Annotated in this window: 98 protein-coding genes and 2 tRNA genes (2 of these 100 running past the window's edge); 45 read left to right on the top strand and 55 right to left on the bottom strand. The window is 42.6% G+C overall.

Annotation, left to right across the window (positions count from 1 at the left end; translation table 11 throughout):
- Nucleotides 1-795 carry the 5' portion of an alpha/beta hydrolase gene (locus AAH582_RS11035; protein ID WP_343322167.1) on the bottom strand. The gene continues 132 nt to the left of window position 1, outside the view, so 795 of the gene's 927 nt are visible here — the first part of the coding sequence; its start codon is at nucleotides 793-795; its stop codon lies off the left edge, out of view.
- On the bottom strand, nucleotides 782-1,681 hold the full coding sequence (locus AAH582_RS11030; protein WP_343322166.1) for a hypothetical protein: 900 nt from the start codon (nucleotides 1,679-1,681) through the stop codon (nucleotides 782-784). The genes AAH582_RS11035 and AAH582_RS11030 overlap by 14 nt, the downstream gene beginning before the upstream one ends.
- A gap of 39 nt (nucleotides 1,682-1,720) precedes the next feature.
- On the opposite strand from AAH582_RS11030, the gene AAH582_RS11025 reads away from it, so the two are divergent.
- A complete protein-coding gene (locus AAH582_RS11025; protein WP_343322165.1) occupies nucleotides 1,721-2,614 on the top strand; it encodes a DUF4377 domain-containing protein in 894 nt (297 codons plus the stop codon).
- Between the two features lie 253 nt (nucleotides 2,615-2,867).
- Complete coding sequence (locus tag AAH582_RS11020) at nucleotides 2,868-3,821, top strand: glycoside hydrolase family 43 protein (protein WP_343322164.1); 954 nt, start codon at nucleotides 2,868-2,870, stop codon at nucleotides 3,819-3,821.
- An 81-nt stretch (nucleotides 3,822-3,902) separates the two neighbouring features.
- Here the strand turns inward: AAH582_RS11020 and AAH582_RS11015 are convergent, their stop codons facing one another.
- A complete protein-coding gene (locus tag AAH582_RS11015; protein WP_046676239.1) occupies nucleotides 3,903-6,122 on the bottom strand; it encodes an NADP-dependent isocitrate dehydrogenase in 2,220 nt (739 codons plus the stop codon).
- A 273-nt stretch (nucleotides 6,123-6,395) separates the two neighbouring features.
- Here AAH582_RS11015 and AAH582_RS11010 point away from each other — a divergent pair, with 273 nt between their 5' ends.
- The 4 genes from AAH582_RS11010 (at nucleotide 6,396) to AAH582_RS10995 (ending at nucleotide 10,423) form a co-directional block, all read left to right on the top strand.
- Nucleotides 6,396-7,235, top strand: a complete 840-nt coding sequence (locus AAH582_RS11010) for an aldo/keto reductase (protein ID WP_046676238.1) — start codon at nucleotides 6,396-6,398, stop codon at nucleotides 7,233-7,235.
- A gap of 171 nt (nucleotides 7,236-7,406) precedes the next feature.
- Nucleotides 7,407-8,255 carry a helix-turn-helix domain-containing protein gene (locus tag AAH582_RS11005; RefSeq protein ID WP_053003990.1) on the top strand — a complete coding sequence of 283 codons (849 nt, stop codon included), beginning with the start codon at nucleotides 7,407-7,409 and terminating at the stop codon, nucleotides 8,253-8,255.
- 84 nt (nucleotides 8,256-8,339) lie between these two features.
- Nucleotides 8,340-9,680 (top strand): TolC family protein, encoded by a 1,341-nt coding sequence (locus AAH582_RS11000; RefSeq protein ID WP_053003989.1) that lies wholly within the window; start codon nucleotides 8,340-8,342, stop codon nucleotides 9,678-9,680.
- Nucleotides 9,681-9,787: 107 nt separating this feature from the next.
- Nucleotides 9,788-10,423, top strand: a complete 636-nt coding sequence (locus AAH582_RS10995; RefSeq protein WP_046676237.1) for an HdeD family acid-resistance protein — start codon at nucleotides 9,788-9,790, stop codon at nucleotides 10,421-10,423.
- Nucleotides 10,424-10,474: 51 nt separating this feature from the next.
- On the opposite strand, the gene AAH582_RS10990 is transcribed toward AAH582_RS10995, so the two are convergent.
- Nucleotides 10,475-11,116 carry a peptidylprolyl isomerase gene (locus AAH582_RS10990; RefSeq protein WP_343322163.1) on the bottom strand — a complete coding sequence of 214 codons (642 nt, stop codon included), beginning with the start codon at nucleotides 11,114-11,116 and terminating at the stop codon, nucleotides 10,475-10,477.
- A gap of 219 nt (nucleotides 11,117-11,335) precedes the next feature.
- On the opposite strand from AAH582_RS10990, the gene mgrA reads away from it, so the two are divergent.
- Nucleotides 11,336-12,367 (top strand): L-glyceraldehyde 3-phosphate reductase, encoded by a 1,032-nt coding sequence (gene mgrA, locus AAH582_RS10985; protein WP_046676235.1) that lies wholly within the window; start codon nucleotides 11,336-11,338, stop codon nucleotides 12,365-12,367.
- Between the two features lie 101 nt (nucleotides 12,368-12,468).
- Here the strand turns inward: mgrA and AAH582_RS10980 are convergent, their stop codons facing one another.
- The 10 genes from AAH582_RS10980 to AAH582_RS10935 all read right to left on the bottom strand — a co-directional run bounded on the left by AAH582_RS10980 (nucleotide 12,469) and on the right by AAH582_RS10935 (nucleotide 22,020).
- Nucleotides 12,469-12,996 carry a DUF1697 domain-containing protein gene (locus tag AAH582_RS10980; protein WP_046676234.1) on the bottom strand — a complete coding sequence of 176 codons (528 nt, stop codon included), beginning with the start codon at nucleotides 12,994-12,996 and terminating at the stop codon, nucleotides 12,469-12,471.
- A gap of 9 nt (nucleotides 12,997-13,005) precedes the next feature.
- Complete coding sequence (locus AAH582_RS10975) at nucleotides 13,006-13,308, bottom strand: MGMT family protein (RefSeq protein WP_046676233.1); 303 nt, start codon at nucleotides 13,306-13,308, stop codon at nucleotides 13,006-13,008.
- Nucleotides 13,309-13,435: 127 nt separating this feature from the next.
- Entirely contained in the window at nucleotides 13,436-13,930 is a 495-nt protein-coding gene (locus AAH582_RS10970; protein ID WP_343322162.1) for a hypothetical protein, read from the bottom strand.
- A 284-nt stretch (nucleotides 13,931-14,214) separates the two neighbouring features.
- Nucleotides 14,215-14,424, bottom strand: coding sequence for a hypothetical protein (locus AAH582_RS10965; RefSeq protein ID WP_083295741.1), 210 nt, complete (start codon nucleotides 14,422-14,424; stop codon nucleotides 14,215-14,217).
- Nucleotides 14,414-15,253 (bottom strand): class I SAM-dependent methyltransferase, encoded by an 840-nt coding sequence (locus tag AAH582_RS10960; RefSeq protein ID WP_343322161.1) that lies wholly within the window; start codon nucleotides 15,251-15,253, stop codon nucleotides 14,414-14,416. Before AAH582_RS10960 ends, AAH582_RS10965 begins: the two co-directional genes overlap by 11 nt.
- A 634-nt stretch (nucleotides 15,254-15,887) precedes the next feature.
- Nucleotides 15,888-17,147 carry an FKBP-type peptidyl-prolyl cis-trans isomerase N-terminal domain-containing protein gene (locus tag AAH582_RS10955; RefSeq protein ID WP_343322160.1) on the bottom strand — a complete coding sequence of 420 codons (1,260 nt, stop codon included), beginning with the start codon at nucleotides 17,145-17,147 and terminating at the stop codon, nucleotides 15,888-15,890.
- Nucleotides 17,148-17,389: 242 nt separating this feature from the next.
- Nucleotides 17,390-18,943 carry an FKBP-type peptidyl-prolyl cis-trans isomerase gene (locus AAH582_RS10950; RefSeq protein ID WP_343322159.1) on the bottom strand — a complete coding sequence of 518 codons (1,554 nt, stop codon included), beginning with the start codon at nucleotides 18,941-18,943 and terminating at the stop codon, nucleotides 17,390-17,392.
- Nucleotides 18,944-19,010: 67 nt separating this feature from the next.
- A complete protein-coding gene (locus tag AAH582_RS10945) occupies nucleotides 19,011-20,561 on the bottom strand; it encodes an FKBP-type peptidyl-prolyl cis-trans isomerase N-terminal domain-containing protein (protein ID WP_343322158.1) in 1,551 nt (516 codons plus the stop codon).
- 467 nt (nucleotides 20,562-21,028) lie between these two features.
- Complete coding sequence (locus AAH582_RS10940) at nucleotides 21,029-21,433, bottom strand: DUF3592 domain-containing protein (protein WP_343322157.1); 405 nt, start codon at nucleotides 21,431-21,433, stop codon at nucleotides 21,029-21,031.
- A gap of 212 nt (nucleotides 21,434-21,645) precedes the next feature.
- Nucleotides 21,646-22,020, bottom strand: coding sequence for a winged helix-turn-helix transcriptional regulator (locus AAH582_RS10935; RefSeq protein WP_343322156.1), 375 nt, complete (start codon nucleotides 22,018-22,020; stop codon nucleotides 21,646-21,648).
- A gap of 302 nt (nucleotides 22,021-22,322) precedes the next feature.
- On the opposite strand from AAH582_RS10935, the gene AAH582_RS10930 reads away from it, so the two are divergent.
- Nucleotides 22,323-22,841, top strand: a complete 519-nt coding sequence (locus AAH582_RS10930) for a GNAT family N-acetyltransferase (protein WP_343322155.1) — start codon at nucleotides 22,323-22,325, stop codon at nucleotides 22,839-22,841.
- A 158-nt stretch (nucleotides 22,842-22,999) separates the two neighbouring features.
- Here the strand turns inward: AAH582_RS10930 and AAH582_RS10925 are convergent, their stop codons facing one another.
- The 6 genes from AAH582_RS10925 to AAH582_RS10900 form a co-directional block, all read right to left on the bottom strand.
- A complete protein-coding gene (locus tag AAH582_RS10925; protein ID WP_343322154.1) occupies nucleotides 23,000-23,815 on the bottom strand; it encodes an SDR family oxidoreductase in 816 nt (271 codons plus the stop codon).
- 50 nt (nucleotides 23,816-23,865) lie between these two features.
- Nucleotides 23,866-25,467, bottom strand: coding sequence for an aldehyde dehydrogenase family protein (locus tag AAH582_RS10920; protein WP_343322153.1), 1,602 nt, complete (start codon nucleotides 25,465-25,467; stop codon nucleotides 23,866-23,868).
- 159 nt (nucleotides 25,468-25,626) lie between these two features.
- Nucleotides 25,627-26,535, bottom strand: a complete 909-nt coding sequence (locus tag AAH582_RS10915; RefSeq protein ID WP_343322152.1) for a helix-turn-helix domain-containing protein — start codon at nucleotides 26,533-26,535, stop codon at nucleotides 25,627-25,629.
- Nucleotides 26,536-26,902: 367 nt separating this feature from the next.
- On the bottom strand, nucleotides 26,903-27,715 hold the full coding sequence (locus AAH582_RS10910) for a hypothetical protein (RefSeq protein ID WP_343322151.1): 813 nt from the start codon (nucleotides 27,713-27,715) through the stop codon (nucleotides 26,903-26,905).
- A 381-nt stretch (nucleotides 27,716-28,096) separates the two neighbouring features.
- Nucleotides 28,097-28,181 (bottom strand) — tRNA-Ser (locus AAH582_RS10905).
- Between the two features lie 55 nt (nucleotides 28,182-28,236).
- Nucleotides 28,237-28,755 carry a YceI family protein gene (locus AAH582_RS10900; protein WP_046676084.1) on the bottom strand — a complete coding sequence of 173 codons (519 nt, stop codon included), beginning with the start codon at nucleotides 28,753-28,755 and terminating at the stop codon, nucleotides 28,237-28,239.
- Between the two features lie 185 nt (nucleotides 28,756-28,940).
- Here AAH582_RS10900 and AAH582_RS10895 point away from each other — a divergent pair.
- Nucleotides 28,941-29,014: transfer RNA gene (locus AAH582_RS10895), tRNA-Arg, on the top strand.
- A 144-nt stretch (nucleotides 29,015-29,158) separates the two neighbouring features.
- On the opposite strand, the gene AAH582_RS10890 is transcribed toward AAH582_RS10895, so the two are convergent.
- A complete protein-coding gene (locus tag AAH582_RS10890) occupies nucleotides 29,159-31,471 on the bottom strand; it encodes a glycoside hydrolase family 3 protein (protein ID WP_343322150.1) in 2,313 nt (770 codons plus the stop codon).
- Between the two features lie 309 nt (nucleotides 31,472-31,780).
- Here AAH582_RS10890 and AAH582_RS10885 point away from each other — a divergent pair, with 309 nt between their 5' ends.
- The gene (locus AAH582_RS10885; protein ID WP_112374665.1) at nucleotides 31,781-32,530 is read left to right on the top strand and encodes an NUDIX hydrolase; all 750 of its coding nucleotides are present in this window, start codon (nucleotides 31,781-31,783) and stop codon (nucleotides 32,528-32,530) included.
- A gap of 141 nt (nucleotides 32,531-32,671) precedes the next feature.
- Here the strand turns inward: AAH582_RS10885 and AAH582_RS10880 are convergent, their stop codons facing one another.
- The 5 genes from AAH582_RS10880 to AAH582_RS10860 form a co-directional block, all read right to left on the bottom strand.
- A complete protein-coding gene (locus tag AAH582_RS10880) occupies nucleotides 32,672-33,037 on the bottom strand; it encodes a response regulator (protein ID WP_046676081.1) in 366 nt (121 codons plus the stop codon).
- 70 nt (nucleotides 33,038-33,107) lie between these two features.
- Complete coding sequence (locus tag AAH582_RS10875; RefSeq protein WP_343322149.1) at nucleotides 33,108-33,938, bottom strand: CheR family methyltransferase; 831 nt, start codon at nucleotides 33,936-33,938, stop codon at nucleotides 33,108-33,110.
- Complete coding sequence (locus tag AAH582_RS10870) at nucleotides 33,939-34,334, bottom strand: response regulator (protein ID WP_343322148.1); 396 nt, start codon at nucleotides 34,332-34,334, stop codon at nucleotides 33,939-33,941.
- Nucleotides 34,324-37,926: a response regulator gene (locus AAH582_RS10865; RefSeq protein WP_343322147.1), complete on the bottom strand. Its 3,603-nt coding sequence runs from the start codon at nucleotides 37,924-37,926 to the stop codon at nucleotides 34,324-34,326. The genes AAH582_RS10870 and AAH582_RS10865 overlap by 11 nt, the downstream gene beginning before the upstream one ends.
- Before the next feature lie 7 nt (nucleotides 37,927-37,933).
- Nucleotides 37,934-39,400, bottom strand: a complete 1,467-nt coding sequence (locus AAH582_RS10860) for a hybrid sensor histidine kinase/response regulator (RefSeq protein WP_046676078.1) — start codon at nucleotides 39,398-39,400, stop codon at nucleotides 37,934-37,936.
- Nucleotides 39,401-39,544: 144 nt separating this feature from the next.
- Between AAH582_RS10860 and AAH582_RS10855 the strand changes: the two genes are divergently transcribed.
- The 4 genes from AAH582_RS10855 to pdeM are packed head-to-tail and all read left to right on the top strand — an operon-like array spanning nucleotide 39,545 to nucleotide 45,270.
- On the top strand, nucleotides 39,545-40,546 hold the full coding sequence (locus AAH582_RS10855) for a ligase-associated DNA damage response exonuclease (protein WP_343322146.1): 1,002 nt from the start codon (nucleotides 39,545-39,547) through the stop codon (nucleotides 40,544-40,546).
- 3 nt (nucleotides 40,547-40,549) lie between these two features.
- Nucleotides 40,550-42,130, top strand: a complete 1,581-nt coding sequence (locus AAH582_RS10850) for an ATP-dependent DNA ligase (protein ID WP_343322145.1) — start codon at nucleotides 40,550-40,552, stop codon at nucleotides 42,128-42,130.
- An 18-nt stretch (nucleotides 42,131-42,148) separates the two neighbouring features.
- Nucleotides 42,149-44,611, top strand: a complete 2,463-nt coding sequence (locus tag AAH582_RS10845; RefSeq protein ID WP_343322144.1) for a ligase-associated DNA damage response DEXH box helicase — start codon at nucleotides 42,149-42,151, stop codon at nucleotides 44,609-44,611.
- Complete coding sequence (gene pdeM, locus AAH582_RS10840) at nucleotides 44,608-45,270, top strand: ligase-associated DNA damage response endonuclease PdeM (protein WP_343322143.1); 663 nt, start codon at nucleotides 44,608-44,610, stop codon at nucleotides 45,268-45,270. The genes AAH582_RS10845 and pdeM overlap by 4 nt, the downstream gene beginning before the upstream one ends.
- Before the next feature lie 18 nt (nucleotides 45,271-45,288).
- On the opposite strand, the gene AAH582_RS10835 is transcribed toward pdeM, so the two are convergent.
- From AAH582_RS10835 to AAH582_RS10820, 4 genes are all read right to left on the bottom strand, one after another.
- Nucleotides 45,289-46,251, bottom strand: a complete 963-nt coding sequence (locus tag AAH582_RS10835) for a helix-turn-helix transcriptional regulator (RefSeq protein ID WP_343322142.1) — start codon at nucleotides 46,249-46,251, stop codon at nucleotides 45,289-45,291.
- Between the two features lie 91 nt (nucleotides 46,252-46,342).
- Nucleotides 46,343-47,134 (bottom strand): heme ABC transporter ATP-binding protein, encoded by a 792-nt coding sequence (locus tag AAH582_RS10830; RefSeq protein ID WP_343322141.1) that lies wholly within the window; start codon nucleotides 47,132-47,134, stop codon nucleotides 46,343-46,345.
- A 33-nt stretch (nucleotides 47,135-47,167) separates the two neighbouring features.
- Nucleotides 47,168-48,199, bottom strand: a complete 1,032-nt coding sequence (locus AAH582_RS10825) for a FecCD family ABC transporter permease (protein ID WP_343322140.1) — start codon at nucleotides 48,197-48,199, stop codon at nucleotides 47,168-47,170.
- 5 nt (nucleotides 48,200-48,204) lie between these two features.
- Nucleotides 48,205-49,062: a heme/hemin ABC transporter substrate-binding protein gene (locus AAH582_RS10820; RefSeq protein ID WP_046676071.1), complete on the bottom strand. Its 858-nt coding sequence runs from the start codon at nucleotides 49,060-49,062 to the stop codon at nucleotides 48,205-48,207.
- Between the two features lie 311 nt (nucleotides 49,063-49,373).
- Between AAH582_RS10820 and AAH582_RS10815 the strand changes: the two genes are divergently transcribed.
- From AAH582_RS10815 to AAH582_RS10755, 13 genes are all read left to right on the top strand, one after another.
- Entirely contained in the window at nucleotides 49,374-51,752 is a 2,379-nt protein-coding gene (locus tag AAH582_RS10815) for a TonB-dependent receptor (RefSeq protein ID WP_343322139.1), read from the top strand.
- A 47-nt stretch (nucleotides 51,753-51,799) separates the two neighbouring features.
- On the top strand, nucleotides 51,800-52,555 hold the full coding sequence (locus AAH582_RS10810; RefSeq protein ID WP_343322138.1) for an HmuY family protein: 756 nt from the start codon (nucleotides 51,800-51,802) through the stop codon (nucleotides 52,553-52,555).
- A 28-nt stretch (nucleotides 52,556-52,583) separates the two neighbouring features.
- Nucleotides 52,584-53,291: a hypothetical protein gene (locus AAH582_RS10805; RefSeq protein ID WP_046676070.1), complete on the top strand. Its 708-nt coding sequence runs from the start codon at nucleotides 52,584-52,586 to the stop codon at nucleotides 53,289-53,291.
- A 221-nt stretch (nucleotides 53,292-53,512) separates the two neighbouring features.
- Nucleotides 53,513-54,253, top strand: coding sequence for an HmuY family protein (locus AAH582_RS10800; protein ID WP_343322137.1), 741 nt, complete (start codon nucleotides 53,513-53,515; stop codon nucleotides 54,251-54,253).
- Between the two features lie 41 nt (nucleotides 54,254-54,294).
- The gene (locus AAH582_RS10795; protein WP_053003961.1) at nucleotides 54,295-55,284 is read left to right on the top strand and encodes a hypothetical protein; all 990 of its coding nucleotides are present in this window, start codon (nucleotides 54,295-54,297) and stop codon (nucleotides 55,282-55,284) included.
- Between the two features lie 67 nt (nucleotides 55,285-55,351).
- On the top strand, nucleotides 55,352-55,921 hold the full coding sequence (locus AAH582_RS10790) for a hypothetical protein (RefSeq protein WP_046676069.1): 570 nt from the start codon (nucleotides 55,352-55,354) through the stop codon (nucleotides 55,919-55,921).
- A 105-nt stretch (nucleotides 55,922-56,026) separates the two neighbouring features.
- On the top strand, nucleotides 56,027-57,010 hold the full coding sequence (locus AAH582_RS10785) for a hypothetical protein (RefSeq protein ID WP_046676068.1): 984 nt from the start codon (nucleotides 56,027-56,029) through the stop codon (nucleotides 57,008-57,010).
- A 58-nt stretch (nucleotides 57,011-57,068) separates the two neighbouring features.
- Nucleotides 57,069-58,157, top strand: a complete 1,089-nt coding sequence (locus tag AAH582_RS10780) for a cytochrome-c peroxidase (RefSeq protein ID WP_343322136.1) — start codon at nucleotides 57,069-57,071, stop codon at nucleotides 58,155-58,157.
- Nucleotides 58,158-58,352: 195 nt separating this feature from the next.
- Entirely contained in the window at nucleotides 58,353-59,600 is a 1,248-nt protein-coding gene (locus AAH582_RS10775; protein WP_156167750.1) for a S41 family peptidase, read from the top strand.
- Between the two features lie 141 nt (nucleotides 59,601-59,741).
- A complete protein-coding gene (locus tag AAH582_RS10770; RefSeq protein ID WP_046676422.1) occupies nucleotides 59,742-60,305 on the top strand; it encodes a biliverdin-producing heme oxygenase in 564 nt (187 codons plus the stop codon).
- 778 nt (nucleotides 60,306-61,083) lie between these two features.
- The gene (locus AAH582_RS10765) at nucleotides 61,084-62,226 is read left to right on the top strand and encodes a DUF4932 domain-containing protein (protein ID WP_046676065.1); all 1,143 of its coding nucleotides are present in this window, start codon (nucleotides 61,084-61,086) and stop codon (nucleotides 62,224-62,226) included.
- A gap of 145 nt (nucleotides 62,227-62,371) precedes the next feature.
- Entirely contained in the window at nucleotides 62,372-63,430 is a 1,059-nt protein-coding gene (locus tag AAH582_RS10760; protein WP_343322135.1) for a 3-oxoacyl-ACP synthase III family protein, read from the top strand.
- 357 nt (nucleotides 63,431-63,787) lie between these two features.
- Nucleotides 63,788-63,979 carry a cold-shock protein gene (locus AAH582_RS10755; RefSeq protein ID WP_046676064.1) on the top strand — a complete coding sequence of 64 codons (192 nt, stop codon included), beginning with the start codon at nucleotides 63,788-63,790 and terminating at the stop codon, nucleotides 63,977-63,979.
- A gap of 142 nt (nucleotides 63,980-64,121) precedes the next feature.
- On the opposite strand, the gene AAH582_RS10750 is transcribed toward AAH582_RS10755, so the two are convergent.
- From AAH582_RS10750 to AAH582_RS10700, 11 genes are all read right to left on the bottom strand, one after another.
- A complete protein-coding gene (locus tag AAH582_RS10750) occupies nucleotides 64,122-64,715 on the bottom strand; it encodes a TlpA family protein disulfide reductase (RefSeq protein WP_231585342.1) in 594 nt (197 codons plus the stop codon).
- Between the two features lie 806 nt (nucleotides 64,716-65,521).
- Nucleotides 65,522-66,352 carry a helix-turn-helix domain-containing protein gene (locus AAH582_RS10745; RefSeq protein ID WP_046676063.1) on the bottom strand — a complete coding sequence of 277 codons (831 nt, stop codon included), beginning with the start codon at nucleotides 66,350-66,352 and terminating at the stop codon, nucleotides 65,522-65,524.
- A gap of 327 nt (nucleotides 66,353-66,679) precedes the next feature.
- The gene (locus tag AAH582_RS10740) at nucleotides 66,680-67,468 is read right to left on the bottom strand and encodes an SDR family NAD(P)-dependent oxidoreductase (protein WP_343322134.1); all 789 of its coding nucleotides are present in this window, start codon (nucleotides 67,466-67,468) and stop codon (nucleotides 66,680-66,682) included.
- 402 nt (nucleotides 67,469-67,870) lie between these two features.
- The gene (locus tag AAH582_RS10735; protein WP_343322133.1) at nucleotides 67,871-69,298 is read right to left on the bottom strand and encodes a phytoene desaturase family protein; all 1,428 of its coding nucleotides are present in this window, start codon (nucleotides 69,296-69,298) and stop codon (nucleotides 67,871-67,873) included.
- A gap of 21 nt (nucleotides 69,299-69,319) precedes the next feature.
- Nucleotides 69,320-69,481, bottom strand: a complete 162-nt coding sequence (locus AAH582_RS10730) for a hypothetical protein (RefSeq protein WP_156167749.1) — start codon at nucleotides 69,479-69,481, stop codon at nucleotides 69,320-69,322.
- A gap of 43 nt (nucleotides 69,482-69,524) precedes the next feature.
- Nucleotides 69,525-70,196 (bottom strand): hypothetical protein, encoded by a 672-nt coding sequence (locus tag AAH582_RS10725; RefSeq protein WP_343322132.1) that lies wholly within the window; start codon nucleotides 70,194-70,196, stop codon nucleotides 69,525-69,527.
- Nucleotides 70,197-70,228: 32 nt separating this feature from the next.
- A complete protein-coding gene (locus AAH582_RS10720; protein WP_343322131.1) occupies nucleotides 70,229-71,680 on the bottom strand; it encodes an MBL fold metallo-hydrolase in 1,452 nt (483 codons plus the stop codon).
- Nucleotides 71,681-71,702: 22 nt separating this feature from the next.
- Nucleotides 71,703-73,172: a hypothetical protein gene (locus AAH582_RS10715; protein ID WP_343322130.1), complete on the bottom strand. Its 1,470-nt coding sequence runs from the start codon at nucleotides 73,170-73,172 to the stop codon at nucleotides 71,703-71,705.
- A 21-nt stretch (nucleotides 73,173-73,193) separates the two neighbouring features.
- Nucleotides 73,194-74,543, bottom strand: a complete 1,350-nt coding sequence (locus AAH582_RS10710; protein ID WP_343322129.1) for a beta-carotene 15,15'-monooxygenase — start codon at nucleotides 74,541-74,543, stop codon at nucleotides 73,194-73,196.
- A 40-nt stretch (nucleotides 74,544-74,583) separates the two neighbouring features.
- Nucleotides 74,584-75,951, bottom strand: coding sequence for a RagB/SusD family nutrient uptake outer membrane protein (locus tag AAH582_RS10705; RefSeq protein ID WP_343322128.1), 1,368 nt, complete (start codon nucleotides 75,949-75,951; stop codon nucleotides 74,584-74,586).
- A gap of 25 nt (nucleotides 75,952-75,976) precedes the next feature.
- Entirely contained in the window at nucleotides 75,977-79,030 is a 3,054-nt protein-coding gene (locus AAH582_RS10700; RefSeq protein WP_343322127.1) for a SusC/RagA family TonB-linked outer membrane protein, read from the bottom strand.
- A 432-nt stretch (nucleotides 79,031-79,462) separates the two neighbouring features.
- Here AAH582_RS10700 and AAH582_RS10695 point away from each other — a divergent pair, with 432 nt between their 5' ends.
- Together AAH582_RS10695 and AAH582_RS10690 are read left to right on the top strand one after the other, a co-directional pair.
- Complete coding sequence (locus tag AAH582_RS10695; RefSeq protein WP_046676057.1) at nucleotides 79,463-80,302, top strand: helix-turn-helix transcriptional regulator; 840 nt, start codon at nucleotides 79,463-79,465, stop codon at nucleotides 80,300-80,302.
- A 41-nt stretch (nucleotides 80,303-80,343) separates the two neighbouring features.
- Nucleotides 80,344-81,300 carry a nitrilase family protein gene (locus tag AAH582_RS10690; RefSeq protein WP_046676056.1) on the top strand — a complete coding sequence of 319 codons (957 nt, stop codon included), beginning with the start codon at nucleotides 80,344-80,346 and terminating at the stop codon, nucleotides 81,298-81,300.
- Nucleotides 81,301-81,437: 137 nt separating this feature from the next.
- On the opposite strand, the gene AAH582_RS10685 is transcribed toward AAH582_RS10690, so the two are convergent.
- Complete coding sequence (locus AAH582_RS10685; RefSeq protein WP_343322126.1) at nucleotides 81,438-81,863, bottom strand: DUF3995 domain-containing protein; 426 nt, start codon at nucleotides 81,861-81,863, stop codon at nucleotides 81,438-81,440.
- Nucleotides 81,864-82,082: 219 nt separating this feature from the next.
- On the opposite strand from AAH582_RS10685, the gene AAH582_RS10680 reads away from it, so the two are divergent.
- Together AAH582_RS10680 and AAH582_RS10675 are read left to right on the top strand one after the other, a co-directional pair.
- Nucleotides 82,083-82,550: a DUF6265 family protein gene (locus AAH582_RS10680; RefSeq protein ID WP_343322125.1), complete on the top strand. Its 468-nt coding sequence runs from the start codon at nucleotides 82,083-82,085 to the stop codon at nucleotides 82,548-82,550.
- Between the two features lie 504 nt (nucleotides 82,551-83,054).
- Nucleotides 83,055-83,717, top strand: coding sequence for a hypothetical protein (locus AAH582_RS10675; RefSeq protein WP_343322124.1), 663 nt, complete (start codon nucleotides 83,055-83,057; stop codon nucleotides 83,715-83,717).
- 129 nt (nucleotides 83,718-83,846) lie between these two features.
- Here AAH582_RS10675 and AAH582_RS10670 read toward each other — a convergent pair whose 3' ends face one another.
- Nucleotides 83,847-84,083, bottom strand: a complete 237-nt coding sequence (locus AAH582_RS10670; protein WP_046676052.1) for a hypothetical protein — start codon at nucleotides 84,081-84,083, stop codon at nucleotides 83,847-83,849.
- A gap of 315 nt (nucleotides 84,084-84,398) precedes the next feature.
- Here AAH582_RS10670 and AAH582_RS10665 point away from each other — a divergent pair, with 315 nt between their 5' ends.
- The 6 genes from AAH582_RS10665 to AAH582_RS10635 all read left to right on the top strand — a co-directional run bounded on the left by AAH582_RS10665 (nucleotide 84,399) and on the right by AAH582_RS10635 (nucleotide 92,764).
- Nucleotides 84,399-85,364, top strand: a complete 966-nt coding sequence (locus AAH582_RS10665) for an alkaline phosphatase family protein (RefSeq protein WP_343322123.1) — start codon at nucleotides 84,399-84,401, stop codon at nucleotides 85,362-85,364.
- A gap of 317 nt (nucleotides 85,365-85,681) precedes the next feature.
- Nucleotides 85,682-86,290 (top strand): RNA polymerase sigma factor, encoded by a 609-nt coding sequence (locus AAH582_RS10660; protein WP_343322122.1) that lies wholly within the window; start codon nucleotides 85,682-85,684, stop codon nucleotides 86,288-86,290.
- Between the two features lie 73 nt (nucleotides 86,291-86,363).
- Nucleotides 86,364-87,530 (top strand): FecR family protein, encoded by a 1,167-nt coding sequence (locus AAH582_RS10655; protein WP_343322121.1) that lies wholly within the window; start codon nucleotides 86,364-86,366, stop codon nucleotides 87,528-87,530.
- A 166-nt stretch (nucleotides 87,531-87,696) separates the two neighbouring features.
- Nucleotides 87,697-91,152: a carboxypeptidase regulatory-like domain-containing protein gene (locus AAH582_RS10645; RefSeq protein ID WP_430459037.1), complete on the top strand. Its 3,456-nt coding sequence runs from the start codon at nucleotides 87,697-87,699 to the stop codon at nucleotides 91,150-91,152.
- A gap of 10 nt (nucleotides 91,153-91,162) precedes the next feature.
- Nucleotides 91,163-91,966 (top strand): hypothetical protein, encoded by an 804-nt coding sequence (locus AAH582_RS10640; protein ID WP_343322120.1) that lies wholly within the window; start codon nucleotides 91,163-91,165, stop codon nucleotides 91,964-91,966.
- A gap of 3 nt (nucleotides 91,967-91,969) precedes the next feature.
- A complete protein-coding gene (locus tag AAH582_RS10635; protein WP_343322119.1) occupies nucleotides 91,970-92,764 on the top strand; it encodes a hypothetical protein in 795 nt (264 codons plus the stop codon).
- A 50-nt stretch (nucleotides 92,765-92,814) separates the two neighbouring features.
- Here the strand turns inward: AAH582_RS10635 and AAH582_RS10630 are convergent, their stop codons facing one another.
- Nucleotides 92,815-93,225, bottom strand: a complete 411-nt coding sequence (locus AAH582_RS10630) for a response regulator (RefSeq protein ID WP_343322118.1) — start codon at nucleotides 93,223-93,225, stop codon at nucleotides 92,815-92,817.
- Nucleotides 93,226-93,901: 676 nt separating this feature from the next.
- On the opposite strand from AAH582_RS10630, the gene AAH582_RS10625 reads away from it, so the two are divergent.
- The 4 genes from AAH582_RS10625 (at nucleotide 93,902) to AAH582_RS10610 (ending at nucleotide 97,947) form a co-directional block, all read left to right on the top strand.
- Nucleotides 93,902-94,081, top strand: a complete 180-nt coding sequence (locus AAH582_RS10625; RefSeq protein WP_343322117.1) for a hypothetical protein — start codon at nucleotides 93,902-93,904, stop codon at nucleotides 94,079-94,081.
- A 19-nt stretch (nucleotides 94,082-94,100) separates the two neighbouring features.
- Nucleotides 94,101-95,687, top strand: a complete 1,587-nt coding sequence (locus AAH582_RS10620; RefSeq protein WP_343322116.1) for a fimbrillin family protein — start codon at nucleotides 94,101-94,103, stop codon at nucleotides 95,685-95,687.
- A gap of 391 nt (nucleotides 95,688-96,078) precedes the next feature.
- Nucleotides 96,079-97,698: a helix-turn-helix domain-containing protein gene (locus tag AAH582_RS10615; protein ID WP_343322115.1), complete on the top strand. Its 1,620-nt coding sequence runs from the start codon at nucleotides 96,079-96,081 to the stop codon at nucleotides 97,696-97,698.
- Nucleotides 97,699-97,710: 12 nt separating this feature from the next.
- Nucleotides 97,711-97,947 (top strand): hypothetical protein, encoded by a 237-nt coding sequence (locus AAH582_RS10610; RefSeq protein WP_343322114.1) that lies wholly within the window; start codon nucleotides 97,711-97,713, stop codon nucleotides 97,945-97,947.
- On the opposite strand, the gene AAH582_RS10605 is transcribed toward AAH582_RS10610, so the two are convergent.
- From AAH582_RS10605 to AAH582_RS10595, 3 genes are all read right to left on the bottom strand, one after another.
- Entirely contained in the window at nucleotides 97,919-98,776 is an 858-nt protein-coding gene (locus AAH582_RS10605; protein ID WP_343322113.1) for a helix-turn-helix domain-containing protein, read from the bottom strand. The two genes, AAH582_RS10610 and AAH582_RS10605, sit on opposite strands and share 29 nt — an antisense overlap.
- 619 nt (nucleotides 98,777-99,395) lie before the next feature.
- Nucleotides 99,396-100,244, bottom strand: a complete 849-nt coding sequence (locus AAH582_RS10600; protein ID WP_343322112.1) for an AraC family transcriptional regulator — start codon at nucleotides 100,242-100,244, stop codon at nucleotides 99,396-99,398.
- 307 nt (nucleotides 100,245-100,551) lie between these two features.
- A complete protein-coding gene (locus AAH582_RS10595) occupies nucleotides 100,552-101,139 on the bottom strand; it encodes a Crp/Fnr family transcriptional regulator (protein ID WP_046676048.1) in 588 nt (195 codons plus the stop codon).
- An 848-nt stretch (nucleotides 101,140-101,987) separates the two neighbouring features.
- Between AAH582_RS10595 and AAH582_RS10590 the strand changes: the two genes are divergently transcribed.
- Both AAH582_RS10590 and AAH582_RS10585 read left to right on the top strand, forming a co-directional pair.
- Nucleotides 101,988-102,161 carry a hypothetical protein gene (locus AAH582_RS10590; protein WP_343322111.1) on the top strand — a complete coding sequence of 58 codons (174 nt, stop codon included), beginning with the start codon at nucleotides 101,988-101,990 and terminating at the stop codon, nucleotides 102,159-102,161.
- 23 nt (nucleotides 102,162-102,184) lie between these two features.
- Nucleotides 102,185-103,960, top strand: coding sequence for a hypothetical protein (locus AAH582_RS10585; RefSeq protein WP_343322110.1), 1,776 nt, complete (start codon nucleotides 102,185-102,187; stop codon nucleotides 103,958-103,960).
- A 197-nt stretch (nucleotides 103,961-104,157) separates the two neighbouring features.
- On the opposite strand, the gene AAH582_RS10580 is transcribed toward AAH582_RS10585, so the two are convergent.
- Both AAH582_RS10580 and AAH582_RS10575 read right to left on the bottom strand, forming a co-directional pair.
- Complete coding sequence (locus tag AAH582_RS10580) at nucleotides 104,158-104,622, bottom strand: DinB family protein (protein WP_343322109.1); 465 nt, start codon at nucleotides 104,620-104,622, stop codon at nucleotides 104,158-104,160.
- Between the two features lie 15 nt (nucleotides 104,623-104,637).
- On the bottom strand, nucleotides 104,638-105,048 hold the full coding sequence (locus AAH582_RS10575) for a winged helix-turn-helix transcriptional regulator (RefSeq protein WP_312208626.1): 411 nt from the start codon (nucleotides 105,046-105,048) through the stop codon (nucleotides 104,638-104,640).
- 106 nt (nucleotides 105,049-105,154) lie between these two features.
- On the opposite strand from AAH582_RS10575, the gene AAH582_RS10570 reads away from it, so the two are divergent.
- Together AAH582_RS10570 and AAH582_RS10565 are read left to right on the top strand one after the other, a co-directional pair.
- On the top strand, nucleotides 105,155-105,946 hold the full coding sequence (locus tag AAH582_RS10570) for an alpha/beta hydrolase (protein WP_343322108.1): 792 nt from the start codon (nucleotides 105,155-105,157) through the stop codon (nucleotides 105,944-105,946).
- Between the two features lie 128 nt (nucleotides 105,947-106,074).
- The gene (locus AAH582_RS10565; RefSeq protein WP_046676044.1) at nucleotides 106,075-106,371 is read left to right on the top strand and encodes a hypothetical protein; all 297 of its coding nucleotides are present in this window, start codon (nucleotides 106,075-106,077) and stop codon (nucleotides 106,369-106,371) included.
- A 136-nt stretch (nucleotides 106,372-106,507) separates the two neighbouring features.
- On the opposite strand, the gene AAH582_RS10560 is transcribed toward AAH582_RS10565, so the two are convergent.
- From AAH582_RS10560 to AAH582_RS10535, 6 genes are all read right to left on the bottom strand, one after another.
- A complete protein-coding gene (locus AAH582_RS10560) occupies nucleotides 106,508-107,125 on the bottom strand; it encodes a histidine phosphatase family protein (RefSeq protein WP_343322107.1) in 618 nt (205 codons plus the stop codon).
- 79 nt (nucleotides 107,126-107,204) lie between these two features.
- Entirely contained in the window at nucleotides 107,205-109,142 is a 1,938-nt protein-coding gene (locus AAH582_RS10555) for a TlpA disulfide reductase family protein (RefSeq protein ID WP_343322106.1), read from the bottom strand.
- The gene (locus tag AAH582_RS10550; RefSeq protein WP_343322105.1) at nucleotides 109,135-110,499 is read right to left on the bottom strand and encodes a RagB/SusD family nutrient uptake outer membrane protein; all 1,365 of its coding nucleotides are present in this window, start codon (nucleotides 110,497-110,499) and stop codon (nucleotides 109,135-109,137) included. The genes AAH582_RS10555 and AAH582_RS10550 overlap by 8 nt, the downstream gene beginning before the upstream one ends.
- A gap of 26 nt (nucleotides 110,500-110,525) precedes the next feature.
- Nucleotides 110,526-113,771: a TonB-dependent receptor gene (locus AAH582_RS10545; protein ID WP_343322104.1), complete on the bottom strand. Its 3,246-nt coding sequence runs from the start codon at nucleotides 113,769-113,771 to the stop codon at nucleotides 110,526-110,528.
- Nucleotides 113,772-113,810: 39 nt separating this feature from the next.
- Nucleotides 113,811-114,863, bottom strand: coding sequence for a FecR family protein (locus AAH582_RS10540; protein WP_343322103.1), 1,053 nt, complete (start codon nucleotides 114,861-114,863; stop codon nucleotides 113,811-113,813).
- A gap of 44 nt (nucleotides 114,864-114,907) precedes the next feature.
- Nucleotides 114,908-115,343 carry the 3' portion of an RNA polymerase sigma-70 factor gene (locus AAH582_RS10535; RefSeq protein ID WP_343322102.1) on the bottom strand. The gene runs 92 nt beyond the window's last position, so 436 of the gene's 528 nt are visible here — the last part of the coding sequence; the start codon falls outside the window, past its right edge — the gene reads right to left on this strand; it ends in the stop codon at nucleotides 114,908-114,910.

Below are 115,343 nucleotides of genomic sequence, written 5' to 3'. Positions count from 1 at the left end.
ATTATGGTACATCAATTTATCATGCAGCGCAACGTTCACCGTGTAGAAAAAATCTTCCTTACCGCAATCGATGATTAAGCGAAGTCTATTATTGATTAATTTGGGAACCATATTCATAACAACACGATCGTCCCATTCTTGCGGTACATCAGCATAATTCCCTATGCGATCTTTAATTTCCCAATTTAGGGGGAAAGGTCTAAAATCTACCCCACCGGCTGTACTTCCTGCAGCGCCATAGCTATCCTGATGTTTTATGGCCAGCGAGAGCGCGCCATGCCCACCCATACTTAAACCCGTAATAGCCCTTCCGCTCCGATCTTTGATCGTTGAATAATGCTGATCTACATAATCGATCAGCTCTTTGGATACAAAAGTTTCATATTGGTAGTTTTTATCGTTCGCGATGTCCCAATACCAGCTTCCAAAACCGCCATCGGGACAAACCACCATATAACCATACTGATCTGCCAATGCGCTTACACTTGAATTTTTAACCCAATTGCTATAATTACCAGAATATCCATGCAATAGGTAAAGGACGGGATAATTGATTTTGCTCGAGTAATTTTGCGGAAGAATTACGACTGTCTTAATTGCTTTACCCATAGACGGGCTCTGAATGGACAGGGTATCCACTTTGGCAGCATAGGAGTTCGTGAGGGTGCATAAAAATAAAGTGAATGCAATTAACAGCTGTCTAATACCGGCCAAACAAAATAGGCCGCTTTTGATAGGATCGGTTTGATGAAAATTATGCATCGAATAACTGAAAATAGGTCTAGTGTTTATCATAAATGTATTGATTTCTTTCAAAGAAATAAAGATAGGATTTTAAACCAAATGGACGCTCGCTAATTGTATAAAATCCAGTCCCATTGCTATCGAAAGCTATTGCTTCCCCCTGCGGCTCTACCTGATAAGGCAGAATAGCTGGCTTTCGTTGCAATACCTGCTTCCAGGACTCACTTCGGTTTCTCTGCCAATAGAAAATATGAGTAATATTCTTTACAAGCAGTTGTGTACCTGTCTGATCTATAGCAGAAGCCGTAGCAAAAGTAAATGGCAGCTCTGCTATCCTATTTAAGGTAAAATATTGCTGTTTAACAGTTGTAAATACAGCGGCACTATAAACAGTCGATCGAAATTCACGTTTAGATATAACATACAACATGTTGTCAATTGGATCAATCATAATCGATTCGGCATCTAACCGTTGCTGGCCAGGAAATTTAAGAAAGATAGCCCGAATGGACTTCTTCGAAATAAGCCCAGGATCATCGGCCTGAGGCTCAGGAAATACATACAGGCATGTCCAGGTTCTTTTCCCGGCGTTGTTTCCGATGTCCGCGAGGACGAGAAAATAGGTATCTCCAATTTTCACCCGATCGATATCCTCACAGTCGACGACAGAGACCCCTTCAAGTGAAAATTTTTTCAGTAGTTTGGCCTGACGATCAATTAAATAAATAGTTGCACCGTCACCACTATCATTGTGTACCCAAAAATTACCCTCCTGATATGCCGGTGTAATACCCGACACTTCCTTCAATTGTGGATCAGTCAGTTCCCCAAGAGCAATTTGCGTTTTAAAATAATCCTTCCTATTTTGGCTGTACACCTGCAAACTTAACAGAGAAAATGTAAACAGCAGGCACAGATTCAATCGTGCAATATTCATGTTTAAAGATACGTTTTTATTGATATTTACATTCCAATTATGAAGAAGCTTTCCACATACAGTTCATTACTCCTTCTTTTAACACTCTTATTTCCTTGTCACAGCCTACTCGCGCAGAATTCTTCATTTCGTGTAAAAGTAAAATCAGGTCTTCGACAAACACCCCCCTATCTTGTCAAGTACTACAACAGCAAAGATTGGGAGAAATTCAATACCGAGATACGCCAATTTGATTATGATCCCAAATTTGAATATGACATCAAGATCCTCAAACGTCAAAACGGTTCGCGTCCAACATACAGCTTAGCCAAAACGATCACAAAATCATTATCGGAAGAGACGGCCGTGGACACATGGGAAGTTGGAGAAAACTATGTAAATGCTCAGAACCTTGGTAAATTGAAGTGTCTGCAGATAAAATCTGATAAAAAAAATAAATGGGAATACCTCGCTGCAACCATTCAGGGTTTCGATTACCAAGAGGGCTACCGTTACCGCATTCGGGTAAAACAAACGAAACAAAAAAATACAGACACCATCAGGTACAGCTTAATTGAAATTGTCTCAAAAGAACGTACAAATGAACTGCCCAGTGTGGCCGCATTTCTGGCTCGTTTTAAATGGAATTTACTTCAGTTAAATGGAAAGGATGTCACCGACAGCAAAGCAAGCATCGGGTTCGATGCCCGAAATGGCACGATTACCGGAACAACGGGATGCAACAATTTTTGGGGAAATTTCACTATTAAAGGGGACAAAATCAGCTTTATACACCTAGCAAGCACCATGCGTGCCTGCAATGGCCAAAATATCGAAAATGACTTTTTCCAAATTTTTGAACAAAAACAAATTCAATTTGACATAGCCGAGCAAACCTTAAATTTATACAACGACAGAAAACTAGTCATGATTTTTGGATTGGAGCGGGAATAAAAAACACCCAAAGTCTGGGAGACTTTGGGTATCTTAGCCATATTATTAACCTATTTTATGAAAAGTATTTATGCCATTTGGAAATGACATAAACAAATATGTGAAATAAATCGGAAACAATCGAAAGCGCAATAATATTTTAACAAAATTTTAACATTTCAAAAAATAATGAGATAAATGAGCATAAAAATGATTCATTTTGACTCATTCCGATCCATATTTATCCTGTATCTTACAGGTTTAAACCGATACAATGATTAAAACATTTTTAACATCAACAGCCTTACTTTTAACCGCGACACTTTTTGCCCAGAAGAACCCTGTCATCAAGGGAAACTATGCCGATCCTGAAGGTATTATCTATGGCAATAAATACTGGATATTCCCGACCTATTCGGCACCTTATGAAGAGCAGATATTCTTCGACGCGTTTTCATCTTCCGACTTGGCCACCTGGACAAAACACAGCCGCATCTTGGAAAACAGCAATGTCAAATGGGCGAAAAAAGCTATGTGGGCACCGGCGGTATTGGAAAACAAAGGCAAATATTACCTATTTTTCGGTGCCAATGATGTACATCAAGGCGAGATCGGAGGCATCGGGGTGGCTGTGGCCGACAAGCCAGAAGGTCCCTATAGTGACCTATTGGGCAGACCCTTAATCAACGATATTATCAATGGCGCTCAACCGATAGATCAGTTTATTTTTAAAGATAAAGACGGAACTTTCTATATGTACTACGGCGGTTGGAAGCATTGCAATATGGTGAAGCTCAAGCCAGATTTCACCGGCTTGCTCCCTTTTGATGATGGTAGCTTTTACAAAGAAATCACCCCTAAAGATTACGTTGAAGGACCATTTATGTTTATAAAAGATGGAAAATATTATTTCATGTGGTCGGAAGGCGGCTGGACAGGCCCCGACTACAAAGTCGCTTATGCCATCGCCGATTCGCCATTTGGGCCTTTTGAGCGCATCGGGACAATATTAGAACGAGATCCGGAAGTCGCTGTTGGCGCCGGACATCATTCAGTCATCAAAGTGCCCAACAAAGACAAGTATTTTATCGTCTACCACCGTAGACCGCTTGGCAAAGATGGAGCCAATGAGCGCGTCACCTGTATCGAGGAAATGAAATTTGACAAAAATGGACATATCATACCTGTTAAGATGACCTTTACAGGTGTAAAATATCCATTAAAATAGCAAAATACTCGTTTTTGTAAACAACAAAAAAAGCCCAGATCAATCGAACTGGGCTTCTTTTTTTATGAAAACAATTACCGCTTAAATGCTAGAAATTGCATTATTTAATGTTTCAGATGGACGCATTGCCTTAGCTGCTAATTCATCATTCGGGAAATAGTAACCGCCGATGTTTTGTGCATGCCCCTGTGCAGCGATCAGTTCTTCATTGATTTTCGCTTCATTATCTGTCAACACCGTTGCAACAGTTGCAAATTTCTCTGCCAATTCAGCATCTTTTGTCTGTGCCGCCAAAGCCTGAGTCCAGTATAGTGTCAAATAGAAATGTGATCCGCGATTATCAATCTGACCAACTCGACGTGCCGGAGATTTATCGTTCGCTAAGAATTTTTCTGTTGCTTCATCCAAGGTCTCCGCCAATACAAGCGCTTTTGGATTATTCTGTGTTTGAGACAAGTGTTCCAAAGAAGCACCAAGCGCCAAGAATTCACCCAATGAATCCCAACGCAAGTAACCCTCTTGAAGGAATTGTTCTACGTGTTTCGGAGCCGAACCACCAGCACCTGTTTCAAATAAACCACCACCATTCATCAATGGAACAATAGACAACATTTTAGCTGATGTACCCACTTCTAAGATCGGGAATAAATCCGTCAAATAATCACGCAACACGTTACCAGTTACTGAAATGGTATCTTCGCCCTTACGAATACGTTCCAAAGAGAATTTCGTCGCATCAATCGGAGATAAAATACGAATATCCAAACCAGTTGTATCAAAGTTTGGCAGGTATTTTTCTACTTTTTTGATGATTTCTCTATCATGTGCACGGTTTTCATCTAACCAGAATATAGCTGGAGTTTCAGATAAACGAGCACGATTCACAGCCAATTTCACCCAGTCTTGAATTGGTGCATCTTTCGTTTGACACATACGGAAGATATCACCTGTCTCCACTTTTTGCTCCATGAAAACATTTCCTGCAGCATCCACCACGCGAATAACGCCGTTTCCTGCAGCTTGAAAAGTTTTATCATGGGATCCGTATTCCTCAGCTTTTTGCGCCATCAAACCTACGTTTGGCACAGAACCCATTGTTTTAGGATCTAAGGCACCATGCTCCTTACAGTCTTCAATTGTTGCTTCGTAAACGCCAGCGTAACAACGATCAGGAACCATCGCGATAGTATCTTCTTCTTGACCGTCTTTATTCCACATTTTACCACCAATACGGATCATTGCTGGCATAGAAGCGTCAATAATAACATCAGAAGGCACGTGGAAATTTGTAATGCCTTTATCCGAATTTACCATCGCTAAAGCAGGGCCGTTTGCGATAGCAGCGTCGATAGCAGCTTTCACTTCAGCCTCTTTCGCATGGCCTGCTATTTTAGCATAAACCTCACCTAAGCCGTTATTTTTATTGATACCCAGCTCTTTGAATAAATCGCCATATTGCGCAAAAACATCTGCAAAATAAGTTTCAACAACAGCACCAAAGATAATCGGATCAGAAACTTTCATCATTGTTGCCTTTAAATGTGCAGACAACAATACACCTGCCGCTTTCGCTTCAGCGATAGCATCTGCTACAAAAGCTTTCAATGCTGTTAAACTCAACGTTGAAGAATCAATAACTTCACCCGCTTTCAATGGCGAAAGTCCTTTTAATTCTGTTACTGCACCTTGCTCATCAACAAACTCAATTTTAAATTGACCTTCATTTTCTACGGTTACAGACTGCTCTGAGCCATAGAAATCACCTGAAGTCATTGAAGCAACCTTTGTTTTAGAATCTTTCGCCCAAGCACCCATTTTATGTGGGTTTGCTTTTGCATAGTTCTTCACCGCTTTAGGTGCACGGCGATCTGAATTTCCTTCACGTAATACAGGATTTACCGCAGAACCCAATACTTTGGCATATTTCGCTTTAGCTGACTTTTCCTCTTCTGTTGTCGCTTCATCAGGATAGTTTGGAACAGCGTAGCCTGCTTGCTGTAATTCAGCGATAGCACCTTTTAACTGCGGAATCGACGCGGAGATATTCGGTAATTTAATGATGTTTGCTTCAGGAGTTGTTGCCAACTGACCCAACTCAGCCAATGCATCAGCAATTTTTTGATCTTCTTTTAAAAATTCTGGAAAGCTAGCAAGAATACGGCCTGCTAAAGAGATATCTCTCAATTCAACATCGATATCAGCTGTAGCTGTAATCGCTTGAACGATAGGCAAAAACGAATAAGTCGCTAATAAAGGAGCTTCATCTGTTTTTGTCCAAACAATTTTTGATTTGTTTGACATAGTAATCTATTAGAAATATGTTTAATTTTTAATGCTATGTGAAATCATTGAAAAATCTGAATTTCTCAAAAATTCGCCTAAAGATAAGAATAAATGCCATAATTAACGAGGAATTGCACCCCTTTTGACAATAAAATTGTGAAAATAAATATATTTTGGCAATACAGAATAAGTCGCCCCTCCTCTACCCAAAAGTATTTCCTCTTGACATTTCAGTGACCAGATACTACAGGCGAAATCCTATTTTAGCTCAACATAAAAACACGACTTACAATGAAAACATTCAAATTGAACAATGGAGTTGAAATTCCGGCAATTGGATTTGGAACCTGGCAAATTCCTGAGGGCGACGAAGCTTATCAGGCAGTTAAAGAAGCACTTGCCGCTGGATATACACATATTGATACTGCGGCCATATATGGCAACGAAAAGAGTGTTGGAAAAGCGATAAAAGACAGTGGTATCGATCGTAATTCGCTGTTTATCACAACAAAACTCTGGAATACCGAGCGTGGATACGATAAGACAATTGCTGCATTCGAAAAATCACTCAGCGATCTACAATTGGATTACCTCGATCTTTACCTGATTCATTGGCCTGCCAACGAAACGCAATTTGCAAACTGGTCTGACATCAACGCCGATACCTGGCGGGCTTTTGAGCAGCTCTACAAAGAGGGGAAAGTTAGAGCGATCGGCGTGAGTAATTTCCCCAAAGACTACCTCGCCAAATTACTGGAGTCAGCGACAATCATCCCTGCAGTGAACCAAATTGAATTTCATCCGGGTTACCTTCAGCAAGATACTGTGGCACTCTGCCAATCCAATGACATCCTTGTTCAGGCTTGGTCACCCCTGGGTTCGGGCAGAATATTACAGGATGAAACCCTCGTTGCACTGGCTAAGGAAAAGAATACTAGTGTTGGACAACTCTGTATCAAATTTGCTTTATCTCAGGGTATCTTGCCGCTGCCAAAATCAACCAATCCCGATAATATTAAAAGAAATTTAGCGATCGACGATTTTGAGCTGACAGCAAGCGATATCAAAACTATCCTCGATTTACCTGAAATGGGGTTTTCCGGATCGGACCCTAAAAAAGTCGCTTTTTAAGAGCGGTAATACAAAATTTATGGAGTCGCTCTAAGGCTACTCCATAAATCCTATATTGCAGAGCTTCCAGCACAAAAGAAACTGATTCTCACTTTCCTGAATACATTTAACATATTTTACTACCGTAGTGACCAAGTTGCCTAAAATATTCCGTACCTTTTCATTGAAAAAATGAATGAAATAGAACTTATAGATCAATCGGAATTTCCTGCGAAGGGAGAAGACTACTACTATCACCCCTTATGGACGACTTGTATACTGCTGTATAGAGGCTCTATGCAGGTCAATAGCAATGGTACGCCCACCGACCTTCAAGCCGGTAACATCCTGTTTATCGGATACAATAAGTACTATAGCTTTACGACAATCAGTACCAATGCTGTTTTTAAAATACTCCATTATGACCGGAATTTTTCCAATAGAATACGCTTGTCAATCAGTCGGTACGATGCTTATCGATTAATTAATTCCAACCGCTCCACACCCTTTACTCCTGCCGCCAACGATTTTGAAGCTATTTGGACATTGTTAACCACTTTACATAGCAACCGTAAAAAACCAATCGATCCGAAGAAGGATTTCCTCCAAAAAGCCAATATCAATATTTTTATGGCGATTATCTACCTTTTGGCCGATGTGATCTATACCGCTGGTGAAAGCTCCGGAAAGGCACGCAACAAGAGAAAGGAAGAAATTACCGTCCATTTTTTACAGCTTATCGCCGATCACTACAAAACGCAGCGCGATCTCGCATTCTACGCCGACCGCCTCCACATCTCCATCAAATACCTTTCGATCAGCGTCAAGGAGATTACACAAGAATCGCCCTCGGAAATTATCAGTAACTGGCTAGTCACAGAAGCTAGAGCGCAGCTCACCATTTCTACCAAAACAATCAACCAGATCTCACAAGAGTTTAATTTTTCAGATCAATATGCTTTTAGCAAGTTTTTCAAAAAACATGTCGGCATAACACCTAAGCTATTTCGTGAACAACAGGCAAATCTTGTTACCAATTGAACATCATAAAGCAGTAATCAAACATTTCTTGTCACCCCAGGGCATACTAACTTTGTATCACATATATAAACAAAGTTAAATACCATGAATACAAAGTCAAGAGCCCGAAAAATAGGTTTTTACTTGACGTTATGCTTCTTTACATTATTTTGCAATCAAACATACGGTCAAGACAGCATAAACAGCCGAAAAATATCAATTGAAAAACTGTTCGAACTTGCTATCCATAATCACCCAAATCTTATTGTTTCGGCGTCGGCCGTAAGTATCGCCCAACAAAAAACGGAAGTTGCAAAATTAAGAAGGCTTCCCGAAATCAGTGCTTCAGCATCGGCTTTTTACCTCGGCAACGCTGCGTTGATCGACAAAGACCTTTCGGGGTCGGAAAAAGTCCCCTTACCCCATTTCGGTAACAACTATGCATTGGAAGCGAAAGAACTTATCTGGAAGGGCGGTGTCGTAAAAAATAGCATCAAAGCATCCTCGCTGGGCGAAGAACTGGCTGAATTGGACCATAAAAATGAAGAACAGAACATTAAAATTTTGGTTTTAGGCTATTACCTTGATCTATTTAAACTGAAAAATCAAGAAGCTGTCTACAATCAAAATATTGAGCTTGCGCACAAGAGACTGGACCTGACGGAAAAATTATATAAACAGGGCATGATCACCAAAAATGATGTTATCCGCAACCAATTGCAAATATCCGAGTTGGAGTTAGCCAAAGAGGTGATTCAGAACAATCGGAAAATCCTGAATGACGAGCTTATAGTCGCATTAGGGCTACCGGAGGGCACAGTAATTGAGCCGGATGACAAACTATTAAACAGCAGTTTTCAGCTGACAGACCTCGCGAGCTTAAAACAAGACGCGTATGTATTCAGCCCGGGCCTTCAGCTCGCGGCCAAGGAAGCCGAACTTTTGCAGACAGAAAAAGCTATTACAAAATCAGAGCGATCCCCTGCCCTCAGCCTATTCGCGGGAAACAGTCTTGTGAAACCTATCACCAATGTGATGCCGGTCATCGACAAGTATATGAATACCTGGAATACCGGTATCTCCCTGAATTATACGATTTCTTCACTCTACACGACAGGAAAAAAGCTTAAACTAAATGATCTACAAATTGAAAAGAACGAAAAATACACAAGTGCTCTGAAACAAAAAACCAGCGTCGCTGTTAATACTGCATACATTAAATACAATGAGGCCTACTCACAACGCAAGACGCTGGAATACAATAAAGCCCTTGCAGATGAGAACTATCGTATTATTGAGAAAAAGTATTTGAACCAATTGGCGTTGATCGTCGATATCATGGATGCTTCAAACTCAAAACTTGAAGCGGAATTGAAATACACAAATGCTGAAATCAATATTGTGTATGCATATTACAAACTTTTAAAAGAGACTGGAAAGATCTAGTACATTTTCCTTTTGCCTAATTTAATCAGTTTTATATATGTAAGGCCTCATTAAGTAATTAATGGGGCTTTTTTATCGGCAATACTGCATTATCTTAACTCATTATTATGGCAAATTCATTTTTTAAAACGATCAGATCATCCATCAAGCACTGGTATATTCCATTGATTATCGGCATTCTATTAATTCTTTTGGGGTTCTATACCATTTACACACCTGTTGCCGCATTTCTCACATTAGCGATTCTATTTTCATGGTCATTTATTATTTCCGGTATTTTGGAAATTATCTTTGCCGTGCAGAACAAAGATGAAGTGGACGGTTGGGGTTGGTACCTCACCGGAGGGATTCTTTATACCCTATTCGGCATATTACTGATTGCCAACCCGTTGCTTTCAGCCAGCACGTTGGCGTTTATTGTAGGCTTTTATGCGCTCTTTAAATCCTTTCAGTTGCTATCCTTTTCTTTTGACCTCAAAAATTACGGCAGTAAATCTTGGGGCTGGAATTTATTATTTGCCATTTTAGGCATTATTTTCAGCTTTATCTTACTTTGGAATCCGCTATTTGCAGGTTTTTCGCTGGTCATATGGACCGGAATGGCCATAAGTACGGTGGGCTTTGCAGCCTGTGTCTTTGCATTTCAGCTGAAAAGTCTCAAAGACATCCCGAGCAAGCTGCCAGACGAGTGGAAAGAGCGTTATCAGAAGCTTAAAGAAGAATTTGATCAACACCGCAAATAAAAAAAGGGCTTAGTTGCCCTTTTTTTATCAATATTGCTCCGACTGTTAAGTTTATTTACTTATTTCGACAATCTTAAAAGGCACATTATGAAGTGGAAAATCTTGTTTATCCGTCTTTACCCGACTGATTTTCATGATCACTTCTAATCCCTCATAAATCTCGCCAAAAACGGTAAGATCGTGATCAAGTCTTGGCTGTCCGCCACGAGCCAAGTACTCCTGACGTTGAGCTGCAGTATATTTTATCCCTTTCTTCAATTCCAGACTATCCAGTTCTGCTGCCGTGATTTTCTTTCCGACCACGAAATAGATCTGATTTAAAAAAGATGCTTTTGCGGGGTTTCCATCCCGTCCTGCACCCAAGGCACCTATTTTATGATACGCCCGGTCATCGAACTCTGCCGCCAATCGCGGTTTTCTATGAAGAGGATCTGCCGCCTCACGTTTTTCAATATCGATATCATGCTCTCCGCCCTGCACAACAAAATTTTCGATAATGCGATTAAACAGTGCTCCCTGATATACAGTATCCCGAATAGATCGCAACATCAAATCGCGATGATTGGGGGTATAATCATAAAGTACAACTTTAAAATCGCCAAAATCAGTCTTGAAAAGTAAATGTTTTGATTGGGCATAACAATTCCCCAATACAATAAAAACAAAGCTTAGGATGGTTAGAATTTTCCTCATCGTATGAATTAATCGTTTTCTTAGATTTCATATAAAAATACATTAAATTTCGATTTTTGAAAGACATTGAGCGGCAGTTTTCCAAATGCTCTCGAAGAATATCTGTACAGGATACTTCCAAAACTTTTCCTGCACTAAAAAATTACAGCCATCGTATGGAATTAAAACTTGCAAATAAGCGTAAATTTATCTTAGTTTGGATTAAAACTATTCAAGACTATGCAGTATACAGCAAATCCAGACCGATATCAAGATATGATCTATAATCGTTGTGGTCAATCCGGTCTTCTATTGCCTGCCATCTCATTGGGAATGTGGCATAATTTCGGTGACGACACAGCCCATCAAACAAAAGTTGATATTTGCACAACAGCGTTTGACCTGGGAATTACCCATTTCGATCTCGCAAACAATTATGGTCCGCCTGCTGGAAGTGCCGAAAAGGCCTTCGGACAAATATTAAAAGAACAATTTTACGGTTTACGCGATGAGATGATTATTTCATCAAAAGCGGGATATCACATGTGGGACGGGCCTTACGGAGAATGGGGAAGCCGTAAATATGTGATATCAAGCTGTGAGCAATCACTTAAACGCCTGGGTATCGATTACGTCGATATTTTCTATTCACATCGTTTCGACCCCAATACCCCCTTGGAGGAGACCATGCTGGCGCTAGATCAGCTTGTCCGTAGCGGAAAAGCGCTTTATGTCGGTATTTCATCCTATAATTCGCAACGCACAAAAGAAGCCCATGCAATCCTGAAATCATTGGGCACACCTTTTATTATTCATCAGCCTAGCTATTCTATGCTAAACAGATGGGTAGAAACCGATGGCTTGCTCGATACCTTGGATGAGATAGGCATTGGTTCTATCGTCTTCTCTCCTTTGGCACAGGGCATGCTCACCGATAAATATTTAAAGCATATCCCCGAGAATAGCCGTGCGGCGCAATCCAAATCACTTCAGACAAAATTTCTGAATGAAGAAAATCAAAAGAACATCCAGGCCTTACATGCAATTGCACAGCGTAGAGGGCAATCACTGGCACAAATGGCTATAGCATGGGTTTTACGCAAGAAGCAAGTTACATCGGCGCTAATCGGCGCCTCAAGACCACAACAGGTCATTGATTGCGTTGGTGCGCTGAAGAATCTGACGTTTAGTCCGGAAGAAGTTCACGAAATTGATCTTTATGCAAAAGACGGCCATATTAATATCTGGGCTAAATCGGCTGAGATTGATTAAGATCAATGCCATAAAAGTTTTCATCCAAGTAACTACTTTGCGCATGGCTGAATTCCATAAACTAAAAATGAGCCTGGATAATACCGGGCTCATTCCGATAATTAACCCATTTTTTTCAATATCTTTTCAAAGGTGTTGATATTCCGGCTTGTCATCTTATCTTTTAGATTCTTTTTCCCCAACACCTTTCCGAAGCTGGAATCCAAGGTATTGCCCTTGGGTACTCGCCAATAAAAGACCGTATCGACAATTTCTCCCGTCTCTCCCGGCACATGTGTCGAATTGCTGAATTCATCCATCAGTATTGTTTCGACACCTGTTGTCCCTACAAAAGCATAGACATGGAAGTCCGTATGTATTTCAAAAGGAATATTTGCCTGCAGCAATTCCACTTCTTCCTGTGATCGGATGAACAAAAAAGCTTCATAAGAAAAATATGCCGACATGGAATCCTCCAGTAACTGCTTGAGCGAGGCGGGCGCTTTGTCCGACGAAAAAACAATATTTCCAGAAGCCAGTACCGAAGTAACGTCCGTTACACCGGCGTCCTTAAAAACCTGACAGACATCTGACATCTTCATATTGGTTCCCTTCACATTGACGCCGCGTAGAAAAGCACAGTATTTCATAGTATTACATTAATCGATTATTTCGTCCATCGGATCCCAAAACAGCTTTCTAAAGTCCTTGATCCGTAAATTATTGACAACAAGCCCCTCGGCTTCAAGCCGTTCTTGAAATTCAGGCACTGCAAGCGTGCCGCCACTGGATACAACACGGTGGGCGGGTACATCGCTGGGACATCCTCCCATAGCCTTTCCGACATGTCGCGAATGATTTGGATAGCCCAAGGCTTTTGCTATCGACCCATAGGTCGTCACTCTACCATTCGGAATCAGTTTGGCCAACTCATATATCTGCTGTTTGAATTGCTCATCCATGTTAATTTATATTTTATTTATGGTGTTTATTTATGTCAAAAAATTTTCTTTCCCTTTTCCACAGCAAAAAATGGAAAGCAATCTAAGTTACAAAAAGCCACTATAAACAGTACGGTCTTTAATAGATTCACTTATCTAACTTTTTGTTTCCGTATGATTGTGGGGGAAAATATTCTTCCAATTGTCTATATACACGATTCCAGCTAGGGTTATTGTCAGCATTCAGTTTTACATATTGCCCCTTTTTTGTTGTAATGCTTATTTTTATATCTATTCCGTCGTATGGCTGACGCGATTCCTCTTCTTTAGCGGCAATAAATTTTTCCAAATCAATTTTATCCAATAACAAGTTCCATTTATCTTCCGTGTTGACATATGATTTTAGGCTACTCTGCGCTGTATCAATTGCAGAAAACAGACAATAAATACTATCTCTTGTTATCTTCATCGTATAACCTTTTGAAGGTGTTACTGTAAATCCGCCAACCATAGAAATTGACACTGCTGTAATCTCATTTTTAGTATTTTCTGCCGTCACCCGATGTGAGTTATGGGTACAGCTTTCTCCTAAGAATAGCTGTCCGACCAAAAGTGAGAACTGTAGGATCAATTTTCCGCCCATATCTTGTTCCTTTAAACGTTAATAAGTAAATAATCAAACAAAAAAAGCGTTATCTGTTGTCAACAGACAACGTCTTTTGCTGCTTTCCTAATTTACAAAAGTTATTAGGATTTCGTGCTCCCAATCGCTATATTCCTTACGTATCAAATCGATCCCTCGAAACACAATCTCAGCGTAAAACCCACCAATAAGCAAAGCCGCAACTATCGTCATGACCAGCCTTTCCAGACTAAAGGCAACACAGACTATTGCAGTAACAGCTCCTAGGAAAAATACATTAGCTGTTAATTTTTCTTCATTCTCTTCGCTCTCTTCGTCGGGCTGTAATTGCAGCATCTGATTGCTGTATATTCAATTTTATATTCAGACAAAAGCTGTCCAATTATTTCGTTGGTTTCGTTTTCGTTCAATCCTATTTTTTCTCCGAGATCAATTTCGTTTAGTTGACCATCATTGTCTATTAGTGCCCAGTAATATTTGTCTTTATTTTCCATGGTTATATGTTTTTTGTACCGCTATCATCATATGTGGACTGAATGGAAGAAGGTAGCTATCATTTTCAGTAATTTGAATAAGCTCCATGAGTACTCTCCGCCGTTGGTAGTTCTGCATATTGGCAAAAAAGTCTTTGTCCAACCATGCCAAACCTTCAACTGCATACGTATTTAAATAGGTTAATTGTTGATTTAAAAATTCATTCTTTAATTGTTCGGGCCTATGATAAAATGCTTCTGCTAAAAGCCAAGGGAAATCAGGGGGCGGATTATGTTTGCCAAGTGTTAGTTCTTCCTTACACATTTCAAAAAATGACTTTTTGTGGATTAACCCATTTAAAAGACCTACCAAAGTGGATGCAGTATAATTAATGGCAAACCCCAATATAACGCCGTTGTTTTTCAAAACTCGTTTGGCTTCACAAATGGTTAAATCCCGGTCCTCTTTCTCTTGAAGATGATAAAGTGGACCGTGTAGTATAATAAGGTCGGCATAATTATTTGAGAACTCTAATTTTCGAGATTCTCCTTTGTGCACAGCAAATTTGTTTTTCAATTTATTAGCTCTGTCGCGGGCTATTTTTAAATGTTTTGTAACGGGCTCTACCAAATGAACTCGATGTCCTTTCTTTGCAAGCCATTCCGAATACTTCCCTGTGCCACCACCGATATCAATTATGGTTAATGGTGAAGCGATGATGTATTTTTCAATAAGTGATTTTATTCTTTCAAACTCAAATACTCCCATTCCCTTATCAAGTCTGGTTTCTTCCGATACTTTATCGTAGAACAACTCTATTTCTCTACTTATTAATTGTTTACTATTCATTATATTCCTTGTATAATAAGCATTTTAAATGCTATAACATCGTAAAATGATAAACCAATCGATTTGATAATCAATTTTCCGGTTGTGATTTAATAACATAAGGGGATACAATTATCTGTGCACTGAAAGTCAAAAGATTTCACGCAGTTATAGCTCTTTTTCGAGCATGTCTTTTTTAGTTAAGACGCAGATAATATGTTAGATATAGTATAACAGACTACAAAGATAGATTTTTTTTCTACCTATTCATTTCTTTAAATGAAATTTCTATGATGCCCTTTGCTCCTGACGTACAATCAATATTTTTACATTTAATCGAACCAAAGATTCTCTAATTCAAGTCGTTAAGCAGATTTACATATTGATTATCAATAGTTTACACCAAATTCTGTAGCAAGATTTTTAAAATACAAATATTGCCACGAATTTGCCACAAACTTTTAGCGTGTTTTTGAAAATTTTAGCAATTCCCATAACAAAAAAATCCTGCCAATCATTGATTTTGGATGATTTATCTTTTTTTATACCCCTATTATCCTTCATTGAAAGTATAAAATAAAAACCTTATTTTGGCGTAAAGTAACTTTAAACATAGTGTTTTACTTTGTACCCCACGATTCGCCAAAACCTGTCATTATTTTATGATTCCAAGTATTTCGGTTTCAAAAATCATTGTCGCACCGCTTTTTATTGCCTCGGAACTAATAAGTTTGGCTGGAATAAATAATTTATAATTACTTCCTACATTCATTAGAGTAATCCCTTCGATCAAACCCTTCATTAGATTTCGAACTTCATAGGTATTCGGAGGACTATATCCTCCCTGTTCTTTTACTTCCTTTCCGAACATTAATATTTTTTTATGGATAACTTGGATTTTATCCGATGCCGAAACTCTGGGGCCATTTCCTTGCTTCAATATTTCGTATTGTAAACCACTTGCAGTTGTTATAATGCCTGGTTTTTTTCTATTTTCTTCAAAAAATAGATCAGCCTCTTCTGGGGCAGTGAGTATCTTTGCTGTATTTGGTGTAAGTGTTTTTTGCGGCTGTATATTAACTTCAGATTCTACACGACTTTCTCTTTTACTTACTGTAGATTGTTTTGGTGGATTACTTCTATTTCCCGTAGAATTAATCGTGATACATCTTGCAACAAAGGTATTATCATTAGGTAGAATACGTTCTCCATTTTTCCAGCATTGCCCATTATTTGTAAATCCATCATACCCTACAACATAAACATCATTTCCATGAACCGCGATATGATAGGGCTCAGGAATAGATGAATTAGAATACCCCTTTTCACTAACGATCGTTTCTACTCCATTTTTAAGGTAAAACGGCTGATATTTCGAATTATACCCCATGACATACACATCATCACCTGAGACTGCAATATCTGTTGCCTTATCATGATCATCAGTATAGGGAAAAGAGGTGAGTCCTTTTCCACTTTCCCAATAACCAACTCTCGTTTTAGGGCCTACCCCGGAGATATAGAGTTTTTGTCCGACAGCGAGCATACGTGTGGGGCTAATCTCTCCTGCTGAAGCGTCAAATGGAGCTACCAACTGTCCATTTTTCCAATATTTCGTCTTCCAATCATAATAACCAGAAACATACACATCGCCATTATCATCTATTGCAACACCTGTTGCACCGCCGTCATTAGAGCCATCAGTAAGTTCCGTAGGTTGACCATTTTTCCAATAAATGGCCACATATCTTGAAGCGGCTGGTAATGGCTTATACTTTAAAAATATTCCGGCAAGAGCAATATTACCATTTTTTACAGCTATTGCGTTGATTTGTACCACTTCCGAATGACTATTTAATGCATATTCCTTACCATCTTTCCAATAAACAGATTTCTTATTATGAAATCCTGCCATAACGACGTCCTCACCATCAGAAGCGACAACCTGAACTTCAGCAGCATATCGCCCATCCGTTAGTTCAACAAGAACGCCATTTTTATAATAGGCAGCTATCCTTTCGCTTCCAAGTAAAAGATCGTTGAATGTTGCTTTGAAGCAGAATGCTTAGAGTTTTGAGCATAGGAGGTAAAACTAAATAGAAAACTAAGGAGCGCACAGCATCGTAATGCTAGCAAAATAGGGCTTTTCATGGTGTATCATTTTTCAATTTCAAATGTTTCAACATCATAAATAAATACTTGATATGGTGGAATATCTTTTGCTCCTTCTTTTCCATACACAAGATTATACGGGATAATAAACCTATAAACTCCTCTGGCTCGCATTAATTGAACGGCTTCCTGCATTCCTTTGGTTATAAAAGTACTGGCAGACATATTCCCACCATTTCCACCTCGATAGTGCCCTCTTTCAATACCGTCAGGAAAACTTATTCTATAGTTCACTGCAATTCTTTGATCAAAAGTTACTTTCGGTCCGGCCCCTTCTCTAAACACTTGATATAATAAACCACTTGGAGTTTCGATGATACCGGGAACTTTTCTCATCTGTGCAAGGTACTGATCAGCTTTCTCTTTCAAAATTAAATCCGAAGTATTATTTACAGAAACATTGTTTAATGTTGAATTAGGTACATTCCCACTCCCTTTCGATACCACCATAGAGCTTATTTCAGCACAATCAGTAAGATTGGTTTCCTGCCCATTTTTCCAGTACACTTTTCTATTAGAATTCTCCCCAGCAACATATACATCACTTCCTGAGACTGCTATGGCCAATGCCTGTGTAAAAGTTGGACCCTTAGCTAAAACAACTTCCTGCCCGTTCTTCCAATAGACGGCCATGGATTCACCTGTGTTAGGATCCCTGCTCATTCCGGCAACATAAACATCATTTCCCGACACGAAGATAGAACTGGTTAATCTCGTTGCATAGCGGCCGGTACCCGTAGAGAGTATAATTTCCTGTCCGTTTTTCCAATAGAGGGCCATCTGCTTATTTGTATTATCTGCTCCTTTGGACGCATAAGATTTATAACCTGACACATAAACATCATTTCCTGAGACAAATATAGACGAAACCTGCACACTGTTGGGATGATGCAATGTATTATCCAATGTAACTTTAGCACCGTTTTTCCAATAAGCCGCCTCGTCTGTAGCATTTGCCACATAAACATCATTTCCCGACACGAAATGCACACGATCATTTATCACACTAGATGGGACTTCATTTGGAAAGTTTGTTTCCTCACCATTTTTAAAATAATAGTATTCATTTAAAGTACCGGGTTGATAGGGAAACATAAAAATATTTCCGTTAGAAATATCAATTCCGTTTAAATACGATGTTTGTTTATTCCCATATTGATCAATCTTAATCGGTATTGGCTGAAACTGTTCATTTTTCCAATAAGCAGCTAAACTATGGCCGTCAGCGTCCAGTATATTCCCGGCAACATAAATATCATTGTTATTTATGACTATAGATCTACCTAATGAAACAGTTGAAAATTGGGTTGGTCCCTGCCCTTGTTTAAGAACTACAGGTTTGCCATTTTTATAGTAAGCAGCAAAGGTCTGCCCTGTTTTTCTGTCATACCAGCTTCCAGCTATGTAAACATCCGTTTGACTGATCGATGAACTAGATTTTGGAGCGTTAGTTTTATCGTTTTGGGCGTAAGAAACAAAACTGAATAGAAAACTAAGGAGCGCACAGCATCGTAATGCTAGCAAAATAGGGTTTTTCACGGCGTAGTTTTTATACTATTAAACTTAATCTAAGCTATTCTCTTGTAGATACTGATTAATTAAAGCATTATTTCACAATTTCCAAAAGTTCATTTTCTATGATAAGTATTACTGCCTTATTTGTTTGTTTAGGGTGGCCAAGTTTGGCAGGAATATAGAATTTATAAATGCTTCCTACATTCATTTGTAAGAGACCTTGTGCCTGACCTTGTATAAGATCAGCAACGCGAACAATACCTGCTGATTCACCTTTGATCACTCCCATAATCTCTTTTCCTTCCATAACCGTTCTCGTATGCGTTATTTTCACTTGATCCGATAAGTTGGGTTTAGATCCTGTACCCTGACGAATAACTTCATACTGTAAACCACTCGGTAGCGTAATAACGCCAGGTTTCTTTTTATTTTCTTCAAAAAAATCGTTAGCCTCTTTTTCTTTAGGACTTAATTCTTCCTTTACAAACTTTGGGAAAGCATCTGTATTCTCATTTTTTGTGGCAACTTTATTTTGCTTTGATAGACTATTATCACCTGCCTCGCTAGATATTACGAAATTTGCCACAGACCCAGAACTTCCTTCTATCCTACTTAATTCTATTATTTGGCCATTCTTCAATAATCTCGTTCCCGAACCAGAAGAGCCAATGCTGGCACGCCCTATAATATATACATCATTACCCGTTACGGCCATGGAAGTAGGACGATAGATATAAAAATCTGGACCTTTAAGGTTCATAAGTAACTGCCCGTTCTTCCAAACTTTTCCCACATCATTATCTTCAGGGTATCCATTTCCATTAGTATCATCGACACCAGCCACATATAAATCGCCGCTGCCGGATACAGCTATGCAAGTAGCTAAACCATCTATGGAGGATAGGCTTTCGGTACGCCCGTTTTTCCAATATGCAGGTTGCCCGTTATTGGCTATACCTACAGCATAAGCATTACCATTCAGTTGTGAAATGGCAGTTACATACTTTAGGTCATTGATAGTCTCTACTAATTGACCGTTTTTCCAGTATAGCTGTCCGGACTGGTTGTTCCCGATAATGTATATATCATCAGCTATTGCAGCTATCGAATTCGCACAGCTATAATCGTGGATGGGAAGTGGCAATTTCACAGGCTGCCCGTTTTTCCAGTACATTGCTAAATCATCATATTTGGTTCTGACATCATTATAGTCCCTATAATATCCGGCCACATAGGCATCACCATCTATAATAGCAATTGAATTAGCGGTATTGTAATCCCCTTCATCTTTATTAAACCTCGTCACCTGCCCGTTTTTCCAATATACAGCCTGTCCGCTTATATTTCCTGCTACGTAGATATTATTTCCTGAAACAGCTATTGATGTCGCTTCTGCGTCATTTTGCCCATCAGTAAGTGCTACAGGTTGTCCGTTTTTCCAGTATACAGCAGTGTGCTTTTGTGTATTTTCATTGTAACAGGATCCTGCTACGTAGATATCGATCTGTTTTGGGCTGCTTTTTCCACTTCCCGCATTCTGTTTCGGCGCAGAAGGCCTAGAATTTTGAGCATAAGAAGTAAAACTAAAAAGAAAACTAAGGAGCGCGCAGCATCGTAATGCGTGCAAAATAGGGTTTTTCATGGCGTAGTTTTTATACTACTAAATTTACGGAAATTTTGAATCAATATTCCAAATAAAATTTTGCTGTTATACAAGCATAAAATCAATTCTCAAAGGAAGTTCAATTGATTAATGCACAATTTAATTTCCTAAATTTATACGCTGAATAATCAATTTTAACAAATATAATTATGACCAATAATTCCAATAACTTGAAAGATGGAGATCGATGTAAGGTAATTTCTGGTACGCATAAAGGCAAATCAGGTTTTGTAACTGATCTAAACATCAGCAAGACTGATCATTTGACAATAACAGTAGTACAAGAAAGCGGCATCAGGTTCAAAACACTTGCAAAAAATGTTGAAGTGTTATTAAACAATTAGAATGGTATTTCTTGCTCAAATGGGGAAGTAAAAGAAGTTCATAATCTTTCAGACGGAGAAGCATCATCTTACCTAAATAAAACCATCAAAATAGTTAAAATATTAGAGAATGAATCTCGCTGCAATAAAATAACCTCCACCAATTACTATTAAGGGTAGAGCTATTGAAAGAAGTACCAATGTCCATATAAACATTCTGAAATAGCTATATAAACTTACTTTCGACGGATCCGCAGGATCATAGATGACAGTTGTTGTCTCTCCTATTTTCCAAGCTGGAGGATCGGAGCTTTCGGCTAGTTCATATGTTACTAATTGATTATCTTTTGTCCGAAAAGTGAAGATTGGGGCAAAAACCTCGCCATCAGATTCGTATCTATGAAAGTCAATAACAGTTGCAGTAACTTTATTACCATTTTTTAGAAATACCATTGTATTACGGAAGCTGTAGATTGCCAACACAAGGAAAACGAGCCCAAACCCTAGAATTAAATAATATTGCCACATAGTTCTACTTTTAATTTTCTCCACTTTAATTACTTATTATATCTAATTGATAAATAAACACTAACGAATATAATACAATTTTCAATAAGCCAATAAGGAGGTGAAACCTCCACATGAGTAATATATCCTTACGAAAATTAAAAGAAGAATCATTTAGTAGTTAGCATAGATTTTTCGTGAATATTTACAAATCCAAAAATTCATCTTATTTGCTATTTTGTATTTATTAATTTTCCGTTTTTCAATCCGTAACTATCGCCCCAATTTGTCATAAGCTCTATAATAGGCAAAAGTGATATTCCAAGATTTGTTAATTGATAATATACTTTGAGCGGTGGTTTTTCACCTATAACACTTTTGCTGATAAATTGATCATTCTCCAATGCATGTAATTGAATGCTCAACATTTTTTCTGTAATATCCGGCATATATTTTTTCAATGCTGAAAACCGGGTTTCCCCGTGACGTAAATACCAAAGTATAATGCATTTCCATTTACCCCCAATTAATTCCATTGTAACATGCGTTCCACAATGAAACGTTTTCTCACCTATTTGGTATAAATTTTCCTTCCCGTCAATAATCATTGTTCATTTTTTAACCTGTCAAAATTGACAGTTATTGATTAGTAAAGTTAATCATTTTATTTTTGAACTGTAAAAAGTATAGCTTTAAATTGAAGTGATGGTCTATTCAGTTGTTGGATATTTTGGTTTACTATTGAATTTGTATTCAATGTCGTTAAAAGGCGAGTTTAAACTCAGGCTTTTCTCGCTATTAGCGAATTCCATATATATAGTTTACGGAGTTTTAATTGAAGCGTATCCGATACTGATAGGAAGCTCTATTGCTGTGTTACTTCATGCTGTCAGAATAAAAACAATTATATATGATAGAAATCAAAAAAGCGGATGAAAATGACGCCGAAATCATTTCACTATTAGGACGAATTACTTATTCCGATACATTTGAGGTCTTTTTTAATCAGAAAGAAGATCTACTAGACTATTTAGATCACACATTTTTGGTAGCAAAAATCCGTGAAAGCCTTGTGAAAGATGAGAATGTGTACTGGATTGCATCTTATAACAAATTACCGATGGGATATGTAAAGCTTAAATTAAATTCGACTTCCGAATTTGTAGATTGTAATAAAATATGTCAGCTACAAAAGATTTATGTCCTTAAGGATTTTATTGCAGCCGGCGTTGGAAATCGATTACAAAATATAGTGATTGAAGAAGCAAAAACATTGGGATATCAATATATCTGGTTATCGGTGTTGGACGAAAATGAAAGAGCTGTTAAGTTTTATCAAAAAGAAGCATATCAAAAAATTGGTGAAAACACATTTCAAATTGGCACACAAATTTTTAATTTTTTTACAATGGGTAAAAGCTTAAATTAGTTTCCTATCCCATAAAAATATAACCGATTTTTATAGTCGCAACTTTGGACAATGATGGTAAGGCCAGAACTAAAAGAAGTTCTAAACCTACCATTATTTTTCCATGAATGACAACACCACCTTTTGTACAAAGATTCAATTCTTGTATGAAGTCCATTCTATAGGCCATATTGCGAACGGATAAGAGCCAGATAGTCTTCATCGTTCATTTGTTTGCGGGCTGCAATAATCTGTTCTGCATCCGGCCCGGCTATGTAACGCAATTGGCTGGTACCGTCTGTAGCTGCTCTATAAATGGTCTCGGCAACTAAAACAGGCTCACTTCCTTTTGCACCAGCTTCAAAAGCTTGTAAAACTTTATCGGTAAACTCTTTGTATTCGGTTATTGCAGGGTCTATATTTAAGTCAAAAGAGCTGGTAGCGAAGTTCGTATTGATAACACCGGGCTCTATCATTTTTACCTGAATTCCAATTTCTGCAAGCTCATATGATAAAGCTTCACTCATTCCTTCAACTGCGAATTTTGAACCGTGATATAATGTTCCCATTGGGAAGGTTATTTTGCCACCCATGGACGAAATGTTGATAATAATACCATTCCCTTGTTTACGCATAACAGGGATAATGTTTTTGGTTACCAATAACAGCCCAATAACATTGACCTCAAACTGCATCCGGATTTTATTTTCCGGGGTAGATTCCAAAATTCCGTAAGAACCGTATCCGGCATTGTTCAATAGGACGTCGATTGCACCAAATTTTGCTATTGCCTGCGCTACTGTAGTTTTGATCGTATCTTCTTTGGTAACATCAAGCTCGGTAACCAATACATTTCCTAAATCTGTCAGTTCTGCGTCGCTGTCAGAGAATTTACGGACAGTTGCCACGACGTTCCAGCCTTTTTCCTGAAAATATTTGGCGGTCATCCGGCCAATGCCACTGCTGCATCCTGTTATTAAAATAGTCTTGTTCATCTGTTTTAATTTTTTATTGAATTATATACTAAATACTGTGTTTATAATGTTTAAAAGTCTTTCTTTTTACAGCCGTCGTAGATCATTTGTCCGGCCATTTTTGCAAAATTTCCCCAGCTGTTATCGATCGCAAATTGAGTTGAATTGGTAAATAAATGCTCCATCATGCTTTTGTTGGTCATCAACATTCCCTGGGCATTAAAATCATCAATTAAAACCGATTTTATAACGTTTTCATAATTATGGGCATTTCCAAAATTTCCTACTCCTGAGATGAAATCCTCCTGGTTTTCATTACAGCCACCCCATGTTAAATAGGCATTCATAAAGATATTCGGAGGAATTGTGTTGATGGCAATCCCACCGTAATTGAGTTCATTGATGGCCTGATGAATTCGTCCTTCGTGCTTTTTCATCGTATCATTATCAACTGCGATCATGCAGCCAAGTGTTCCTGAAAGCTTTTCATTGCAGAATGTTGTTGCTTTTGTAAGGTAATCATCCACATTATTTTCAGTGTCCAAAGCTATTTCGGAAAAGATCTGGCAGAACGCTTCATTTTTAACCGCATAATCGTCTTCGTGAATATTGGGAATTAAGACCACATCGGTTGTGGGGTACTTACCGTTTTCAACTTTTAAAACTTCAGCTGTCGGCTGATTTTCGAGAAAAGCTTTTTTTGTTTCCTCTACACCAGGATAATACGTTCCGACTGCATAGGTATCTTCTGAAATTGCTTTTTTGACTGCATTCAAAAACGGCTCTCTCTGTGGCCACTTTTTTGAAGTTATAATGGTCTGTACTCTTCCACAGACTGCTCCCCCGTTCATCTTGCCCACAGAAACGACTTGCAATGCCTGGTGTTCTATTTCCTTAGCTGTCCATGGCTTTTCGCCTGGAATAATCAATAATGGATTGTTCCCGCCACATTCTGAAATTAATGGTGCTTTGGCTTTTTTCTGGATAGCGTGGGCAACTCCTGAAGAACCTGTAAAATAAATGGCATGTAATCCCTCAAGTCCTGTCATCGCTCTTCCTTCTTCCGGTTCAATGAAGACCAGACCTTTTCGGTCAATAAGAGGCTGAAATATTTTTGCCCAAATTTTATCCGTTTCCACATTGTTTTGATGTGGCTTATGGATTACTGCCTTGTTTTCAAAGAATAGTGCTTTTACCATTTCTACTGATGAACTATAGTTTCCTGCTCCTGAAATAGCAATAATTCCGGAAGGTTTATCAAGTGGATTAATCTGTTTTGGTTCTCCTTCTACATACAGATACCCTTTTTGCTTTCCTGCCAAAATTTTATCTTTCGGAAAAATGGGCCAGGTCTGTATGGATGTGTTACCATCCCCTAATTTTTGAATACTAACCGACTCTAACATCTCTCCATTTGCCAATTTTTCGTACAGATGTCTACTTGCCATAAGTACACCTGCAACAGGTCCTGCTGTTCCCGCCAGCCCAAACGCTTTTGTATAAATTTCAGTGCCGATATAATCGTTTTTCATTTTTATATCTGCCAAAGCAAGCTTTTCAGAATACTTATTTAAGTTGTTTTGAATCTCTTCAAGCAGGGTAAGTTTTTCTACTGCTGACGTAGCTGCCCATGATTCCGGGTGTAAATAGTCAAATGCTTCTTGTGCTGTCATAACTTTATGTTTTAATTATAAGACAAAGGTAGGCTGCCTATTTTGAGGGGGTTAACACTTTTTATTGATATTAAAACACTATTTGCAGATGTAACTAAAATAAAAAGCGATTCATATATTTTTATGAATCGCTTTTCTCATTAGATTTTCAGCCTTAGCTTAGTTGAGCTGTTTATAAGCTAATGGCGTATAGCCCGTTTTGGATTTAAAGAGCCTTGTGAAATAGTGGGGATAATTAAATCCTAAGAAATAGGCTATTTCATTAATAGTCTGGTTGGTTCCCAAAAGGTAGTTTTTAGCCAGTTCTATTATATAATCATTAATGTGATCTTTGGCCGAACGTCCGGTTTCTTTTTTAAGGAGATCACTGAAATAATGAGAAGAGAGATTGAGTTTTTCGGCAAAGTAATTTATGGTGGGAAGGCTGTTTTTCAGCTGCTCTTCTGCATCGAAATATGATTTTAATTCCTTTTCAAAACGTGAAAAGATATCTTTATTTTGGTTGGTTCTGGTAAAGAACTGGCGATCATAAAAACGCAGGCAATAATTTAAAAGCAATTCAATATTAGAAACAATTACCCTTTGGCTATGGCTATCGATTCGCTGAGAAAATTCATTTTTAATATTGGCAACCGTATCGGTTATAAGGACTTCTTCATCTTCGGACAGATGCAGTGCTTCCACAACTTTATAGTCAAAAAATGAATATTCCGATATTATGCTGCCCAAATGTGTACCTCTAATTAAATCAGGATGGAAATAAAGCATCCAGCCTTTTACTTCTCCCGGTTTCATTTCTTCTTCAATTGTATTTACCTGCTTCGGACCCGAAAATGCCATTACCCCTTCTTCGAAGTCAAAGTGATTTCTTCCGTATTCAATACCGCAATCTTTATCTTTCAGGGCAATCATGTAAAGATCCAGCACCACCTTTGTTCCGATCTGGGATTCCGGAACATTGATTTGCGCAGCATCTATTAAAGCAATGAGTGGATGCTTGGGTTTATCAAATCCAAAAACACTGCATAGCTCGCTGACTGAATTTATAGTGATAATTTGATTTTTCATATCGGAAATTTATATGACAAAATTAAGACTCTTTGCTTTCTGAAAATTACACAAATTGCAGATAAGGTAACAGATATTACAGATGTACATTTCATTTCCGGATACTTATTAAGTAGGGTAAATGAAATAGTAATGTTTTTTAACCGAATTATTTGTCCAGTCCATCCTATCAATCCAATTTTGGTACTAAATATACTTTTGCACATTAGAGCCATAAAGAAATATGGGCTAAAGATCATATTGCATTTTTTTTGAGCGGATATTAAATGAGATAAATTACTTATTTTAAAAGAGACCATTTCAAAAAAAACGGTCTCTTTTTTTATATTATTTTTAACCGTAGTTTATAACATAATTATAATCTTTTTTAATACAATTTAAACTCTTTGATCTCCTTATAATCAGAATAATCTACCGTCTGGTAATATTTGTCTTTTGAAAAGCTTTCGAAGTGCTTCTCCTCTGACTTTTTAAATACAACTCCTTTTACACCATTTATATCTTCCAATTCGACAGTCAGCTTTTTACCATATAGCCTAGAGTAAGCTGTACTAAAAGTCTCACACAGTGATTTTGCGTCATTTTCTGGAACTTTCGGCAGCCAGGACACCATCCATTGGATCCTTTCGTCCACATGGTCAGTCATATCAAGCGCACAGTGTCTCCAGAAACATTTTACTTCAGCGGCGCGGGCTTCACGGCCCAGCTGAACTAACCCTTGCAGGCATTCAATAGTGAGATGATAATGATTATTTTTGACAGCCGTACATCCCAAAAAGCCTAAATCCTCGATACAGCGATATAAAATATCTGAGTCCTTTAGGAGGATCGCTTCTTGCCCTATCTTGGTCAAATAATAGGCAAAATGGGTAAGATGTATGCTAAAAAACGATTCCCTCTCTCCTGTCTCAGGTTCATAAACTCCTTTCTGCGCGAGCTCCCGACAAAGGGAACCGATGTATAGCACGCAGTCGCGGTTGGTCGACATAGCTGTCTTTGCATAACGAACCAAGATTCCAACAAATTCATTGTAGGGGGAAGTAGTTTGAAGTTTATTAATTGCCTTTTCCTTTAAAAAGTCACCTGTCTTATATACCAGCCCAGAAATCATTGGTACATTCTTGGTACCGACCACCTGCCCAAGAATAATTTCGAAGGTATCGGTAACCTGCTTATTCACAGAAAAACGGAAAGAAAAGTGGATCAAAAATGAAATATCACAAGAAACATACAATAGATGGCATTCCACTTATAATAAAGATATAAAATCCTTGAACAGTACTATTGAACGTCTTAATACGGATCAAGGACACGTTTTTAAAATCCTTGAAAATAAACTGGAACTCTTAACTGATCTATGCCATGTTTATGATTCAGCAGATACAATGCAAAAAAGGGAATTTGTGAACTTGGTGTTCGACAGCAACCTCTACTATGAAAAAGGTATCTATCGAACACCTACAATGCTAGACTTTTTGTCGCATAATCACTTGAAAATGAAGGAGAAAGGATTACTTATTTACGAAAAAAAAGAGGGTCTTTTAGAAAAAGACCCTCTCAGCGGAGAGTGAGGGATTCGAACCCCCGAACCTGTGACAGTTAACGGTTTTCAAGACCGCCGCATTCGACCACTCTGCCAACTCTCCGCGACAAAAGTACGAATTTTCACACTCCCACCAAATTTTATTTTATATATTGCGCTTATTGAGCTTTTATAAACTGAATATCAGCACTAAATTTTACTTCGTCACTTACCATTACCCCTCCTGTTTCCAACGCCGCATTCCAATTAAGGCCAAATTCTGAACGTTTGATTTTTCCTTCTACAATAAATCCAGCTTTCGTATTTCCCCAAGGATCTTTTTGGATACCCGCAAATTCCAAGTCGAAAGACACCGGTCTAGAAACGTCACGGATTGTCAAATTTCCCTTAATTTCATTATTCTCCAAGCTCGTTGCTTCAAATGTAATTGCTGGATATTTCTCTACATCAAAGAAATCTGCACTTTTTAAATGACCATCACGTTGCTCATTACGTGTATTAATCGATGCCGTGTCAATAACAACTTTCGCAAGGGCATTTTTAAAATCTTCGCCCTCGGCGTCAACATCTATTTTAAAACTGTCAAAGTTTCCTTTAACGTTTGTAATCATCATGTGTTTTACTTTGAATTCTATCTCGCTATGTGCAGCGTCTAGTTCCCATTTTCCTTGTGCCATAATTTTATGTTTTTTCTATTTGTTTAACAACACAAAGTTAACAGCAGTTTTATTCAATTTGTTTGACCTACATCAATAAAATAATCTTATTGAAAAGCAATCAGTTATTGAAAAACCACAAAAAAAAGTCAGTGATATTTTGGAAATATAACACAAATGTCTACTTTTGCATTACCGAAAACGACGCGCCAATAGCTCAGCTGGATAGAGCATCGGTTTTCTAAACCGACGGTCTCAGGTTCGAATCCTGATTGGCGTACTTAAAAGCCCCTCTGTATAACAAAGGGGCTTTTTTTATACATCAATCTCAAAATATCCACGATAGATACGCAAGCTTGAAAATGATAACAAGTCGTACTGATCTTCCACCTATCTCCCCTTCTCACTTTTTAAATTGCCCCTATTATTTCCTCACAAACTCTCCTACGCGTTTATCTTTAATGACTCCCGACCAGTTTAAACCATAACCAAAATCGTAAGCGTGTCCTGCTTGATCAACATACACTTCCATGTCAAAAGGCACGTCCTCAGCTTGTTTCTCAACTGTAGCCATGTTTGCGGGCATTTGAACAGGCAATAGACCGGAAGGTTCATACTTTCCAAACATAACATCCAATACAGCCTGTGTTGATACTCCAAAATTTAGAATAATACCTGATACCTCCTTTTCAAACTCAGCAAATACCATGGGCTTGTTTGCTGTCACAGACACCAAAATAGGTTTACCCTTCATCATATCCTTCGTATCCAATATTGTTTGAAGATCCATCACATTCGCAGCAGTCACCATTTTATTCTTATAAGACCTATTCTTAATCGATGGATCGATTACAGGATCACCCGCGGCAATACTCTCCGCTCGTGCATCTGAGGCTGTATAAGTGCCATACTGCAAGGAAATCGGAACATAGCCATTTCCACCATTCTTGCGATCTCTTTCGCTATATCCACCTTCGGCACTGATCGGGCTCTGTATAAACACGACTGCAAGGTCAGCTTCACTAGGGTTATCGGTTAAATCTGCATATTTCCGCAAGAGATCAATATTGACAGGGTATTCCAATCGTGCCGGTGTATAGTTTCCCCACCAATCTTTCATTGCTGCCCTATACATCTTCGGAACATAAACTTTCTTCCGTCCACGAATAGGCAATTGCTGATCACTATTCTTTAGTAAAACAACTGACTTTACTTGTGCCTCGTATCCCTCCTTCATATAGAGCGGATTTCCAACGGTAGCTTGGCTCTCCTTGACATCCAAATACGGATTTTCAAAGAGTCCTACTCGGAAAATATTCAACAGAAGCCTTCTGGCAGAAGCCTCGAACCGTTGCCGCATAAATTTCTGTCCGTGCTCTTTCACGCCCAATTCATAAGCGGCCAATACAGGAGCCTTATCGTTATTGCCACCAAATTGATCTACGCCTGCCATTAATGCCTTATAATGACGCTCTGCCACCGACAACTGTTCTACCCCCCAGGGTTTGCCTGCAAATCCATCAGGCTTAGGTGCTTCATCCCCCGTAATCAACCAGTCCGAACAGATCACACCATCGTAACCGTAAGTGCCACGCAGCAAGTCTGTAAGCAAATATTTGCTATAACCATTTCCCACATTTTCACCATTTTTCTTGTCCTGACCAAAAGAAATCGTATAGTACGGCATAACTGCGGCTGCCTTGCTCGTCTTTCCAGCCAATTGGAAAGCTCCATTGACAAATGGCATAATATGTTGCTTCAGGTTATCACCTGGATATACCGCAAATTTTCCTATAGCCCAATGGCCGTCCCGACCACCTTCCCCTGGCCCACCACTGGGCCAATGTTTCACCATAGCGTTGACACTCTTATAGCCCCAGCCTAAGGCAATTTCGTCTTTTCCACTCGATGTCTGAAAACCATCGATATAAGCTCTAGCCATCGCTGTTGTCAACTCGGGACTCTCTCCAAAAGTCATACCGATACGATACCAACGCGGTTCGGTACCCAAATCTATCTGTGGTGATAATGCCGTCGTGATGCCCAAGGATCGATATTCCGTAGCCGCTACTTGCCCAAAACGTTTGACGATAGCTGGATCGAATGTCGCCGCCATCGCAAGCCCATCCGGCCACATCGAAATTTGCCCCCCTGCCCCAGCGTTGAACTCTGCACTGACAACAGCATTATGACGTGGGTCGGAACTATTATTCGCCGGAATCCCCCATCCCAAGCCTTCCACAAAACCTTGTAACTCATTATTCCAGCGGGCAGCGGTCTCTGGATCTTTTACTGCTGTCAACAGGACATGCCTCAGCCCATCTTTCTCCAGAAACTCACGCTGCTGATCGGTCAGAGCCCAAGGTGAAACTAGACCTTCCTGATAGTTTTTTCCTTGATAAGTGCCTCCCATAAATCCAAAGGCCGGTGCCGGTAAAGCTTGATGCCTGCTATACAACATAAGCCCAGCAATCTGATCAACAGACAATTTTGAGGCGAGATCTCTAGCTCGCTCCTCTGCTGTCAAACGCCAGTCTTCATAACGGTCTAATTTTCCATTTCGATTGAGATCCTTAAATTTATTTCCAGCAATACTTAGGATCTTCACGCCCGAAGCTGTTGAGTACCCCAGAACAGGGCCATACTGATTCTCAATCTTTTGATAAACCTGGCCGTGTGCTGAAAAAGTTAAAAATAGACTGAAAGATGAAGCGAATAGTAGGTTTCTTACATTCATAAAATCTGTTAGTTTAATACATGAGTTTGTAGTCAAACATTCGCCTCACGGCTAATAAAACATTTGGCTTAACACGTTATAATCAGTTATTTACATTGCTTCATAATGAAGCAATACAAGTGTACAATCTTTTTGTTCAATTACAAAATAAAATCAACAAAATAACACAAACAACTAATTACCAATAAATTGATTTATCAAAAAAGCACCTAATGTAATTTTTGCATAAGGAATTGTTCGAGTTTTATCCCGCAACTTACCTCTCGTTGCGATATTTTTTTGTAATATTAACCCAAAGACAGCAGTTATATGGATTTCAGAACACAGCTTATTAACGCATCAGCAGAGAGCTATGAAAAATTTCTACCTCACATTTCTGTGGATACCGTCGTCTTTGGCTTCGATCAAGGTTCCTTGAGAATCCTTTTGCTAAAAATGAATTATAATAAAGAATGGTTTCTGCCTGGTGGCTATGTAGGGAAAGAGGAAGATACGGACGAGGCGGTCAAACGCGTACTTTACGAACGCTCAGGTGTCAAGGATATATTCTTGGAAGAATTTGCGGTATTTGGATGCCCACAGCGCAGCCAGCAATCCTTTGCAGATTACCCAGACACATTGTGGAACAAACAGCGATTTATTTCAATTGGTTATTACGCGCTTGTAAACTACAAACACGTAATTCCTCAACCTGATTCCTTAAGTGAGACTTGTCAGTGGATCGACTTTAGAGACATCACTGAGCTCAATATCACTATGGATCATCGCAAAATCATCAACAAGGCTCTCCGGACTCTTCGCGAGCGGCTTTCTTATAAACCAATAGGATACAATTTGCTACCGGACAAGTTTACACTGACCGACCTGCAAGGACTCTATGAAACAGTGCTTGGTAAGAAACTTAATCGTGGCAATTTTTATCGAAAAATGAAAAATATGGGTATCCTCCAAAAACTTGACGAACAGCGGAAAGGCGGAGCCCATAAAGCTCCTGATCTCTATAAATTCAACGTGGAGACCTATAACACTATTTTACAGGAAGGTCTAAATACCTGGTAGTCAGATCACCGATACATTTTTACCAAATACATAATAGATCAAAAGCTAATTGCTGCTGGCATAGACCAGCATACTTCCATCGACTAAACTAACCTGCGAGAATCTGAGATTTGCAGCCTTTAAGTCTAACCTTAAATTGATCTATGCAATATATTTATTGACAATATTTTCCAAATCTTCCAAATCAAAAGGTTTAGATAGAAAATCATCTGCTCCGGCACGATCTGCCAGGGATTGAATATCGTTGTTTGCCGACACGTAAATTACGGGAATATGGCTAAAACGCTGATCTGATTTAAGCAATCTGGTTGCTTCAACCCCACCTATGTTTGGAATCCAGTTATCCATTAAAACAAGATCGGGCTCTGCAGATTCCACCTTTTGGATAATATCATGTGAAGTTTCCGAAACTTCAACGTGAAACCCCAAATCAGTCAAAACAACCGTTATAACCTCCAAAATAATGGTATCGTCCTCAAATATCAATACAGTTTTTGTTTTACTCATATAAAATAGTTTATATATACCGTCATTGTTTTACATGAGGCACAAAAGATTCATGCCTGCCTGCAATCCCCTATAAGGTATAAAGTTTTTTCCAAATCTTTTGATCCCCAACAGCTGTAAAGTTATGCTGAATACCTGAAAATCGTATGGTTTCTTTACTACCTAATGCCAAATATCCTAAATTTTCTAGACTCGCGTCAAATAATTTAAAAACACGCTCCTGCAAATCTTTATTAAAATAGATCAACACATTCCGACAAAGGATTAATTGAAAGCTATTAAATGATGTGTCTGATACCAGATTATGGGTAGATAAAATCATTTTTTGCTTAAGATCGGCATCGAATTTTGCCCATTCATAATTTGCTGTGTAATATTTCGAAAAGTCCTGTTTTCCTCCAGATTCTATATAATTTTCGGAAAAAGATTTTATCTGGCTCAATGGATATACACCATTTCGGGCAATATCGAGTACCCGGGGATTAATATCCGTTGCATAGATCAATGACTTGTGATACAGATTAGCCTCTTTTAGCAAAATGGACATCGAATAAGCTTCCTCTCCTGTGGAGCATCCAGCAATCCATACACGGATCAACGGGTATGTCCCCAATTGCGGCAAAATTTCCTCCCGCAGTTGACGAAAGAATAAGGGATCCCGAAACATCTCGGTTAAGTTGACAGTAATCTCTTCAACAAAGTGCTGCAAAAATGCGGGGTTGTCCTTCAACATAAAGCGAAGTTCAGCAAAACTTGCCAAACGGTCATTCGTCATAAGCCGATTAATCCTCCGCTTCATCGATGCACGGCTATACTGCAAAAAATCATACCCGTAGTCGCGATAGATATCTTCAAGCAAAATATCTATTTCATGGTCTTTTATGATACTATAGCCCAACATTTAGATTAACCGTTCAATTTCACCCATCAATTTATCAACATCAATCGGCTTCGAGACATAAGACTGGGCTCCAGCTTCCAAGCATTTCTCCCGGTCTCCACTCATCGCCTGCGCTGTCACGGCAATAACTGGAATTTTGCCCAGCAAACTCGAATTTCGGATCAGCTGAATCGCCTCATAGCCATCGATTTCAGGCATCATCATATCCATCAATATCAGCGCTACACCTTTATTCGTCTCCAAGATCTCGATAGCCTCGCTTGCACTCGTGCTGCTCAACACTTGATATCCCTTCGCTTTCAACGTCAAACGCAATGCAAAAATATTGCGTTGATCGTCGTCCACAATTAATATTACCTTATTCTGATCCATAAATCCTTCATCCTCAATTTTCATATAGCCACACACGCAATAAAGAAAGTAGTTGATCAATATCCACCGGCTTCGAGATGTAGTCCGACGCGCCTGCCTGAATACATTTTTCACGGTCCCCGATCATTGACTTTGCCGTAACAGCGATGATTGGTAGTCTGGCATAATCTACATGTTGTCTGATATTCTTAATAGTTTCGTAACCATCCATCTCGGGCATCATCATGTCCATCAATACAATATCAATAGGTTCTCCTGATGTCAATACTTCCAACGCTTCCTTACCGTCCATTGCAGGAATTACCTTCACTTGAAATTTTTCCAACGCTTTAGTCATCGAGAAGATATTCCTGACGTCATCATCAGCAACAAGGACCCTCTTGCCCTTCAACACGTCGGTCAACGCACCAAGTCCATTGTTCTTCCTTCTTGCGTCGTCTGAATTATTAACCTCAATCAAATGAAGAAATAAGCCGACCTCATCCAAAATCCGTTGATAAGAATGAGCCGTCTTTACAACAACGGAGTCTGCGTATTTCTTAATTTTCAATTCTTCAGCTTTGGACAGATTCTTACCTGTAAAGATAATGATCGGCAGGTTCTCCAGTCCTTCATGCTGCTTGATGGCTTCCAACGTATGATATCCCATTTCGTCAGGCACACCCATATCCAAAATCACACAATCCACATCTGCTGTACGTAAAGCAGTGATACTATCCGAAACATTATCTTTTACTTCAAGTGATATATTAAAACTACTTAAAAAATAAGACAATGCACTTGCATGCTTTGGATTCTCTTCAACAATAAGCACCTTCTTCGGCGAACGGCTTAATGCCGATTCAATTTTTTGGAATACCGAAGTCATTTGTTCCAACGCAACAGGTTTATTAATAAAATCGATCGCCCCTTTTAATAAACTTTCTTTCTTCACCTCAAGCGAAGACATGATATGCACTGGAATATGCCGCGTAGCCTTATTACCTTTCAATTGATCCATGACAGCCCATCCATCCATAATTGGCAATTGAATATCGAGCAGAATAGCAACTGGATGATACTTCTGCGCAGCTGGAAGTGCATGGTCACCACGAACAACAACTACACCTTTATAGTTTTGTGTATGTGTATATTTCAAAAGTGCCTTGGCAAAATTAACATCATCCTCCACAATCAAAATCACCTTGTCTCCCTCTGCAACCGTATCTCGATCATCTGGAATCTCCTCGGGGATCCTAATTGTGACCGGATTATAGGTATCTTCTTTAACAATCTCAATCACCTCTTCTACTTCCGAAGATATCTCCTCAACCAATTGCTGCTCCTTCGTCAATATCTCTTTAACTTCAACTTTGGACTTCGGAATAATGAACAAAAAGGTACTACCTTTACCCACTTCGCTTTCCAACCTGATCTCTCCACCAAGCAAACGTGCAATCTCCCGGCTAATAGAAAGTCCTAGGCCAGTACCGCCAAACTTCCGCCTCGTTGAGCCATCAGCTTGTTGGAAGGCTTCAAAAATAATTTTCTGCTTTTCAAGTGGTATACCAATACCCGAATCGACTACAGCGAATACCAATCGATCGTGATCACTTGGATCTTCATAGATTTCCAGACGTACTTCGCCTTCTTTGGTAAATTTTATCGCATTTGAAATCAAATTACGGAGTACCTGATCGATGCGAAGCCGATCTCCCTCAAAGCGAGGTGCGATCTTAGCACTGACAGTCGTCTTAAAAGCCAAACCCTTCTCCTTTACAATGGGTAAAAACAGGCTATTCAAATCGGACAAAATATCATGCAGATCCAACGACGCATAATCTAAGGTCATTTTACCGGACTCAATTTTCGATAGGTCCAAAATCTCATCAATCAAGGTTAACAAACTCGTCCCTGAACTTTGAATGACTTTAGCTGATTCAATCTGATCTGAATTTAAGTTTTTCTCTACATTCTCCGATAGCAAACGAGATAGCAGCAATATCGAATTGAGTGGTGTACGGAGTTCATGGGACATATTAGCCAAAAACTCAGATTTATATTTAGTACTCAGCGCCAATTCTTCTGCTTTCTGCTGAATTTCCTGATTTCGTTCGGCAATCATCAAATTCTTATCTTCAAGCAATCGTGAGCGTTCCTCTAGTTCTTGATTGGACTGCATCAGTTCCTCGTGTTGCACTTTGAGCTCTTCCTCTGAAGACTGCAAACGCAATGTCTGCGCCTCCAATTCAGTATTTAGGCTTTCAAGCTCGGCATGTTGCGTTAATAGCTCTTCAGACTGTACCTGTGTTTCCTCCAACAATGTCTGGATTTTCGCCCTTCCTTTTGCTGAAACTAGTGCAATACCAATCTGTCGGGCACATTCAGTCAAAAATACTTGTTCTACCGCAGTAAAACTCTCCATTTGGCCAACTTCCAATACACCCAGCACTTGATCATCAACCAGCATCGGTAAAAAAATAATATGCTGCACATGGATCTTTCCATTGGCAAAGCTAACCACGTAATCCGTAGCATGCAGGTTTTGAAGTATCTTAGATTCCCGGTCCACAAATACCTGTCCGATGTAGCCTTCGCCTGGTAAAAAATACTGCTGTGTCTGCATATCCAAACCGTATGTCCCAGAAAGTTCCAACTTGTCATCGTTAAAAATATAGATCGCACCACTGATAGCACCGGTATAGCCGACAAGGCTTTTGATGGAATCCGCAGCAATTGTTTGCTCGCTCTTATTCCCCATTAATCCAGTGTAAAGTTTAGCATAGCCCGCATGAAGCCAATCATTCTCTGTTAGCTGTTCAAACGATTTTTTCAACGCTTTGGACATCCTATTGACGGCTTTCGCAATTTCGCCGAGATCATCGTCTCCGATCTCCTCTGCCTTGACATCATAATCCCCCAAAGCGATCCGGTTTGTGATCTTCTGAACCAAATTTAGTCGTCTAGAAATACCTTCGTCCTTCTCACGTAATGATTTCTCGAGTGCTGCACGTTTTAAAAAGTCGGCACGTAATCTGAAATAAAAATAGCTGGTAATAATAAGGGAAAGCAAGGCACTGATAACAATAAACAAGGTTGTAATAAACGAAGAATTATCCAGATTAGCCGATTTCCTATCGATATTATCTTCCTCATACTGATTAATATCCTTGATAATTGCGCGGCACTTGTCCATGGCCATTTTACTCTCATCCAGTTGCGCTAAGCCGAACACGCCACCCTTTCTCTTCGTTGCAACTGATTGCTTTAAAATGTCGAGCCGCCATTTTGCCGCAATTACAAGACTGTCTACCCGAACCTTCTGTACCGGATCCTGCTTGGTGAGTGCTTCTATCTCCTGCAATTCTTTGGGCAAACTTTCTAATGCATTATTAAAAGGTTCTAAATAGCTTTCTTTCCCAGTCAGAAGAAAGCCCCGGTTTCCGGTTTCAGCCCCTTGTAAAGAAGCAAGTAAACTAGTTGAAGTGCTAATAATTTTTCTTGTTACCGCAAGCTCCTGGCGATGCCTATTTTGTTCCTGTATACCAATGTAGGATGCTGTAGAACTAATAAGCAGCACGACCAATGAAAAACCGATCCCCCACGTTAGATTACTGAGTGTCTTACTATTTGGCATTCCTAAGTTAATTTAATGGTAAGGTAAAATAGAAGGTTGCACCACGCTCACCCGAACTCTCCACACCAATCGTTCCCTGATGGCTTCGTATAATTTCGGCGCAGATGTAAAGGCCTATCCCGAGTCCCTGGAAGTCAAATGACGTTTCTTCCACACGATAAAATTTCTCAAAAACATCGGCTTGCTTCTCCGCAGGTATCCCTATTCCGAAGTCGATTACACTGATCTTCACGGCGTCATCGACAACCGTACAATCAACGATGACTTTTTCTGTACCTGCAGCATATTTGTATGCATTCGTCAAGAAATTCACCAATACCTGCTCAAGACGGATCTCATCACCGTATATTTGTACCGCTGTGATATCACCGGTTCGAATAAGCTTCATGCTGCTTTGGTCATGCGTCTGAACAATGGAGTCGACGGCACTTTTCACCATATGCTCAAGTGAGAATACTTTTTTATTGATAAGCAACTTCCCGTTATCAATTTTTGATAGATCTAAAAGATCCGATATAAGACTGTTGAGTTTATCTATTTGTCCTTGCACCCGATGAACATACTTTGCTTCCGCACTTTCCTCTTCCAATTTCAACTTACGGTCAAGCAACTGCATATAAGCCTTTATACTTGTCAACGGTGTTTTCAACTCATGACTGGCAATGCTCAGAAATTCATCTTTCTCTTTTTCCGCCCGCTTCTGTGCGTCAATATCGGTAAAAGTCCCTATCCAGTTACTTTCGCTATTCTGCAGGATTGGCCATACACGTAACAACTGGTACGAGTATTCACCGCAAATGCTCTTTTTCAAGCGAACTTCCATCTCCAAAGGTTCACCTGACTGAAGGCTACCATGAAGCGCGGCAGCAATAGACCGATCTCCAGGATAGGTCTGCGGAAAAATAGTGGCGTCGTCAGAAAATTGAAACCAGCGGCCATTAACAAAATCAATATTGCCGCTCTTGTCACAAGTAAATGCAATTTGAGGAAGCGATTCCAAGAGCGTATGCAAATAGTCTACTTTCGATCGAAGCTCCTGCTGCGCCTGCTTTCGTCTTTCCACTTCCAGCTCCAGCGTCTGCTGAACATCTTTCAATGCCTGCGTTTGCTCATAAAGCCGATAAAACGTCTTGACTTTCAACATCAGAATATCGGGATCAACAGGTTTGGTAACATAATCCAAACCACCGGAGTCATAGCCTTTCGTAATAAATCTTTTATCTGTATTGACCGCAGACAAAAATATGATCGGTGTTTCCTTTGTCTTACTAAATCCGGCAATATTTTCGGCGACTTCAAAGCCGTCCATATCCGGCATTTGAACATCCAATATGATTAATGCATAATTATTTTTTAGGATCTTTTTTAAAGCTTCTTCCCCAGATTGAGCGGTGTCAACTTTAAAATTCTTGGATTCCAGCAATTTTTGTAAAGAGTATATATTATCCGGATTATCATCGACAATTAATATCATAGTGTATTAAAACTTAGCATCAAGGTTAACAAATCTAAAAAAATTAACTGAATACCCCCAACATAAATACGCAAAGACAACAGTAAATTGAAAACACAGCAAATAAGTAAAACTTTAGTCCACGAAACCCTGTTTTAATGAATAATGATAAGTTTTACATCAAAAGGTATTTACTGTGTTCCGGGCAAGTTTTATCTTGATCCATGGCAGCCAGTTGATTTGGCAGTCATCTCTCATGGTCACGCAGATCATGCCCATTGGGGAATGAAGAAATACCTCTGTCATCATTTTACAGTCAATATCTTACGCAGCCGCATAGGTCCAGACATCCAGGTTCAGGGCCTTGCCTACAACGAAGCGATATACATCAATGGTGTCAGAGTCTCTTTACATCCTGCTGGCCATATCATTGGCTCTGCACAGATACGCCTGGAACATAAAGGTAAAGTTGTGGTTTTTACGGGGGATTACAAGATTCAGAATGATGGCTTGTCCACGCCTTTTGAACCTATAAAGTGCCATGAGCTTATTACGGAAAGTACATTTGGGCTCCCCATTTACCGCTGGGAGTCTGTCGAACAGCAAAATGAACGCTTACAAGCCTGGATTAAAAACAACCAAAACAACAAAAAAACCTCCGTGTTTATTGGCTATTCGCTTGGAAAATCACAGCGCATTCTCAATGCTGTTCATGAGATGGGTCCCGTATACGTTCATTACAGCATTGCCAAGCTAAACGAAGCCTATAGTCAAGCAGGTATAAAATTACCAAATTACCGCATCGCCGATTTAAAATCGGAGCTCAAGCAGCTTGACAATCAAATTGTGCTGCTGCCGCCCGCTTTGCTGGACAGTCAACTTCTACAGAAAATACCGCATGTCGCCCATGCGATCTGCTCCGGATGGATGCAAATCCGTGGCGCACGGCGATGGCGCAGCGCTGATGCCGGCTTTGCGATCAGCGATCATGCCGACTGGCAGGGCTTATTGCAGGCGATACGTGGTAGTGCTGCCGAAAAAGTATATGTCACACACGGACAGACGGCAACATTTGCCAAATATCTGAATGAAATCGGTATTGAGGCCGAAGAAGTTAAGACGCAATACGGAGATGAAGAGGACCCTCAAACCCAAACAACAGAATAGCGTATGAAAGAATTTGCTACATTGATCCATGCGCTTGACAGCAGCAATAAGACCAACTCGAAGAAAGAAGCTATTTTAACCTTTTTCAACCAGGCTTCCGAAAAAGACAAACTTTGGTTTCTTGCCCTGATGACTGGCAAAAGACCAAAACGCAGCATCGCGATCAAGGATCTCAAAACATGGACCTTGGAAATCACAGGAATCCCCGAATGGTTATTTATAGAATCGTATGCTGCAGTAGGTGATCTGGCCGAGACCTTGTCGCTGCTGCTCCCACCACCGTCACAGCTGATCGAAAAAAGTCTGAGTGAATGGATGGACGAGATCATTGCCATTCGGGATGACAGTATAGCCCAAAAAAAAGCTTTTGTTCTTCGTTCCTGGAATGCACTAAATACCGTTGAGCGTTTCATTTTCAATAAGCTGCTTGGCGGAAGCTTCAGGTTAGGTGTTTCGGATAAGGGATTAATCAATACAATTGCGCAGTACACCAACAGCGAAGCAAGCGCAGTAGCGCATAGTATCATGGGCGAATGGAATCCGCATGCGGTAGAATTCGACAAACTCGTCAATGGCGCTTACAGCGATACCAACCGCTCCAAACCTTATCCATTCTGCCTTGCCTATCCTTTAGAAAAGGGCCCCGAAGAGCTAGGCTCCCTAGCCGAATGGCAGGCAGAATACAAATGGGACGGTATACGCGGCCAACTCATCAAGCGCGAAGATGAAATACATATCTGGTCTCGCGGAGAGGAACTCGTGACAGCGCAGTTCCCTGAAATTACCGAAGCCCTCAAACAATGGAAAGGAAGCTTTGTGCTTGACGGTGAGATCCTCGCCGTCAGAGACGGCCGTGTCCTCAACTTCTCTGAACTGCAAAAACGAATCAACCGAAAGACCATTCCAAAGTCGCTGCGTGAAGAAGTACCTATTTCAGTCTACCTTTATGATATTGTCGAACTGGATGGTATCGATCTGCGCGATAAGCCTCTTGCATACAGACGCACACAACTGGAACAGCTTTCAGCCGCAAACTCAGACAGCACGCTACAGCTTTCCCCCTTAATACAGGTGCAAAACTGGCCAGCCCTCCAAGACATACAGGCAAACTCGCGCGAGGTAAACAGCGAAGGACTAATGCTCAAGAAAAAGGACTCCGCTTATCATGCCGGCCGCAAAAAAGGCGACTGGTGGAAATGGAAGGTAAACCCCATGAGCATAGACGCTGTCCTCATTTATGCACAGAAAGGAAGTGGCCGCCGAAGTGCCCATTATACCGATTATACTTTTGCCATAAGGGATGATGATCAGCTTGTAACGATCGCAAAAGCCTATTCAGGTCTTACAGACAAGGAAATTCTAGAAGTTAGCCGCTTTGTGAAACAGAATTCATTAGAGAAATTCGGCCCAGTAAGAACCGTTAAACCTGAACTAGTTTTTGAAATTGCCTTTGAAGGCATTGGATACAGCAAACGTCATAAATCTGGTGTAGCGCTACGTTTTCCGAGGATATTACGCTGGCGAAAAGACAAGACCGCCGCAGAGATCGATAGTCTTGAAGATATTAAAAAGTTGATACAATAAGGCATAGCTTCATACACATTGAACGCAAAGATAGCACATAGTGAAGGTTTTCGAATAATCAGTGATTATTTCAAATCGCAGGGAAATACCCCTTTTAGCTTCCAGACCAGGGCCTGGGAAAAATATGCGCAAGGATACAGCGGGCTGGTTATCGCGCCCACAGGGTTTGGAAAGACCTTCTCCCTATTTATGGCGGTATTGATGGACTTCCTCAATCATCCGGAACATTACCAAAAGGGCCTAAAGCTCCTCTGGATTACACCTCTACGCTCCTTGGCCAAAGATCTTGCGCGGGCCATGCAAACAGCAATAGACGAAATTGGACTCGACTGGATCGTACAGGTGCGTAATGGTGACACCGATCCCAAGATCAAAGCGCAGCAAACCCGCTCCATGCCTGACGTTTTGCTTGTTACTCCAGAAAGCCTGCACTTATTGCTTGCTCAAAAACAACGCGATAAATATTTTAAAAATCTCCGATGTGTGACGGTAGACGAGTGGCACGAGCTCATGGGCAACAAAAGGGGCGTAATGGTCGAACTGGCACTTTCCTTTTTGGAAGCATATACAAAAAACCTACGCGTCTGGGGTATCACAGCCACCATCGGCAATCTCAATGAAGCAATGGATGTTTTGCTCCCCACAGCCATAAAACGTATCCAGATTATTGCCAAAGAGAAAAAGAAAATTGCCATCAAACCGATATTCCCCAGCACAGTGGAACTGCTTCCCTGGGCAGGGCACCTCGGCGGCAACCTCGTAGATCAGGTCGTCCCGATTATACTTGCCAGCAAAAGCACCATTATCTTTACCAACACACGGAGCCAAAGTGAGATGTGGTACCAATTGCTGTTGCAGGCTCACCCCGATTTTGCCGGACAAATCGCCTTGCACCACAGCTCCATTGACGCGCATATCCGCGAATGGATCGAGGACAATCTCAGCAGCGGCAAACTTAAAGCAGTCGTATCGACCTCTTCCTTGGACTTAGGGGTAGATTTCAAACCCGTGGATACAGTGGTACAGGTTGGATCAAGTAAAGGTGTAGCTCGATTTATGCAACGTGCTGGAAGAAGCGGACATAGCCCTTTCGAAACCTCCACGATCTATTTCGTTCCCACACACTCCCTGGAGCTCATCGAAGTCGCCGCCCTGAAGGAGGCCGTAAAAACGCAGACGATTGAAAACCGGGATCCCATGGTTCAGACCTTCGATGTGCTTGTTCAATTCATGGTAACCATCGCCTTGGGCGGTGGATTTCGTTCGGAAGAATTGCATGCCATCGTCGCCAGTACCCATGCCTTTCACTACATGGAAACGGAAGAATGGCAATGGTGTATGTATTTTATTACCGCGGGTGGAAAAATTGGAAAACGCTACGAAGAATTTCACAAGGTTATCCAGGATGAAGAAGGCAAATGGATCATTAAAAACCGCCGTCTTGCACTGCTTCACAGACTCAATATCGGTGCCATTGTCGGTGATGCCATGATGCGTGTTAAGTTTCTCTCCGGTGGCTACATCGGCATGATCGAAGAATATTTTATTAGCAAACTTAAAAAAGGTGAACGCTTTATCCTTGCGGGGCGGATACTCGAACTTGTGATGGTGAAGGAAATGACCGTATTCGTAAGAAATTCGTCGGGTAAAGCCATTACTCCGAGCTGGCTCGGTGGAAGACTTCCCTTATCATCCAATTTGAGCCATTTCCTGAGAAAAAAATTGGCTGCAGCAGCCAGCGCTCCCTCCAGTGAAAAAGAGCTTCATTTCCTGGCGCCACTGATCGAAAAACAGGCTGAACTTTCAGCCGTGCCAAGTGAAGCGGAATTCCTCGTCGAACATATCAAAACCAGAGAAGGTCATCATCTATTTTTCTACCCCTTGGAAGGCCGATTGATCCATGAAGTCATGGCAGCGCTTGTCGCCTACCGCATCAGCAAGTTGTACCCGATCAGCTTTTCCATGGCCATGAACGACTATGGCTTCGAACTCTATTCCGATAAGGAAATTCAGCTCAGTCAAATGCAGCTCGAACAGGTATTGAGCCGCAGCAATTTGATGGAAGATGTGATCAGTAGTATTAACTCTGCAGAAATGGCCAGCCGCAAATTTAGGGATATCGCCGTCATTTCCGGGCTGGTTGTCCAAAACTATCCCGGCACCCAGCAAAACAACAAATCGTTGCAGGCCTCATCAGGGATTATTTTTCGTGTATTAATGGAACACGATCCCACTAATCTTTTGCTCAAACAGGCTTTTACCGAAGTATTCAACCAGCAACTGGAAGAACATCGGTTAATAAATGCATTCGAAAGGATCAATCAGAGCAAAATACGTTATACCTTTGTCGAAGAGTATACGCCATTGAGCTTTCCGATAAAAGTGGATAGCCTCCGGCAATCCCTGTCGAGCGAAGCCTTGATTGAACGGATTCAACGCATGGAAAAGACCAATGCTCAAAAAAAGAAGCGCAGAAAATGAAAATCGGAGAACAAACAATTACATTCAATAAACAGGAATTAACCCTTAACACACAACGCTCTATATACTGGAAAGACCAAAAAACGTTAATCTTATCTGACCTGCATCTGGGCAAAGCGGCACATTTCAGGAAGCATGGCATTGCTATCCCGACGGATACTGCCATAACGGACCTTACTCGATTAGAATCCCTAATAGCGTACTATCAAGCTAAGCAAGTCATCGTTGTCGGCGATCTCATTCATGCCGGCATCAATCAGGAAGTACTTTTACTGGAATCATTCAGACAACGCCACCCTGAGCTCCACCTTCATCTTGTCAAAGGCAATCACGACCGCCTATCGCAACAAATGGGCATTCGCTTCGGTATAGAGCATCATAAAGAAGTTTTCGAAATGCAACAGATCCAATTTAAACACCACCCCGCTGATGCAGCAGATTCCTCTTCATTTCGGATTAGTGGCCATATCCATCCGGGTATCAGCCTGGTTATTCCACCGAAACGGAAGGTTCGCCTACCCTGTTTTCTGGTATGTACTCATCAGATTATCCTTCCCGCTTTTAGTACTTTTACGGGATTGGACAGCAAAGACCTGTCTTCCCTATATCAAAGTTATGCTATTTCGGACGATCATATCTTCCCGATCAGAAGAAACTAATCCAAGCAGCAGTTTATATTACATCTTGAGCTCCCCGGGAGAGATTCCGTAATATTTTTTAAACGCACTGCTAAAATTATTCTGGTGACCATAGCCCGTCAACAAGGCCACTTCATAGACGGTCATTTTATCTTCGAGCAGATAACTTTTGGCTTTTTCCATCCGCACCCGTGTAAGGTAGTCGTGAATGGTCACTGAAAAATATTCCTTAAAGTCCTTACGCAATTTACTTTCACTGGTTAGCACCTCCGCGGCCAGTTCTTTTTGCGTCGGTGGATTGGCAATACGCTGTTCAAGAATCTGTCTTGCCATCTCCAGTCGCTGCACATCCTCCTCATGAAAGAGCACATCACTGCTTTCAGTTTTCTCATTGTATTGCTCAAATTGATACATTAGCAGCTCAACAATACGCGACTCGGTATGAAGCCTGCGGATTTCGCCCTTTTTTTTGGATTCAATCAGCTCGCTTATGGTATGCTGCATCTCATAGGTCGCCATCAGATCTTCTTCGGAGAAGGAAACGTATTCGCCTTTTTCGATCTCGTGTACAAATTGCTGATGCAATAACGAATCGCGTTTGATCAGATTGAGGTAGTACTCCTTGGAAATAACGGCTATAAAATAAGTATATTCAATACCGGGTTCCACTTCATGGATGGAGTTGACCGAAGGAATATAACGTATGTTATGCCGGCTCATGCCATAAGGCAATTTGCTATCTGTCGGCTTGAAGAAAATAAACTGACTTGTTATCGTCTCACCCTCAATTTCAGTAAGAACCTGCACCGGCCGGTCAAACTGCATCTTAGCATGCAGGATAAACAACCCCGATGTCGAAAGTTGAAAATTCTCCATATGGACTGGGTCCTTGGAAATCGAGATTCTATTTTCGACCAACGGTTTGTCGGGAACATAGCTATCCGGAATTTCTTCTTCAAAAAGCCAATCTGCCAACTCTACTATTTTACTTTTCACCAACATGATTACAAATCCTAAATAAGCCTGAAGCAGTTAAAATTAACGAAATAAGATGGTATTCTAAAATTATTTATAATCTTTCTAAATAACATAGTTAATCCAAGTCAATATCCATTTCCTCCAACTGAACATAAGGTTTCAATGTTCTTGGGTTCATAATGACATTTGACTCGACCGAAAAGATGGTATAGATCTCTTTTTGGGCCAATACTTCCACCGGTGTACCATGAAAAAGCTTGCGACCATTTTTGAGCATCAGAATACGATCGGCATACATGGCAGCAAAATTAACGTCGTGCACGATCAGCACCACCATAAATCCTTTTCGGGCAAGTGCACGTGCAATGGCCAATACTTTCTGCTGATAATGCAGATCCAATGCAGAAATAGGTTCGTCCAATAACAACAGTGCATCTGGATTATCCCATATCTGTGCTAGGATACGTGCAAGATGAACACGCTGTTGTTCACCGCCGGAAAGGCTCAAAAAATCCCGTTCAGCAAAAGCAGATACCCCGCAAAGTTCCATAGTTTCGGCCACGATCTTATAGTCCTCTTGTTTGGGTGTATTCTTATAATGCGGATACCGACCCATTAGCACAATCTCTTCTACGTTAAAGCTCAATGTCATCTGCTGTTGTTGGCTCAGCAAAGCCCTACATTTGGCCAAAGCCGCAGGTTCGTATGCAGACAGCGCCTTGCCATTGAGATGAACAGCTCCCGAATCCGGTTTCTTTTCACCACAAAGCACCCCCATCAGCGTCGACTTACCAGCGCCATTAGCTCCGAGGATTGCCAGAATTTCACCTTTACGTACCTGAAAGGTAATATCCTTCAGAAGCTTTCGTCCGTTCACTTCGTAGTTGATCTTCTCTACACGTAGCATAATGCAATTATTTTTAAAGCCTTTGTCAAAAGACTATTTATCTTTGATTAAAATATACAAGAATACCGGTGTGCCCAGTAAAGCTGTAATCACGCCGATGGGCAATTCGATGGGTGCCACAGCGACCCGTGCAATCACGTCTGCCAACGTCAGCACCAGCGCCCCCAATAATAATGAACCCGGAAGCACAAATCGGTGATCCGCTCCACCCATCAAGCGAACGGTATGCGGAACAATCAGTCCGACAAAACCAATAATACCCGATACCGCAACTGATGCTCCCACAGCAAGTGTGGATAAAACAACCACCCAGCGTTTGACGCGATCGGTACGCATACCCAAAAGATCTGCCTGCAACTCCCCAAGGGAAAAGGCATTCAGCGACTTTCCAAATAAGGGCAAGATCAGCAGCGGGATCAAAATAAATGGCGCCAAAGCTCTTAAGTTATCCCAAGTAGCCCCACCAAGACTGCCCAGCATCCAAAAAGTGATGGTACGTAACTGTTGCTCTGTAGACATATAGGTCATCAAACCTGTCAGCGCACCCGCAAAGGCATTGATGGCAATACCCGCCAACAGCATCGTCGTCACATTGGGGCGGCCATTTTTACTGGCAATACGGTAAACCAAAAAAGCGGTTAAACCAGCGCCCACAAAAGCGCCAAAAGCCAATATATAATAGCCAATCCAAGCAGCCAAAGAGGTGAATAGAAAAGTCTCAAAGGCAATGATCAGTACCGCAAAAAGGGAAGCTCCAGATGAAATCCCGATCAATCCGGGCTCCGCTAAGGGGTTGCGGAATATACCCTGGATCGCAGCACCGGATATACCCAATGCTGCCCCCACCAAAAGTCCAAGCAAAAGACGCGGCATACGAATCTCGAAAAGAACATCTGCTTGCATATTATGCACAACTCCGGCACTCCCCAAGTGCAATTTTTGCATCAACATCGTTAAGATATCCGCGGGCGAAATAGGGTAAGCCCCCAACCCCAAGGCAACAATACTGACGACACCCAATACCAGGCCCAAAGCCACTAGAATAAATTTCTGTTTCTTTTGCACCGGCTTTATTTTGAATCCATCACTTTTCCAAATCCACGGTGCAATGCTAAGATCGCATCTGGCAGCCGATTACTGAAATTGACCAGCAGCGAGGCATTCATCACCAAGATACGTTCGTTTTTACCCGCATTCGTGATACGCATACCCGGCAATTTAAGGATAGCATCCTGCCCCCCAAGACTACTTGCGCCAAAATCAAATAGCAACACAATATCTGGATTGGCCTGCACCAGCGCTTCCGTTGTATAGGGTTTGAAATCCGAAAATTCCTGAACGGCGTTTTTACCACCAGCCAGATTAATCATCGCATCTAGACTACTGCCTTTACCCGCCACGCTCATGGTACCCGTACCACGGGCATATAAAAACAATACTTTGGGTGCTGCTTTACCTTGGTTTTCCTTTTTCACCAATTCTATGGTATGATCCAGGCTCAATTTTGTTCGTGAAACCAGACTTTTACCGGCAGCAGATTCACCGACGGCATCTGCCACCTCCTGGATGTAACGAAGCGCACCCGAAACAGAATAGCTGGGCTTAATGGAGACAAACTTCACGCCAGCCGCGCGAATCTGATGAATGACTGCTTTGGATACATCACCTTCATTTGCAATGACGATGCTTGGCTTAAAAGATAATAAACCTTCGGCCGATATCGAACGGTTCTTGCTTACCCTCGGCAAGGCCGCCGCTGCTTTGGGCGATATACTTGTCACATCGGTAGCGACCATGCGCTCACCTATTCCCAGTCCGTAGATCGTTTCGGTCAACGAACTGTTTAACGTAATGATTCTCTGCTGTGCCCTCGCCCATCCACCGATTTGCATCAAAAAACACAGTATAATAACATAAAATCTACTCATTGTAATTCTTTATCTCCAGTATGGCGATAGCGGATTTCCAGGAATGGTTTTACCTCTCGCCGTAAAACTTGAGTACAAAACAAATCAATAATCAGTCTAAATACAAATTATATCATTTCTTTTAAACTAGTACATCATAACATAAAAAAGAGAATAAAACACTTATAAACAACGATTTACACCTAAATATAAACTGCTTTTCAGTCCATAAAAAACGAATTAAATAGAATTTATGACGTTTTGCATAGAGAAAAATCCAATAGGATTACCTTTTTTTGTAACATTATTTAGAATTATTAAAAATAAAAATAGTGTTTAAAAGCAGTTCACCTATTCGAACAAGCACCCTGATCGCCCTTTGCGCCTGCCAGATCTACACTGTGCAAGCACAGGAAAAATGGAAAATCTCCGGTGTATTGAAAAACGAATCCAATAAAGGCGTCGCCAATGCGACCGTCTATCTTTATCCAGATAAATATGCTTTTAAAACAGATACTGCAGGGAGATTTCAATTCACCCAGCTCTATGCGGGGCGCTACGAATTACAGGTACAGGCCATGGGTTATCAACAGTACCGTCAAGTTATCGATTTGGAAGACAAAAATCAGCAGCTGAACATTGTTTTAAAAGCTGAAGAACGGCAGATGGATGTAGTTGATGTGCAGGGTAAAGTGCAGGCTGTAGACAATCTCGTCAAGGCCGAAAATGCAGCGATGCCCGTTAAAGTTATTACCAAGCGTGAGATTGAACTTATGGGCAGCCGTCGGCTAGATGAGGTACTCAAGGAACAGACAGGTATCGCCATTGTGAACGATATTGCCGGTGGATCCAGAGCTGTCGGTGTGCAGATCCAGGGATTCAGCAGCAACTACGTGATGGTCCTGGTAGACGGGCAGCCTATTCTGGGGCGCAACAGTGGCAACTTTGACCTGTCCCGTATTTCGGTGACCAATATTGAGCGTATCGAGATCATCAAGGGAGCTTCCTCCTGCTTATACGGCAGTGACGCATTAGGTGGTGCGATCAATATCATTACACGCCATGGTGCTATCACACCACAGGCGCAGGCATCGTTTCTTTACGGCAGTCTCAATACCGTCGATGCCACTTTGGAAGCTGAGACACCTTTTGCTAATCAGCGTGGCAGCGCAGTGTTTTCGGGCAATTACTACCGCACGGATGGTTTTAATACCGACAAGCAGTATCTGGACTCCAAGAGTACCACTTTCCCACCCTATACGAACTATAGTTTCCAGGGGCGAGTACGTTATCGTACAAGCAAAAATGGCACCTTGGGCGTGACAGGGCGTTATGCAGCCCGAGAGTCCGAAATGATCAATGCCTGGTCTGAGTCGGCTACACTACAGGATAAACAAAAAGATCAGGACATCAATCTTTCGGCAAGTTACGACCGTAATTTTACGTCTGGATTGCGTAGTATGACGCGTTACTATTTCTCGCGTTTCCACTCCCAGATAGCCGCGCAATGGTTGCAGCAAGGTATCGTTGCAAGCGCCGAGCAGTTTGGTCAGAATGTTCACCGCATTGAACAGCAATTTGCGTATAGCCCTGCACAACAGGTTAAACTTACCGGCGGTATAGGCGGTAGCCTTGAACGGATGGACAACCAAGATCTGGATGCCAAACGCTCTTTGAACAGCGCATTCGCCTATTTGCAGACCGAATGGAAACCTGTAGACCGTTTATTAACGACGCTGGGCTTACGCTATGATCAGACGAATGTCTACAATGGTCATCTCAGCCCGAGTTTAGGCCTGCAATATCATCTCAGTCCTACACTTTTGATCAAAGGTGGTGTTGGTGCAGGATTCAAAGCCCCCGACTATAAAATGCGCTATCAGGTCTTCTTCAATCCAGCAGCCAACTATCTTGTCGTCGGTTCAGAGCGCGTAGCCGATGTGATTGCAGCCATGGATCAAGCCGGAGAACTCAGTTATAAAAACAGCTATATGCTCAATTTGGTGGCGGGCAACCTCAAAGCCGAAACCAGCATTTCAAACAATATTGGATTGACCTGGAACCCGTTCAAGAGATTTCAGGCCGATTTCTCGGTCTTCTACCATCGGATCAACAATCAGATCAACACGGTTAGTGTAGGTAACGGTACCAAAGTCGCACAGATCTATAGCTACCGCAACCTGCCCAAAGCGATGAATAAGGGGTTTGAAGTTTCATTGACCTATCAGGCGACCAAAGATCTGCAATTGTCGATGGGCTATCAATACCTCATTGCCAAAGACCTGAGTGTTTTGGATAGTATTGCCAAGGGAAGTTACCCCTATAACCAAATCAACGATCCCGCTACAGGCGAATATCGTCAGAGTAAAAAATCGGATTATTGGGGTATTGAGGACCGTTCGAGACACATGTTCAATGCAAAAGCCCAATATGAGTATAAACCCTGGGGCGTCAACATAAACGCGCGGGTTAATTTCAGAAGTGCCACACCTTTTCAGGAATACAATGGCAACCAGTTTATCGACAAATACGACATCTTTATCCCCTATCACACACTGGTGAATATGACTGTGGAAAAGAGTCTGATGAACAGGAGATTGACCCTCCGCCTGATCGGTGACAACTTATTCAATTTTACCAGCCGTTATCTACTCGGGCAGCCTGGACGGGTTATTATGGGTGGTGTCAGCTACCGTTGGATAAAAGAATAATAAGCACTAATGAACAAGAATTTAGCACACCAAGTACAAGATAAAAGATGAGAACGATTCGCATGATTATAGGAGAATGTAGCATCTGGCTTTCCTTTCACAAGATTGGCCGTTGTATTTTTTCAGCACTATTGCTATTGACAGTCGTATCCTGCGGGAAAGACAAAGATTATACTATCGGATTGGAAGATGGCAAAAGTACTCTGATCAGAGATCTTGCTGGCGATACCGATGCAGCCATGGGCGAAGGTACTGAAGGAAAAGAGCAAAGACCATTTTTTATATTTCTTTTTCGTTTTAAAGACCAAAAGCAAATCTGGGTTAAGACCAAAGCCGATTCTGCGCAGTGGCTTAAAACAAAAGATTGGGATATTGCCTTTACAGGTCCTTACAATTCGGAGATCTATGTGAACAATTCCCAGCATGAATACAATCCGGGTTATGGCGGCCAGGCAAATAATACCGCTGTGGTTTTACTGCGACAAGCCTATCAGAGTGTCACTGTAGCCCCTTCGGATGAAGAGTTTAATAAAAGTGAAGTAAACAAAATTGGCTGGGCAGCAACCGATGGTTCTGATGGATGGTTTCGCTATAGCTTAAGCACCCATATTATGCAGGCGCTTCCCAATCGTACCTATGCGATTCGCTTACCCGATGGCAAATATGCCAAGTTGCAACTGATCAATGCCTATAAGGGAAATCCAGCGGCGGTAACCAACCTCAATTGGCCTGCCCCGTATTATACATTTAAATATTATGTACAGCAGGATGGCAGCAAAGATTTAAATACAAACACATTATAATAAGGAAAATTACACAATTAAATTAAAGATGAATAGATTATTTACAACAGCAGCACTACTATGTGCATTGAGTTTAGGTTTTACTTCTTGTAGCAAGGATGATGATAAGGTGGAGCAAGTCGAGCCAGAATACCAAGCTAAGGTTATGGTCAAAGACGGTGAAACTGTTGATTTAACAAAAGTTTCCAAAACCATCAATACACAAGGAACAATCAAGCGTACAGGCAATACCTATTCACTTCGTAACTTCAAACAATTTACAATCGGTGAAGATGGAAAAGCGACAACAACTGCATCAGCAGATTATTATTTTGATTTCAAAGAGAATGATGCAACCAGCGATGCTGACAAAATGTTAAGTCTATCTGGGACAGCAGCTGTAACTTTAAAAACGAATGCCGAAAAGGGCTATACATTATCCTATATTGATAAAAATTTTGATCAAGTCCAAGCTTCCGACCAATTAATCTCTATTGAGAATAACGCCAGTGAAATCTATAAAATGATTATCCCTCCTGCAACGGAAAGGATTAGAACTGAATCAGGTTGGTGCAATTATAGTATGATCAATCATATAGTAACTGTAGTAGAAAATAGAACACTTGTAATATCAAAAGATAAAAAACCATTATTTAAAGTACGCATGAACAGCATCTATTCAGATGGAAAACCAAATGCAAGTGAAAAAGCAAGCAATATGGTTTTCTACTCCATCGATTACCAAGAATTTAAATAGTATCAATAAAGCAGCTGGTTTAAGATCCAGCTGCTTCGTTAACCAAAAATCAAAAACCGAAAAAAATATATTAAATACCAATTTTCATATACACTTTATCAGCAAAAGATTTTATCTTTACTATTATTTAGAATAAATTTAAATAAAAATAACATACTAATATCCCTACTGCATGTATAGAAAAGGGACAAGTTATCAACTAACAAAAAAAACAAGTTACAATGACAATAAAGAAACGCAGTAAACTATTAAAATTCATACCGGTATTGGCATTTTTAATTGTGTTGGGGTCTTGCAGCAAAAGCGAGCCCACAGCAGTAGAGCCTGAACCAGATCCAGTTGCACCAGAAGCTATGTTCAATCGCTTGATTACGGTTAAGAATTTTGGCGAAGATTTACCCGCGGGTAGTGCACCAACCACAGCGCAATCACCAATATATTATAGTTTGGAACAGAACAAAGCTGTGACGCCGGATTATAAACTAACCGCACGGTGGGATATCTCTTGCTCAGAAATATACCGCAGTTTTATCAATTGCAACAACACAGCAAACGGATTTGGTAAGGGTGGTCCAGGGAAAGGTGGTATCTTAATTGTCAAGAAAAAATTTGAAGATGTAATCGATATCCCCTCAGATGTCGAATTCCGAAAAGGTGAAAAAGCCTATGGCACAGATGACTCAGGAGCGTTTGGTGAAGGCCTAGGTTGGTATTTATATGATTTTGATGGCGTAATCAAAGGTGGTGGAGCGGAAAACAAAAAACACGTTTGCTATCCCATCGAAAGCAATACATTGATCGTCCGTACAGCCCAGGGGAACTACGCCAAGATCAAGATACAAAGTATCTACAAAGACCTCTTGAATCCAAAAGACTGGTTTAAAGATTCACCAACACCATTCTTTACATTCCAATATGTACTTGCCAAAGCTGGTAGTACCAAATTTGTGATTGCTAACTAAATACGATAAGCTACGCATTCTGATTTAGACACTAAACTAACATGAAAAGAATATACAGCATTTTAAGCTTCCTTTTTTTAGGATTGCTGCTAACCCGCTGCACCAAAACGGAAGAATTAGCCTTACTTCCTGCAGATAAGGTACTCGAATACAAGGTCACCAACCTCCCCAATGATGATGTCATTTACGGTGCCATTGACAATGAGGCCAATACAATTACGGTATATCTCCCTTATTATTATGGCTTGCTCGTCATCGATCCGACTATTAAAGTTGCTAACGGAGCCAGTTTAACAGAAGAAATTTTGCCCGTTAAAACAGATGAAAAAAGACAGACGTATACCGTAAAGTCCGCTACAGGTACCACAAGAACCTATAGCTTAAAGATTGAGCTACAAAGTACGCCATCTTTTGAAGCGACTTTTGCATCGACATCTTCCATTTCACTTACAAAAGGGCCTGGAGGTGCATTTCCAGCGATAAATGGGACTTTCATGCATACCAATCCCGCATTGGTCAGTATCGCATTGATTAATCAAGAGACCAAAGAACGCTATAAGATGGCTACGCCCAATAGCTTGAAAGTATCAGGAAATGTTGGTTATCAATTAAGTTATACGGGAACTGAACGAGAAAACCGTATTCCGTCCGATATTAAAGCAGGCACCTATGATGTAGAGGTAACCAACATCAACCATATAATTACATTAGCCAATCCGCTCAAAATTACATATCGTCAACCTGACGTAATTGTTAGCTTATTGGGTCTAAATCTCGCAAAAAATAAAGATTGGACCATAAAAGCTGGCCTAGATAAGGTTATTCTAGATCCTACGGCCGTTATCATGACACTCAATGGAAAAGATTATCCATTGACTATTAAATCTAATAACCGTACCGAAATAACAGTTTCATTACCAGCGACTCTGCCAATCGGAACCTTTGATAATTTGCAGATCAAATTCCAATTTAAAGACTGGGCCGATGTTGTAAAGACACAGTTGTCTCCAAGTACAATAACGGAATCCTAAACAAGCATCCACAGTATGCCATGGTGGCATCAAAATTAAATAAATTAAAACAAGAGGAGATCTCAACATGAACTCAAACATCAAAACTATCTTAAAATCAGCGATGGCCGTGACTGTGCTATCGGCAGCAGTATGGGCAGCAGCCCCAACAGCAGGATCAGCAACAGCTCCTTTGGCTTTAAACCAGGCCAAAGCAAATAGTAACTACACTGTTGTAGGTCAATGGTGGAGTCCAGCCGCTGCAGCAACTTGGCCTGCGGTATATGTAGACCTTGCTACAGGTGCACAAAGCCTGAGTAGCTCCGGTCAAGTTGCATTCTTTAGCCATGTAAATGGTTCTATCAAGGCTAATGGATCTTATTCGATCAGAACGGTAACAAAAGACATCGCTTCCGTTACAGCATCAGATTGGGCAACAGCGACTCCGGTATCATCACAGGGCAGTGGCGAATGGTATGAATATGATTTAGATAGCCATGCAAACCAAGCAATCCAACCTTTGACCGTATTGGTCGGAAATTCTTCCGGAGCTTCATATGCGGTTAAGTTAATTAACTTTACAAATGTTGGCCAACAAGTAGTGGCAGGTCAATTACAAGTAAAAGCAGATACCAATATCGAAGTTAAGGCATTATAGTCTTTCCTATTTAATGAATGAAAGATTCCGCAACCTGGTGGATGGGTTGCGGATCTTTTTAGCCTAATCAACATCCGCATAACGATTTTTTTAACCAAAAAAATTATGCAACACTCATTTTTGAAAAAACAAATACATATCCTTCAATTCCTGGCTATTTTTGTGCTAGCACTAGCATGCTCGTCCTGTAAAACCGAATATCCTAGCCTACCCTTCAATGACATCGAATCCTTTAACATTCAGGACGCTGATGGTAAAACCTTATCAGCCAGCATTGTGGATGACCGGATTATCTTATATTGGCCACCCTTAGTGGAGCAACCCGAAAGCATTACACCTACGATTAAAGTTTCCGAATTAGCGACTATTACCCCGGCATCAGGTACACCGATAAAACTCCAATCCGAAAAACCCATCACCTATACTGTTCGCGCACAGGACGGATCCAGCAAAAATTACACATTGACCTTCCAATACAATCAGCCCATCGTGCAAGCTACATTCAATAGTTTATCGTCTGGTCAATACTACATCACTGATCCGAATACGTTTACTTTTATCGGAGAAAACATTATCCCTAGCGAGACACAAACTAAAGGCTATTTAATAGATAAAGACGGAACAGAAACATTACTTTTGTTTAGCAAAAATATAGTACCGACTAATTTTGCTGTTACTTTTACGGCTCCAGATGACTTCAAAGCAGGTACTGGCTATAAGATCAAATTGGTTTCAGGCCGTTATTCCATTGTAAGCGATTCATTTGAAGCTGTCTTACCTAGCGTCCTCAATGTATTAATAAAGAACAATCTGTTATATAGCGTTAAAAAAGGAGAGAACTTTGTGGCTCCTTTGCAGAGTAAAGTCCTTTATGAGCGTTATTTTAAAACCGATTTTGACCATTTCATCGCAGTGGATAACCTGAATAAAGAATATAGTATAAACAATGTGATGTTTGATGTCAACGCAATGACAGTTACCATCCCTATACCTTCAAATGTAATGGGTAGTGGAATCAACAAGCTAAAAATGGTGGACAAGTCAGGAAAAGTATTATTGGAGGATACGTATTATATCACCTTAAACTAATACGCCTCATCAATTCGTTTTAATCGTGTTTGTCACTAATCAAACAAAGCATTTTATCATGATCGCATTAGCAGCTATCATTGTATACAGCTGCGGCAAAGATAAGGCTACGCCAGAAGATCCGACGATTGTCCCTCAACCTGAAGAAACCTTACGCCAACAATATAGTAAATCGGTAACGCAATGGCCAGCTGCCACTTGGTACAACAATAGCAAGGTACGTGAACTAGCCGCTTTACCCGAAAACCCATCGAAAGATAAGGCCGAGCTTATCGCACTTGGCAAAGCCTTATTTTTCGACCCCCGCACCGGTAATGGCATGAAGACTTGCGCTTCATGTCATCATCCGGACACCTACTGGATCGACCAAAAAACAACGGCAGATGGTATCGCACTGCATCACCGCAATACACCTTCCCTAGAAAATGTCTGGTACCTGGAAGGCAAGCTCTTTCACGATGGCCGCGCAAAAACCTATCGAGAGCAGATCGCCGAAGCCATCAACTCCCCTATTGAAATGGGCGGCAATACGACTGCCTTACCCGCTAAACTGCAAGTTATACCAGGCTATCTTCGTTTATATGAGGCGGCTTACTCAAGCCAGACGATGAGTGTCGAAGGACTGCTGGATGCCATAGCAGCGTATTCAAAGTCGATCAGTAGCGGTGAAACCGCCTTTGACCGTTTTATCAAAGGAGATTACCCGGCATTAAGCGATGCACAGCTTGAGGGCCTCCATCTGTTTCGAACCAAAGGAAAATGTATCAACTGCCATAATGGAGCATTCTTTACCGATCTCGATTTTCATAACCTGGGTTATGCTGTTACTAGCAAAGGTGCCTTGGATAAGGGTCGCTTTGAAGCGACAGGCCTGGAAACAGACAGAGGTAAATTTCGCACACCGGGTCTGCGCAATGTGGTCCATACGGCCCCCTACCTACACAATGGTAGTATTGCAAACTTAAGTGAACTGATCAACCTGCTGAGTCAGGGCATGCCCCAAAAGCTGGGGCAACAAATCAACGGCACCTTATCGTCGCATATCCAAAACGTCCGATTGAGCAGCAAAGAGCAGGAAAATATAGTTGCTTTTTTGTGGAGCTTATCCAGCGAACCGAAGTACACCGAGCGGCCAGTATTACCCTAAAATAAAAAATCCCAAAGGGGATACCTTTGGGACATTTTGAGTACTCCACAGTAGTGGAGGCATCAAAAATTAAATAAATTGGCACAAAATTAGGCTTTTATATTAAATAAAAAAGTAAAAAAGTATTAAATTTCAGATAATTATCCATTTTGCAGCGAATCAACTACACATAAGGAACAAAATCCGCATCATACAATGCGTCGAATCCGCCAAATAGTTGGTCTATTTGTTACAATAACTGCTATAACCGCTTGCCAGCGTGGCAATAGAGCAACGACGCTGCCTGATGAACTCATTAGTCCAAAAACAGGAACAAAAAAAGAATTGACGCTCGACTCAATCTACCTGTATGCCAAACAGCTCTACCGCTGGCAGGAAGCTCTCCCTTCGTATACCAGTTTTGATCCGCGGGCACAGTATGCCCAAATAGAACCCGAGCAAACGGCCTACGAGCGTGAACTTTTTGCCCTCAGCCAATACGCCTTGCGTATAACGGAAAAGCCTTATGAGTGGTCGACCATCCCCAATAAACCCAAATATTCATATTTGGAGCGTCGCCGGACTGAAAAGAAGAGTAGCGGTCACCTAGCAAGTACCACCACCCCCTATCGGTATGCGACTCATCTGTCCTACTGGTCTGTGGGAAACAAACGGATTGCTTATATTTATATCCCCTCTTTTCCCCAACTCCAGACAGTGAAGGCCGAACTCGATCAACTTACGGTCGAACTCGCACAGCAGCAAGTTACTCATTTAATACTCGATCTACGACATAACGGTGGCGGGTATGTGGAGACCGCAGAATATTTGGCCAACCTCATTAGTCCACCCAAACTAGATAAAAAAGTTATGTTCAGCGAGCAATTTCACCCGAATGTACAGCAAGGAAGAGCAAAACTACTCCTTAACCAACCCTATCTTGATGCAAATGGCAAAGTGGTCCAATACAAAGGACGCCCTGCCACCCTTGCCGATGTGGACTATAGTGAAAAGGCCAATACGCATTACTTTATCAAAAAGGGCAATTTTAATTCTTTGCAGCAGCTGTCATGCATTGTATCAGAACGCACGGCTTCGGCTAGTGAATTACTGATCAGCTGCTTCAAACCTTATATTCCGATACGCCTTATTGGTCAGCAGACTTTCGGCAAACCCGTAGGCTTCTTTTCCATACGCATAGGGGCCTTCGATATTTATCTGGCCTCATTTCTCATTCGGAATGCTGATGGCTGGTCTGATTATTTTGATGGCATACCCGTCGACCTGGCCCTAGCTCCGGTCGAAACCTTCCGCCATCCCGGAGATCCCAAGGAAGCCTGGCTTGCAGCAGCATTAAAAGATCTTGTAGGAGACCTACGGATCAAAGCAATTTCATCCGCATCTTATTTTCCACCGCCAGCAGACGAAAATTTGCTACTGAAAACAAATTTTAGGCTAAAGTGAGAAACTGATTGAAGCTGGATTCTGTCATACTCCTATGTAAATTAAAACCATTTTTCATAGATGATAAAGCAGAAAACAGCATACATTTGTGGAAATAAATACGAATCTTTGTATAGAATCGTTATAAATAAAAACAAGAACATGTTAAGTCAACATATCAAAGAGCAAACGCACGCAGCTCACCAAAACGTAGAAGGAACGATCGTGCGCCAATTGAAAAATATTCGTTCTAAAGCAGATTACGCAGAAGTATTAAAAGGTTTTTATGCTTATTTCCGTGCTGTGGAAGACAGCATCGCTCCTTTCGTAACCGCCGAAGTATTGCCTGATTTGGCTGAACGCCGCAACTCATCCTACATCAAAAGTGATATCGAAGCTTTGGGAGGTACAGTAGATAACCTTCCGGAAGCCACGGCTCCAACGGTAGCCAACGTACAGGAAGCACTTGCATCATTGTATGTCCTAGAAGGATCCATCATGGGAGGCCCATATATCGTACAGATGCTCAATAAGTATGGTGTTACTACCGGCACTTCTTTTTTTGAAGGTTATGGCGAAAATAGCCGTGACATGTGGGCCGGTTTTACAGCGGTATTGAACAAGTATTCAGAAGATCCGGCAACTTACGATCGTGCAGTAGAGATTGCAAACCAAACTTTTTATAACTTTGGCGAAGTATTCACCCCTATTACCAGCGCAAACTAAAACAAGAGCAATCGTGTTTAATTCCTTAAATGGAGCAAAAAGACAACAAATCAAAATGGCTTAAGCGTGCCGGAATTGGAGCATTTCTCTTCTTTCTGGCCAAAGGACTCGTATGGCTCGCTGTATTCTTTTTCGCGGCAAAGTCCTGCAGCATATCTATTTAACACAACGTATGAAGCATTCATCTAACGTACTTTTTTGAGCGTCAGATGAATGCCTCTATTCAATTAGACCTTTTCAAATCCAATCCTCTTTTTTAGTGCAGGCTAGCCTGTGTTTATTACCTCGAACGCTCAGGTCTTCGGGTGGTGTTCGTATTGTGTTCGAACCACCTTCGGAGATGGACAATCTGGCGACCATTCGTGACCTGATTCCGACCAGATAATTCCTGTACAGGGTCTGGTCGGAATCAGGTCAGCATCTGTACAATATCTGTATCGCATCCGAATAAGGTACGAAGCAGGTACGAACCTGCTCGATACCGCCGCCCTTCTTACCTTGTACTTTTGTAATCACTGCCCGATACAGTTCCACACCCTTATGGCTGATAACCTGGCAAGCAATTTCTTCCCTACTGATAATATATAACCTCTTCCATTAGCAGAATTCATTTTTGATTGTACAAATTTTATTATAAAACAAGCAGAAATCTCCCTATAATTGCATTCGGGAATATTTCATTTCATAGTGAAATTCCTAAACAGACATGACCATAAATTGTAAAATGTTACGCTATCACCAACATGTCCTATCAATAATTATATGAAATAACGATACCATGAAAAGGAATATCTTTTTTATTTTAATAGGCTTTGCATTAATGGCTAACCTAGCGATCTGCCAAGAAAAAGACGTCGATTTTAGCAAAGCCTATATTGCCCAAAACGACGGCAAGACAACTGTTGAAATCAATGAGGCACAGGAACTCATCTATATTATCTTTGCAATAACTGACTTTGGCAAAGAAAATCCAAACATGACCAAGCAGAACACAGCCTATTTTGAAGAGGTCAAAGCGCATTTTACTCCATTTTCCAATCTGCCTATCGTAAAGAAATTTGATCAGCAGCTGCGAGAGAATCTAACCAACTATTTCCTCTTAGCGGCCAATGTATATGGCTTTAAGTTCAAAAACGATCAATTAGTCCCTACCAACATCTATATTTTTCCGGCAAGAGGAGTTGGAAATTATCAGGTCAAATCAAATCCCATCCCCGGTTACAAAAACGACCTGGAAGAATTTGCCAGACAGAGTGGATACCGGGCATTCTACAAAGCGCATCAAGCCTATTACGACAGCCTTCGTACAGCATATCAGGAGTATGCTTCCATTGCCGAGCAGAAAGAATGGTTAGAACATAAATTCGATTATACAATCAATAGCTACCGTGTATTGACCTCCCCACTGATTGCAGGAATGAATGCGACCCACACCTTCAAGTACAAAGGTTTCAAAGAAATTCTGCTTTTTTTACCAACCCTCCGCGAAGATGAATCCTGGAGCCCCAAATTCAAAAAAGCATTCAATACACGCATCATTTTCACAGAAATAGACCACAACTACGTAGGCCCATTGAGCGAAAAAAACAAAAAACAGATTGATACAATATTCAATAACAGGGAAGTATGGGTAGATGCCACGAACAAAAGTACGGTCCATTATCCAACTCCGGTAAAAGTGTTCGACGAATATTTAACATGGGGACTTTTCATTTTATATTGTTACGACAAGTTTGGGGAAGATCACGATCTTTTTGGGCAGATTGTCGAAAACGTCAATGACATGATGGTCAACAAAAAAGGATTTCCCAAAGCCGATGAATTTAACGCCGAATTGTTTCGTCTTTATAAGGACAATAACCCCAAAGATATTCAGCGCTTATATAAGCCACTATTAGACTGGTGCGCGAAAGAAAATTAACGCTATCCCGATAAAATTTAGTAAATTAAAGCTGAGAAAGGAAATAAGCCGCCAGAAATGTGAATGTATACGACCATGAGGAATTAGCATAGCATAAGGGGATGATCGTCGAAATATATTTAAACACAATACGTAAGGGAAAACAATGATGAATATTAGAATTATCGGTTCTGGCAGTTATATTCCACCCCACAAAATAACCAATGCGGACTTTGCCGACCATCTTTTTTTGGACGAAAATGGGCTACCGTTCAAACAGCCCGCTTCTGTGATCGAAAAATTTAAGGCAATCACCGGCATTGAAGAACGCCGCTACGCCAACCCGAACCAAGTGGCCTCAGACCTTGCTTTCCTAGCTGGTCAACTTGCCATTAAAGACGCAGGCATTGATGCCGAAACATTGGACTATATCATTGTTGCACATAATTATGGCGATGTACAATCGGGCAAAATCCAATCGGATACCGTACCGAGCTTAGCAAGCCGGGTAAAGAAAAAATTAGGGATCAGGAATCCAAAATGCGTGGCTTATGACCTGCTTTTTGGTTGCCCCGGTTGGAACGAAGGTATATTGCATGCCAACGCTTTCATAAAATCAGGTATGGCGAAGCGCTGTATGGTCATTGGCGCCGAGACGCTTTCCCGCGTTATAGATCCTTTTGACAGAGATTCGATGATCTATGCGGATGGTGCTGGAGCCGTCATTGTAGAAGCAACTGCAACCGGGCAAGGTCTGCTATCGTTTGAAAGCGCAACTTACGCGCTTGAGGAAGCTGAATATCTCAACTTCGGAAGCTCGTATCAACAAGAGCAGGATCCTCATATCCGGTATATCAAAATGAAAGGACGCAAAATATATGAGTTTGCCCTCAGCAAAGTTCCCTTAGCCATGCAAGCTTGCCTCCAAAAAGCGCAGATCGATATCACAGCAGTCAAAAAAATACTGATCCACCAAGCCAACGAGAAAATGGATGAAGCCATTCTCACAAGATTCTACGCACTATACAATACTGTACCACCACCCGATATTATGCCAATGACGATTCATACCTTAGGAAATAGTAGCGTCGCCACTATTCCTACCCTCTATGATCTTATTTCGCACGGTCAGTTAGACAATCAATCCCTGCAGGAAGGCGACATTATTCTATTTGCGTCTGTTGGTGCCGGCATGAACATCAATGCTTTTGTCTATCGCGTATAGCTTTGCCGGGGCGATATATCCTGCTCGTATATCGCAAGTTTTAAGCGTGGTAAGAATTTATTTTATATAAAAAAAAATAAAACACTGTATATATCAATAATTTATACTTAAATTTGGATTATAATCGGCTCCGCCTTTGCTTATCTGAAATCGTCAAGTTATACTTTCCGCTCAGTTTTCGCATTTTCAGAAGCTTTTTTTGTAGCAAAACGGAGGTAAAGACCTTTTTGGACTTGAGTTAATCCAAGATCATTAAAATCAAATCCTATTTTTCTTGCAAAAAATCGATTAACTATTGTTCATATTCACTTATCACAATAGTGCAGTACAGATTACTTTAATATAATATATAAAACAATGCAAGAAGGAACTATTAAATTCTTTAACCAAACAAAAGGATTTGGTTTTATCACACCAGCTGCTGGTGGAGACGATATTTTCGTACACGTATCTGGTTTAATCAACGAAGTACGCGAAAATGACAGTGTAACATTTGACGTAGAAAACGGCAAAAAAGGCGTTAACGCAGTTAACGTACGTATCGCATAATTAAGTAAACACACAAGAAGATCGTCACGAATCTTCTTGCGAAGTGTAACGGGTAACCGTTACACTTTTTTATACCCCTTCCATGCGGGGCCAGCGCCCCAAAGAGAAGAATTTAGTTTCACCCTGCCGCTCGTCCAGATTTTTACAATCCGGCCAACATCACTTCTTCCTGGCGCAGAAAATATGGACTGCTATCTCTGAATTTTCCTCGCTTCCTAGAATACTTCCTGATGATACCCGAGACAACATCATCGGTTAGCTCGTGCCCCTCCAATGTAGGAAAACCCTCCCAACGTACAATACCGTCGGGATCCACCAAAATACAATGGGGAATTCCCTGCACTTCGAGCTGTTTTTTCAATCTAGCTTTCGTATCGATCGCCGAAAAATAGTCTATTTTAATTTCTCTCGCCTTTTTAATGACTTCTGCCTTTTCATCCGAAAGACCAATGATCACAAGCTTATCACCGTATTTCTTATGCCATTCATTGAGCTCAGGAATTACTTTCCGACACGGCCCACACCAAGTTGCCCAAAAATCAATGAGGATAAATTTACCTTTTGTATCCGGCACATCAGTCAGCCATTGCTCGACCTCAAGTTTTGGCGCCTGTTGATTCAAAATTGATTTCGCCCACAATTTCTTATTGTTGTTGCTTTCTTGCGTGTGACCGATTATATGGATCATGCAAAGCGCAAATAGTAAAAAAGCTTTTGGGATAAATTTTACATTCATAAAACAGCTTGTTTAGTTCCCCTAATTTATGGATTTTTTTCCACAATCATTTGATCCCTTCACCCCACACAGCAATTTTCCAAAGAGACCTTTGCTGCTTTTCTTAAGCAAAACAACAGCTATACTTTTAATCGATATAAAAACTACAAAAGACTGCATATAAGCAGATAACATATTTATATAAGCCGAAAAAAATATGATTAATTTGCTGTACGGCTCATATTTTTTCTACTAAAACGCTACCGATACCACTATAAAATAATAGCGCGCCATCGAAATTTTCGGCTTAAAACACCTTCCTAATCCAAGCTAACAAAAGCTAAATTAAGGCACTCGCCCTATAAAAACAACGAATTGATCCTGCCTCTTTATCTTATTCGTCAAGATCATGCACAAGTTGACCGCATACCAAACTCCATTTTCTAGAATCACGACACTCGGCAAAGCTTATTGAGCAACTAAACAGGCAACTGACAAACTGGCGTAAGGCCAAAAATTATTAATCATAAAATAGTATAAATAAGCTATTTAAGAAACGTACTATAAACAAATACCACACACTATTCTCTTTATAAAACATCCATTTTACGCATCGGATATCATCCGTCAGGAGTTCGTCATGCGATGGCAGGATAAACTCTTGCCTGGAAGGGTATGGCGGTCGACGATCCCCACCTCGATTTTATTCCTTCCAGGCTTTAATTTATACCGGATCAAGATGCCCTTTTCATACACAAGATCTCCCGGCAAACCATGTTGTCAAGTCTGCATCAGTAAGCCGAATTTTAGATCCTACTATTGACCTTTTAAGATGAATGTCCTTTATAACCAGATGGCGAATAACCACTGATGTTCTTAAAGAATGTAGAAAATGCCGATAGCGATTCAAATCCTAGATAAAATGCAATCTCCTTTATACTTTTATCTGAAAATTTTAAGAGTTGCTTAGCCTCTTGTATCGTTCGTTGTTGAATTACGCTAGAAGCAGTAATATGGAGATGTTTTCTGCACAGGATATTCAGATAATTACTCGTCACATGTAATCTCTCCGCATACCAACTCACGTGTTTTTGGGCTGCGAAATTTATATTGACAAGATCCCAAAAGGAATCAATAATGACATTTGAATTCCCCAGAAGATTTTCCTTTAAATAATCTCCAGCTTCCTTTTTTATCAAAGACACTAATATATCGATTCTCAAACGGACAATTTCGCTCCACTGGCCATCCGATTCTTGTGCCAAAAGATCGCGTTGAATATTTTTCATTTCATTGAATATCACCTCAAATAAAGATGTACTGAGTTTAAAAACGGGGTGCAAATTATGACGAATGAAATAAATCTCACTAAGACTGGAGAAAGTTTCAAATACTTTCTTTCCTACTACAATTTTCTGGGCCCTTGTCTCCGCGCCGGTAATCCAGTGGTGATGCTGTCCTGGAAATAAGAAATGAAGTTGGTTTCCTTTGATCGGATATTCCGCTGCGTCGATGAAATGCGTGCCGCTTCCTTCAGAAAATAGTACCATCAAAAAATAAGTACATTTTGTTGTCTTATTATAATCCTCTGTCCCGATTATTTCTTTGTAAAATACCCCCTCTTCCGTGAGCGTAATTGGCAGTTTTTCTGTTTTCATTAAAGGTAAAATTAAAGTAAGTCTACGTGTTTACAAGCAGCTGAAACACCGCTATTTTATGTAGTCTTACTAGGACTATTAGCTAGTCTCACTAGGGTTACTTCCGCAATTTAAATACCAATTATAATTTGCCGAAACATTCAATTTATCTGCATAAAATGATACGGTTTGGCCCACCATACAAAACTGACCGTACGAAATCTGTACCTGATCGATAGTTTGGGAGGAAGAACACTTGTGCTATTGCCCTTAATTTGAGGCATAAGATCCCCAGAATTTAGGCATTAAAGCTTTTCTGGGGATTGATTGTTATTAATTTATTTGTATTTACATATGCGTACCGCCATCGATACGGATTTCCGTTCCGGTGATGAAGTTTCCATCTTCAGAAGCTAACATCGCAACAACTCCTGCAACAGAATCCGCCGAACCAAACCCTTCTCCAAGACCTGGCGTCAGTTTAGCGATAAGAGACAGATCCGCATCTTCCGGAAATCCAGGATTATGCACCATACCAGATTCAATACTACCTGGAGCAACGGCAGTAACGCGGAGGCCTTGTTTAGCGTATTCCGAAGCTATCGCATGTGTAAAGGATTGAATTGCACCTTTTGTAGCAGCATACGCGGCCATGTATGGATGGGCAAAGGAGGCTGAAGTTGAACTAAAGTTGACAATGCTCGCACCCGCAGTTCTTAAAAGTGTTGGAATACATTCCCGCGTAATCAAAAATGTTCCGGTGAGATTGATTTTAATAATGTTATTCCAAAAATCTAATGTCATTTCATGCGTGTGGGCAGCGTGTAGTATCCCTGCTGCATTTACCAGCGCATGGAGCCCATCGACTTCGGCAATTGCTGCACCTATTTTGGTGTGAACTGCAGATTCATCTGAAATATCACAGACCACAGTGCTTAGATTTTCGCCATAACCTAAAAGACGCGCTTCTTCCTTAGTCTGCCTCAGGCCCGACTCAACGATATCCACCGCAATTACCCGTGCTCCTTCTTTTAAAAATCGATAAACGGTAGCCCTTCCAATACCGGAACCTGCGCCGGTAATCAATGCTGTCTTACCGATAAATCTAGACAACACCCTGTTGCTTGTACTGCTCATAATACCACAATTAATTACAAATTCGAACACATGTTTCCAACAATGTCCGCTCTTCAAAACTCATGTGAAATTAAGTGAAATTATATTCCGAGAGGTTGCGTCAATTATTGTATCGCTTTACAGAATTATATATTTGCCTGTGTTTTTCTTAAGGTAAAGTACATACAAAAGGCCAAGAAATTATCTTGGCCTGATGCAACATATTATTTGGGGTGTTTTCGTAGCCCTATACAGCAAAAATACTGCCGAAATTACAAAAACATACTCATTAGTCTATTTTTCCTAAAGGCCCTATGCTCCAGAAAAATATAAAACGGCAAAAATCACCTGTTCCCAGGCAGCTGTGTAAGTTAACAACAAGCCGGTCGGTGCCATTTATGACAACAAGTACATTAGCGCCATTTACGGCAACAAGCCAAAATGTTCTTTGAGCGCTGTACGTGCGGCATGATAACCGCACATGCCATGCACCCCACCTCCCGGAGGCGTCGATGATGAACAGAGATAAATGCTGTCTACCGACGTGCGATACGGGTTTAGGGCCAAAATAGGTCTACTGTACAGTTGCGAAACATCCATAATACCGCCATTGATATCACCACCAATGTAATTGGGATTGTACAACTCGAGCTCCGCAGGAGAAAAGGTATGCTTGGCCAGAATGGTTTCTTTAAAACCCGGAGCAAAGCGCTCGATCTGAGTTTCGATCGCTTCGGTATAATCCACCCTACTTCCATTGGGGACATGACAGTAGGCCCATCCCGTATGCTTTCCATCGGGAGCACGACTGGAATCAAATGCACTCTGCTGTGTAAACAGCACAAATGGCTTGTCGACTTGCTTTCCAAGATGACTCAGCCGTTCGCTCTCGGCAATTTCAGCGTAGGTATTGCCCAAGTGCACGGTAGCGGCCTGCTGACAGCGCCGATCTTTAAAGGGCGTCTTTTCTGACAATGCCCAGTCAACTTTAAAGACCCCCATCCCCTGTCGAAAGCCTTCAAGACGCCTGCGGTAGCTGCTAGCCAGATTTATTCCTTTAAGCGCGAGCAACTGCCGGGGTGTGATATCACAGAGTAGGACTTTATGGGACGGCAGATCACGGATATCCTCTACCCAAAAGCCCGTTTGGATCTCCCCGCCCAACGATTGGTAATAACTTAATAAGGCATCGGCAATGGACTGCGAACCACCTACTGGAATTTGCCAGCCATATTTGTTGCCTACCGCAGCGAGCACAATAGCAATGGCGGAGGTTGTCCAATTGCTTAGCGGCTGAATACCATGGGCGGCCATGCCGGCCCATAATGCCTTAGCCTGTGCACTGGCAAAACGCTTTGCCGTCCAACTTGCCGGCTGAAGCGCATCCAGACCAAAGGAAGCTAATCGCAACGGATGCTTTGGTAAGGCCAAGGGCCCCATAATATCGTCCGCTAGTTCGTCCCAATGTGTTGCAACCTTTTCCACCAGCTTGCAATAGCTTTCACCGTCCACTCCCAGGCCCTCGACGGTTTCGGCAAGACTATGGTAAAGAATTCCCGTTTCCCCATTGTCCAGTGGGTGTGCCGCCGCATATGTCGGCTTCACAAACGATAGCCCAAAAACTTCCAAAGGCAACTTCCTGAAAAATGGCGAGGCCATGGCCATGGGATGGATTGCCGAACAAACATCATGTTTGAAGCCCGCAAGTGTAAGTTCCTTGGTCCGCATTCCCCCACCGACCGTATCGGCACCTTCAATCAGCAGGGTGCTGAGCCCCTGTTGCTGAAAGGTAATGGCTGCCGCCAGTCCGTTCGGTCCCGAGCCAATAATAATTGCGTCAAATCTTCGCATGTGTTATCGTGTTACAGTCTATTAGTCGCAGCCCGTATTGGGCTGATCCTTTTTAGAACCTTTTGATGATGTGGAATCCGACTGTGCTTTGCCATTTTCCTTTTTCTTGCCTGCAGATCCACAGGATACTGTAAATGTCGTTAAAACAAACGCTAAAAGTCCAAGATTGATTATTTTTTTCATATGTTATCCATTTAATTTATGATGCTGTTGAAATCCTGTGGTCTTAAATCGTATGTTCATCTAAAAAATATGCGCGATACCGTTGCTTTAACTCCTGCTGTTGTGTGCTATCGAGCTTGATCTTCGGATCGGTCTGCGATACGACCGTCGAAACAACCTTATGCACACCTTTGCCTTTTTCAATAAATAACACCGTTGGTGAAGAAATCCGTTTGATAGAGTCTACGCCCACAGCCGTATAGGGATTGAGGATATCATGAAATTTGGCCAAAATAGCTTCATAGCCGGGGCTACCCGCCTTGGTTGTGATCACCTTACCTTCTTTATCCTTCTCTTTGAGATCCCGGATATCGTGGATATTGAGGTAATAGATGGCCGCCTTTTCCTCCTGGGCAAATTCCAGCAATGGCGTTATGGCATTGCGAAACCATGGACAACTGGGCCATCCAAACAGCACAATGCCGTTTTCCAGCTCCAGCACATCCTGTTCGGTCGCATAAACGATCCGCGGATTGTCGGGAATCTGTACCGGCACTTTATTCGTTTTATTCAGGCTTTCGAGCTCCTGCTTAAAGCGCACTCCTTCTTCCTTTTTAAACGAAACCTGACTATTTTTTACGGCTTCCTGGGTGTCCTGTCTGGATTGGCAGTTCGTCATATTGAGTAACACTGCCACTGCTAACAACATCGTAGCCAATAGTTTTAAATCTTTCATATCATGTATGCATTTAAGTGTAATCCCTCGTGTTAATTCACCGATTGCTTGTAGGTTTTAATATGTTCTCCGATATCCCAGACCTGCGCTTTTGGCAGCGATTCATTGATCAGGCTACTTGCAATGGCCGAACGATAACCCGAAGCGCAGTGCACGACAATAGGTTTATCGACCGGTAGCTCGGCAATATGCTGCTTCAGTTCCGCCAGCGGAATGTTATGCGCCCCCTTGAATACTGGCCCGGCCTTAGCCTCCTCGGCGGTGCGTACGTCGACGATAAAATAGTGATCTTGCGCCCGGTCGAAAGCAGTCTGGTCAAAAGCTGTCGAAGGCTGCCCTGCGAAATCCCCATACAGCACAATCCCTTTTACAAACTGCTCATAGCCAATTTTGGCCAATTTTTCAAGCTGCAGCTGCCCCTGTTCTTTGGTATCCACAACGAGATAAAAACCGTCTTTCGGTTCAATAAAAGTCCCGACCCAAGATTCCGACTTGCTCCGTTCGGGGATATTAATGGCCTCCGGAAAATGCGACGCTCTAAATTTTGAAGCTGAGCGTGTGTCAAGGACAGTGCTTGATCCATGAGGCACCGCAGCTGCCGAAACCAATGAAATACCCGACAACGAAGCCAACAATGGCTTTGCTCCCCGACGATTTAACGCCACATTATAGGGAAAATAGATCGGTATGGGTGGACGGTCTGCTAGTATCTGTTTGACAAACGCTTCTTCGGATTGTTGCTGGAAGGCAAAATTATGCGTTCTTTCTGCACCAATGGTACTTTGCTTCGCGCCTTTTATGGCATTGCCACAGAGCGACCCAGCACCATGGCCCGGATACAGAAGCACCTGATCGCCTAAGTTGGCATAGACATCATGCACGGTATGATAGAGCTGCCGCGCCAATTTTTCGCGTACTGTCGCCTGCTCACCCGAATACTCGCGCAAATCGGGCCTTCCCACCCCGCCAATCAGCACCGCATCCCCCGAAAAGATCGCCACATCGCGACCGTTTTCTTTTAACAGAATAGAGATACTATCAGGTGAATGACCAGCGGTGTTGATGGCATGCAACACAATATGGTCCGAAATCTTCAACCTATCGCCATTATCAAACGTATGATGCGGATACGTTGCACGAACTAGCTTGCTGACATAAATCGGAATTTTTCCTTCTTGGTGGATCTCCAGATGTGAACTCACAAAATCAGCATGCGGATGGGTCTCCACAACGGCGATAATTGTGGCACCCTGTTCCTTTGCATAAGCGTAATAAGGCCTGGGATCACGGGCAGGGTCCACAAGCACAATTTTCTTATCGGCCAAAATCGCATAGGAAAACTGTGCGAGGCCCTCATCTTCGAACTGTTTGATACTGTAGCCCGCCCCCCTGTGATCGGTATTTCCAAAACAGGATATGCCCTGGCCTGCCGAAGCAAGCGTGAAAAGGACAGCTGAACGGTGGATAAATGATCTTCTATTCATAACATGCTATTTTTTAAGGTGATTAATAGGTAAAGAGGGTGTTTTTCATATACCATTCTTTACCGGTGAGATAGGATTCTTTAACCCGGTCGAGCGTAATTTCAAAGTTATTACCACTGGCGTCTAGCCCCTTGAGTCTAATCTGTTCTGGCGTTGGTCGTTCGTAAGCCCATTTCAGAATACCTAAGCTATCGCCCTGTGCTTTTCCATACAGGGCCTTCAGTCCCACATCCAGTTTTTCATCGAGTTTTTTTCGTTGCTCCTTACTAAATTTCTGATTTTTGTCGATCAGGTACAGTGCATGTTCTGCCGAGTCTATTTCATAATACAGGTAGTTCTTTCCTCCCGCCCGGCCTGTAAATTCATACGTTTTGAGCACATCATTCAAGGCCGGAGTGCCATTGCCAAGATCGATGGAATTGGCTTTATTGACCTTATAGACCAAGGTCGAATAGCGTTCAAAAAAGGCTTCATGCCAACGTACCGAATCGGCCGGTGAATAAGGCTGTGGCTTTCCATTGAGCAGAAAACCCGAAACTTCATAATGTCCTGCTGCTTTTGCCAGCCCTGGAAGCACCGGTTCCTTTAAACGTCCTTCATCATAGAATCGCTCATAGCGGTAAAAGCCGTAAACAAATATAAACAGCACCACAATGACTGACTTAAAGCCGAAATACAGGGGTTTATTCCACTGCTTGAGAAACTTGGGCACATAGTAATAGGTGCTCACCGGTTCACGCAAGATAAAGAGCTTCCAGATCGCTGGCAGGTACTGGAGCAATAGAAAAAGGGAAAGCAGAACAAAATACGAACTGTATACGTGTACCGCGCCGTCATAGGCGATATTGGCATGAGCGATGTTAAAGAGCACGCCCGCATTGATAATGGCCCCGATGACAACAGTAGGCCTGAAGAAGAGTAAACTTCCTGCGGCGATCTCCAAAAAGCCTAAGAAAATCTCATACTTATAGGATACACCGACGATCTGCCAGTACAACTTAAAGGGAGCATATTCGCCGATGTCGGTATTCAGATTGGCAAGCGATGGAAATGGCATCTGCATCGGAAAGAACTTGATAAATCCAAAGGCGATAAGTCCCAAAGCAATGCGGTAACGTACCAACACCCGCAACCAATAATAAAGCGCATCGTAGCGTTGCACCTTGCTATTCCGGGCCAATATCGTCCAAATGGAAGCGCCCAGCACAGCTATCACGCCATTGAGCCACCAGGACGTGTACGACGCGAACCCCCATTTGCCACTTTCGCTGTCTATTTCTATCCAACCTGTGCGCGAGCCACCGGCGATCGTTGCCATCCAATCGTATAACGAATCGGGTTTAAATACTTTTTCGTACCAGTCCCCATCCAGGGGTACTACCATCAGGATAAAGAAAATAAAAGTAAATCTAAATCCCACTTTCTCCCAGTATTTCCAGCCCTGCCCCTGCTGGCTGGTTGGAGTGCTTTCCAAATATTGAATCGTTGCCATAAGCTTAGTCTAAATGAATCGTTAATAAATACGGATCGGCTTTCTGCGTCCCTCCTGCAAGAGGTATTTCTTGTTTATTTTCTCCAGGCGCACATGCAGGGAATCGCCGAGTTGGTTGACACCATCAAGCACAAGCGTGCGCTTATCCGGGCGATTGACCACAAAGGAAAAGGTGTGGCCTTTACTGACCTTTCCCGTCAATTTGATCGCTGTCTCCGCCTTGTTTGCTCCTTTTTTGATCGCATAAGCAAAGAATTCGCGGCCACCATTGCCTAGGTATTCGTAGTTACGCTCGCGGTTGAAGGCGATACGTGGTTTGAGGCTATCAACCCGTACAGAACGGTTTCCGCGTATGCTGAGCGTATTCCATTTTTCAAAAACTACGTCCTTCCACCGCAATGTATCGCTCAGCGAATACGGGATGGTATCGCCCTTCCACACGAAATCTTTCACATTGTATACCCCTGCTGCTCCTTCCAACCCTTTTTCATCGGGGAAGGGATAATCCGAATTTTTCCAGCTCAAGTAAGCCTGCACGCTAAATACCGCTATCAGTAGCAGGAATAAGACCTGCAGATAAGGGCGAATGCGCGCAATGCGGCGTCCATATACAGGCCAAAACCCGTCGGGAACAGTTGCTCCCTTTTTGATCAGGAGCTGATAAAAACGGGGCCAGTCGTACGAGAAGATCACGACCGCAAACAGTAGTAAAAATGAACTATACACCTGCTCACCGATTTCGTAGACATAGTTGACGATAACAACATTGAGCAATACAGCGATAAGCAGCCCCGACCCGATGATTGCTGTGCGCCGGTTCAGTAAAAAGAGTCCACTCACAATCTCCAGTGCACCAATTACCGGTAGATAGCCCGCGGTTGCAATGCCGTTGGTCAGGTAATAGAGCTTCCAGAGCAGGAAATCACCGTATTCGGTATGCAGCTCGCTAATGGTCGGTTCGGGAAGTTGTATAGGGATGATTTTGACAAGACCAATGAAAATCATTGCCAGGGCTAAACGATAGCGTAGCAGGACGCGAAGCCAATAAAATACACTATCATCATTGGCCTGAAAACTTTGCCTGATTTTACGACCAAAGGCCCAAAATAGCAACAACGCGAGCAGCAGCGCAATAGCCCAATTGTAATATCCGCGTACATCCGTACCGACGTAAGGGCTCTCCGCAATAAAAGATGTGCGGTAAGTGGCCAACGCAAACCAGTTCTCCAAGGAAAACAGATCCCCACATGAACGGTCCTTAAAAAGATTGGGGTCGTAAGGGATACTTAGTATCAAAAAGAAAATCAGGCCAATGTATGCGATCGCTGAGCGATGGCGCTTAAAAAAATGAGAGTCTGTTAATATGGTCATTTCAATACGATTAAATGAAAAAAAACACCTGATTCATGGATCAATCCAAGCCAGGATTTTGCTGTAGATCCGGATCTATCGAAACCTGAGCGTACGGTATCGGCAGCAAAAGCCTATTCACGGAAGAAATATTAAGCACCTGCTGTGCACGTCCCGTCCGCAAAAGATCATACCAGCGATGGTTCTCCAGCGCAAATTCCACGCGATTTTCATCTTCCACGGCCTGCAGCAGTGCTGCAGCTCCCAGACCTTGCAACGGTTTAATGTTGGCGCGCGAGCGTACGGCATTTAAGTCAGCCAATGCTGCTGTCAGATCGCCCGAACCATTCCGCTGAGCCAAGGCTTCGGCACGGATCAGATAAAGCTCGGCCGTACGGATTAAAAAGACGGGATCAGTACGGTCTGTTCGGTAATAGAGATTGCCAATCAGGATATTCGGATCGGTGGATGAAGAGGTTTTGGATACGAGCGCAGCACGGTCTCCCCCGATCGTGGGATCCACCAGCAGGTCGTAGATCCCCTGCGAAGGTCTGATCCATGCAGTCCCGCCATTATTGCCCGATAACCATTGACTGGCCTGACCGCTGGTATTGTTGATATCATAGACCAATTCGAAGACAGACTCTTTGGTGTTGGAGGTATTGTTGGCATAAAACGAGCGGTATGGATTGACCAAGCTATAATTGGCGTTGTCGTCAATAATATAGGATGCATATTTTATGGCTTCGCTCCAGTTTTTCTGGTAGAGGTAAAATCTTGCCAGCAGCGCGCGGGCTGTTTTCTTGGTAGCGCGGATGCGATTGGTGTCATTGGGCAAGAGCTGTTCCGCTTTTTGCAGGTCCTGCAGCACCTGCGCATAGGTGTCGGCCAGGGAGCTTCTTTTGACCTGCGGCAGACTGCTGGCCGAAGTTGTCGGCTGCAACACGATCTGTACACCACCCCAGGTTCTGGCCAGATCAAAATACGCCAGTGCGCGCACAAAATAGGCTTCCCCCACAAGCTGGTTGCGGTAAGCTTCGGTGAAAGTCGTCGTCAACGCTAGGTTGGGTACTTTGCTGATTACATGGTTGGTCCTATTGATGGTGGCATAAATCTGGTTCCATGCGGTAGCCAACACGGCAAGGTCGGATTTAACCGTATGATTGGTTAGGGTCTGATGGACAGTCTGGCTACCTCGATATACAATATTGTCTGCCGAAAAGAATCCCAGCAGCTGAAAGCTATAACCATAATAATCGTTGGACCGAAGTGCAGAGTAGATGCCTCGTACTGCTGTTGCAGCAGAACTCGCATCGACAATAGTCACTTCATCAGATACAGAACTTCTGGGCTCAACTTCCAAAAAAGAACTGCAGCCACTGAGCTGAAGGACAAGAAGTGGATAAAGGAAATATATAATTTTTTTCATGAGCTTTACGGATTAAGGTTAACGTTTATAGAGTAACATTGAGCCCAAGTTGAAACGTACGGGGCTGTGGTGGAGTTCCAAATGAACCTATCCCCTGCGCATTTGGGTTGCTGGTGACATTCGATTCCGGATCGCCTGTATATTTGCTCCAGACAAAGAGGTTGGAACCTACAAAATAGATACGCGCAGCAGTCAGTTTAGCCCGCTCTACCAGCTCTTTCGGGAGTTTATATCCAAATGACAATTGTCTGAGTTTCAAAAACGAGGCATCTTCGAGATAACGGCTATTGGCATCGATGGTATAGTTGAGCCCTTCCGATGTCAGCCGGGGCACATCGGTGATATCCCCGGGTTGTTGCCATCTGTTAAGCACATTTTGAAACACCCCACCACTGCTGGGATTACGCTCTCTGAAATAGCGATTGAGGTTCACCGCGTAATTGCCATATTGAAAACTAAAGTCTACACCCAGATCGAAGTTTTTATAGGTAAAGGTATTGCCTATACCACCATAAAACTTGGGATAGGCATTGCGAAATACCTTGCGTGCCGAAGTGGGCAAAGAACCATCGCTCAGCTGTCCGTCAAATACCGCCTTTCCGGTCTGTGGATCGACATACAACTGCTCATACAGCCAGAATGAGTTGAGCGAATAACCTTCTTTCAGGATCACCCAATCGCGGGTATACTGGGTGATCTGCGTTGGCAGTTTCTCGATTTTATTTTTATTACCCGAGATGTTGAAGCTTGTATTCCAGGTAAAGTCTTTTGTTTTCACGTTGAGCGAATTGATCAACACTTCATAGCCTTTGTTGCTGATCTCGCCCACATTGGCCCAATACTTTGAAAAACCGGAACTGCCGACAATAGGTCGCTCGAGCAGCAGATCGGAGGTATATTTATGATAAAGATCCACGGTAATGGACAGGCGATTTTTGAATAACGCCACATCTAGCCCAAGATCGGCCTGTGCTGTTTTCTCCCAGCGCAGATTTTCGTTGCCCAGCTGGAAAGGCCCTGTACTTGGCAACACCTTGCCATAGCTGTCCGCATATTTTTCATTGCCCGACCAAAGACCTCTGGCGGCGAAATTGCTGATTCCGGCCTGATTGCCCGTCAATCCATAGGAAGCCCTTATTTTCAGGTCGTTTAACCAGGTTTGATCCGCCAGAAAGGCTTCTTGGCTAATCCGCCAGCCCGCCGAAAAAGCGGGAAAATACCCCCATCGGTTGTTGGCACCAAACTTGGACGAGCCATCTGCCCGCAGGGTTGCCTCTGCAAAATAACGGTCAGCATAGCTATAACCTACCCTTCCAAAATAGGAAGCAATGGTATATTTGGTCCAGTTGTCGGCGGCAATGATATTGGCTGCCGATGAGATCTGTTTAAAGGAATCATTGGCAAAACCATTCCCCTCCAAATACTTGTAATCAAGCACATTGCTCTGCAAAGTATTTCCCAAAATAGCATTGAGGCTATGCTTACCGAAGGCATTCTGATACGACAAGGTTTGCTCATTGATCCAGGTTGCATTTCTTGATATTCCCGAGGTGGCCTGATTATTATTCGCAATACCGATACTGGTTTTACTGTTCCAGTATTGTGATTCGTCGTAGAGGTTATAGTCGGCACTAAAGCTGGATTTGAATTTTAGTCCCTTTAGCAGATCGATTTCCGCAAAGGCACTTCCCACATAACGCAGACTTGTGGTATTAACATCGTAGTTGTCTACCAGGGTATACGTATTATCGGTGCCGTTGATTGATCCATCGGTATTGAATATCGGCACATTCGTTGCCGAAGAAACGGCCGAATTGAACAGGCTTACCTGTGGGCCATCGCCTGTACGTGCCTGATTGCGGTAAGTTCTGGAAAAATTATTGGTCAGACCGATCTTCACACGGCTGCTGATCTGATGGTCAAAATTAAACTTGAGATTGGTACGCGAGAAGTCGATCACCTTGATAAAAGCTTCCTGGCCTGTGTAGCCGGCACCAATATAAAACCGCGATTTGTCGCCGCCCCCTTGTATACCGATGTTATAATCCTGCAGCTTCCCGTGGCGCAAGAGGAAACCAAGGCGATCGTAAGTAGGCTGATCTTCGGGATTTCCTTTCCCGCCTTCCGAGACAGGGCGGTAAGGCCTGTTGGCGAAAGTCTGTTTCAATGCCGGATTGTCCAGTCCGGAGTTTATCCACCACTCGTTGGCGAGGGTTGCCGTTTCGGGACCTGTAGCCAGTTTGGGCAACAAAGATTTATTAGCTTCAGCCCAGCCTCCCTGCAGGTTAAGGTCAATTTTGGTCCGGCTACCGTAGCTTCCCTTTTTGGTGGTAATGATAATTACACCATTGGCCCCCCGGGAGCCATAAATTGCAGTTGCCGAAGCATCTTTGAGCACCTCAATCGACTCGATATCTGCCGGGTTGATATCTGTGAGCGGTGAACTGGTCCGTCCACCAAGTCCGATATTCTGAAGCGAGGTATTGTTTAAGAATACGCCATCAATAATATATAAGGGATCGCTACTGGAGTTGATGGATGTTGTTCCGCGAACCCGCAGAAAGATACTTTCGCCGGGGACACCCGAGTTGGTGGAAACCTGCACTCCGGAGAGTTTACCCTGCAACTGGGCATCAAAACTGGCTACCGGAATTTTGTTGACTTCGGCAGCGTCGATCTTGGCAACTGCGCCCGTAAGGCTTCTTCGTTTTTGTATACCGTAGCCCACAACGACCACTTCATCCAGGTCAGAAACGCTCGGTTGAAGCAAGATCTGAATCTGCGCCTCCCGTGCGGTAATCTTTCGACCTTTATATCCCAAAAATGAAGTGGAGAATGTCAACGGAAGCCGTTGCCCCGTGACAAACTGAAATCTTCCCGACGCGTCGGTCTTTACTTGGTGCGTAACACCTTCGAGCTTTATGGTAACACCTTCAATAGGCCGATTGGTAATCGAATCCAATACAACACCTTTTAAGGTTGCGTTAATAAGGGGCTCAGCTTGCTGCGAAAATGCAGGCAATAGCAAACCATGTGACAAAAAAATTGTCACGGCGTACTTCCATACGCTATTTTTCATAGGTAAAATTTTAACAGTGAATATTTACAAGTGCCAACGCCAATTGATTACTTGTCAGAAAAAGCTGCTTTTATAGAAAGAAATACTTCCCTTTAACCGCAGCTACACATTCGCTTATTGAAATCAGAACAAAAGGATGTACCATTGCGCAGACCTGCGCTCGGTTGGAAAGGGTTTAGATAAAATTTGCCGTTCATAAATAATGAATTAAGTGAAACATTGTGATCATTACGTGCGGAAGATGCGGCTTGTACGCAAGACAGGCTTATCTCCTAGGTTGATAAAACAAATATAGTAAACATAAAATAAATTCTATAATATTAGTAGACTTTATTTTCAATAATCTTTTTCCTGACCAAAAATAGAGTCAATCAATGTCGTAGAGCTGACAGAAATATGTACATTTGAATACAGACAAATATCGATCAGGTCATGCAGCTATTTCCTCCAAAAGTTTTATCGTCCTACATCAAACATTATCTTTTTTTGGAAAGTGCTGGCGATCAGCATAAAAAACTGCGGTTATTTTCCGATGGCAACACGGGAATGGTATTTCTGCTCAATGAAGGCCACCTGTCCATCAACGAGAGTCAGCCGCTCCCCGCTTCTTTCTTGTATGGTCAGATCAGCCATTTCCAGGATCTCGCGCTGCTGGCACAGACTTCATTTGTTATTATTGTCTTCCAACCCGATGGGCTCTATAAGTTACTCGGTATTGCTGCTCATGCACTAAAAGATCAAATTATTGTTACGCAAGATGTATTTAGGAAGTATGTTGCACAGCTTTATGAGGACCTGCTGCAGGCGAAGTCGCCAAAGGAGAAAGTACAGCTGTTAAATGCCTTCTTTTATGCCTATGCAGTCCGGCAGAAGTTTCCAAATCGAAGCCCACTGCCTGCAGTTCTGCAACATATCACAGCACAAAAAGGATTGGTTACCGTCGGACAAATCGTCCAATATAGCGGCTACACCGAACGGCATATGGAAAGAATATTCGCGGAACAGGTGGGAATGAGCCCCAAAAAATTTGGTAATATTGTCCAATTCCATTCCTTTTTGAAATTGCTACGCAACAAATCAGCTGAAACAAACTTAACGACGATCAGCCACGAAAGTGGATATTTTGATCAATCTCACCTCATCAGGGCATTTAAAAAATATACTGGTATCACCCCTTCCGAATATTTAAATAGTACAAATCGGCTAGCGATCAATTTTATGGAATTTAAGAATAGCGCTGGTGAGATGTCGGGTTTATACAATTTTACCTAGGGATCCGCATCTAGCTTTGTCTATAGATCAATGAAAGAAATATGGACAACTTAAAAATTGCTACCGCACAATTTGAGCACAAGAGTGCTGACAAGGCTTATAACCTAACCGTTATCGAACGACTTGCACAAGAGGCCGCTGCACGAGGGGCCGAAGTAATCGCCTTTCACGAATGCTCCATAACGGGATATACCTTCGCCCGAAATTTAGACAAGCAGCAGATGCTTGCGATTGCCGAACTTGTTCCCGACGGCGAAAGTACACAAAAGCTGATTGCAATCGCCGCTAAGTACAACATTATTATCCTCGCCGGCCTGTTTGAAAAGGATGAGGACGACAATTTGTACAAGCCATATATCTGTGTAGACAAAAATGGCTTGATTGCAAAGCATCGCAAGCTTCACCCCTTTATAAACCCCCATTTGAAAGCAGGGCAAGGCTATACTATTTTTGAAATTAATGGTTGGAAATGTGGCATTTTAATCTGTTACGACAACAATGTCATCGAAAATGTACGCGCAACAAAATTGCTAGGTGCCGATATCCTCTTTATGCCCCATGTAACCATGTGTACCCCTTCTTCCCGACCCGGTGCAGGTTTTGTCGATCCACAGCTCTGGAAAAACCGCGAAAACGATCCAACCAGCCTGCGCCTAGAGTTTGACGGAATGAAAGGACGCAGCTGGCTGATGAAATGGCTGCCAGCCCGGGCCTATGATCATGCGCTCTACGTTGTTTTTTCAAACCCCATCGGGATGGATGACGATCAGCTAAAAAATGGATGCTCTATGATCTTAGATCCTTTCGGGGATATCCTGAGCGAATGCCGTACATTTGAAGATAGTTTTACACTAGCCACCATTACACCCGAAAAATTGATTCAAGCCGGTGGATATCGTTACATCAATGCCCGAAGGCCTGACCTTTACGGTGACATTATCGGCCAACAGCATGAGTCCCAACAAAAAGTGGTCTGGTTGCATACCGACAATAGCTAGTTCCGCAAAACCGAACGGCTACTTTAAGACCTTTATACATCGTCTTAAAGTAGTTGATCCAATAATCCCACCGATCAACCTCCAAATGTTTACTCGATGACAGCACTTCCAATCTTAAAAAAAGCACTTGTTTTTTCTCATAATACAAGCGACAAAAAGCCATTGGACAGCGACAAAAAAAGACATAATGGACTATAAAAATACGTATCTCTTAGGGCAAAAGGAGTCTTCCTATACTTCTTAAAAATGCCGACAAACTTCATATCGCCAATAAATCGGAGGAAGAAAACAGCACTGACCATATACATTCCATACCGAATATACTTGGGGTCCATCGAGATCTTCAAAACCCCGGTGGCACATAGATTTACCCACGCAAAAATCAATAATCCGATGGCTACCAATAAAGTACCTACCCTGGTGGGATTAAATATCCTTCTTCCACTCAAGTCGGTCGGAACGGCAGCGTTCATTCCCCATTGGCCGCCGAACAGCCAAAAAAAATGCAGCAAAGCCAAAAAAATAAAAATAGCGGCAATTACGCTAGAAAGTACAAGCTCCATCAGGTAAATATAACGTATTTTACACGAAAAAGCACATGCCTGCAAAGGGCGTCGTTAGACTGGTGCAATTGACAGAATAATGACCAAACCGATACTTTTCAAACTCCGTTTTTTTTATTAAATTTAATCGGACAGGGGCAACAGAGCCTCTTGTCAATATTTGGGCCCGTCTCAGCAGCTCCATTATGCTGGCTTATAAACTTTAAAACAAAACAGAAGATGGCAAAATTAGTCAAAGTTGGAGTTCCCTTATTGATTCTACTCGTTTTGGTACGATGTTCAGGGCTTCAAAATGAGCCATCTGAAAATTTCGATTGGCTCGTGGGAAAATGGCAGCGTACCAACGAAACCAAGGATAAAAGGACCTTTGAATATTGGAAGAAAATCAAAGACGCTGAATATGTCGGTTTTGCTTTTACCCTACATAACCAGGATACCATACATCAGGAAAAAATGCACTTATCAAAATCTGATGGTGCATGGAATTTAAAGGTCAAGACACCTGATGAGAAAGATTTTATCGCTTTTGAGATGACCATGATGAAAAATGGTCTGTTCGAATGTACGAATGACTCGCTGCCCTTTCCTAAAAAAATTACCTACTGGCGGGAAGGTGAAAAGCTGAAAGCAAATGTAGCTGGCGACAGCCTCCAAATTCCCTTCGAGTTTGGCAAGGTTTCAAAATAGCCGGGTAGCCGTCCTTTTTCATGAACAAAGAATAATCGAACTCTCCCTATTCAACACCTGATCCTGTGGTCAATGCCCTGAGTATGCACTACCGAATAGCCAAATCGGAAAGAAAAAAGTCCGCTTTTATCTGAAAGGATCGAGCAAATGGAGACAGCATTGTGCCGATCTCAGGAACCAATCAATTGAAGCAAAAAACATATTTCTGTCAAAAACACATTTATCTGTGTTAAAAAACCGTCAGCTTTTCAGTAAAATCAGTAATATCGTCTATATAAATAAAAAAATGAGACTTAACGTCATTTTTTTTATCCAACTAATCAATTGTATTACGAAAATAAACAATACCGCTCATGTTAAGCATCTGTCGATAACATATCCTTTTAGATATTAACAAAAAAAAGGACGGCTGACCAAAATAAAAAAAGAAAAACTATACATTATAAAAGAATTCTGAACAAATGGTACAATCCATTAAATTTCGAGCGGAATTTTGCAATTAATATGGGAAAAATCACCAATATCGCCTTAGCTGAATGGGTTTCCATGCGGATCTTAGAAATCCTTGACAAAACATCAATGACATTAGCGGGCCTAGCTAATTTTTGCGAAATACCCGAAAGCCGACTTCAGAGCTACTGCCACAAAAATTCGGCGATCTCTGTAGAAGCTGTAGCCACGCTCTGTGAAGCACTGTCTATTCCGATGCCCCAATTTTTTGATCGATCAATTTCATTAAGAATAGAAACAGGTGCCCACAGTAATGTCGGTCGATTTAGGACCAAATTCTTTCCTTTAGGCAAAAAGTTCTTTACTGATGAGGTCACTGACAAATACCAACTCCAAAGGACGCAAAATCTGGATCACCGTTATCAGCGGGAATCTGTCATGCAGCTGATTTTTAACTCGGATTATTTTAACGATCCCCGTACCATTGAACAGGTTATCGCTGATCTTGAAAAAGCTTATCAGATTACTTTAAAGGTTGAACGAATTACTTCACTATTGCGTAAATATGTAGCGGAGGGTTATCTGGAGCGGAAAGTCTTGCCCCGTGGCTTTAGTCGTTCACGACAGTATACCTACTGTAGAACTTCAAAAAAACAGCAGATTGCCGCGAAAGAGGAAATCGCGGTAATCGAACGGACAAACGTTTTGAACCGGTAATTTTAAGCTCGTTCAATAGGCAGGATCGCAGCAGTTCACTGCGTCCCACGCTAACCCCAGCTGATCCTAAAGTGCATCCTGCGGCGCTTTTAAACAAAATCGTCTAGACCATCTTTCCCACTAACCGCATTAAGGGCCTTCGGTCGCCGATAGAAAAGATGCCTTGAAACCCCTTATGGCCAAAAGATTAAGAACAACACCTTCGTCTCGTCGTAAGGTCCGGATGGTAATGGTACAAAGTTTATCCTGAAGATCGGCCGAAATGTATTTCAGATCAGCAATATGCCGGCTGAGGTAATTGATCAATTCAGTGCGTTTGGTGAGCACCTGAGCAGAAACGGAAAAGGTCAGTAAGTAATATTTCATATTTTAATAAGTTTTTAATCATTGCGCATTCCGACAATAAGCCAGATTTTTCAGATTATCGGCCCAAGGTTCGCTAACGTGCCGTAAATATAAAAAACTTCTGACCATTACGCAACAATAGTCAGGAGTTAAAATTGTTATTTCCACTTTAATACTTAGAAAATAAAGCAATAGCATTCTTGTTACTATATTAAGCATGGAAAAGACGACCGACGCTTATTGTCTATTTTCTGATTTCAAACAAATTTAATCGCATAGAAATACAGTATAAATAAACTTTGTTTAGTATTACAAAACTTACGTATATTTATATTCATGAAAAATTCACCAACCTATCACTGGAATCGTGGCAGCAGTCCACTTTCCAGCGTCTATCGTTATGCGATGAGACGCATGAAAACCCTATTGATTTTATTATTTCTCGCTGTATGCAGCGCTGTAAATGCACAACGTATTGTTATCATCGGTCTCGACGGTTTTAGTTCCGAAGGCTTTAGGGGTTCAAAACATCCAAATATCGACAAGCTGTTTGAAAAAGGACTGCTGACACTATCCAGCAGGCCCGTCCTTCCATCAGTCACACTCCCCAACTGGACAAGCCATCTCACGGGACAGGGCCCCGAAGAACATGGTATCACGGCCAACAACTGGACGCTGGACAATCGCCCCTTGCAAGCTTTGGAGGTAGATCAAGAGGGTTATTCGCCATCCATATTCAAACTAGTGAAGGAGCAGAAACCGAATACAAAAACCGCATTCTATTACAATTGGGCTGAGCTCATCAATCCCATCAACAAAAAATACCTGGATGAAGTCTCCTTTGAGCAGGACGATAAGTACGAGAACAACTATGCGAAAGCCTTAAAATTTATCGAGGACAATAAAGACAATCCGATGTTGGTATTTCTATACAGTGTGAATACCGATCATGCCGGACATGGCCACGGCTGGATGTCACCGGAATATATAGCGTCAATCGAAGAAGCAGATGTTGCCATCGGGAATTTTATACAGACATTAAAAGCACAAAATCTCTATGAGGACTGCTATTTCCTATTACTGACCGATCATGGTGGCATCGAGAAGGGTCACGGCGGCACGAGCATGAACGAGATGCAGATCCCTTTTGGCATTACGGGCAAAAAAATCAAAAATCTAGGCGTGACCAATGCCTTCTTCAATAGCAATAGAAATACCTCGTGGATACTGGCCCGCCTATTTGGACTAAAAAATCTACCAAAATCCTGGTCGGGAATTGCTCCTACCGAGATCTTCAAATAAATTTGAAGACCTCGGCAAATATATAGAATACCCGAACAAGTATGGCCGGACAGCAAGTAAATAGCCAGATACCGGGGTAATTATAGCTGAATAACCAGGTAATCAAGTCTAAACTCCCCGGGTTAGCAAGCCCGGCGGTATTCACCATCAAATAATCCGCTTTCCACAGAAGGAAAACGGATTATTTGATGGACCGAGCGCTTATTTGTCGGCGCCCCCAACACAGCAGCAGGCCAAACGAATATTAATAATTTATTAATATTCGTAAAACGCTCAGGTTTAATTGCCTATTTACATTTGGTCTTTGCTTAACTAGAATGGCTAATTGTGAATTGAAAACGCTTTCGGATCAGGAACTGGTGGAATTGGTCCAACTAAAAGACCATAAAGCCGCATTTTCCGAACTTTATAACCGCTATTGGGAACCTTTGATCAATCATGCCGGTAAACGGACAGGCTCCTTGGCCATGGCCGAAGAGATCGTGCAAGCTATTTTTGTCGATTTTTATCTGCGGCGGAAGGAGATCACACTCAGCCACTCCCTTTCGGCCTACTTAAAAACGGCGATTAAATTTCAGGTCTTTAAAACCTATCGGGCGCAACAAGTGCAGGATAAATATATCCAATCCGCCGCCCAGCTCGGCTATACCGCTCCGATTCAGCCCGACACGCTGCTCGAAGCCAAGCAAATCCACGCAGAGATTATTCAGATCACCGAAAAAATGCCCGCGACCTGCAAAGAGGTCTTTCTATTGAGCCGCTTCGAAAAGCGCTCCAATCAGGATATCGCCGACCAGCTCAACATTTCGGTGGCCATGGTGCGCAAACACATCACAAAATCCATGAAGATCATGCGCACGGAAATCAAAGCACATCAAATGGATATTTTCTACCTGGTTCTGCTGCTCTACACGCACAAAAAATAGGCAAAGTATTTTTTTCAGATTTCCGTTCCCGCTTTTGCAGACTTCGGGTACTCCTTAGTATAAAGCACAGGAAATGGACGATCAACATCAACAGATACGTGATATACTCGCTAAATACGAAGCCGGCACAATAACGGAGGATGAGCTCCAGGTTCTTGAAAATTGGTACGCTTCCTTTGAAGCCAATCCAGATCTCATCGACAGGTTAAGCGCCGAAGAGCGTGTATTCCGGAAAAGCCAATTGCAGGAAAAAATCTTCGATCAGATCGACGCGGAGACATCCGCATCGACCGCCCTTCCAAAGAAGCGATCCTTCCTTCATCCGGGAAATAGGCTATGGCAAGCAGCAGCATCCCTCATCTTCCTTTGCACGGTGTCGTTTTACATCTTCAAACAGCAGACAGACCAGTCACCTACCGCTGCTGAAAAGCAAAGCAGCAGCATTCATCCCGCAATGGATAAAGCCATCTTAACCCTCGGCAATGGTGAAAAAATCCTGCTGGACGAGTCCAAAAATGGCGAGCTCAGCAGCGAAGGAAATATCCATATCAACAAACTGAAACCCGGTAATCTGGTGTATACGGCCGGCAAGAACGTCGATAAGGTACATGTCAATACGCTTACTACCCCACGGGGTGGCCGCTACCAATTGACATTAGCCGACGGTACGCAAGTTTGGCTCAATGCACAGTCGTCGATCAGCTATCCTTCAGCCTTCCGGGGCTCGTCGCGCGAGGTGAGCATCAGCGGTGAGGTGTATTTTGAAGTGGCACACAATGCGGCTATGCCTTTCCGGGTACGCTCCGAAAATCAAGTGATTGAAGTACTGGGAACCCATTTTAATGTTAATACCTACACATCAAAATCCAGAACCAAAACAACCCTCCTGAGCGGCTCCATCGCCTTGACCAATGCGCATCAGCGCGTCATTCTCAAGCCTGGAGAACAGGGTATTGTTGCGGGAGAATCCATGTCCATTAAAAATGTGGACCCCGCGGAAGTGATCGCCTGGAAAGAGGGTTACTTTGATTTTACAGATGCCGATATCGGCAGCGTTGTGGACGAACTTGGCCGCTGGTACAATGTGGACATCCAGTATCGGGGTACCCCAACGAGCGAAACCTTTACCGGAAGAATCCCGCGGTCCTGGTCTTTTGAAAAAGTATTGAATCTATTAAAAACATTTAAAAGCATCCAGGTCGAGATGCAAGGAAGGAGGCTTATCGTAGAAACAAAATAAGACAAGCACTGACATCGGTGACTGCCCTAGGACAGCACCTGATAGAACATTATACCGCATGCCCAATTCCAAAAAAAGCCAATAGTGGTCGCAACACTACTGGCCAAAAAGCCGGAATAGGCCTATGAATTTCTCGATCCAATGAACACATATTTCAGCTTAACAAATGTATAAAAAAAATACAAAAATACTATTGAAAATGAAGCTAGGCACCTTCATGACACTCTTTGGCATGCTACAGATCAGCTTCGGAGCAATAGGACAAAACATCAGTCTCTCCGAGAAGAACAGCTCCCTGGCCAAAGTATTCAAGAAAATAAGTACACAGACGGGGTATGGATTTCTGGTCGAGGGCAGCCTGCTGCGCATCGCCAGACCCGTTACCATAGAAACCAGCAATACCGACATCAATCTTGTATTGGCCCAAATTTTCAAAAACCAGCCGCTCAGCTTTGTGCTGAAGGATCAGTCTGTGATCGTTTCGGCAAAAAGCATGGCCGCTATCCCCCTTCCGCTATCCGCCAGCATCGGCAACAGCACCACCCAACAGCAAGGATATATCAGCGGACGAATCATCAATGAAAATGGGGAAGTCCTCGCCGATGCAAGCATTACGCTGCTCCGAAGCGGCCAATCCTTAAAAAGTAAAGCCGATGGCAGCTACAGCTTGAACCTCGCCCCCGGCACCTATACCATCGAAGTCAGCTACATTTCGCATCAGACAAAAAGAATCACCGACATCGTGGTGCAGTCCGGCAAACAGACCAATCTCAACATCGTTTTGAAGAGCGTGGTGAAAAGCCTGGAGCAGGTGGTCGTGACAGGAAGTTATAAACAGGAAAGTGTGGCTTCCTTATATGCCAAACAGAAGAATGAAGCCACCATCTCCAACGGGATCAGTCGCGAGCAAATTGCCGTTTTACCGGATAAAAACGTTGGTGAGACCCTCAAACGCATCTCCGGCGTCAGTACAAACGACAACCGTCGGGTGGTGATCCGCGGTATTGCCGAGCGTTACAACCTGGCCATGATGGATGGCGCCACCCTCCCCAGTACAGACGTGCAGGTACGGGACTTCGAATTTGATATTGTCCCCAGCAACCTGATCGACAATGTCATCATTCACAAATCTTCGTCCCCCGACCTGAGCTTTGGTTTTGGCGGTGGACTGGTACAGATCAACACCCTGGCCATTCCGGTCAAAAACTTCACTTCCTTTTCGGTGGGGAGTAAATATATCAATGGATCCACGGGCAAAGATTTCCTGGGTTATGGTCGCGGCAGCTTAGATTACCTCGCCTTTGACGATGGTACACGCGGTAATTTCCCGCGCGATCTGACCGTTTTCGACGGGATCAATTATGACCCTGCCAATCCCTATAAACCCGTGCCTGAAGGCGTGAAACCTTTTACACCGGAAATGATCGCTGCACAGAACGGGCGTATCGGCGGACTGGAGCGTTTGGGTACCCGAAAATATACGGCGCTACCCGGGCAAAACTACCAGTTCAGCCTGGGGCGGAGTTATAGTGGTACAAAGGGCGTCTTTGGATTTGTCGGCTCGCTCAGTTACCGAAATGAGCAATCTATTGATCACATCTCCAATTTTGAGCGCGGCAACTGGCAAAAAGTAGAGGGGACAACTTTCGATGTCAGCACGGGCAAAGAAATCCATCCAACGACCTCAACACAGTATAACTTTAATTCAAGCTTAGGCGCTTTGGTCAACCTGGGCTGGAACAGCAAAAATCACAAGATAACCTCGCGGAATTTCTATTCCCGGATGTTCAACAATCAGTTTTCCGTAATCGAAGGCTGGGGAAATGATATTGGTTACGATTCGAGGCCAGCTATCCGCGAATATGACCGTCCCAAATTTATCGATATGCTGCAGAATAAGCTGGATGGCGAACATCGGTTCGGCAATTTCAAACTCGAGTGGAATATTGCCCGCAATCAGCTGAACAACCGTGAGAAAGATGCCACCGAAGCCTGGCTCGCTCCGATCGGTTTCTTAAATGATACCCTTTATAATGTGATCCCTTCGCACTACGCCAATGCCGGTGACGGAACATTTACACGCTCCGAGTACCATTATACGGAGACCAACAAAATTGCGGAAGGTGCATTGAGCTACCAGACGAATTGGCTCGGGCAAAAGCAGACGTTCAAAGCCGGATACCAATATATGGATCGGCATGGCCTGTTCGAATGGGTTTCGCTGCCTATCGTTTCGGTCGGTGCCAATACCTTTACGCCTGTCAACACCTGGTCGAAATACCTGGAGTTTACAGATCCCTTACATGGCATGTTTTACTATCCAGCGGCATTCTCCGTCAGTGCTTACGAAGGGAAAAATATAAACCAGGCTGTCTATGGTCTACTCGACAATCGCTTCAACTCGTGGATCCGACTGGTCTGGGGTGTACGTGCCGAATACTTCAAGTATAAAAGCCTGCAAAATGGCGATAATGACCTGCAGATGGACGCCAGAACCATTGCGATGCGCAAGCAACGCTTTGTCGATCCCAAAACGGGCAAACTGGTGGGCATGACGGCCGATCCCGAAACCGAAGAGAAAACCTGGCGCTACCTGCCATCGGTGAGCCTAACATTGACGCCCATACCCGATTTCAACATCCGCATGGCCTACTCACAGTCCGTGGTGCGGCCGGCATTGATTGAAAACTCCAAGATGGTACGGCAGGACCCCGCATTGGGCGGTGCTTACCGTCGGAATGAAGGTGTGCTGTCGACCTTAATTGACCATTATGATATGCGTTTTGAATGGTATCCTTCCATTGCCGAAGTTATTTCCATCGGCTTTTTCTATAAATATTTTCAGAACCCAATCGAATTGTACCGGCAGATGATGGATTCGTCGCACCGCATCTATGTGACCACCAATAACTCGGAATGGGCCAAAGTAAAGGGACTGGAGTTTGATATCCGTAAAAACCTGGGCTTTATGGCGCCCGGTTCCCTATTGGAGGATTTCAATGTCAGCGGAAACATTACGCTTCAAAGTTCTGAAGTGCAGTCGGCCGAATTTAGGGCAAAGAGCATCGGCACCGATAAATACGGAAATACCTTTGAATACCGTGAAAAGCAATTCCTGAAAAGCAAGCGCCCACTTTATGGACAGATACCAGTGGTCTATAACGCGGCCATCCAATACGCCGGAGACCGCTTAGGAGCCAACGTAGCCTTTAACCATATGGGCTATAAAACCTTTATGACAGCCATGAGCGAAGATCTGATTGAATACGAGCGCCCGCGCAACCAACTCGACGCACAGTTAAGCTACAAATTGCTGAAAAACAAAAACCTCGATCTTAAACTGAACCTGAGCAATCTGTTGAACAGTCCGTTTCGCTTCTATGTGAACAGACCCGAGACGTTCAAAGTTCAGGATCGCTGGAAAGGGCTGTCAAACTCCGAATGGCCCACACAGGAATGGGACGAGATCTACGAATGGAAGTTTGGTTTTTCCCAGAAATATGAGGAAGGTTACTACGAGACCTCCGAAGACGGAACAAAAAAGATGCGCATAGGCGACAAAGAAACTTTTAACCGGAAAGTGGGCAGTTCCTTTAGCCTTTCCATCGGATATACCTTTTAAATCAACCGCTATGAAAACAAAAATAATCTTAATAGCCACGGCGATCGCCTTTTTTTTGCTATCCACCTTCCTTTCATGCGATAAAGGTGGCGACCAACTGCTGTATCATTCCAATGTGCATATGATCAATTTAAGTGGTTACAACAACAGCAACGAGGAACTTATCCTGCAATTGGACACCTTTAGCGCTACGGTAACACCAGCCTTTAGCCGCATCGCATTTGCTGCGAATTATAATTTCAATGACCCGGCCAAGCAGCGTTTAAAATTTACCATGAAGTCTAAGGCGACCGATAAAATTCTGCTGGAACGGGAAATCAAAGCCAACGATACGGCGGTTATAACAGACCTCAATGTTATTTACATGGACGGAAAAGTAGCCGATTTTCCAAAAGTGCCGGCACCTGTGGAGGGTAAAGTACAGTTGATCTATATGCTCCAGTCCAACATCTTAAATTACCGGGAGCCCGTGGACATTGTATTTGGAAAATACTATTTCACGCCCAAAGTGTTTGAAGAGGTCATACGGATCAAAAATCTAACACCCAATACGTTCTCCCAACCCCTCGTTTTTGATCCCTTCCCCTTAGGCATCCAGGACTACAAGGGAGAAAAGACCTCGGTACTCTTTCGGGCCTATATTTATAAAGCAGGCACCGACATCCCCTATACCGAAGGATCGTCTTTTGAATTCAGCCAGCTTAGCTCGGGTGCACCTGTCCCTTCACCCACAAAAGCCATTTCCAAGTTGTTTATCATCAATGAAGCACCCATCAACACCATGATGCGGTTTAATAAGGTTTTAGAATTATAAAGTATGAAAAATTTATCAACAAAGTTGTATTCCCTGGTCACTGCGCTCCTGCTGATGAGCTTTCCCTTCCTGTTCAGTGCCTGCAATAAGGACGCTGCGGAGGTGGAACGCGCGATGCATATTCTGATCAATGGCTATAATGGCAGTGACCATCCATTGCAGATCGCCATTGACACGACCGTATTTGATCATAAAGATGGCGCTTTTATCATCCAGCCGCAGCACAATATCCATTTTGCAACGGCTTACAGCTACAAAATACCAAAAAAAAGACTAGTTACCTTAACCGATACGGAGACCAAGGAAGTGGTTTACAGTGCCGAATTGCCTGAAAACACGATCAAAGTCAATTTCAACTACGTCTATTTTGATGGCAAGGCGCAGGAAGTGACCCCACCTGCTGCAGACCCCAATGTCAATAAACTGGGCTTTTATATTTATGATAAAAACATTGATTTCCCGATTGATATTTCATTGCAGAAGGTCAATGCAACGACGGGCGATATCCGTAAGGAGTACATCGCAAAAAATGTGCTTCCCGGAAGGTGGGTTTATGTGGACTATCTACCATCGAAGGATTTTGAGAAAGGCGTTGATCTGTCGAATGCCACGGTCAATTTTACCAAAGCCAATACCGATGATGAGTGGGCTTTTGACGGCGATGAAGCAAAAAGCAAACTGCCTGCAGTCGGGTTCTTTCTACCAAAATTAAACGACAAGGGCAAAGTTCAGCCCTATTTTATTGCGCCAAAAGCACCGAATCAAACATTCAGCCGGCTTTTCTTTTACCTGGATTAGGGTTGGTGCATATGAACTAATTGGCGAGAAAGTAAGCTTAGCATAGGAGGTTACTTTCTCGCCATAGTATACAAATTCTTCATCTCTTTGTTCATCAACAGACCGATCTCATTTAACATATTTCTTGGCTGACTTTTACCAAAGACTTTCAGTACTCCACTCTGTTTAAGGCAATCAATTTCTTCCCCCCTTTGAGTGGACGTATAGCCAAACAATTTTATTGTTGGAAATCTTTCCTTTATCTCCTTGGCTGTTTCCACGCCATTCATGACTGGCATATGAAGATCAATGATGCATATTTCAGGCAATATAAGTGCTCGCTCCAGTTCATAGAGAAGTTCGTTACCATCCCTGCAGGTAAAAAGTAGATCATAGCTACCTATATTTCGAACCAATGCCTTTATCATGATTTGCTGAAAGACACTATCATCAGCAAAAACCAGTTTTATTTTATGACTCATAATACCTGAATTGTATCTCCTTTTTTTACCCCCCCCCTATTCATGAGATCAGCTCGCTTATCTTGACCGCTCCCGTTCAATTGGTTGGATAAATAATAGACGAATGCTACTGCAAGTTTAATACAGTAGTTAAGATTCAACAAATCGGCTATAGACGGATTTCCGTAATTATTCATTCTAAATTTATCCGAAATAAGTAGCTAGAGGGGCAATTGATAGACTTCACCTGCATCATTCAACTTCCACAAATAGTACCCGCTCATAATTGCATTTTCAAAGCCTATTACTGTCCCACTTAAATTGAAAAACCAAAAATATTAGGAGAAAAAAAACGAAAGTGTGCGCGCAAAAAAACAAAAAAAATGATATCAATTATCGAATAAAATCAATAGCATAAATACCGTAATCATTCAGCAACCAATAGCACACAAAATACTAATAAACAAACAATTGACACAAAATTACAGGGAATAAAAAAATCATGATTTTATTGTTTAACAACACATAGAATATTTTCAATAATCCTTCCAAAGTTCAGTTTGCTGTTCAATTTTAGCTCCCTAATATTGCAGCAAGAATCGCATAGAATTTAGCGCTATCACTAGAGGCCCGCCTATTGAACAAAGTATAATGGAGCCTAAAAAATTCGGGTGTTAAACAATTAAAATAAAAAATAATGAAAAAAAATGAAGAACGATCTGTCGTGTCAATTGATACGATCATCGACAAGAAAATGTATATCTCTCCGCGAGTTGCCCATGAACACATTGCGATGGAACATGGGATTGCTGCGGGATCTGTTGAGCCAACACAGCAATGGGATACAGACAGCGAAGACAAAACGATCAATTGGTAATTCATAAAAGCTATTTAACATGATAAAATTAAAACGATTTTTAAACAGTATACCGGTCAAAACGGCGCTATTGTTTTTGGCTGCGGGGATCAGTCTATTTTCTTGTAAACGTGATGATAATACAACAACGGCAAGCGAGGGCGTCGTTGTTAAAGTTAAAATGGAGGGGATTGCAAGTGAGGATCCGACCCCGATTAAGATTGGTTCCACGAATGCGGGGACAGGATCTCAGAACTCAGCCCAGCAAGCAATTATTCCCTTTGGCAATAATCTGTCCTTAGTTGCGACATTAACACCAACGGTGTCGTCACAGGGATCACTGCAGGCTTCTTCCCGATTGAGAGCGGCTGGCAGTACCACGGATAAAATGGATTCAGGGAAGAAATATACGGTGTTAGTATACGAAACAGCTTCAGGAAATTATGTTTCTCAAAAAACATATACAACAGGCAGTGAACAAGCTGAAGGAAATATCACGGGTTTAGCAGCTAATACTTCTTATGACTTTGTTGTCGTTTCCTATAACGATGTCGTTGCCCCAAGTTGGACGGATACACAGAGTAAATCGAGTGAAGCGGTATTAACGGGTGTAAATGGCAATACAGACTTGATGTATTTCAAGACAACGATGACCGTCTCCAATGTTAGCGCAAATCAATTAAATATAACTTTAAAGCATAAGTTTAGCCAGATTACAACAAAAATTGACGCTTCTACAATAGGTAATATTTCTGCTGTAAGCGCCAATATTGCTCCACATTATCCGACAGCAAACATCAAACTTTCGGATGCTGCGCTCAGCTATAATGGATCTGCTACCTCAGCACAAGTACCTTTTTCTGCTCTGGGTAGCTCTATTGTAAGCAGTGTTCCTACACTTGTTTGTATCGGCACCGCTGCACCTGCTGTATTTAATATTCCCTCGATTACGATTAACGGTGTTACCAAAAGCAACCTCCAAGTTAGTGGATTGCGCATCGCTCCAGGGGTAAAATATAATCTTAATCTAACCATAAAGGCATCCGATGGCGTACAGATCGGCAACCTGATCTGGGCGAAGGGTAATTTAGCTTACAACGGTCCTTCAAATGGCACAGGTACCTATTCCTTCGATGATCCATCCCACCTTGGACTGACTTATGAACCGACCCATTATTGGAGATTTGATTCTAATCTGATTCCGGATGATGGTACACGTCCAAGTCCTCCAAATCCTTTTGATAACAATATTTGTGCGAAAATGGGTGCTGGCTGGAGAATTCCAACTTTCGCAGAATTCCAAACGCTAGTAGCTAGCCCATTGGGAGGTGGCACAAACAACCCGAGTGGTCAGGCCGATGATAGTCCGCTGACTTCTTATATTTTCTTTAATGCATCAAATGGCGATAAACTCTATTTCTATAAGTCTGGAACTTACAAGAGAAACGGTGGCACGGCGATGAGACAAAAAGGTTTCGGAGGTTACCAGATTTCCGATGGTGGTGGCAATGGTACCGGCAATATTAATGTTGCGGTATTTGATGGTGGCACGCTTACCTTCAGCCTGGATTCTGAAAATATCGACGATCGTTATCCTATTCGTTGCGTTAAGGATGTGACTCCTTAAATTTAGTTTGCATTTCAATAGCGTATGTCTCTAATTTATAACAGTAATGCGTTCTTGTTTAAATTTAATGGGAAGAGGCATATACCAAAATCAACCTATATTATTTGAGAGTCCATTAAAGGCGCAAGTTAATTGCGCCTTTTTTCAATTTTCATACTGCTGGATCACACCAGTAAAAGCCATACCAATGCTCTTTTTAAGGGACAACATATAATGCAATTCATACCGAATAAAAAAAGCCTGATTCGAACGAAATACTGGATTTTATTCGTAAATTATAGTATTGAAAAACAAATAGCTCAGCCATTAGCTTGACCTCAACCGATTAGGATCAATTGCTCTCGAGTTTTTATTGAAGAATTAGTAATTATAATACCAAATGATGGATCATATGATGGGTAGAACTGTGTGGACATATCTATTATCTTTCTTTATTCCATTCTTCTGTAATGCGCAATTTGCAAGTACTTTAAAAAGGGAAAAAGATCTCTTGATGCAATATGACAGTCTGGAATATAATGATATTGGCCAAATAACAAGCGGCGATAAGATCAAGCGCATCCTTCATGCTGCAAAGCAATTTAATTTTGAAGCAGGTGTGCTTCGCGGACTAATTCTTCTTCAACGGAATGCGTTAAGACAGGGTGATTATGTCTTATCTGAAAATTACGGTAATGAAGCAGAGCAGTTAGCACATAAACAGGCAAATGAGTACGCTTTAAGTTTGATTCACGTCAATCGCGTAGCAGCAACTATGGGATTGGGGTTCTATTCTGAAGCAAAAGAAATGCTAAAATCAGCAACATTCAGGGACAAAATAAAAAACAAAGTAGACCGCAACCTTTATCTTTCCAATAAAAATATGCTTCTCGCTGGAGTTTTCTCGCATCAGGACAGCAATGATTCTGTACTTTATTATACCAAAAAGAGTCTGGAATTTGTCGAGTCAATTCCTACAAATGATCTATCCGAATATCAAAAAATCAGGTATTACTACTTGCGTATCTTCCAATTGATGAATATGGGAATAACTTATACGTATAAGTGCAATCCACCAAAATTGAACCTAGCAGAAACGTATTTCCAGAATGCCCTGCAATTTTCGAATACACATCCACAATATTTCAAACTCTGTGATATTGAAGTATACGAATCTGTGAGCGCATTTTATCTGACAAAAGGCGATTACAATAAATGTATTGAATTTTCCAAAAAGGTACTACAACATGAAAAAATAAAGAATAAACCTGAAGAACGGCTAGATGCCTATAGCGAATTGAAAGACGCTTATAAAGCACTGGGAAACAGCGCGGAAGAACTTAAATATCTACGCTTATATACCATCCTAAGCGATAGCCTAACGAAAGCTCAAAAAAAGAATGCCATCGATCTGTCCAGAAAGAAAATTGTCGAATTAAAAGAAAAGACAAAAACAACTTATTCGAATCGCAATATGGCGATTGTCGCTATCGCCATATTGTTTAGCCTAAGTGCAGTGACAGGAGTTTCCTATTACACAACAAAAAAGCAGCGTCGTTATCGCAAAAATTATGATCAACTCATTGAAGGACTCCAGATACCCCAAGAAAGATCATACGAAGCTACTAACGAAGAAAAAGCCGGGAGCTTGAAAAAAATCATTATTTCCGAAAATGCACAAAAAAAATTGCTCAAGAAGCTTGAAACTTTTGAGCGAACAGAGAAATTCCTCCGAAAAGAAATGACTCTAACTTCACTTTCCAACTTGCTGGGCACAAACCCTAAGTATCTATCTGAGGTGATCAAAAATCATAGGGCGCAGAACTTCAACAGCTACATTAATAGTCTAAAAATAAACTTCATAGTCCAAAAATTATACAATGAACCCGAGTATCGGGCATACAAAATTAGCTATCTGGCAGAAAAATGTGGCTATGCCTCACCGCAGGTTTTTGTCATCGCTTTTAAGAAAGAACGTGGTGTTACCCCCTCCTATTTTATCAGTCAGCTAAAAACAGGTTCCGACGATTAATCAGCTAAGTATATGTTAAGAACAATCCTCATCCAATTGACTATGCTGGTTATTTTTCACGCCGGCGCCCAGCAATTTCCCGATTTCAAGAAAACAGCTATTTTCCGAAACGGAAAGAATATTACTATTGAAGTCTATGTATTTCTCGATCGTTCACAGAGCACTTGGCGAATACCGGTTTCCAATAAGCTCAAATCCTACCCAGAAGTGGAATATAATGCTAGTCCACTCTTCTTTGGTCAATTATAAATTGTCTGGGCGAAATACCCGCATGTCTTTTAAAGTAATTTGAAAAACCAGCGATATCGTTAAATTTCAGTTCTAAAGCAATTTCCTTGATGGATTTTTTAGAAATGATAAGCTCATGTTTGGCTTCGTTCAGGACTTCTTTGGCAATAAAAGAATTCGCCGTCATATTGAGATGCTTTTTGCAGAGTATATTTAAGTAGTTTGCCGAGATTCCCAATTTTTCTGCATAGAAACTAACCTTTCTGTTCTCTCTGCAATATTCAATAATCAATATCGAAAATCGGGTAAATAGCGCCTCTGGCTTCCCATAGCTTCCGCGATCGATTCTGCCCAGCATCTCCCGATTGACCATCAGGCTAATTACGCGGAATTTAGAGAATATGATTTCCGAAAGCCAATGTTCATTTCTTAGCTCTCTTTTAATGCCATTGAACTCACTGAGAATCGCCTCAAAATTCTCGGTGCAAAGGCTCAGCGTGGGATTTTTCATATAATATTCCACGGGATAGACCAGGTAATCCTCCATGATGCTGAAAGTCGCCCCCGCAACAAAAATGAGGTGCAGCTTCACGTTGCCCTCAATACGCCAGGTATGAACCTGACCAGGAAAAATCAAATGGATCTGACGGTCATAAATCGGGTATTCCACAAAATCGATGGTATGCGTACCACTCCCATGTTCGAACAGCATAAATGAAAAGAAATCCAGCCCTCTAGGTATAGCCTGATAAAGAGGCTGGTCAATTTCATAACAGATAATATCACCGGGAAGTCCCTGCTTTTGTTGAAAATCCTTAAATAATTCCGTCTTGTATTTTTTCTTTTTCATTGCATACTATAGCTAAAAACCCATTCAGTCAACATAGCAGCTTCCATTTGACACGCAACGCTTTTATATGTTGATATAAAATTGGATAGGGTAAAAATAAAAGTAAATTCCAGTTTTTCTCAATAGCAGGAATGTTACAAAAGGGCCAATTCAAGCCCCTGCCGATCCGATGGTATTCGTTAAAACCTGCGGTACCTGCTTTAAAAGACTCCCATTAAAAAAAGGCATAACTACTGCAACAAACACGACAAACACCTTATTTCTTACGAGTTAAGCATAACTAACTGAACGAGAAAGCTGACTTTGCAGCGACAGCGCCGTTCAATCACAAGCTCTTATTCGGCTCTATAACGAAACGAAGAAGTAAATTTCAGCGATTGATTTAGTTATAATTATATAAAGCGATTGGATAATTTAATAAAACAATTTATTATGTTGAACCAGGAATTTATCATTCCGAAACAGGAACTTTGTATTAAGGTCCGCTGGAAATCGCCCCGATTTGCCCAGCTGTTTTTCATAAGCAGAAGAGCGCTCATTTCTCTGAGCGCTCTTAAAAAAAAAGCATAAAAATGGCCACATAGAAATCCTTGTGGCCCCCGATAGGTAAATTGTGAAGCTATAGCAAGTACATGTCCCGAAAACTTTTGGGCGTTTGTGCTGTCCGAAGTTTAAAATATCTTGAAAAATAAGACACATCGGAAAAATTGAGCTCAAAAGCCGTTTCTTTAATAGAAACCCCGGCTATCAACAATCTTTGCGCTTCCAATAAAACCCTGTCGTCGACAAGCTCAGTTGCTTTACAATAAAAATCTTTTTTACACAGTACATTCAGGTAATTGGGGGTCACCTTCAATTTCTCTGCGTAGAAAGCAACCATTCGATGACTCGTATAATATTTATCTATAAGTGCCAAGAATTCAAATAGTAGCGGGTGACCTTTGTATACGGTCTTATCCTCCACCAATTGAGCAGCCATCTGACTCACATAATAGCCTATGACAAATAACCGGGCAACAACGAGCTTCCTAAACATTTCCTTGTTTTCAATATCTCGACGGATACCTAAAAATTCGTTCGACAGACTTAAAAACTCCTCCTCATTCAGATCAAATACCGGGCTTTTGCGATAAACCGCCATTCCAAAACGGAAAGACCCAGCAAATATTTTAAATATTTCTGTAGCGATCAGGAACTGATGTACCACAGCATCCTTGCTGATTTCAAGCAGATGCAGCTGGGCGGGAAGGACGAGATGCAACTGCCCCGGTCTTATCTGATGATCGATAAAATCAATTGTATGGATTCCTGTGCCACTTTCAACCAGCAAGAGCAGAAAAAAATCATGCCGGCATATTTCTGTTGTGTCCGACTTGCCGATCAGCGGATAGTACAACACCTCGTTATTTGAATCCAGCTTATTTTGGTATTCTTCAAAGTTACGCTCCAAACATCTTGTTCTATTCATTTGTAAACATTTTCACTATCGAATGGACGACCGAAAAATACTTTTTAGCAACGTGTAAGCATTTTGCATCAACCCGTACAGCCATGACGACGCGACCACCAATCTCGCATGGACACAACGGCAATACGCCGCAATTTACAATCCCTGTCAGTAAATTTCGAAAAAGTAATAATTACAGCAACTTCTCCAATAAATCCCGCAACTTTCGGTAAAAACAGCGGCCAGCTTCACCTTCCAAAGCGAAGCTTATCCAAAAATGCGGATTTTTCTACCGACTGTCCTGTACCAGCTATAAAAAGACCAGATGTTATTCTTTTTTATGCTTAAACGATAAATGCACCAGTCGGCTGAAAAACTCAGGTGTAACACCGATGTAAGATGCGATCATCCGCTTGGGCAATATGTGGCATAAATCGGGAAATCTGTTTAGAAAGCAAAGATACCGTTCAAATGCCGGCAGCGTTTGCCTTTCAACAATCCGGCGCTGCGATGCTGCGATGGATCTTTCATATAATATTCGAAAACAACGTTCCAGCTTTGGAACGGCATGGTAAAGTGCTTCAAAGTCTGTATGGGAAATTACCAGGATCTCACTTTCAAATATCGCATCGATGTAAAGAATGCTCGGGTGCTTCAGCTTCAAGCTGGTTAGATCACCTATCCAAAAGTTGTTTGGTGCAAATTGCAGTACGTGTTCAAATCCCTTATGATCCAAAGCATAACTGCGCAGGCAGCCTTTCACCACAAAAATGATCGATTTTTGAACTTCTCCAACCTGTAGGAGCATTTCCCTCCGTTTCACTTTCTTCAGCGAGACCACTGCTGCTATCTTTCTCTTTTCTTCAGGTTCCAGTTCCACGTACTTGACGATATTTTCAATAAGCAAATTAATCATTGGTAAGTCGTTAATCCTTATTCCTGTGACAGATTATATCCGTTTAAATTGCACTATTGTCACCACCCGCAGATGGAATAGCAGATGGAATATACAAATAAACAGATTATTCGCATTCTATGGGTTTTCCAATTTATTCAATCACTTTACAAAATCATAATTTCTGTGTGTTTGTTGCTAACGGAAACTTCTACTGCCCCAACCAAGGGAATTCCAATTTCTTGTTATCAATTGCATTTCTTGACCTGCATTAAGTCTTGTCGCCCGTCAGATCCCTACCTTTAGGTTAGAATTATTAAACAAAAAAAAACGCCCACTGGAGAATACAACAATCATTAAATAAAAGCATTATGAGTTCAAAGCCTACCCGTCACCAAGTGAAAGACCACTTGCTTACCCCCCAAAAATCGGCGCTGATCATCAGGGGTTATCAGCCGCTAAAGGTCAATTCAATCGTTTCCATGGACAGGCAGTTATTGGCCAATCATCGTGTCGGTGTTGCAAGCGCGGCATCAGCTCTTATCAGATTCTTCGGCTTTCTTTTTTCCAAGTGCATTTGGTGCGAACAGGTTACAAAAAGTATATGCCCGACTGCACACAGCATTGTCAATTGATGCGGAAATAGATAAATTGTACCAAACTTCTTCATTTTTGTGCATAAATAAGTCCAGGTTATCTTTCGACATTTGTGGCTGTAAAAAATAGGCACATCTTCACGGTACAACGAATTGAATAGCAAACATTTGCACAGAATAATCCGATCCAATTCACTTTAGCATCCTACAGATCAGACCAAGTAAGTAAAGCCACAATGAAATACGATGGAAAATAAAAAAAACTCAAAAAAGGTGTACATCACCCCCATGCTCGATGTGACAATTATTGAAATGGAAGAAGGCATCGCTGCCGGTTCTGGAGCCACCATGCGCCCCGGAGACCCTACTACACCAGATTCTCCAGGTGCAAATGATTGGTCCAATAAGGGCGATATCGGTGGTGGTTCAAACGACTTTGATTTTTAAGGTATCCAATGACACGATTTAACATGAAACAACTCAGACAACACATTCGCCCTTTCCTTTTTTGGGCCGTATTCGGTACGATATTCATCGCGATGAACTCCTGTAAATCAAACCAGGAAGATTTAGCACCCGAACAAACACATGGCGATGTCTTAAAGGTAAGCGTTAAGGGTAGTAGCCCGAGAACAACATCGGAAGTCAATAGCCTGACGGCAAAGGCCGCCCTTGCAAACCATGTGGCTGATCGGCCGTTGGATGAAACGTTCATTGAAGCCAATGGCTTTGATGCCCTAGTCTCCTCAAAAGGCCCGTTTGTAAAACAAAACCTGCTGGCTTCTGCAAAAAAAGCAGCCACAAACACGACGGCTTCCGCTTTGCCGGATACAACCAGCTATCGGTTATTGATCTTCAACCAGGACGGCACAAACCTGCTGCACAATGTCGTTGCCACGGTGGGTAAAAACCCCGAAATTCCTGTCGAAATAGGCATGCGCTATAAGTGGGTAGCGTTTTCGATCAACGCAAGTACAGTACCCGACCTGAACAAGGGAAAAATTGCAGCTGCGGATATAGCCAACAAAGATGTGCTGTATGCATCGGGCACACTGGATACCCAAGCTGGGGAAAATCTACTGGAAATCGTATTTGATCATAAAACAGTCCGTTTTGATGTCAATATCGATACCAGGGGAATATTTGGCGGCATTCAGTCCTTTGAATCACTTCTGATCGGCACCGGCACGGGAGCACAGTTCAAGAGCCTGGTCAACGCCGCAGATTTCGATCTGCTGACGGGCCAATTCGGCACCCTGAAAACCGTTGATGCCCCATATACTGCGGCCAATATTGCAGATAAGGACCCTGCAGTGACCGGTCATCTGGTAAAGACGGTTTCTATTTACACCATCCTCCCAACCGGTACACAGATCGTCGCCAAGAATTTAACGATACAGCCGATCTTTTCGATCAAGCTGGACCATGAGATTTTATATCCCCCAGCAACGACAACATTATCTACCCGGAAATATGGCACTACGTCAACCTATTTGCCCTTAAACAACCCATCGTTCAACCCTGGAGCAGGCGATCAATATGAGCTGAGCACCCGATTGATCGAATCGGCAATTAAAGTCAATGGCATCTCCTGGGCGAGAAGTGATCTATGGTACGATGGCAGTTCCGGTCAGATCGACAAATACCGTTTCAAAGCCGACGCTGGAATCCCGCCCTATGATGGCAATTCTCAATCAGAATATTGGAATTGGAAAGCGACGACACCAGCAGGTATCGCGGGCAGTGGAGACCCCTGTGTGCTGGTATATCCCGCAAATACCTGGCGTATGCCTACCCAAAGTGAGCTGACAAGCGTGGTCAATACAAGCAGCTACGAATATTACGGTCTACCCAACCAGGGTGGCTCCATACGTACCGCAGATACTTACCAGTGGTATGCTGTTGTGAACCAGAGCATCAATGTTGACAGTGGTTCTCCGAAAGGTCAGGGCGATTTTTCGGGATATAGTGATAAGCTGATCTTCACCTTCAATGGTTACCGCCTGGACGGCACGATCAATGCCACAAGAAAAAGCATAGACTCACACATCAACCGACCGTTTACACAACAGGTATCGATGGGTTACTGGTCAAGTACAGGAAGCCGCAGCAATGCGGTCTGCATGGTAGATGATGCAACGGTAGATTACCAAAAGCCTTTTTATTATTCTATACGCTATCAGACAAAAGCATTGCGGGCTTATGGTGGCAATTATGGATTTAATGTCCGCTGTGTAAGAAAATAACAGCAGTACGAAGCCCAGCACGAATAAGTTGCTGGGCTTAATCCATCTTCCGCCAAAGATTGAGACAATAATCACATGCCCGCAAACACGGCAGATTTTACCTGCTCCGGTACCAATATCCAGGACTTTGTCCCTTGGTGATTCATTGTCACTGGAACTTCAACATGAGGGGTCAAAATAAGTCCTTATCGTAAGCATTAATCCAACGCAATAAACTTTCTAATGCTCATCATATACCCCAAATGCAGTCCTTCATGAAAATTATTCCATTCGAAGGCATCGTATATGGAGGTTAAGTGAAAGCCTGTTCCGGTTGTGCGTTCCTGATAACGAACAAACTCCTTATTATTAAAATCACGGATGGTCGGTTCAATCTGCTCGAACAGCAATCTTTTAAGCAGATCTGCTTCCTGTTGTGATACAAGCGCTTTCGGCCGTGTTCCGGATTGGTAGTTTATAAACACCTCCTCGGGGATATGTCCCTCTACCCCCGATCCGATGTAAATCAATTTATGCTGTGTGGCAATGATGTGCCCGATATTCCAGATCAGGTTATTGCTGAAGCCTTCGGGAATGCGATTGAGCTGTTCCAAAGAATAATTTTCGAAGAACTTGAGGTAAGCCATACGGCTTGTTTGCCAGGCGCGAAAGAGTGAATCCATAAGATTTAAATAGGGTTAAAAAACGCGATCCTGATCGCTTTCCGAATGCACTTGGCAATAGTTATTGCCTGTAGTTTTCCATTTTAGCCCCCAGTGATGCAGATTCAGGATAATCTTCAACAGTTCCTTACCCTTTTCTGTTGGGCTATAGCGTATCTGAGGCGGTACGGTGTTTTCAATTTCTTCGGTAACGACAAGCGATTCTTCTTTCAGCTCCTTTAAACGTTTGCTCAGTACCTGATCTGAAAGTGTCGGAAACATTTTTTTTAAGGTGCTGAATTGCGATACATCCGCTGCAATACAGTATAGAATCTGCATTTTCCAACGCAACGCTATTTGCAACAGTACTTCGTTCACATCACATGCCTGTGCCAAAGTCTGTAGATTCTCCGTGTTGGTGGATTGTTTTTTTCGGGGTGTTGCCATTTTAAATATCGAGTTATTGCCACTCACTTCAGGATGAGTTATTGTGCGGACAAAAGCTTGCCTATACCTTTGTCAGGTATTAAAAACAGTATAAAATTATAAAAAAATGAAACAACTGCGAACTTTATTTCTGCTTGTCCTGCTAAGCTGCGGCATGTTAATTGGATACGCTCAACACCAAGATCATCGGCCTACCTATGTGCTAGTTCATGGGGCCTGGCATGGCGGCTGGTGCTGGCAGGCCGTTGCACAGCAGCTCACCGATGCTCACTACAGGGTATACACCCCGACGCTGACGGGGCTTGGTGAACGTAAACACCTGATCGAGCCTTCGGTCGACATCAACACCCATATCCAGGACATCGTCAACCTGATCGAGATGGAAGATCTGCACGATTTGTATCTCGTTGGCCACAGCTATGCCGGTGCCGTGATTGCCGGAGTTGCCGATCGCATTCCCTCACGATTACACAAATTGATTTTTCTCGACGCCATGATTATTGAAGATGGCCAGAGCCCCATTTCATTGCAACCCAAGGCAGTGCAAGAAATTCAGCTCAAAAACATTCAGCGGAAAGAGAATTTTGCACCTTTTGACGTTGCACTATTTGGTGTTACAGCCCCCGGCATGGTTTCCTGGGTCAAGGAAAGGCTCAGCGCACAACCCTTTGGCACATTTGCACAGCGGCTGCACTTAAAAAACAAGTATGGCAATGGATTACCCTTGGTCTATATCGCATGTACCGATCCACAGCTGCCCATTATGAAGGAGATGAGCGAAAAAGTGCGCGCCGACCACACACTCAACTGGCACTATCGGGAGATCGCGACGGGCCACGATGCCATGCTCACAGCACCTACAAAATTGGCTGATATGCTGGTGACACTGGTGGACTAACGTTCGAATGCACTGTTGGAAGACCTTATTGCGATGGACCAAAAAGCTGATTTGTTTTTTATTGAACTTTTTGAAAGGAGCTTTGTTCAATTGGAAAGGAATTTTGTTCAATTCGTAAAGAAGAAAGCATGAAAGCACAAATCGGACTCGTTATCACGGCAGTTGCTGGAGCAGCACTGCTTGTCTACAGGCGTTGGAAACAGCGTTCTGTACAAGAATCAACCGCAAAAACAGACCGCAAGCAGACGGGCAATCTAACAAACCCACCTTCGTGGTATCGTCCGCTTAAAATGCCCGACATCGACAGCAGCGATATTGTGTCATTGCAATACGCCCCCGCCACGGTATCGCCTGAAAGAAATGATTCGGCGCAGGCGATCAACAAAAACATTTCGTATTATCACAAAGGTAATAGGCATCAATAAGGTAGTTACACAACTACCTTATTGATACCCAAGATCATGAACCGGTCAATATTCATCCCTAACAATGTGGCTTCAATAGCAGCCATAAACAATTGCGACCTATGATATCTTTATGTAAACTGGATATATTAATAGCTCATAATTGATAGCTCATATCCCCCAGCTTACTGATGACTCTTTTTCCTGTGGTCGACTGTTGAAGAATAGTAACACCGGCGCTGCGGCCCGCAAGCTGTATTTTATCCAGCATCTCGACATCCAGCCCCAACCACATCACATGGAATATTCCTAAAGTGTCTCCGTGCGAGACCAATAGCGCATATTCTTCCTCCCCGTAGCAGATGTTTTCATACAGCGGCTTCAGCCTTTGCCAAACATCATAACGAGATTCTGCATCACTAAAGCATCTATCAAAGCAGGTTAGCTCTTGGTTTTCGATATTGTCCTTCAGCCATTGTACCGACTGCCCCACCGCTCTGCCTAGATTCCTTTCCTTTAACGCCTTCATGAACTGTGGGTTGCGCCCAAAGGCCTCTCCGATTATTTCGGCAGTTTCACTGGCTCTGCGAAGTGGCGATGAATACAGAGAAAAATTTTTATCCCCAAACTCCAATTGCAGATTAGTGGCGATATTTTCCGCCTGCTGCCTTCCAAGTTCTGTCAGCTCCCAGTCTGTCCACGAACCGACCATCCCATTTAAATGATGGATAGATTCGGGATGTTGTACAGTGATGATAGTTTTCTTCTCAAACATAAATATTGATTACAGTTTATCCAACCAGGATCACTTGTAAGGCAAATATACCAAAAAAAGGGGGTACGACATGCCCAGGTTATTGATCCAGTTCTTTCAGGTACTCGATCATGGCATCGAGGCTCTGCAGCAGCTTTTCACCTTCGAAGCCGACCTTTCGAAAGCGGATGTTCCCTTTTTTATCCAAGATCAACGTTGTCGGAATGGAGGTTATTTCCAGTTTACTGCTCAGCTTTTTATCTTGGTTGTAATAAAATGGAAAGTCAAATTGGCGATTGGCCTGCGCCCATTTATACGCATCGTCCCAGCTATTTCCACTGCCCGAATTGAGCACAACGAATTTCACCTGCGGGTCATCCGCATATTTTTTGTACACCTGATGCAGATAAGGAAAAGAGGCTATACAGGGCTTGCACCAGGTTGCCCAAAAATCAATGACAACAATCTTGCCCGCAAGTTCCGCCTTAAGCAAGGGCTTTTTGTCCATATCAACGATGCTGAGGTCTTCTGGAAGAGGTGTACTGCCGATAATCTCCTGAAACTCCGCGTAATAGCCCTGCTTCCATTGCTTGTCGAGCTGGCTAAAATAGGCCTGCCGCTCGGCGGCATTGCCCATCCCCTTTTTATCGAGCGCGCTGTCGAGCAGCTGCCGGATCTGTGGGTCAAAAGGCGCATAGCGATAGGCTGCCTCCAGTACGGGTATCGCACGCTCTGGCTCATTCCACACTTGATACTGCAGGGCAATGGCCCGGAGCAGTGCCGCCGATTTGAGCGTAAGGAGGCTTTTGGCAAACCAGTCCTGCGCTACTTCGGGCTGATTTAACTGCGCGGCTATAAGCCCCTGATTGGCCATAAGTTCTACTTTCACCGCAGCGATTTTATCAGCCTTGGCGGGGTCATGCGCCACCAGATAACCTGTTTCGGGGAAATAGCGTATTAAGCTCACCGGGTAGGCCGCCACACTGTCCAACAGGTATAGATTGAGCTTGGATGCATCGTTAAGCAGCAGCTTATGATCCAACAGCAGCTGCACATATTGATTGTAGGCGCGCCATTTGTAGGGATCCTGCTCCCATCGGGTGATCAGGGGCAGGTATTTCTTGGCCTGTACGCTGTCGCCATGCCGCACATAGTAGGTAAAAAGATAGTCGTAAGCGCTGCCATAGGCCGCCTCATTATCGGCGGTTTTAAGGGCAAGAAGCTGTCCGATCTCGGCGACCACCGCCGTGGAATCCGGCTCGCTAAACAGTTTATTGAGCCGATAGGCTATGCCGATCTTCTTGTTGGGAAACTCGTCGATCACAACCTGACGGATCGAATCTACTTTTTGATTTTGACCGAGTATCAGATAACCCATGGTCACCTTGTTGAGGTTCCCTTCAAAAAGCGGATTGCTACGGAATTTCTTTTCGACCACGGTCAAGCCCTTTTTCAGGAGCCGGGCCTGCTGGGCAGGGTTACTTTTTTTCATCTCGAGGACGATCAGCCGGAGCTGGGCCTCGTAGTTGTCGGGATACAAGCTCAGCTCTTTTTTGAGGTAATACTCCTGTTTCTCCACAATGCGATCCGATGTTTTATCCTGGACGGGTACGCTATACGATTTCCCCAGGAAATTACCAGCGATCAGTTTCCCCTGTTTATAGACGTAGATCTCGTATTGACTGCTATCGCTTGCCCGCTGCACAAATTTCTTGTCCTTGTCGGCGATCGTAAAACAGGAAAAGTTGGCGTAGGGCGGCAGTTTAAAGCGTACACGCCACAGTCCGCCTTCGCGCTGCATGGGCATGCGGCTCGGAAATTCGTAAAAATTGGAGTAGTTGAAATCCACGAAAAATGGCCCTGCGCCAGGAGCAGCGGTAGATTTACCGGGATCAAAGCTGATGGTCACGGTATCACCGGCGGCTGCTTTTTCCGGTAGGATGCTGACTTGCGCCTGCGCTCCCAGGGTTGCTGGCAGTAACAGCAGCAGCAAGGCCTGTCTAAACTGCAGCGAGGCCTGTTTATATAGCTTAATCATTCTGTTGGAGATTACCATTGGTTAATAAAATAGCACTGGCGATCGGTATTTTGGTATCGCTTTGACTAAAGTCTGTTTTGACCTTCGAAAGTACAGGCAGGGCCCGATTTGTGCGGACCAAGTCAAACCAGCGGTGACCCCATTCGCCCAGCAGCTCCAGCTGCCGTTCCTTTTCGAGGGCCAGGGCGATAGCTGCTTTGTCCAGCGTTTGTGGCAGCGCAGCGAGGCCTGCACGCTCGCGGATCTGGTTGATATCCTGTAGTGCCGCCTGTAGCTTATTTTGGTTGAGCCGCGCTTCCGCACGGATCAGGTACTGCTCGGCCAGGCGCAGTACGGTATTGTATTCGGCAACCGGTGTCGCTGTGCGCAACTTGTACTTATACGGCATATAAAGTGTTTTATTGTTTACCACATACGGTTTTAACCATTGTGATTTACGCAAGTCGTTCTCCTCATAAGCCGCCACGGTCGCATCATACAGCTGATAGTAACTCCGTGCCGTCGCTACGGCCGGAACGATGCTGAATCCCTCCCAGGTGTTGACACCTGCCGTCGAAAGATTGACAGTCTGCAGCTGCCAGATGGCCTCTTTGCTCGTCTTCAAAAAGACCGTATTGAGGTCGCGCGACAGTTCGTACCGGTTATCCCCGATGACTTTATCGGCTGTCGCTTCCGCATCGGCCCAGTCGCCATGGTACAGGTATACCCGAGCCAATAGCGCATCAACCGCTTTTCTATTGGGGCGGGTACGCTCATTGCCCTGGTAGGTATCCGAAATATCCACAGCAGCCTGCTTCAGATCGTCCACCATGAAAGCATAGAGCTCCTCCCGGGACGCTGGCCCTTTTTGGTTGTTGCTTTCCAGATCTTTGGTATCGGTGATCAGGGGCACTTTTTGGAAGAGGTTGCTCAGGTAAAAATAATTGAATACCCGCGTAAAACGCGCTTCTGCCGAGAGCTGTGCTTTTACCTTGGCGCTGAGTGCCGAAGCTTCAACTCCCTCGATAATCTTATTGCTGTGATTGATATAGCTATAGGGTTGCGACCACAGCCGATCGAGGTACGAGGTTGCGGGACTCAGCCGATTGTATTTGTACTCATCGTAGCTTGTAAAGGCCGAGTTGTAATCGTCGGCCAGGCTGGACAGCACGATGCTCATCAGTCCACTGGCAAACTGGTTATTGTAGTTGTTCATACTCGTATAGAGTCCGCCCACGGTTGCTGTGGCCGTTTTTTCGTCGCTGAAGGCCGACGCTGCCGCCACTTCCGTCTTGGGGGGATCCACCGCCAGAAATTTGTTGCAGGAGAGGTTCAACAGGGGTGTTGCAAAAAGGCTGTAGATGATATATTTGTTCATGGTGTAAGTCTTTAGTTTTATGATCATTAAAAAGTGAGCTGCACCGCGAAGGTATAGGTACGCAGCGATGGTGTGGCGCTGCTCCGCACCGAACCAAAAGGATTGACATCCGAAACATAAGTGCGGTCAAAACCAGGCATCTCGGGATCCATACCTCTAAAGCTTGTCCAGGTAAAGAGGTTCTGCGCATTGAACTGCAGCACAGCACGGTTTATATTGATCTTCTGTGCCCATTTGGAGATGTCGTAACTGAGCGATACATTTTTTAAGCGGATAAAAGAAGCGTCGTCCCATACCGCCGATGAATAACGGTAGTAATTGCGGTACGCCAGGTTGGCGTCATTGGCGCTGTTGGCGGTTGCACGCGGCACATCCGTCACATCGCCCGGCTGCTGCCAGCGGTGCAATACATATTCATCCAGGTTGCCCAGTGCACCGATGGTCGTGGCCTGCGGGCCATAACCAATGGAGGGTCCCTCCTGTTTGACAAACTGAAACAGCAGTCCAAGGCTCACATGGCCATAACTCAGGTTGTTGTTGATTCCGCCATAAAACTTCGGCAGCAGTGAACCCAGGGTCACATAATCATTGAATTCGGTAATTTTCCCATCACCATTCACATCCAGGAATTGAGCGATACCCGTTTGCGGATCCACTCCCGTAAACTGAAATCCACGCACAATACGGGTAGACTCGCCAATGACGTATCGCCGTACATCGCTGCTACTTTCAAGTTTAGGATAGTCCAGCAGGGTATTGGAAGGGAAAGTCATATTGAAATTGGTTTTCCAGCTGAACTTTTCCTTTTGGATATTTACGCTGCTCAGCTCAAACTCAAGGCCCTTATTTTCGATCAGTGCGGGGGTATTACCAAAATAAGAATTATAGCCCGTCTGCGGTGCGAGCACGATATTGATCAGCTGGTTATCCGATCTATTGTTGTAATAATTGGCCGTCAGGAAAATACGGTCCCTGAAAAATCCAAGGTCGAGGCCCAGTTCTTTCTTTTTGATTTCTTCCCAGCCAAAATTGGGATTGAACACCCGCGTCGGATAAAGCCCCGTGATGCTCTGGTAGGCAAAACCTGTGCCCCAGGTATCAAGGTACTGGTAATCGCCGATCTGGTCATTGCCCGTCACCCCCCAGCTGCCACGGAGCTTACCGAAGCTCAGGATAGACTGATCCTGGAAAAACTCTTCGCTGCTGAATACCCAGGCTGCACCAACCGATCCAAAATTACCGTACTTATTGTTGGGGCCAAAACGGGAAGAGCCATCCCGTCGGTAGCTGAAATTCAATAGGTATTTGTCGGCATAGGCATAATTGATACGTCCAAATGCAGATTGGTAGCGGTAATCGGCATACTGATTGTTGCGGATTGCGAGGATCCCTGCAGCAGCTATATTATCCAGCTGCGAATCACTCGGGTAGCTGCTGCCATCGAAGTATTTCCCTTCGGTGACCCTTTGCTGCCAGGTGCCACCCAAAAGCAACTTGAAATCATGTTTACCAATTGTTTTGCTGTAGTTTACTTGCGGCTCAATGATATAAGACTGGTAATCCGAATTCCCGTAAGAGGCCATTGAACCCGTACTCGTCAATGGATTAAATCCCGCGTTGGGCAGTAGACGCGTCTGGTCCATGCTTTTGAGGTTATAGCCCACATTGACTTTCGCGACCAATTCAGGTAAGATGGCGTATTCGGCAGAAAAATTGGCCAGCAGGGATTTAGCTTTAGAAATACTCGAGCGCTCCATATAGGCTGCAGGATTCTGTAAGGTCTGCTGAAACCAGTAATAGTTGCCATTTTCATCGTATAAAGGATAATTTGGCGCCAGGTTATAAAACTGTGCAATATCTGTGGGGACCGTGTTGTTGCGGTCGAGGTTGAGGTTGAAACTGCTGTTGAGTTTAAATCGCTGGTCTTTGGACTGTGTAGACAGGTTCAACAGTGCACCGCCACGCTGATAGTTTTTATTACCAGGCAGGGGATCACCCTGACGGTTGAAATTGGCGCTGGCCAGGTACTGCGTGTTTTCGTTGCCACCGGAAAATGACAGCTGATACGTGGAGAAAGGAGCCGATGCACCATAAAACTCCTTTTGCCAGTCGCTGTAGGCAGACTGATCCCAGGTAAGCAGATCCGGCGCATTATCTGGCGTTGCCGTCCAGTTATCGTTTTTGAAGCCCTCTTTCCGGATGTCCAGGTATTGCTGCGTGTTCAGCATCTTCAGGTTGCGGATGGCTTTACTGGAACCCACATTGGCATTAAAGTCTATTTTAAGCCCGCCCTTATTGCCTTTTTTTGTTGTGATTAGGATCACACCATTCCCACCCCGGGAGCCATAAATGGCTGTCGCATCGGCATCCTTAAGCACATCGATGCGTTCAATATCCTTGGGATTGATCAGGCTCAGCGGGCTTTGATTGCCATTGGCTGCGGTAAACTGATTCATGCTTTCGTCCGAAAATGGGATACCGTCGATAATGTAAAGCGGACTGCTGCCATTGGTCAAGGAGTTGACCCCGCGCAGCTGCACCTGAAAGGAGCTGCCCGGCAAGCCCGAATTGGAAGCGATATTAAGTCCCGCAACGCGGCCCTGCAAGGCTGCCAGGGGATCCAGTACCGGCTGTGTTTCGATCTCCTTGCGGGTGACACTGGATACCGAACCGGTATTTTTGCGTACCGAAGACGTGCCGTAACCGATGACCACCACTTCATCCAGGTTGCCCGGATCAACCTCGAGACTTATTTCCAGGGGACCGTTGCCTGCGGCCTTCACTTCCTTGCTGCGGTAGCCGATATAACTCAAGAGCAATATATCCTCCTGCTGCAGCCCACTTAAACTAAAGCGGCCGCTGGCATCGGTAACCGTGCTGGCGATCTTGTTTTTAACACGGACGCTTACCCCTTCCAGCGCGGCACCGGAAGCATTGCTGACCCGGCCAGAGATGGTGGTCTGCAAGGATTTGTTAGCCCCTTTTCCTTGGAGCACAATGGTATTTTTGACGATTTGATAGCGGATGCCCTTTGTCGAAAAGGCTTGTTTAAGAAGCTCCGGGATATTGGCATTGTTTAAATTGACATCGACCCGCAGATCGGGGTTAATTTCATGGGGGTCGTAAACAAAGCGATAATCGCTGCGCTGCTCAATGGCTTTGACGAGCTGTTTAAATTGAACATGGTCAACTGCCTTGTCTGCCTGCTGGCTAAAGGCATAGCCATTGACATGCATCAGCATCAATAGCAGTGTTTTTACGGATTGTTTCATAGGGTATTTAGATTGAATATTCGTTTGTTTTGGGCTTGGTTAGGGCACAAGGACGAGTCGGTCCTTGTCGATGGTATAATTTATGCCGGCGAACCGCAATATTTTAAGCACTTCGGCAAAGGACTCTTTTTTGCTGATTTTTCCGCTCAGGACTTTATTATTATAGACGGGTGACAGGCTATAGGTAAAATTGTACCACCGGGCGAGATCGGCCAAGATCTCGGGAAGCGGCGTCTGGTCAAATTCAAAGTAACCGTCTTTCCAATTGGCAGCATCCTGTGCGCTGTTGTCCTGCAGCAGCTGGAAGGCGCCGTTCTGCACATTCAGTTCGATGGACTGTCCCGGCAGCAATACTTGCTGAAGACCCGCATTGCTGACCCGTATTTTTCCCTCATCCAGCTGTGTGGTCAACAGCTGACTGTCGTTTTCGTATAATTTCACATTGAAAGCGGTTCCCAAGGCTTCGATGCTGGTGTTGCCGACATGAACAATAAAAGGTTTTGCTTTATTTTTTGCCACCTTGAAATAAGCTTCACCCGTCAGGAATACCGCGCGTTCCTGTAGGTTATATCCCGATCCGATTTCCAGCTTGCTGTCGGCATTTAGCCAGACGACGGTACCATCCGGAAGCTCCATTTTGAATTCTTGCCCCTTTTTGGTTTTGACAGCCACCTTCGCCCCTTTTTCCTGCGCCATATAGGCGGGGCTAAAGGGCTTCTTGTCGTCGAGGCTGACCACTTCGTTGCCGATCAGCAGATCCGCCTGGAATTGACCGACACTAAAAGGCAAAGGTTTCGGTGCTCGTTGAGGCTTGGAAAAGAAATATATAGCGACGCCTGCCATCAAAAAGAATACCAGACTGGCAGCTACCTTCAGATAAGCACGGCGTTGGCGATGCCCCCGCAATACGGGTCCAAAAATATGCTGTTGGAAATACCGGTCTTCGGCCGCCAGATCAAGTTCAGGTATATCTTTTTCATTATTTATCTTGCTGAGCTGATTGTACCAACTTTCGACAAGTGCCATTTCCTCAGCATTGCACAGACCTTGTTGGTAGCGCTGCAATAATTGTTTCGATAAGGGTGGTTTCATAGGTGCTATCCTGTTTATTGATTAGAAGACAGGATGGCGGCCCTTTAGTGGTAGAAAAAAATGAAAATAGTTCGTATTTTTTTTCTTAAAACTGCCAACGCATTGGATATCTGCTTTTTGACGGTCTGCTCCGAGATCTCCAGTTCCGCGGCGATCTCCCGGTAACTACGTTGTTCGAAACGGCTTTTTTTGAAGATCAAAGCCATTTTACGGGGCAGCTTTTCAATCGCTTGATCGATCTGCGCAGCCAATTCCTTCTCCCGCAGCAATTCGTCGGGCATAATTTCAAGGCTCGGGGCGGCATGCTCCAGGTAATGTTCATATTTACGTCCGACATCCTGGCTGGCGATGCGGTTGATCACCAAGTTTCGGGCCGAACGAAACAGGTAAGCCTGATAGGAATGCTCAATTTCCAGTCGTTCCATGCGGTCCCAAAGATTGGCAAATATTTCCTGCACAATATCACGGGCTTCGTCACGA

It is taken from the genome of Sphingobacterium multivorum, assembly GCF_039511225.1.
In the GTDB taxonomy this organism is placed as follows: domain Bacteria; phylum Bacteroidota; class Bacteroidia; order Sphingobacteriales; family Sphingobacteriaceae; genus Sphingobacterium.
This window is presented reverse-complemented; position numbering and strand designations above follow the sequence as displayed.

Coding starts and splice junctions, on each gene's coding strand:
- AAH582_RS11030 (WP_343322166.1), bottom strand. CDS start 1,681: ATGAATATTGCACGATTGAATCTGTGCCTGCTGTTTACATTTTCTCTG.
- AAH582_RS11025 (WP_343322165.1), top strand. CDS start 1,721: ATGAAGAAGCTTTCCACATACAGTTCATTACTCCTTCTTTTAACACTC.
- AAH582_RS11020 (WP_343322164.1), top strand. CDS start 2,868: ATGATTAAAACATTTTTAACATCAACAGCCTTACTTTTAACCGCGACA.
- AAH582_RS11015 (WP_046676239.1), bottom strand. CDS start 6,122: ATGTCAAACAAATCAAAAATTGTTTGGACAAAAACAGATGAAGCTCCT.
- AAH582_RS11010 (WP_046676238.1), top strand. CDS start 6,396: ATGAAAACATTCAAATTGAACAATGGAGTTGAAATTCCGGCAATTGGA.
- AAH582_RS11005 (WP_053003990.1), top strand. CDS start 7,407: ATGAATGAAATAGAACTTATAGATCAATCGGAATTTCCTGCGAAGGGA.
- AAH582_RS11000 (WP_053003989.1), top strand. CDS start 8,340: ATGAATACAAAGTCAAGAGCCCGAAAAATAGGTTTTTACTTGACGTTA.
- AAH582_RS10995 (WP_046676237.1), top strand. CDS start 9,788: ATGGCAAATTCATTTTTTAAAACGATCAGATCATCCATCAAGCACTGG.
- AAH582_RS10990 (WP_343322163.1), bottom strand. CDS start 11,116: ATGAGGAAAATTCTAACCATCCTAAGCTTTGTTTTTATTGTATTGGGG.
- mgrA (WP_046676235.1), top strand. CDS start 11,336: ATGCAGTATACAGCAAATCCAGACCGATATCAAGATATGATCTATAAT.
- AAH582_RS10980 (WP_046676234.1), bottom strand. CDS start 12,996: ATGAAATACTGTGCTTTTCTACGCGGCGTCAATGTGAAGGGAACCAAT.
- AAH582_RS10975 (WP_046676233.1), bottom strand. CDS start 13,308: ATGGATGAGCAATTCAAACAGCAGATATATGAGTTGGCCAAACTGATT.
- AAH582_RS10970 (WP_343322162.1), bottom strand. CDS start 13,930: ATGGGCGGAAAATTGATCCTACAGTTCTCACTTTTGGTCGGACAGCTA.
- AAH582_RS10965 (WP_083295741.1), bottom strand. CDS start 14,424: ATGGAAAATAAAGACAAATATTACTGGGCACTAATAGACAATGATGGT.
- AAH582_RS10960 (WP_343322161.1), bottom strand. CDS start 15,253: ATGAATAGTAAACAATTAATAAGTAGAGAAATAGAGTTGTTCTACGAT.
- AAH582_RS10955 (WP_343322160.1), bottom strand. CDS start 17,147: ATGGCAGGATTTCATAATAAGAAATCTGTTTATTGGAAAGATGGTAAG.
- AAH582_RS10945 (WP_343322158.1), bottom strand. CDS start 20,561: ATGAAAAACCCTATTTTGCACGCATTACGATGCTGCGCGCTCCTTAGT.
- AAH582_RS10940 (WP_343322157.1), bottom strand. CDS start 21,433: ATGTGGCAATATTATTTAATTCTAGGGTTTGGGCTCGTTTTCCTTGTG.
- AAH582_RS10935 (WP_343322156.1), bottom strand. CDS start 22,020: ATGATTATTGACGGGAAGGAAAATTTATACCAAATAGGTGAGAAAACG.
- AAH582_RS10930 (WP_343322155.1), top strand. CDS start 22,323: ATGATAGAAATCAAAAAAGCGGATGAAAATGACGCCGAAATCATTTCA.
- AAH582_RS10925 (WP_343322154.1), bottom strand. CDS start 23,815: ATGAACAAGACTATTTTAATAACAGGATGCAGCAGTGGCATTGGCCGG.
- AAH582_RS10920 (WP_343322153.1), bottom strand. CDS start 25,467: ATGACAGCACAAGAAGCATTTGACTATTTACACCCGGAATCATGGGCA.
- AAH582_RS10915 (WP_343322152.1), bottom strand. CDS start 26,535: ATGAAAAATCAAATTATCACTATAAATTCAGTCAGCGAGCTATGCAGT.
- AAH582_RS10900 (WP_046676084.1), bottom strand. CDS start 28,755: ATGGCACAAGGAAAATGGGAACTAGACGCTGCACATAGCGAGATAGAA.
- AAH582_RS10890 (WP_343322150.1), bottom strand. CDS start 31,471: ATGAATGTAAGAAACCTACTATTCGCTTCATCTTTCAGTCTATTTTTA.
- AAH582_RS10885 (WP_112374665.1), top strand. CDS start 31,781: ATGGATTTCAGAACACAGCTTATTAACGCATCAGCAGAGAGCTATGAA.
- AAH582_RS10880 (WP_046676081.1), bottom strand. CDS start 33,037: ATGAGTAAAACAAAAACTGTATTGATATTTGAGGACGATACCATTATT.
- AAH582_RS10875 (WP_343322149.1), bottom strand. CDS start 33,938: ATGTTGGGCTATAGTATCATAAAAGACCATGAAATAGATATTTTGCTT.
- AAH582_RS10870 (WP_343322148.1), bottom strand. CDS start 34,334: ATGAAAATTGAGGATGAAGGATTTATGGATCAGAATAAGGTAATATTA.
- AAH582_RS10865 (WP_343322147.1), bottom strand. CDS start 37,926: ATGCCAAATAGTAAGACACTCAGTAATCTAACGTGGGGGATCGGTTTT.
- AAH582_RS10860 (WP_046676078.1), bottom strand. CDS start 39,400: ATGATATTAATTGTCGATGATAATCCGGATAATATATACTCTTTACAA.
- AAH582_RS10855 (WP_343322146.1), top strand. CDS start 39,545: ATGATAAGTTTTACATCAAAAGGTATTTACTGTGTTCCGGGCAAGTTT.
- AAH582_RS10850 (WP_343322145.1), top strand. CDS start 40,550: ATGAAAGAATTTGCTACATTGATCCATGCGCTTGACAGCAGCAATAAG.
- pdeM (WP_343322143.1), top strand. CDS start 44,608: ATGAAAATCGGAGAACAAACAATTACATTCAATAAACAGGAATTAACC.
- AAH582_RS10835 (WP_343322142.1), bottom strand. CDS start 46,251: ATGTTGGTGAAAAGTAAAATAGTAGAGTTGGCAGATTGGCTTTTTGAA.
- AAH582_RS10830 (WP_343322141.1), bottom strand. CDS start 47,134: ATGCTACGTGTAGAGAAGATCAACTACGAAGTGAACGGACGAAAGCTT.
- AAH582_RS10820 (WP_046676071.1), bottom strand. CDS start 49,062: ATGAGTAGATTTTATGTTATTATACTGTGTTTTTTGATGCAAATCGGT.
- AAH582_RS10810 (WP_343322138.1), top strand. CDS start 51,800: ATGAGAACGATTCGCATGATTATAGGAGAATGTAGCATCTGGCTTTCC.
- AAH582_RS10805 (WP_046676070.1), top strand. CDS start 52,584: ATGAATAGATTATTTACAACAGCAGCACTACTATGTGCATTGAGTTTA.
- AAH582_RS10800 (WP_343322137.1), top strand. CDS start 53,513: ATGACAATAAAGAAACGCAGTAAACTATTAAAATTCATACCGGTATTG.
- AAH582_RS10795 (WP_053003961.1), top strand. CDS start 54,295: ATGAAAAGAATATACAGCATTTTAAGCTTCCTTTTTTTAGGATTGCTG.
- AAH582_RS10790 (WP_046676069.1), top strand. CDS start 55,352: ATGAACTCAAACATCAAAACTATCTTAAAATCAGCGATGGCCGTGACT.
- AAH582_RS10785 (WP_046676068.1), top strand. CDS start 56,027: ATGCAACACTCATTTTTGAAAAAACAAATACATATCCTTCAATTCCTG.
- AAH582_RS10780 (WP_343322136.1), top strand. CDS start 57,069: ATGATCGCATTAGCAGCTATCATTGTATACAGCTGCGGCAAAGATAAG.
- AAH582_RS10775 (WP_156167750.1), top strand. CDS start 58,353: ATGCGTCGAATCCGCCAAATAGTTGGTCTATTTGTTACAATAACTGCT.
- AAH582_RS10770 (WP_046676422.1), top strand. CDS start 59,742: ATGTTAAGTCAACATATCAAAGAGCAAACGCACGCAGCTCACCAAAAC.
- AAH582_RS10765 (WP_046676065.1), top strand. CDS start 61,084: ATGAAAAGGAATATCTTTTTTATTTTAATAGGCTTTGCATTAATGGCT.
- AAH582_RS10760 (WP_343322135.1), top strand. CDS start 62,372: ATGATGAATATTAGAATTATCGGTTCTGGCAGTTATATTCCACCCCAC.
- AAH582_RS10755 (WP_046676064.1), top strand. CDS start 63,788: ATGCAAGAAGGAACTATTAAATTCTTTAACCAAACAAAAGGATTTGGT.
- AAH582_RS10750 (WP_231585342.1), bottom strand. CDS start 64,715: ATGAATGTAAAATTTATCCCAAAAGCTTTTTTACTATTTGCGCTTTGC.
- AAH582_RS10745 (WP_046676063.1), bottom strand. CDS start 66,352: ATGAAAACAGAAAAACTGCCAATTACGCTCACGGAAGAGGGGGTATTT.
- AAH582_RS10740 (WP_343322134.1), bottom strand. CDS start 67,468: ATGAGCAGTACAAGCAACAGGGTGTTGTCTAGATTTATCGGTAAGACA.
- AAH582_RS10735 (WP_343322133.1), bottom strand. CDS start 69,298: ATGCGAAGATTTGACGCAATTATTATTGGCTCGGGACCGAACGGACTG.
- AAH582_RS10730 (WP_156167749.1), bottom strand. CDS start 69,481: ATGAAAAAAATAATCAATCTTGGACTTTTAGCGTTTGTTTTAACGACA.
- AAH582_RS10725 (WP_343322132.1), bottom strand. CDS start 70,196: ATGAAAGATTTAAAACTATTGGCTACGATGTTGTTAGCAGTGGCAGTG.
- AAH582_RS10720 (WP_343322131.1), bottom strand. CDS start 71,680: ATGAATAGAAGATCATTTATCCACCGTTCAGCTGTCCTTTTCACGCTT.
- AAH582_RS10715 (WP_343322130.1), bottom strand. CDS start 73,172: ATGGCAACGATTCAATATTTGGAAAGCACTCCAACCAGCCAGCAGGGG.
- AAH582_RS10710 (WP_343322129.1), bottom strand. CDS start 74,543: ATGACCATATTAACAGACTCTCATTTTTTTAAGCGCCATCGCTCAGCG.
- AAH582_RS10705 (WP_343322128.1), bottom strand. CDS start 75,951: ATGAAAAAAATTATATATTTCCTTTATCCACTTCTTGTCCTTCAGCTC.
- AAH582_RS10700 (WP_343322127.1), bottom strand. CDS start 79,030: ATGAAAAATAGCGTATGGAAGTACGCCGTGACAATTTTTTTGTCACAT.
- AAH582_RS10695 (WP_046676057.1), top strand. CDS start 79,463: ATGCAGCTATTTCCTCCAAAAGTTTTATCGTCCTACATCAAACATTAT.
- AAH582_RS10690 (WP_046676056.1), top strand. CDS start 80,344: ATGGACAACTTAAAAATTGCTACCGCACAATTTGAGCACAAGAGTGCT.
- AAH582_RS10685 (WP_343322126.1), bottom strand. CDS start 81,863: ATGGAGCTTGTACTTTCTAGCGTAATTGCCGCTATTTTTATTTTTTTG.
- AAH582_RS10680 (WP_343322125.1), top strand. CDS start 82,083: ATGGCAAAATTAGTCAAAGTTGGAGTTCCCTTATTGATTCTACTCGTT.
- AAH582_RS10675 (WP_343322124.1), top strand. CDS start 83,055: ATGGGAAAAATCACCAATATCGCCTTAGCTGAATGGGTTTCCATGCGG.
- AAH582_RS10670 (WP_046676052.1), bottom strand. CDS start 84,083: ATGAAATATTACTTACTGACCTTTTCCGTTTCTGCTCAGGTGCTCACC.
- AAH582_RS10665 (WP_343322123.1), top strand. CDS start 84,399: ATGAAAAATTCACCAACCTATCACTGGAATCGTGGCAGCAGTCCACTT.
- AAH582_RS10660 (WP_343322122.1), top strand. CDS start 85,682: ATGGCTAATTGTGAATTGAAAACGCTTTCGGATCAGGAACTGGTGGAA.
- AAH582_RS10655 (WP_343322121.1), top strand. CDS start 86,364: ATGGACGATCAACATCAACAGATACGTGATATACTCGCTAAATACGAA.
- AAH582_RS10645 (WP_430459037.1), top strand. CDS start 87,697: ATGTATAAAAAAAATACAAAAATACTATTGAAAATGAAGCTAGGCACC.
- AAH582_RS10640 (WP_343322120.1), top strand. CDS start 91,163: ATGAAAACAAAAATAATCTTAATAGCCACGGCGATCGCCTTTTTTTTG.
- AAH582_RS10635 (WP_343322119.1), top strand. CDS start 91,970: ATGAAAAATTTATCAACAAAGTTGTATTCCCTGGTCACTGCGCTCCTG.
- AAH582_RS10630 (WP_343322118.1), bottom strand. CDS start 93,225: ATGAGTCATAAAATAAAACTGGTTTTTGCTGATGATAGTGTCTTTCAG.
- AAH582_RS10625 (WP_343322117.1), top strand. CDS start 93,902: ATGAAAAAAAATGAAGAACGATCTGTCGTGTCAATTGATACGATCATC.
- AAH582_RS10620 (WP_343322116.1), top strand. CDS start 94,101: ATGATAAAATTAAAACGATTTTTAAACAGTATACCGGTCAAAACGGCG.
- AAH582_RS10615 (WP_343322115.1), top strand. CDS start 96,079: ATGATGGGTAGAACTGTGTGGACATATCTATTATCTTTCTTTATTCCA.
- AAH582_RS10610 (WP_343322114.1), top strand. CDS start 97,711: ATGTTAAGAACAATCCTCATCCAATTGACTATGCTGGTTATTTTTCAC.
- AAH582_RS10605 (WP_343322113.1), bottom strand. CDS start 98,776: ATGAAAAAGAAAAAATACAAGACGGAATTATTTAAGGATTTTCAACAA.
- AAH582_RS10600 (WP_343322112.1), bottom strand. CDS start 100,244: ATGAATAGAACAAGATGTTTGGAGCGTAACTTTGAAGAATACCAAAAT.
- AAH582_RS10595 (WP_046676048.1), bottom strand. CDS start 101,139: ATGATTAATTTGCTTATTGAAAATATCGTCAAGTACGTGGAACTGGAA.
- AAH582_RS10585 (WP_343322110.1), top strand. CDS start 102,185: ATGAAACAACTCAGACAACACATTCGCCCTTTCCTTTTTTGGGCCGTA.
- AAH582_RS10580 (WP_343322109.1), bottom strand. CDS start 104,622: ATGGATTCACTCTTTCGCGCCTGGCAAACAAGCCGTATGGCTTACCTC.
- AAH582_RS10575 (WP_312208626.1), bottom strand. CDS start 105,048: ATGGCAACACCCCGAAAAAAACAATCCACCAACACGGAGAATCTACAG.
- AAH582_RS10570 (WP_343322108.1), top strand. CDS start 105,155: ATGAAACAACTGCGAACTTTATTTCTGCTTGTCCTGCTAAGCTGCGGC.
- AAH582_RS10565 (WP_046676044.1), top strand. CDS start 106,075: ATGAAAGCACAAATCGGACTCGTTATCACGGCAGTTGCTGGAGCAGCA.
- AAH582_RS10560 (WP_343322107.1), bottom strand. CDS start 107,125: ATGTTTGAGAAGAAAACTATCATCACTGTACAACATCCCGAATCTATC.
- AAH582_RS10555 (WP_343322106.1), bottom strand. CDS start 109,142: ATGATTAAGCTATATAAACAGGCCTCGCTGCAGTTTAGACAGGCCTTG.
- AAH582_RS10550 (WP_343322105.1), bottom strand. CDS start 110,499: ATGAACAAATATATCATCTACAGCCTTTTTGCAACACCCCTGTTGAAC.
- AAH582_RS10545 (WP_343322104.1), bottom strand. CDS start 113,771: ATGAAACAATCCGTAAAAACACTGCTATTGATGCTGATGCATGTCAAT.
- AAH582_RS10540 (WP_343322103.1), bottom strand. CDS start 114,863: ATGAAACCACCCTTATCGAAACAATTATTGCAGCGCTACCAACAAGGT.